Source organism: Flindersiella endophytica (genome assembly GCF_054779015.1).
This window is the reverse complement of the sequence record NZ_BAAGYY010000012.1, coordinates 46,402-131,917: the sequence shown is the minus strand read 5'-3', so window position 1 is coordinate 131,917 and position 85,516 is coordinate 46,402. Positions and strand designations below refer to the sequence as shown.

71 protein-coding genes and 1 pseudogene are annotated in these 85,516 nt (G+C 68.9%); 26 read left to right on the top strand and 46 right to left on the bottom strand.

The genetic code is table 11. The features are described 5' to 3' along the window. Positions 1-347 (top strand): hypothetical protein (locus ACYVF6_RS12220; RefSeq protein WP_460520328.1); only part of this gene is annotated, 347 nt, incomplete at its 5' end. Between the two features lie 78 nt (positions 348-425). After that, a complete protein-coding gene (locus ACYVF6_RS12215; protein ID WP_460520325.1) occupies positions 426-1,109 on the top strand; it encodes an HAD family hydrolase in 684 nt (227 codons plus the stop codon). 88 nt (positions 1,110-1,197) lie between these two features. Here ACYVF6_RS12215 and ACYVF6_RS12210 read toward each other — a convergent pair whose 3' ends face one another. The 5 genes from ACYVF6_RS12210 to ACYVF6_RS12190 form a co-directional block, all read right to left on the bottom strand. Next, the gene (locus ACYVF6_RS12210) at positions 1,198-1,863 is read right to left on the bottom strand and encodes a hypothetical protein (protein ID WP_460520337.1); all 666 of its coding nucleotides are present in this window, start codon (positions 1,861-1,863) and stop codon (positions 1,198-1,200) included. 2 nt (positions 1,864-1,865) lie between these two features. Beyond that, on the bottom strand, positions 1,866-5,657 hold the full coding sequence (locus tag ACYVF6_RS12205; protein WP_460520323.1) for a GEVED domain-containing protein: 3,792 nt from the start codon (positions 5,655-5,657) through the stop codon (positions 1,866-1,868). A gap of 119 nt (positions 5,658-5,776) precedes the next feature. Next, a complete protein-coding gene (locus ACYVF6_RS12200; RefSeq protein WP_460520334.1) occupies positions 5,777-6,613 on the bottom strand; it encodes a sugar phosphate isomerase/epimerase family protein in 837 nt (278 codons plus the stop codon). A 124-nt stretch (positions 6,614-6,737) separates the two neighbouring features. After that, the gene (locus tag ACYVF6_RS12195; RefSeq protein ID WP_460520321.1) at positions 6,738-7,706 is read right to left on the bottom strand and encodes an N-acetylglucosamine kinase; all 969 of its coding nucleotides are present in this window, start codon (positions 7,704-7,706) and stop codon (positions 6,738-6,740) included. Positions 7,707-7,764: 58 nt separating this feature from the next. Beyond that, a complete protein-coding gene (locus ACYVF6_RS12190) occupies positions 7,765-8,709 on the bottom strand; it encodes a Ppx/GppA family phosphatase (RefSeq protein ID WP_460520318.1) in 945 nt (314 codons plus the stop codon). A 152-nt stretch (positions 8,710-8,861) separates the two neighbouring features. Between ACYVF6_RS12190 and ACYVF6_RS12185 the strand changes: the two genes are divergently transcribed. After that, positions 8,862-9,662 carry a hypothetical protein gene (locus ACYVF6_RS12185; RefSeq protein ID WP_460520315.1) on the top strand — a complete coding sequence of 267 codons (801 nt, stop codon included), beginning with the start codon at positions 8,862-8,864 and terminating at the stop codon, positions 9,660-9,662. A gap of 46 nt (positions 9,663-9,708) precedes the next feature. Next, positions 9,709-10,404, top strand: coding sequence for a class I SAM-dependent methyltransferase (locus ACYVF6_RS12180; RefSeq protein ID WP_460520312.1), 696 nt, complete (start codon positions 9,709-9,711; stop codon positions 10,402-10,404). A 9-nt stretch (positions 10,405-10,413) separates the two neighbouring features. On the opposite strand, the gene ACYVF6_RS12175 is transcribed toward ACYVF6_RS12180, so the two are convergent. After that, positions 10,414-10,914 carry an SAM-dependent methyltransferase gene (locus tag ACYVF6_RS12175; protein WP_460520310.1) on the bottom strand — a complete coding sequence of 167 codons (501 nt, stop codon included), beginning with the start codon at positions 10,912-10,914 and terminating at the stop codon, positions 10,414-10,416. 187 nt (positions 10,915-11,101) lie between these two features. Between ACYVF6_RS12175 and radA the strand changes: the two genes are divergently transcribed. Continuing rightward, the gene (gene radA / locus ACYVF6_RS12170; RefSeq protein ID WP_460520308.1) at positions 11,102-12,478 is read left to right on the top strand and encodes a DNA repair protein RadA; all 1,377 of its coding nucleotides are present in this window, start codon (positions 11,102-11,104) and stop codon (positions 12,476-12,478) included. Positions 12,479-13,075: 597 nt separating this feature from the next. Here the strand turns inward: radA and ACYVF6_RS12165 are convergent. Then, entirely contained in the window at positions 13,076-15,733 is a 2,658-nt protein-coding gene (locus ACYVF6_RS12165; RefSeq protein ID WP_460520305.1) for a family 78 glycoside hydrolase catalytic domain, read from the bottom strand. Between the two features lie 161 nt (positions 15,734-15,894). Here ACYVF6_RS12165 and disA point away from each other — a divergent pair, with 161 nt between their 5' ends. The 3 genes from disA (at position 15,895) to ACYVF6_RS12150 (ending at position 20,137) form a co-directional block, all read left to right on the top strand. Next, entirely contained in the window at positions 15,895-16,980 is a 1,086-nt protein-coding gene (gene disA / locus ACYVF6_RS12160; RefSeq protein ID WP_460520302.1) for a DNA integrity scanning protein DisA, read from the top strand. A 575-nt stretch (positions 16,981-17,555) separates the two neighbouring features. Then, positions 17,556-18,194 carry an ATP-binding cassette domain-containing protein gene (locus ACYVF6_RS12155; RefSeq protein ID WP_460520299.1) on the top strand — a complete coding sequence of 213 codons (639 nt, stop codon included), beginning with the start codon at positions 17,556-17,558 and terminating at the stop codon, positions 18,192-18,194. Next, positions 18,191-20,137 carry a YhgE/Pip family protein gene (locus ACYVF6_RS12150; RefSeq protein WP_460520296.1) on the top strand — a complete coding sequence of 649 codons (1,947 nt, stop codon included), beginning with the start codon at positions 18,191-18,193 and terminating at the stop codon, positions 20,135-20,137. The genes ACYVF6_RS12155 and ACYVF6_RS12150 overlap by 4 nt, the downstream gene beginning before the upstream one ends. Positions 20,138-20,190: 53 nt before the next feature. On the opposite strand, the gene ACYVF6_RS12145 is transcribed toward ACYVF6_RS12150, so the two are convergent. The 3 genes from ACYVF6_RS12145 to ACYVF6_RS12135 all read right to left on the bottom strand — a co-directional run bounded on the left by ACYVF6_RS12145 (position 20,191) and on the right by ACYVF6_RS12135 (position 23,119). After that, positions 20,191-21,354, bottom strand: coding sequence for a Gfo/Idh/MocA family protein (locus tag ACYVF6_RS12145; RefSeq protein ID WP_460520293.1), 1,164 nt, complete (start codon positions 21,352-21,354; stop codon positions 20,191-20,193). Positions 21,355-21,378: 24 nt separating this feature from the next. After that, positions 21,379-22,230, bottom strand: coding sequence for an alkaline phosphatase family protein (locus tag ACYVF6_RS12140; RefSeq protein ID WP_460520289.1), 852 nt, complete (start codon positions 22,228-22,230; stop codon positions 21,379-21,381). Between the two features lie 193 nt (positions 22,231-22,423). After that, positions 22,424-23,119 carry a hypothetical protein gene (locus ACYVF6_RS12135; RefSeq protein ID WP_460520286.1) on the bottom strand — a complete coding sequence of 232 codons (696 nt, stop codon included), beginning with the start codon at positions 23,117-23,119 and terminating at the stop codon, positions 22,424-22,426. 117 nt (positions 23,120-23,236) lie between these two features. Between ACYVF6_RS12135 and ACYVF6_RS12130 the strand changes: the two genes are divergently transcribed. Together ACYVF6_RS12130 and ACYVF6_RS12125 are read left to right on the top strand one after the other, a co-directional pair. After that, complete coding sequence (locus ACYVF6_RS12130; protein WP_460520283.1) at positions 23,237-24,124, top strand: HhH-GPD family protein; 888 nt, start codon at positions 23,237-23,239, stop codon at positions 24,122-24,124. Between the two features lie 479 nt (positions 24,125-24,603). Further along, positions 24,604-26,832 carry a polysaccharide lyase 8 family protein gene (locus tag ACYVF6_RS12125; RefSeq protein WP_460520280.1) on the top strand — a complete coding sequence of 743 codons (2,229 nt, stop codon included), beginning with the start codon at positions 24,604-24,606 and terminating at the stop codon, positions 26,830-26,832. Between the two features lie 74 nt (positions 26,833-26,906). Here ACYVF6_RS12125 and ACYVF6_RS12120 read toward each other — a convergent pair whose 3' ends face one another. Together ACYVF6_RS12120 and ACYVF6_RS12115 are read right to left on the bottom strand one after the other, a co-directional pair. Next, a complete protein-coding gene (locus ACYVF6_RS12120) occupies positions 26,907-29,402 on the bottom strand; it encodes an ATP-dependent Clp protease ATP-binding subunit (RefSeq protein WP_460520277.1) in 2,496 nt (831 codons plus the stop codon). Positions 29,403-31,447: 2,045 nt separating this feature from the next. Continuing rightward, positions 31,448-31,801 (bottom strand): histone-like nucleoid-structuring protein Lsr2, encoded by a 354-nt coding sequence (locus tag ACYVF6_RS12115; protein WP_460520275.1) that lies wholly within the window; start codon positions 31,799-31,801, stop codon positions 31,448-31,450. 357 nt (positions 31,802-32,158) lie between these two features. Between ACYVF6_RS12115 and ACYVF6_RS12110 the strand changes: the two genes are divergently transcribed. The 4 genes from ACYVF6_RS12110 (at position 32,159) to ACYVF6_RS12095 (ending at position 34,432) form a co-directional block, all read left to right on the top strand. Next, complete coding sequence (locus tag ACYVF6_RS12110; RefSeq protein ID WP_460520272.1) at positions 32,159-32,848, top strand: glycerophosphodiester phosphodiesterase; 690 nt, start codon at positions 32,159-32,161, stop codon at positions 32,846-32,848. A 55-nt stretch (positions 32,849-32,903) separates the two neighbouring features. Beyond that, a complete protein-coding gene (locus tag ACYVF6_RS12105) occupies positions 32,904-33,227 on the top strand; it encodes a hypothetical protein (protein WP_460520269.1) in 324 nt (107 codons plus the stop codon). 94 nt (positions 33,228-33,321) lie between these two features. Then, positions 33,322-33,840, top strand: a complete 519-nt coding sequence (locus ACYVF6_RS12100; RefSeq protein WP_460520266.1) for a DUF1707 and DUF4190 domain-containing protein — start codon at positions 33,322-33,324, stop codon at positions 33,838-33,840. 109 nt (positions 33,841-33,949) lie between these two features. Beyond that, entirely contained in the window at positions 33,950-34,432 is a 483-nt protein-coding gene (locus tag ACYVF6_RS12095) for a DUF1707 and DUF4190 domain-containing protein (protein WP_460520263.1), read from the top strand. 389 nt (positions 34,433-34,821) lie between these two features. Here ACYVF6_RS12095 and ACYVF6_RS12090 read toward each other — a convergent pair whose 3' ends face one another. The 7 genes and pseudogenes from ACYVF6_RS12090 to ACYVF6_RS12060 all read right to left on the bottom strand — a co-directional run bounded on the left by ACYVF6_RS12090 (position 34,822) and on the right by ACYVF6_RS12060 (position 41,784). Then, entirely contained in the window at positions 34,822-37,326 is a 2,505-nt protein-coding gene (locus ACYVF6_RS12090) for an ABC transporter permease (RefSeq protein ID WP_460520260.1), read from the bottom strand. A 2-nt stretch (positions 37,327-37,328) separates the two neighbouring features. Continuing rightward, positions 37,329-38,075 carry an ABC transporter ATP-binding protein gene (locus ACYVF6_RS12085; RefSeq protein ID WP_460520257.1) on the bottom strand — a complete coding sequence of 249 codons (747 nt, stop codon included), beginning with the start codon at positions 38,073-38,075 and terminating at the stop codon, positions 37,329-37,331. 102 nt (positions 38,076-38,177) lie between these two features. Next, positions 38,178-38,840, bottom strand: a complete 663-nt coding sequence (locus ACYVF6_RS12080; protein ID WP_460520254.1) for a transcriptional regulator — start codon at positions 38,838-38,840, stop codon at positions 38,178-38,180. Then, positions 38,837-40,054, bottom strand: a complete 1,218-nt coding sequence (locus ACYVF6_RS12075) for a sensor histidine kinase (protein ID WP_460520251.1) — start codon at positions 40,052-40,054, stop codon at positions 38,837-38,839. The genes ACYVF6_RS12080 and ACYVF6_RS12075 overlap by 4 nt, the downstream gene beginning before the upstream one ends. Before the next feature lie 37 nt (positions 40,055-40,091). After that, the gene (locus tag ACYVF6_RS12070; protein WP_460520248.1) at positions 40,092-40,283 is read right to left on the bottom strand and encodes a hypothetical protein; all 192 of its coding nucleotides are present in this window, start codon (positions 40,281-40,283) and stop codon (positions 40,092-40,094) included. 416 nt (positions 40,284-40,699) lie between these two features. Then, a pseudogene (locus ACYVF6_RS12065) lies at positions 40,700-41,143 on the bottom strand (Clp protease N-terminal domain-containing protein); the annotation flags it as partial. 398 nt (positions 41,144-41,541) lie between these two features. Further along, positions 41,542-41,784 (bottom strand): CopG family ribbon-helix-helix protein, encoded by a 243-nt coding sequence (locus tag ACYVF6_RS12060; protein ID WP_460520245.1) that lies wholly within the window; start codon positions 41,782-41,784, stop codon positions 41,542-41,544. A gap of 24 nt (positions 41,785-41,808) precedes the next feature. Here ACYVF6_RS12060 and ACYVF6_RS12055 point away from each other — a divergent pair, with 24 nt between their 5' ends. After that, positions 41,809-42,780, top strand: coding sequence for an SAM-dependent methyltransferase (locus ACYVF6_RS12055; RefSeq protein WP_460520241.1), 972 nt, complete (start codon positions 41,809-41,811; stop codon positions 42,778-42,780). Positions 42,781-42,899: 119 nt separating this feature from the next. On the opposite strand, the gene ACYVF6_RS12050 is transcribed toward ACYVF6_RS12055, so the two are convergent. Further along, a complete protein-coding gene (locus tag ACYVF6_RS12050; protein WP_460520238.1) occupies positions 42,900-44,399 on the bottom strand; it encodes a PH domain-containing protein in 1,500 nt (499 codons plus the stop codon). After that, positions 44,396-44,884, bottom strand: coding sequence for a PH domain-containing protein (locus ACYVF6_RS12045; RefSeq protein WP_460520235.1), 489 nt, complete (start codon positions 44,882-44,884; stop codon positions 44,396-44,398). Before ACYVF6_RS12045 ends, ACYVF6_RS12050 begins: the two co-directional genes overlap by 4 nt. Before the next feature lie 83 nt (positions 44,885-44,967). Here ACYVF6_RS12045 and ACYVF6_RS12040 point away from each other — a divergent pair, with 83 nt between their 5' ends. Continuing rightward, positions 44,968-46,158 (top strand): NADH-quinone oxidoreductase subunit D, encoded by a 1,191-nt coding sequence (locus tag ACYVF6_RS12040; protein ID WP_460520233.1) that lies wholly within the window; start codon positions 44,968-44,970, stop codon positions 46,156-46,158. A 10-nt stretch (positions 46,159-46,168) separates the two neighbouring features. Here the strand turns inward: ACYVF6_RS12040 and ACYVF6_RS12035 are convergent, their stop codons facing one another. From ACYVF6_RS12035 to folP, 5 genes are all read right to left on the bottom strand, one after another. Next, positions 46,169-46,639, bottom strand: coding sequence for a hypothetical protein (locus tag ACYVF6_RS12035; protein ID WP_460520230.1), 471 nt, complete (start codon positions 46,637-46,639; stop codon positions 46,169-46,171). Between the two features lie 215 nt (positions 46,640-46,854). Continuing rightward, complete coding sequence (locus tag ACYVF6_RS12030) at positions 46,855-47,349, bottom strand: DUF3180 domain-containing protein (RefSeq protein ID WP_460520227.1); 495 nt, start codon at positions 47,347-47,349, stop codon at positions 46,855-46,857. Positions 47,350-47,354: 5 nt separating this feature from the next. Next, positions 47,355-47,924, bottom strand: coding sequence for a 2-amino-4-hydroxy-6-hydroxymethyldihydropteridine diphosphokinase (folK, locus tag ACYVF6_RS12025; protein WP_460520224.1), 570 nt, complete (start codon positions 47,922-47,924; stop codon positions 47,355-47,357). Then, positions 47,921-48,313 (bottom strand): dihydroneopterin aldolase, encoded by a 393-nt coding sequence (gene folB, locus ACYVF6_RS12020; protein WP_460520221.1) that lies wholly within the window; start codon positions 48,311-48,313, stop codon positions 47,921-47,923. Before folB ends, folK begins: the two co-directional genes overlap by 4 nt. Before the next feature lie 101 nt (positions 48,314-48,414). Further along, a complete protein-coding gene (gene folP / locus ACYVF6_RS12015; RefSeq protein WP_460520219.1) occupies positions 48,415-49,281 on the bottom strand; it encodes a dihydropteroate synthase in 867 nt (288 codons plus the stop codon). A gap of 288 nt (positions 49,282-49,569) precedes the next feature. Here folP and ACYVF6_RS12010 point away from each other — a divergent pair, with 288 nt between their 5' ends. Then, positions 49,570-49,827, top strand: coding sequence for a DUF2795 domain-containing protein (locus ACYVF6_RS12010; RefSeq protein WP_460520216.1), 258 nt, complete (start codon positions 49,570-49,572; stop codon positions 49,825-49,827). 105 nt (positions 49,828-49,932) lie between these two features. Here the strand turns inward: ACYVF6_RS12010 and folE are convergent, their stop codons facing one another. From folE to ACYVF6_RS11975, 7 genes are all read right to left on the bottom strand, one after another. Beyond that, a complete protein-coding gene (gene folE / locus ACYVF6_RS12005) occupies positions 49,933-50,532 on the bottom strand; it encodes a GTP cyclohydrolase I (RefSeq protein WP_460520213.1) in 600 nt (199 codons plus the stop codon). After that, a complete protein-coding gene (gene ftsH / locus ACYVF6_RS12000) occupies positions 50,529-52,562 on the bottom strand; it encodes an ATP-dependent metallopeptidase FtsH/Yme1/Tma family protein (protein WP_460520210.1) in 2,034 nt (677 codons plus the stop codon). The genes folE and ftsH overlap by 4 nt, the downstream gene beginning before the upstream one ends. Before the next feature lie 264 nt (positions 52,563-52,826). Continuing rightward, a complete protein-coding gene (gene hpt / locus ACYVF6_RS11995) occupies positions 52,827-53,381 on the bottom strand; it encodes a phosphoribosyltransferase (RefSeq protein WP_460520207.1) in 555 nt (184 codons plus the stop codon). A gap of 5 nt (positions 53,382-53,386) precedes the next feature. Next, positions 53,387-54,379, bottom strand: coding sequence for a tRNA lysidine(34) synthetase (gene tilS / locus ACYVF6_RS11990; RefSeq protein ID WP_460520204.1), 993 nt, complete (start codon positions 54,377-54,379; stop codon positions 53,387-53,389). Positions 54,380-54,384: 5 nt separating this feature from the next. Further along, positions 54,385-55,539 carry a zinc-dependent metalloprotease gene (locus tag ACYVF6_RS11985; protein ID WP_460520202.1) on the bottom strand — a complete coding sequence of 385 codons (1,155 nt, stop codon included), beginning with the start codon at positions 55,537-55,539 and terminating at the stop codon, positions 54,385-54,387. 94 nt (positions 55,540-55,633) lie between these two features. Further along, positions 55,634-57,082 (bottom strand): D-alanyl-D-alanine carboxypeptidase/D-alanyl-D-alanine endopeptidase, encoded by a 1,449-nt coding sequence (gene dacB, locus ACYVF6_RS11980; RefSeq protein WP_460520199.1) that lies wholly within the window; start codon positions 57,080-57,082, stop codon positions 55,634-55,636. A gap of 172 nt (positions 57,083-57,254) precedes the next feature. Then, positions 57,255-58,013 carry an alpha/beta hydrolase family protein gene (locus ACYVF6_RS11975; protein WP_460520196.1) on the bottom strand — a complete coding sequence of 253 codons (759 nt, stop codon included), beginning with the start codon at positions 58,011-58,013 and terminating at the stop codon, positions 57,255-57,257. Between the two features lie 47 nt (positions 58,014-58,060). On the opposite strand from ACYVF6_RS11975, the gene ACYVF6_RS11970 reads away from it, so the two are divergent. Beyond that, complete coding sequence (locus ACYVF6_RS11970) at positions 58,061-58,552, top strand: inorganic diphosphatase (RefSeq protein WP_460520193.1); 492 nt, start codon at positions 58,061-58,063, stop codon at positions 58,550-58,552. A 2-nt stretch (positions 58,553-58,554) separates the two neighbouring features. On the opposite strand, the gene ACYVF6_RS11965 is transcribed toward ACYVF6_RS11970, so the two are convergent. The 3 genes from ACYVF6_RS11965 to ACYVF6_RS11955 form a co-directional block, all read right to left on the bottom strand. Next, positions 58,555-59,358, bottom strand: coding sequence for an SAM hydrolase/SAM-dependent halogenase family protein (locus ACYVF6_RS11965; protein ID WP_460520190.1), 804 nt, complete (start codon positions 59,356-59,358; stop codon positions 58,555-58,557). Then, positions 59,358-60,632 (bottom strand): C40 family peptidase, encoded by a 1,275-nt coding sequence (locus ACYVF6_RS11960; protein ID WP_460520187.1) that lies wholly within the window; start codon positions 60,630-60,632, stop codon positions 59,358-59,360. Before ACYVF6_RS11960 ends, ACYVF6_RS11965 begins: the two co-directional genes overlap by 1 nt. A 125-nt stretch (positions 60,633-60,757) precedes the next feature. Continuing rightward, on the bottom strand, positions 60,758-63,826 hold the full coding sequence (locus ACYVF6_RS11955; protein ID WP_460520184.1) for a family 78 glycoside hydrolase catalytic domain: 3,069 nt from the start codon (positions 63,824-63,826) through the stop codon (positions 60,758-60,760). Positions 63,827-64,156: 330 nt separating this feature from the next. Between ACYVF6_RS11955 and ACYVF6_RS11950 the strand changes: the two genes are divergently transcribed. Then, positions 64,157-65,212, top strand: coding sequence for a LacI family DNA-binding transcriptional regulator (locus tag ACYVF6_RS11950; protein WP_460520181.1), 1,056 nt, complete (start codon positions 64,157-64,159; stop codon positions 65,210-65,212). Positions 65,213-65,310: 98 nt separating this feature from the next. Here the strand turns inward: ACYVF6_RS11950 and ACYVF6_RS11945 are convergent, their stop codons facing one another. From ACYVF6_RS11945 to ACYVF6_RS11925, 5 genes are all read right to left on the bottom strand, one after another. Next, positions 65,311-66,144, bottom strand: coding sequence for a class I SAM-dependent methyltransferase (locus tag ACYVF6_RS11945; RefSeq protein WP_460520178.1), 834 nt, complete (start codon positions 66,142-66,144; stop codon positions 65,311-65,313). A 138-nt stretch (positions 66,145-66,282) separates the two neighbouring features. Next, positions 66,283-67,530 carry a hypothetical protein gene (locus tag ACYVF6_RS11940; protein WP_460520175.1) on the bottom strand — a complete coding sequence of 416 codons (1,248 nt, stop codon included), beginning with the start codon at positions 67,528-67,530 and terminating at the stop codon, positions 66,283-66,285. A 23-nt stretch (positions 67,531-67,553) separates the two neighbouring features. Next, the gene (locus tag ACYVF6_RS11935; protein ID WP_460520172.1) at positions 67,554-68,237 is read right to left on the bottom strand and encodes a metal-dependent transcriptional regulator; all 684 of its coding nucleotides are present in this window, start codon (positions 68,235-68,237) and stop codon (positions 67,554-67,556) included. A gap of 276 nt (positions 68,238-68,513) precedes the next feature. Beyond that, a complete protein-coding gene (locus ACYVF6_RS11930; protein WP_460520169.1) occupies positions 68,514-69,500 on the bottom strand; it encodes a hydroxyacid dehydrogenase in 987 nt (328 codons plus the stop codon). Between the two features lie 144 nt (positions 69,501-69,644). Further along, positions 69,645-70,673, bottom strand: a complete 1,029-nt coding sequence (locus tag ACYVF6_RS11925) for a LacI family DNA-binding transcriptional regulator (protein WP_460520166.1) — start codon at positions 70,671-70,673, stop codon at positions 69,645-69,647. 330 nt (positions 70,674-71,003) lie between these two features. On the opposite strand from ACYVF6_RS11925, the gene ngcE reads away from it, so the two are divergent. The 5 genes from ngcE to ACYVF6_RS11900 all read left to right on the top strand — a co-directional run bounded on the left by ngcE (position 71,004) and on the right by ACYVF6_RS11900 (position 76,700). Next, positions 71,004-72,443 (top strand): type 2 periplasmic-binding domain-containing protein, encoded by a 1,440-nt coding sequence (gene ngcE / locus ACYVF6_RS11920; protein ID WP_460520162.1) that lies wholly within the window; start codon positions 71,004-71,006, stop codon positions 72,441-72,443. Between the two features lie 117 nt (positions 72,444-72,560). Then, entirely contained in the window at positions 72,561-73,481 is a 921-nt protein-coding gene (locus ACYVF6_RS11915; RefSeq protein ID WP_460520159.1) for a carbohydrate ABC transporter permease, read from the top strand. Positions 73,482-73,490: 9 nt separating this feature from the next. Beyond that, the gene (locus tag ACYVF6_RS11910; protein WP_460520156.1) at positions 73,491-74,438 is read left to right on the top strand and encodes a carbohydrate ABC transporter permease; all 948 of its coding nucleotides are present in this window, start codon (positions 73,491-73,493) and stop codon (positions 74,436-74,438) included. Between the two features lie 271 nt (positions 74,439-74,709). Next, complete coding sequence (locus tag ACYVF6_RS11905) at positions 74,710-75,867, top strand: Gfo/Idh/MocA family protein (protein ID WP_460520153.1); 1,158 nt, start codon at positions 74,710-74,712, stop codon at positions 75,865-75,867. After that, a complete protein-coding gene (locus tag ACYVF6_RS11900; protein WP_460520150.1) occupies positions 75,864-76,700 on the top strand; it encodes a sugar phosphate isomerase/epimerase family protein in 837 nt (278 codons plus the stop codon). The genes ACYVF6_RS11905 and ACYVF6_RS11900 overlap by 4 nt, the downstream gene beginning before the upstream one ends. On the opposite strand, the gene ACYVF6_RS11895 is transcribed toward ACYVF6_RS11900, so the two are convergent. Beyond that, positions 76,697-80,017: a S8 family peptidase gene (locus ACYVF6_RS11895; RefSeq protein ID WP_460520147.1), complete on the bottom strand. Its 3,321-nt coding sequence runs from the start codon at positions 80,015-80,017 to the stop codon at positions 76,697-76,699. The two genes, ACYVF6_RS11900 and ACYVF6_RS11895, sit on opposite strands and share 4 nt — an antisense overlap. Positions 80,018-80,150: 133 nt before the next feature. Here ACYVF6_RS11895 and ACYVF6_RS11890 point away from each other — a divergent pair, with 133 nt between their 5' ends. After that, positions 80,151-80,537, top strand: a complete 387-nt coding sequence (locus tag ACYVF6_RS11890; protein WP_460520144.1) for a hypothetical protein — start codon at positions 80,151-80,153, stop codon at positions 80,535-80,537. Positions 80,538-80,546: 9 nt separating this feature from the next. Here ACYVF6_RS11890 and ACYVF6_RS11885 read toward each other — a convergent pair whose 3' ends face one another. Genes ACYVF6_RS11885 through ACYVF6_RS11870 form a run of 4 tightly spaced genes read right to left on the bottom strand, consistent with a single transcriptional unit; the run spans position 80,547 to position 84,399 of the window. Next, on the bottom strand, positions 80,547-81,383 hold the full coding sequence (locus tag ACYVF6_RS11885) for a class II fructose-bisphosphate aldolase (RefSeq protein ID WP_460520141.1): 837 nt from the start codon (positions 81,381-81,383) through the stop codon (positions 80,547-80,549). Between the two features lie 4 nt (positions 81,384-81,387). Next, positions 81,388-82,539, bottom strand: a complete 1,152-nt coding sequence (gene nagA / locus ACYVF6_RS11880) for an N-acetylglucosamine-6-phosphate deacetylase (protein WP_460520139.1) — start codon at positions 82,537-82,539, stop codon at positions 81,388-81,390. Between the two features lie 7 nt (positions 82,540-82,546). After that, positions 82,547-83,494 carry an ROK family protein gene (locus ACYVF6_RS11875; RefSeq protein ID WP_460520137.1) on the bottom strand — a complete coding sequence of 316 codons (948 nt, stop codon included), beginning with the start codon at positions 83,492-83,494 and terminating at the stop codon, positions 82,547-82,549. Further along, a complete protein-coding gene (locus ACYVF6_RS11870) occupies positions 83,494-84,399 on the bottom strand; it encodes an SIS domain-containing protein (protein ID WP_460520134.1) in 906 nt (301 codons plus the stop codon). Before ACYVF6_RS11870 ends, ACYVF6_RS11875 begins: the two co-directional genes overlap by 1 nt. A gap of 316 nt (positions 84,400-84,715) precedes the next feature. Between ACYVF6_RS11870 and ACYVF6_RS11865 the strand changes: the two genes are divergently transcribed. Then, a complete protein-coding gene (locus ACYVF6_RS11865; RefSeq protein ID WP_460520131.1) occupies positions 84,716-85,504 on the top strand; it encodes a DeoR/GlpR family DNA-binding transcription regulator in 789 nt (262 codons plus the stop codon). Positions 85,505-85,516 lie beyond the last annotated feature (12 nt).

The window sequence follows — 85,516 nt, the reverse complement described above, 5'->3', positions numbered from 1 at the left end:
CCGTCGCCAAACCCAACGCCGCCAACCTCTTCGACAACCAGCGCTACACCGGCGGCGTCCTGGTGCTGTACGCCCTACGCGAGCGGATCGGACAAGAAGCCTTCACCCGCCTCGAACACTCCATGCTCGCCGAATACAAGAACAAAAGCGCCTCCACCCAGGACTACATCGACGGCGCCGTCCAAGCCACCGGCGACGACACCCTACGACCATTCCTGGAGCAATGGCTCTACGACACCACCACCCCACCCATGCCCAACCACCCCGACTGGACCACCGACCCAGTACCACCAACGATCACCAAGACCCAACGCCAGGCCCTCCAGACCGACCGCTACGGCGCCTGACCGACCGGGTTGCCGAAAAGGTAAGTGGCGAAGGCCGCAGGCGGGGTATCAGCGTCCACGACGAGCTGGGAGGCTGAGATGACGGTATCGGCGGAGCAGACCACGATCGTGGTCTTCGACGTGAACGAAACCCTGTCCGACCTGCGGCCGATCGCCGAACGTTTCACCGAAGTCGGCGCACCGGCGCAGCTGGCCCAAACCTGGTTCGCCTCCCTGCTCCGCGACGGCTTCGCCGCGACGGTAGCGGGACACTCCGAACGATTCGCCGACATCGGCCGAGAGCTGCTGCGACTCCTCCTACCCGCTACCGAACTGACCCGTGACGTGGACGAGGCCGCGGACTTCGTCATGACCGGCTTCCTGCAACTGCCCGTGCACGAGGACGTCCCCGCCGGCATCGACGCGTTGTACGCGGCCGGCCTCAGACTCGTGACGTTGACCAACGGCGGCACACAGATCGCCGAGCAACTACTGACCCGCGCCGGCCTCGACGCCCGGTTCGAACGTCTCCTGTCAGCAGAGGACGCAGGAGCATGGAAGCCCGCCCGCTCAGCCTACGAATACGCCGCGACGGCATGCGAGGCACCGCTCGACCAGATGGTCCTGGTCGCCTGCCACCCATGGGACATCGACGGCGCGTCCAGAGCAGGCATGCGCACAGCCTGGATCAACCGAGCCGGCACGACCTACCCGTCCCACTTCGCCCACCCCGACATCACCGCAACCGGCATCGCCAACCTGGCCGAACAGCTGTCGCCCTAACCAGCCTGCAAGACAGCATGCAGCCAACCAGCCAACCAACGCCACGCGAATGGCACGGGTGCAGGCGCGCAGTGCGAACGCGCGGACCTTACTGCGGCTCCTCCTGCGCCCGCTTCCGCCGGTACCACAGATACCCACCCCCACCACAACACACCGCCCCCAACAACGCGACCGGCAAGATGATCCGATCCGAATCATCCGCATCCGCAACCCCCGCGGTCACCACATCAGCCTCCGACGCACACGCCGACACCGGACTCTTCAGATCCGCCGCCACACAAGCAGTCGTCGTCAATCTAGCCTTGCCACCAGCCTTGTGTACCAGCGACAAACTCCCCACCTTCCCGGTCATCATGATCAGCACCGAGTCCCGAGCAGGCACCTTCGCCAGCCACTGCACCTGATTGGCCTCAGAGTCAGTCGGCTTCGGCTCAGCCTCCAACTGAGTCAACGCGGTGGGCAACAACTGCGACACCACCACGTTCGACAGATCCTGATCGCTCTCGTTGCGCACGTTGATCGTGTAGACAACCTCACGCCCGGCAGTCAGCAGATCGGTGCTGTTGTCGATCGACACCGCCAACTTCGGCACCTTCGCACCACCAGTGCCAGTGTCAATCCCCGTCCCAAGGCCGGCCTCCGCCGACGGCATCCCCGCCGACGCCACCGACGGCAGAACCGCCGTGAAACAAAGCCCAACCAGCGCCGCCACCCCAGCGCCCACCGCTCGCAACGACATCGTCCACTCCCTCATCGTCACCAGATCACCTTGTTGTTGCCGAGCCGTTCGTCCACGGAGTACGACCGCACGGTCGCCCACACCACCAGGTCGCTGCCATCCCCGCTGTACGCCGGCACCCGCCGCACCGAGAACCGGCGCTTCACCGACTCACCAGGCCGTAGCGACTCCACGGCCGGACAGGTGAACCGCTGCCCCACCGCCCGGCACCCGTCCGGCGACGACGCCAGCGTCAGCGCAGCCGGTAGGAAGCCGCTGATGGTCTGGTGCACCGCCTCGTTGGGCCCCTTGTTGTACGCCGTCAGCTCGTACTCGCCGCCGTCCTCGGCCGTCAGCACCAGCGCGAGATCGGCCGGCGGGTGGGCCACCACACCGCCCGGCACGCCGCTGGTCCGCAGCTCCGACTGGTTGTTGGTCGTGTCCGGGTCGCGTACGTCGGACGAGACGCTCGCCAGCTCCGCGATCGTCCGCCCGTCACCGCGGTAGCGCGGGTCCAGCTTGACCTCGACCCGGAACGTCTCGAACTCTCCCGGCGGCAGGTTCTCCACCGACGGGCAGGTCAGCTGACGGCCGCGCAGCTCGCAGCCGTCCGGCGAACGGAGATAGGTCAGCGGCTGCGGCAGCCGGTCGCGTACGACCACGTTGCCGGCGGTCGACGGCCCGCTGTTGGTCACCGACAGCTCGTACGAGAACGTGCCGCCCGGCCCGACCGGCCGGCTCGTCATCGGCCGTTTCGTCATCACCAGGTCGGCGGCGCTGCTGCCGGCCCGGATCCGGAAGCCCGCGCGATTGCCGTCCAGCTTGGGATCGGTGGGTTCGACGGCGACCACTCGCCCACCGTCGAACGCACGACCGGGCGGGCTGTCGGCCGCCACCTGCACCGGGATGCGCCAGCTGTGCGTCGTGCCCGGCACCATCCCGGCCGGCACACGGCACGTCACCGTGGTGCCGCCCTTGCCTGCCACGCATCCGCTCGGCTGCAGGTCGGAGGCGAGGACGGACGACGGCAGCGTCACGACCTCGCGGCCCTCGCGTCCGGTGTCCGACGGGCCGAGGTTGCGTACGGAGACCCGCAGCGAGTCCTCCGTGCCGGGCGTGGTCTCCTCCGGCGCCGACACCGACGTCTCCAGGTCGATCCGGGCGTGCGCCACGCCCGCCGTCGGCAGGGCGTTTCGCGTTCGGTTGTCGGAGAGCTCGGCCTCGCGCGTCGCTGTGTTGACGAACCCCGCGTCGAGCAGGTCGGAGCCGTCGCCGCTGTACGTCGACGCCAGCTTCGCGGTCAGGTGGTACGTCAGCGTCTGTCCCGACCGAACCACCGCGTGCTGGCAGGTGAGGCGGTTCCAGCTCGCCGTGCAGCCCTTGGCGTCACCCTCCTTGGGACCCGAGCTGTCGAGCGTCAGCACGGCCGGAAGCGACTGCACCAGCGTCACTTCCCTGGCGTCCGACGGCCCGCGGTTGGTCACCCGGACCGTGAGCGGGAACGTCCCGCCCGGCGGCACCCGAAGCTTGCGGTCGGATCCGGTCGTCAGCGCCAGGTCGCTGATCGGCTCCTTCGTACGCAGCGAGAACGTCGCGTCGTTGTTCGCACTCGAGGGGTCGCCGGCCAGCTTCAGCTCGACCTCGCCGCCGCCGAGCTCAAGATGCTCGGTCAGCCCGGACTTCGGCAGGATCGGGATGTCGTACGTGCGATGCCCGCCCGCGGCCAGTCCTTCCGGCACGACGCAGGTGACCTTGCCGTCGGACGCCTCACAGTCGGTCGGAAGCGAGTCGCCCGCCAGGCTGTCGTCGGGCAGCCGGAGCACGAGCTCGCCAGGGGCGGCTGTGTCGGACGGCCCGGCGTTGTCGAGCCGTAGTCCGATCGACTCCGCCTGCCCTGGAACGGCAGGCCGCGGCGCGCGCACGATGTGGGTCGAGAGGTCCGAGATCGCGGGCCGGGTCGAGATCCGTATGTTCGCGGCGTTGTTGCCGAGGCTCGGGTCACGCGGCTTGTCGACCGTCACCTCGCCGCCGCTCAGCCTGGCGTCGGACGGCGCCGAGGACTCGACGTCGAACGGCAGTTGCAGCGCGATCGGATCGCCGGAGGCCGGTAGGCGGTCGGCGGGCAGCCGGCAGCTGACCGAGCCGTCGAGGCTCGCGGCACAGCTCGACGGCGGGTCGCCGAACGTCACATGCTCGGGCGGAGTCACCGAGACCATGGCGTCCTGGTCGGAGTCCTTGGGCCCGAGGTTTCGTACGACGATCGGCAACGTGCCGGAGCGGCCCGCGTCCACCTTCACCGGCAGGGTCTCGATGCCGAGGTCGGAGATCGGCGAGCTGTGCACGCTCACGGAGTAGTCCTCGACCTCGCCGCGATCGTCGACGAAGCCGTTGGAGCTCGGGTTGTCGGGCGTTCCGGCGTACAGGCGCAGCCGGAGGTAGGCGGTTCCGCTCGGCCGGATCTCGTCGACCGGCCAGCGCAGCTTGGGTGCGGGGTCGCCCGGCTGGAGCACGACGACGCGGCGTTCGGACCGGCTGAACTTCTTGTCCAGGTCGACGTCCAGCCAGCCGGCCAGCGTCGCGGGCGCGTTGGTGAGGTTGCGGTACGGAACGGTGAGGGAGTACTGCGTGGTGTACGGCTCGATCGCCGGCACGTCGTCGAGCGCGTCGTCGCCGAGGTCGTCGCCCACGGCGTCGGGCTCGGCGGAGCTGGTCCGGCCGAGCGTCAGCAGCGAGCTGCTGCGGTGAGCCGGACCGTCGTCGGCCTCGCTGCTGGAGTAGCCGCCGGGCGCGTCGCCGAAGTCCGCCGCACGCATGCAGTCGCCGAGCACCGGCTTGCCGACCGCGCGTCCCCAGGCGACCGAGCCCAGGGCGACCGCCTGCTTCTTCGTGGAGCGGCGGAGGTCGAGTTGGTAGACCTTGCCGGTGCCGGCGTCAGTCGTGTAGAGATCGCCGGCGGAGTCGAACACGACGCGTCCGTACGCGCCCTGCGGGACCACCGCGTCGGGATAGGTGCTGTCGTGCTCGCCGGTGGCGGGGTTCCACCTGACCAGGCTGCCGAACGCCGACACGGCGTAGCGCAGCCCGTCGACGGGGTGGGTCGCGGAGTCGCTGAGATCGCCGTAGTCGTCGGGTGCGCGGCCTGCCGCGGCCTTCGTATCGTCGCCGGTCTTGGCGGGGTCGCACCCCTTGTCGGGCGCCGGCACGATCTGGACGGTGTAGGCGTTGTGCTTGTCCTGCAGGCGAAGCGACACCTTGGCCCGGCCTGGATCGAGGTCGCCGAGCTGCCGCCAGGTCAGCTCGACCTCGCGTACCGACTTGGCGGGCTTGACGCCGACCGACGCGCGTTCGGACGTGGACTGCTTGTTGTCGCGGTCGAAGTCGATCCAGCCGGTGAGCTGCACGGGGTCGTCGGACTGGTTGGTGACGCGGACCTTGACCTGGTAGGTCTTGGCGTCGTCCGGGATCGTCGGCCAGTCGGGTACGGCCTGCTTCGCGAACCGAACGTCGTCGGGCTCGTCCCGGTTACGGTCGCGCTCGTCCTGGTCGTCGCCCGAGTCGCGCGGCTCGTCCGTCGGATCATCTGTCGGCTTACCGGTTGGCTGGTCGCCGGGCTCCATGCCGACGGCTGCCGGGCGGATCCGCGACGGGGATGCGTCAGCCGCGGCCTCCCGCTCGGCCTGCGTGCGGGCCTGCGCGAACCGCGCCATCGCCTCGCTGTCGCCATGCGACGCGGCGCTGCCGGCAGCGACCGCGACGGGCGGAGTGATCAGGCCGACCGCGACGCAAGCAAGTAAAAGCCCGCGACGGCGCCAACGCTGGACGTCTCGCATCCGATGTTTCCCTTGCCCTTGAACCGGCCGCGGCCCACTCCGACGGCGAATACTACAGGTAGGCGCTACCCACCTCTATGTAGTCGTACACCGCGCGTCGCGGGCTGGTGGCGACGCGTTCAGCCGAGGGCTTCGATGGTGCCGTCGGCACCGACCGCGAACGACGGCTCGACGGGCGCGGCGAAGTGGAAACGTGCGTACGCCAGCGCCTCGGTGAGGTCGCGTTCCCGCTCCGACCGGCTGCCCGAGCGCCGGGTGTTGACCTCGAGCACGATCGAGCCGGCAAAGCCGCGCCGGGCGAGCAACTCGAGCACGTCGGCGCAGCGCTGGTTGCCTCGTCCGGGCACCAGGTGTTCGTCCTTCATCGAACCGGAGCCGTCGGCCAGGTGGATGTGGGTGAGCCGGTCACCGAGCTCGTACGCCATCTCGTACGCGTCGACCTTGGCAGTCGCGGTGTGCGACAGGTCGAGCGTCACGTCGGTGTACGGGAAGTCGCGCGGGTCCCAGCCCGGAAGGTAGGCCTGGACGTTCTGTCCGACCGGCCGCCACGGGAACATGTTCTCCACACACAGCTTGATGCCGGTCGCTTCCTGCCGCTGCGCGATGCCCTCCACGAAGTCGCGGGCGTACTCCGTCTGCCAGCGAAACGGCGGGTGGACGACGACAACGCTGGCACCGAGCTCCTGCGCGGCCTCCGCGGACTTGTCGATCTTGCCCCAGGGATCGGTGCCCCAGACCCGTTGTGTGATGAGCAGCGTGGGCGCGTGGATGGAGACGATCGGCATCTCGTGGTAGTCGCTGAGCCGCTTGAGCGCGCCGACGTCCTGGCTCAGCAGGTCGGCGCCGACCAGCACCTCGATGCCGTCGTAGCCGAGGCGGGCCGCCAGCTCGAAAGCGGTCGCGGTCGACTCCGGATAGACCGAGGACGTGGACAGGGCGATCGGCGCATTCGGGATGCGGACGACCTCGTCACCACGCTGCTGTGCCGGATACGACGCTGACTCCACGCGTCAAGGTTAGTCCGGCGAGCAACGCACGGGGGGTCGGCCGGCTTCTCCCAGGGCACATCTCAGGGACGCTTCAGGGAGCGTCGTCCCCGCTCGGATGGGCGGCCAGGCTCTGGGCGGCATACACGCCGGCCAGGTGCGGCACGTTCTCGCCCGTCGCGAGGCGGATGGCGCCCGCGAGCGCGTCGCCCATCGGGTCGTGGAGCTCGGCTTGGGGGCAGCGGGTGGCCAGCTCGGTCTTGAACGCGTCGAAGACCTGTGGATAGGACAGCAGCACTCCGCCGGACCACGACACCGCGGTTGGCTTGCTGGTGTCGAAACTGCTGCGTACGGCCGCGTCGACGGTGGTCGCCAGCTCCCGGCCGGCCCGTGCGCAGATCTCCTGCGCGACTGGGTCCGCCGCGGCCGAGGCCGCACCGACCTCCGGCGCGAACGCCGCCACGTCGGCGGTCAGCGTCGGCCGTTTGTACCAGGTACGCATCGTGAGTGGCAGTGGTGTGCCGGCCACCCGCTCCGCCCGTTCGACAAGCTCCGTCGCGGCACCCCGGCCCTCGATCGCGCTGAGAGCAGCACGGAGTCCGGCTAGTCCGATCGAGAACCCGCTTCCGGCGTCACCGAAGAGATAGCCGAGCCCGTCCAGCTTCGCCAGCCGCCCGTCCGCGGTGACCGCCAGGCACGCAACGCCCGTACCCGACGCGATCACGACGCCGGGCGCACCGCCCAGCGCACCGAGGTGGTTGGTCACGTCGTCGTTGGTGAGCAGCACCTGCGCCGCACCGAGCTCGTCGGCGATCAGCCTGGCCAGCCGCACCCGCGACTCGGGGTCGATCGCACCACCGGCCAACCCGATCCCGACCACCTCGATCGGCGCGGGTTCGCCCAGGCGCTGCCAGACCTCGCGTACCAGCCCCGCCTGCTGCTCGACCGGATCGCCACCACGCGCCCACTGAAACCCGGGGCCGTCAGCCTGCTCCACGATCTCGGATCCGTCGAGCCGCACGATCCGAAGCCCGGTCGCTCCGCCATCCACCGCCAGCCGCATGGGCCGCAGGCTACAGCCTCCGTGCGCCCGTTTGGTCTGGATGCGCGCTGCCTGGCCGCTACGTGCTTGCCTGGTCCGGCTGCATCGTGTCGAGGTGGCGCAGGATCACGCCCTCCCGCAGCGCCCACGGGCAGATCTCCAGCTCGTCGACCTCGAACACGTCCATCGCGCCGTCTGCCACGATCGCGCCCGCGAGTAGTTGCGCCGCCCGTCCCGCCGACACTCCCGGCAGCTCGGCCCGCTGCGAAGCGCTCAGCTCACCCAGCTTCGGCACCCATTCGGACAGGTCGGCGTTGGTCAGCGTGCGCTTGATGTACGGCCCCTCGCTGGACGGCGCCGCACCGCAGATCCGTGCCAGCTGCCGGAACGTCTTCGACGTACCGACGACATGATCCGGCGTGCCGTGCCGCAACAACTGCCCGGCGTGCCGCGCGATCTCCGCCCGGACGTGCCGGCGCAGCTTCCGTACCTCGTCCTTGTCCGGCGGATCGCCGGTGAACCAGCCCCTGGTCATACGCCCGGCGCCCAGCGGCAACGACACAGCGGCATCCGCGTCCTCGTCGGAACCGGTCGCGAGCTCGAGCGACCCGCCACCGATGTCGATCACCAATAGCCGCCGCGACGACCAGCCGAACCACCGCCGGACGGCCAGGAACGTCAGCCGCGCCTCCTGCTCCCCGGTCAGCACCGTGAGGTCGACACCCGTGCGATGGCTGACCCGCCGCAGCACCTCTTCACCGTTGGCGGCCTCGCGTACGGCAGACGTGGCGAACGCCAGCAGCTCCTCGCAGCCCTTGTCCTCCTGGATCTCCAGGGCCTCGGCCACCAGATCCTGCAGATGCTCCGCGCCCGCCCGCGAGATCTTGCCGTCGTCGGTCAGATGCTCGGCGAGCCGAAGCTCCGTCTTGTGCGAGAACGCAGGCAACGGACGGGCACCCTGACGTGCGTCGACGACAAGCAGATGAACGGTATTTGAGCCCACATCCAGGACACCGAGCCGCATAGCTAGCAACGTTACCCGGATTCGGCGCCCGATCTCGCGCGGCTTCCTCCCTGTCCACCGTTTTATCCACAGAACCTGTGGATATCCGGTGGAAAACTCTGTGGATCGCCCCGGACCTGGGGAGATCTCGGATCAGAGCTAGGGTCAGCGCTGTGGCAGAAGTGTCCCTGGATTTCCCGCGCGCCTGGGTTGAGTTCACCGATCCCTCCGATCCCGATCAGGTGATCCGCGCCGACCTCACCTGGCTGACGTCGCGCTGGGCATGCATTTTCGGCTCCGGCTGTGCCGGCATCTTCGAGCACCGCCCCGACGACGGCTGTTGCACGCTCGGTGCGCACTTCTCGGAGCCCAAGGACGAGCGGCGCGTACGCAAGTGGATGCGCCAGCTCAGCGACGAGGAGTGGCAGTACAAGGCCGAGGCCAAGAAGAACGGCTGGGTCGAGACCGACGAGGACGGCGACCGCAAGACCCGCGTCGTCGACGGTGCCTGCATCTTCCACAACCGGCCCGGCTTCGCCGGCGGCTCGGGCTGTGCGCTGCACAAACACGCGCTCAACGTCGGCGTCCACTTCGTCGAGACCAAGCCCGACGTGTGCTGGCAGCTGCCGATCCGCCGGCTGTTCCGTGAGGTCGAACGCACCGACGGCTCCTCCTACACCGAGGTGTCGCTGACGGAGTACGACCGGCGCGGCTGGGGCCCGGGTGGGCACGACTTCGACTGGTACTGCACCGGCAACACCGACGCCCACAAGGGCCGCGAGCCCGTCTACGTCTCCAACCGGACCGAGCTGGTCGCGCTGGTCGGCGAGAAGACGTACGACGAGCTGGCGCGGCACTGCGAGGCGCACCTGGCAGCCAAGCAGCGGATCGCGCCGCACCCCGCCGACCCGGTACGCAAGCCGCGGGCAGCGGCCGGCCCGGGCACCGGCAAGAAGCTGCCCAAGAAGAGATGACCCGAAGGGCCGTTATCAGGGTGGTGGGTGAGGACTGAGGGACGGCGTGAGCATCGCGACAGGCGCGCGGCCCAGCCCGAACATCTGGAACGCGCCCGGCGTGTACGAGAAGGAGAACCACGCCGTCGACCCCGACGGTGTGATCGAGGCCGCGATGCGCGAGCTGCGGCCGTGGTCCGGCGCCAACGTGCTCGACGTCGGCTGCGGTACGGGCTTCCACCTGCCGTGGTTCGCCGCCGAGGCCGCCCAGGTCGTCGGCGTCGAGCCGCACGGCGGGCTGATCGCGCATGCGCAGCGGCGGTGCGCCGGCCTGCGTAACGTCGCGGTCCGGCAGGGCACCGCGCAGGCGCTGCCGGTTCCGGACAGCTCGGTCGACGTCGCGCATGCGCGATGGGCGTACTTCTTCGGACCGGGTTGTGAACCAGGCTTACGCGAGCTGGATCGCGTCATGCGCAAGGGCGGAACCGCGTTCGTCATCGACAACGACGCGACGCGGAGTACGTTCGGGGGCTGGTTTCGCCGGGCGTTTCCAGAGCGGGACCCGGCGGAGATCGAGCGGTTCTGGTCGCTGCGGGGGTGGCAGAGACGACCTTTGGAGATGCGCTGGCGGTTCGAGCGTCGGGCGGATCTCGAATCCGTTGTACGGATCGAGTTCCTGCCCGAGGTCGCCGAACAGGTGATCGCCGAGCATCGAGGCCTCGAGGTCGACTACGCGGTCAACCTCTGGTTCCGGACCTACTGAAAGGCCTTCTCAGTAATACGTGCGGACCAGTTCGCGAATCCACGCGGGCTCGCGAACAGGGCCGAGGGGGCCGAACTCTTCGATGTAGGGCTTGATGTCGAGAATCGGCGTGCCGTCCACTGCGTCGAGGCCGCGAACGGTGAGTTCAAGTTGTGAAACCGCGATGAGTTCACAGCGTGAAACGCCGATGTGGTTGGGCCGGTGGGGCGTACGGTCGGCGAAGATGCCGACCCGCGGCCAGGCCGGATTGCTGCGCGGATGTGCCGCGCCGTGGCGCTCCCGGTTGGAGAGGTGAAAGTAGTAGACCACCTCTAAATGGGAGAACGCTTTCAGGCCAAGTGTCGCCTCCGGTTCGAAAAGGTTGTGGTCAAGGACGATCCGTGCGGTTTCGCTCGCCCAGTCGTCCTCCTTGATCTCATTCCGGCCGCCTGCCACGACACCTATGGGACGTACGGTGATCTCGGTCAACCCCGTGCCGGCGGCCCGCTCGTGAACATGCTGCGTGCTCATGTGACCTACGCTACGCCGATCCGCCGACACGTTCACAACACTTTGGCTCGGAGCGGACGATGGCGCGCAAGAAGCCTCCCCCGGCGACCCAGCATCCAGGCACCGGGGGCGGCGAAACTGAGCGCCGTCGTACGCGACATGGGGAAGAGCCCGGGAATGTCGGTGGCCGCGATTAGCCTTGCTGACCATGGCCAAAGCCCGTGAGAAAGTCACCACCTACCGCTGCGCCGAGTGCGGCTGGCAGACCGCCAAGTGGGTCGGCCGCTGCGGCGAGTGCCAGGCATGGGGCACGCTCGAAGAAGCCGGCGCCGCCCGGCTGCCGACGACCGTCGCCGGGCCGGTGGCCACGCCCGCGCTGCCGATCAACGACGTCGACGTCGAGGCGGCCAAGGCCGACTCCACCGGCGTGCCGGAGCTCGATCGCGTCCTCGGCGGTGGCCTCGTACGCGGTGCTGTGGTGCTGGTCGCGGGCGAGCCGGGCGTCGGCAAGTCCACGTTGTTGCTCGAAGTCGCGGCGGAGCGGGCCAAGAACGGGCGCTGTTTGTATATCTCCGGCGAGGAGTCGGCGGCACAGGTCCGGCTGCGAGCGGAGCGGGTCGGCGCGCTGCAGCCGGAGCTGTTCCTGGCCGCGGAGACCGAGCTTTCGGCCGTGCTCGGTCACGTTGATCACGTGAAGCCAGACCTCCTGGTGCTCGACTCCGTACAGACTGTCGCCTCCGCTGCGATCGACGGGTCGCCGGGCGGCGTGACGCAGGTCCGCGAGGTGGCCTCGTCGTTGATCCGGGTGTCCAAGGAACGCGGGATCGCCACGCTCATCGTCGGGCACGTCACCAAGGACGGCTCGATCGCCGGCCCGCGCGTGCTCGAGCACCTGGTCGACGTGGTGCTGAGCTTCGAGGGCGACCAGCAGTCTCGGCTACGCATGGTGCGTTCGGTGAAGAACCGCTTCGGGCCCACCGATGAGGTCGGATGTTTTGACTTCGCCGACGGCGGTCTCGTCGGTCTGCCCGACCCGAGCGGGCTGTTCCTCACTCGCCGGCCCGAGCCGGTGGCGGGCTCGTGCGTCACGGTGACCGTCGAAGGCAAGCGGCCGTTGCTCGCCGAGGTGCAGGGGCTGGTGGTGGAGTCCCACCTCGGCACCCCGCGCCGGGCCACGTCGGGCTTGGAGTCCAGCCGAGTGGCGATGGTGCTGGCAGTCCTCGAACGCCGTGGCGCCGTGTCGCTCGCCAAACAAGACGTCTACACCGCGACGGTCGGCGGCGTACGCATCAAGGAACCGGCAGCCGACCTCGCCGTGGCCCTGGCCGTCGCCAGCGCCACCGCCGACCTCCCCCTGCCCTCCCGCATGGTCGCCATCGGCGAAGTCGGCCTCGCCGGCGACCTCCGCCGAGTGACGGGCATCCGCCACCGCCTCGCCGAAGCCGTACGACTGGGCTTCACCCACGCCCTCGTCCCCCCGGACGCCGGCCCACCACCCGACGGTATCCGGGTCAAGGAAGCCGCGAACCTCTCGACGGCGCTGCGCGCTGCCTTGGAGTTGGGAGCCGCCGCACAACGACAATGAGCAGGTCCCCGGCCACCACCGGGGGAACCGGCTCGGCGAACAGCGCAGTGCGCTGCCCCATATGGCGTTCGGCCGGCAGTTCCTGGCGTCCGCCACGAGCGGTAGGGCTGTCCGGCGAGATCAGCAAAGGCGCAAGCCGCGCGGCTTCCCTGTCGCCCATTCCGAGCTCAACGTCGGCGTCGCGCACCATGCGGCGGCGGCATGGCTGGCATCCAGGACCGGATCAGCCGCAGTCGCGAGCGCACGGCCTGCACCGCCATCGCTTCCACCACGCGGAGTTTCAGCGTCACGCACGACGAGGCGGCACGGCCGACCCCGCCGCGGGCACAGACCCTCGACCGGGTTGCACAGCGCGTCCGCGCGCCAGCGGCACAGCACGCGCGGCCATCGGCTTCACCCGCGCCGCAGCCTTCGGCATCGCGCCACGAGCGGTGCCGCTGCTTGTCGAGACAAGCGGGACGTCGGCGGCACGGCTCGCGCCGCCGTCGTCACGACCGCACGCTTCCACCACACGCCCAACTCGGCCGTCACCCACCGCGAGCCGGACCAGCGCTGCCAGCCCGGCAAACACAGTCGCCAACGGCGCAGGCCTCCTGATCAGCGGAGCACGTGCGTGCCCGGCCCGTGCGTCGAGACCGCGTACTCGCCGCCCGGCTTCGGGACGTGCACCTCCGCCTCCACCCCCGTCGGCACCTCGACGCGCACCTCGTACTCCTCACCGATCCGTCGCCAGCCGGCCGCGACCTGGCCGCGCACCGTCGCCACCGTTACGTTCATCTCGCCCACCTGCGATGGCGGGTTCGGCCGCACCCGCACCCGCGCGAATCCCGGTGCCGCCGGCCGCAGGCCGGTCAGGTCCTCGATGAACCACTGGTCCACGTGCCCGAAGAAATGGTGGTTCCGCGACCGCGAGTCGGCGCCCCAATGCTCGTAGAGCGCCGTGCCGCCCTCGGCGAGCCAGAAACCGTAGCTCGGGTACGTCGGCTGCATCGCCACTTTGAACGCCAGGTCGACCAGGCCCTCGCGGGTCAGCAACGGCAGCAGGAACTTCGTGCCGAACACACCCGTGTCGAGGTGGTCGTCCCGGTCGTGAATGTCGGCGACGAGATTGTCGAACACCCGCCGCCGCTCAGACTCGGGTACGAGGCCGAACTCCAGCGCCATGACGTTGGCCGCCTGCCGATACCCCGTCTCCCGTTCGCCGTGATAGATCCCGGCGGAGGCGTCGAAGAACGCACGGTTGAAGCCGGCCCGAATCCGATCCGAAAGCTCGGCGTACGCCGCGAGATCGCCGTCCTTTCCGAGTACGCCCGCGATCTTGCTGAGCAGTTCGACGAACCGGTACGCATAGATCGTCTCGTACACTCCCGGCCCTTCCGGCGGCATTCCGCCGATGCCGGGTGGCAGCCAGTCGCCGAGTCCCACCAGCACAACGTCGTCGACCAGGAAATCGGACGTCAGATAGTCGATGTACTTCCGCGCCCCGTCATAGTGCCGCGCCAGAATTCGCTCGTCGCCGTAATGCCGGTACATCACCCACGGAATCTCGACGTACGCCGCGTCCCACGCCGGAATCGGCGCCTTGATCGCGGCTTCCGAATCCGCGAGATATCCCCAGCCGGACGTCGGAACGATCGGCGGGAACTCGCCGCTGGGCAGTTGCGAGTCGGTCCAGTCGCGCAGCCATTTGGTGTAGAAGCGCGGCATCCAGAAGTTGTACGCCGCAACATCTGCCGTCAGATGTGCGTCGCCCGTCCAGCCGTTCTTCTCGAACACCGGAGTGTCGGTCGGTACGCCGTGCAGGTTGTTGAGCACCGCGTTCCGCGTCGCGGCGTGCAGCCGCGAGACCAGTTCGTTGTCGCAGGAGAACTCGAGCGACGACTCCACCGCCGTGTGCACCTCGACGCCGACCAGATCGCCGGCTTCCGGGCGGCCGGGGTAGCCGTCGATCTGGACGTACTGGAATCCCTTGTACGAAAACCGCGGCTCGTACGTCTGCGACCCATTGCCCGTCAGGACATAGGTGTCGGTCTGGATCTCGCGATAGATCAGCCCCTGGTCGTGGTCGACCGTGCCGTCGGCGTGCAGCCGCTCGCCGTACCGGATCTGCAGCTCGGTGCCCTCCGGACCCGAAAGCGTCAACCTGGCCCAGCCGGCGATTTGCTTGCCGAGGTCGAAGACGTACACACCGGGCTTCGGCTCGGTCAGCCCGGCCGCCGGTACCTCCGCGACCGCGCGGATCTGGTCGTGCGTCTGCGAGCGCAGGACCCCCTTCGGCGGGTTGGCGGCGACCGCCGCGTCCCAGCCGGCGTCGTCGTAACCGGCGGTTGTCCAGCCCGGACGTTCGAGCCGCGCGTCATAACGTTCGCCGGCGAACAGCGAGTCGCCGCGGATCGGACCATCGGCCGTCAGCCAGCCGGCGTCGGTGGAGGTGGTGACCCGCTGGATACGACCGTCGGCGAGCTCGATGACGAGGAGCGCGATCAGCTTCGGCTCGTCCATCCAGGGCGCCTCGTGCCAGCGCCAGATGTTGGGCGTCTTCTCCTGATAGCGGCCGCGGCCGAGCTGGGCGGCGAGTACGCAGCCGTTGTCTCCGGTTTCGCCTGCCGGCAGCATTCCTGTGACGTCATAACTGCTGAACAGCACGGTCGCGTCATAATTCGTCGGCGCCGGATCGAGCACTGCCGAGCCGATTCGTTCACCGTTCAGAAAGTATTCGCCAAATCCGAGGCCGCAGGCGTACAGCCGGGCGGACTCGACCTCACCTTCGAGCTGAAATCGTTTACGCAGCAATGGCGCCGGCGCTTCGGTTTCATCATCTGAAGTCTCTGAACGGTCCGCCCGTGAGCGCCCGATCCAGATCGCTTCACCCCAGTCCGCCGGAGAAAGCGGTCCGGTCTCGAACCAAGCGGTCTCAGACCAGTCCGACGCCTGACCGTTGGTGTCCCAGACCCGAACCGCCCAGTAGTAACGCCGGAACGCCGCCAACGGCTCGCCGGCGTACTCCACCTGCCCGGATCGACCGGACTCGATCCGCCCGGAGTCCCACATGTCGGACGCCTCGGTGGCCGGGTGGGCCAGCTGATCGGCAGACGTCGCCACCCGTACCTGATACGCGGCCTGATTCACCACCGCGCGATGTCCGGTCTCGGTCGTGGCCAGATGCCAACCAAACCGAGGATTCGGCTCGTCCAATCCGAGTGGTGAACGGGCATATTCGACGCGCGGGTCGTAAGGCGTAAGTACCGAGAGCATCCGAATTCCTCCCAATGGCGCTTCAGGAATCTTTTGACGCAGGCATGACCGTATCGACACTATGATCGAGACGCACGACGCGCGAGCAGATACGCGGCGCGGAACACGGGGAAGTGACCCGTAGACTTGAGCGTGCAAAGGGTCACCGATGTGGGAGAGATGTGGCTGCCAGTGACAAGAGCCCGGACGCACGGCTCCGGGCAACGCTTGCCGCAGTAGCGCCGGGCACACCCCTGCGCGAAGGGCTTGAGCGAGTCCTGCGCGGCCGCACGGGCGCGTTGATCGTGCTCGGGTACGACAAGTCCGTCGAGGCGCTGTGCACCGGCGGCTTCGTGCTCGACGTCGAGTTCAGCGCGACCGGCTTACGCGAGTTGGCCAAGATGGACGGCGCGATCATCTGCGACCGCGAGTGCGGCAAGATCGTGCGCGCGGCCGTCCACCTGATGCCCGACCCCTCGATCCCGACCGTCGAGACCGGCACCCGCCACCGTACGGCCGAGCGGATCGCCAAGCAGACCGGCTACCCCGTGATCTCGGTGTCCCAGTCGATGCGGATCATCGGCCTCTACGTCGAAGACCTGCGCTACGTCCTGGAAGACACCGGGCAGATCCTGTCGCGCGCCAACCAGGCGCTGGCGACGCTCGAGCGCTACAAGCTGCGCCTCGACGAGGTGTCGGGCACGCTGTCGGCGCTGGAGATAGAGGATCTCGTCACCGTCCGCGACGTCGCGATGGTCGCCCAGCGGCTGGAGATGGTCCGCCGCATCTCGACCGAGATCCAGGGCTACGTCGTCGAACTCGGCGTCGACGGCCGGCTGCTGGCCCTGCAGCTCGACGAGCTGGTGGCCGGCGTCGAGCCCGACCGCGAACTGGTCGCCCGCGACTACCTCCCGACCACCGTGCACCGGCGCCCGCGTACGGTCAACGACGCCCTGGCCGAGCTCGACGCGCTGTCCCCGACCGACCTCCTCGACGTGGGCGCGGTGGCTCGAGCACTGGGCCACGGCAGCGACGCACTGGATGCGGCGGTCTCACCGCGCGGCTACCGGCTGCTGGCCAAGGTCCCGCGCCTCCCCGGCGCGGTGATCGATCGGCTGGTCGATCACTTCGGCAGCCTGCAGAAGCTCCTCGCCGCCTCGATCGACGACCTCCAAGCAGTCGACGGCGTCGGCGAAAACCGCGCCCGCACCGTCCGCGAAGGCCTCTCGCGGCTCGCGGAGTCCTCCATCCTCGAGCGCTACGTCTAGCGTCGACCAGCTTCACTTCTGCCGGAGAGCTCTGTGCCGGTCTGACGTCTGAGCGCGCCTGCGTTTCTGCCCGCCGGCACCAGCCGGCCAGCCCACCGTTCCGCCCGCCTTGACGCCTCCGACGCGCTGGGTCTGCCCGACCAGGCACGCCGAACTCACGCACGCCACACCGCACCACGCCGACGCTCGGCCCACCCTGCCCCACCGGCACCTCGCCCGGCCACGTACGCAGCTCCGCGCGCCAGCCCGCAGCTCGCTGCCCCGGCTCCCGCCCGGCCGACTCGTTCCCCGCCGCACGCCGGCGACCTCACGTCCGGCCCGGGCAGTTCGACGGCTGCCGCCTGGCCGCGCTCGCCAGCCGAAGCCCGGCTGATCCCACGCGCGCCCACACTCGTTCCGCCTCCCCCGTCGTCCACCCCTGCGGACCGCCGGCGCACCTCGTCTTGCCGTCCCGATCGAGCAGTTATTGCTCAGCCTCGGCCGCGGCGTCGCAGGCCATCGGCCGGGGGCGGCGCATCGTTCCGGCAGGTCGGGCGCCGTTTACCAACCAAGCTGGACCGGGTACAGCGCCCGGCATGACTGCGATCACTGCCGTCGGCCTGGCGGCCCGCGGCCAGCGCGGGCTGATCTTTCAGGGTGTCGACGCCGACATTCCGGCTTCGAGCCTGGCTGCCGTCGTGGGGCGCGGCGGTTCCGGGCGTACGTCCCTTCTGCTCGCCCTCTCCGGCCGCTTCCGCCTGCTGTCCGGGCGGGTAAAAGTCGGCCGCTACGAAGCACCGCAAGACCTCAAGGCGATCCGCCGCGTCGTCGCCGTCGCGAGGGCGAGGCCCGCGATCGAGTTGGACCAGCAGTTGCGTGTCGCCGAGTTGCTGGCGGAGCGGCGGGCGATCGCCGGTCCCGAGGTCGAGCGCCACTTCCGTACGACCAGCGACCTCGTCGGAATCGACGTCCGGCAGTCGACGAGGGTGGAGGAGCTCGTCCCCGCCGACCGCCTGCTGCTCGCGCTCGCCCTGGCCCTCGCCGAAGGCCCGACCGCTGTCGTCGTCGACGACGTGGACGCCGGGTCCACACCCGAGGACCTCGAACGGGTCTGGGGTTCGCTGCGTTCGGTCGCCGACGCCGGCCCGACCGTCGTCGCCAGCGCGACCGCCGTTCCCCCGGACGGCCTCGCCGACGTACTCGTCCACCTGCCAGGCGCGCCGGACGAGCGATGAAGGCATGGACGCTCGCTCTCACTGAGCTGCGTCGCTTCCGGGGAGGGCTGCTCGGCCTGCTGCCGGTCGGCCTGCTGCTGCTCCCGCTGCTGTACGGCGGCCTCTACCTCTGGGCCAACTGGAACCCGTACGGCAGGCTCGACCAGATCCCCGTCGCGGTCGTCAACTCCGACCGGCCGGTCACCGCCGAGGGCCGCAAGGTCAACGGTGGCAAGCTTCTGGTCGAACAACTCGAGCAGGGCGACCTGTTCGACTGGCACTACGTCGGCTCCGGCGAGGCCATCGACGGCCTCCGCGACGGCCGCTACTACTTCACGATCACCGTTCCGTCCGACTTCAGCGCCAAGCTGGTCAGCCCGTCCGGCCACCAGCCGCAGCGCGCACAGGTCCTGATCACGCTGAACGACGCGCACGGCTACATCGTCGGCATGATGGCGAAGACCGTCGAGTCGGAGCTGCAGCGCCAGATCAACACCGCCGCGACGACGGCGTACGCGCAGTACGCGCTCGGTGACCTCACCACGCTCGGAGACCAGGTCAAGGAGGCCGCCGACGGCGCGACCTCTCTGCACGACGGACTGGTGGACGCCAAGCAGGGTTCGGCGAGCCTCGTTTCCGGCCTGACCAAGCTCGACTCCGGCGCGGCCGAGCTGGTGAGCGCGAACCAGCAGATCGCCCGAGGCAACAAGCAGATCGCCGACGTCGTGGACTCCCTCGCCGGCACCGCGGGTGACGCGCTGCCCGCCGTCGCCGGGCAGGCGGTCGCCGCCGCGAAGACGCTCGAACGCGCGGCCGAGACCGTCGCGTCCGCCACCGGCGCGGCCAGGACCCAGACCGCATCCGTGGTCGCCGACCTGCAGGACCTGGCGGCGAAGTACCCCGACATCGCCGACGATCCCTTGTACCAAAGGGCCCTGCGGTCGGCCCAGCAAGCGGCGACAGCGGCGGACGAGATCGACTCCTCCGCCCAGACGACCGCGACCCAAGCAAAACAAGGCGTTACGGCTGTCGAGCAGCTACGCGACTCCGTGGGCTCGATGCGGGACCGGCTTGCCGACAGCACCAGCCAGGTCGATCAGCTGGCGACGGGCTCGCAGCAGGCGTACGAGGGTGCGAAGTCGCTGAAAGCCGGGCTCGACTCCGCACTGACCGGCGCGAAGCAGTTGGACACAGGCCTGGGTACCGCCGAGTCCGGCTCCGGCGAGCTCGCCGAGGGGCTCACCACCGCGTCGAAACGGATCCCGACGCTCGACGCCGGCGAACGTGAGAGGGCGGCCGACGTGATCGGATCGCCGTCCGACCTGAAGGAGTCGAACCTCAACCCTGCCAAGGTCTACGGTCGCGGGCTGGCGCCGTTCTTCTTCGCGATCGCGTTGTGGGTGTTCGCCCTGCTGGCCTATCAGTACTTCCGCGCGAGCAATCCGCGCGCGCTGGCCGGCAACGTCGGTGCGTTCAACCTGGGGCTGGCGGGCTGGCTGCCGGTGGCGGGAGCCGGCGCGGTCGGCGCGCTCGTCCTGTACCTCGTCGCCTGGCTCGGACTCGGGCTCGATCCACTGAATCCGCTTGGTACGTACGGCTTGCTGGCGCTGGCGGTCGGTGCGTTCGTTGCGATGACGCTGGTGCTGCGGCTGCTGTTCGGGCTGGCGGGTACGGCGCTGGCGCTCGTCCTGCTGATGTTGCAGCTGACCGCGTGCGGCGGGCTCTATCCGATCGAGACCAGCCCAGGGTTCTTCCAGGCGCTGCATCCGATCATGCCGATGACGTACCTGGTGAACGGCTTGCGGGTGACGATCTCGGGCGGCGAGAGCGGGCAGCTGTGGCAGTCGGTGGGCGTACTGGCGGGCGTGCTCGTGGCGTTCCTCTTACTGGGCGCTCTGATCGTCAGCCGGCACAGGGAATGGACGATGCGACGGCTCCGGCCCGACACCGCTGACGCTGCGTAGTCTGTCGGTGCTCGATGGCAGAGTCTCCGCAGTGAAGGAGGTCTGAGACTTGATCAGTCGAAGTAGCTCACGACATCGGTGTCCGCAGCGGGCACCGCCACCGGGACGCTGCCGTTCCGCAGTGACTCCGCGCCCGCACAGCCCGCCGCCACGGCATACCGTGCCGCCACCGGAGAGGTGTCCGTCGCGCCACCCTCACGTACGTACCGGAGAAACTCCCCGACGATCCGCGGGTCCGCACCACCGTGGCCGCCGGTCTCCTCGTCGACCGGCACCTCGATGTCGCCCTCCGGTTGCCAGTTGTGGCGCTTGTTCCACAGCTTGATGGTCGTGCCCGGCTCGCCGTTGCCGAAGTTCTCGATCCGGCCCTCGGTACCGATGATCGTGTAGTTCCGCCAGTAGTCAGGTGTGAAGTGACATTGCTGGTACGACGCCAGGATGCCGTTGCCCAGCCGCATGTTGATCATCGACACGTCTTCGACGTCGATCACCGGGTTGAGCCCGCCCAGCTGGCTCGGCGGCCAGGCTGACAACCGGCTCTTCTCCTCCTGCCACCACGGGACGGTGTCGTCGCGGGCTTCGGTCGGCTGCTTGTAGACCATCAGGTCACCGATTCCGCTGACGGTTTCGGCGTACGATCCGCACAGCCAGTGCAGCACGTCGATGTCGTGCGCGCCCTTCTGCAGCAGCAGGCTGGTGCCCTTGTCGCGTTCGGCATGCCAGTCGCGGAAGTAGAAGTCACCGCCGTGCCCGACGAAGTGCCGGCACCACGCGGCCTTCGGCTCGCCGATCGCACCGTCGTCGATCAGCCGCTTCATGCCGCGGACGAACGGCATGTGGCGCATGTTGTGCCCGAGGTACAGCTTGCCGCCATGGTGTTTCGCCGTTCTCAGGATGCGGTCGCAGCCTTCGGTCGTGATCGCCATCGGCTTCTCGAGGTAGACCGCCGCGCCTGCCTCCAGGACCGCGATCGCGTGCTCTTCGTGCAGCCAGTCCGGGCTGACCACGAACACCGCGTCGAGGCCGAGCTCCAGGAAGTCGGCGAGCGAGGAGACAGTCGTGACGTCGTTTCCGTACGCCTCCCGGAAGCGGGCGTGCGCGGCGGGATCGAGGTCGTACAACGCGGTCACCCGCGAGCCCTCGTCGGGCTTGTGGGCGTGCCGGGACAGGCCACCGCGCAGGCCGTAGCCAATCACGCCGATGGAGAGCTCACTCATTTCGAGTTGTTCCTTTCAGGTTCTTCAGGCTCGCAACAAGGAACGGCCGTCCAGCGCCCAGGTGGGATCGGCGGCCACGCCGACATGGGCGAGCAGGGTCGGCGCGATGTCGATCATCCGGCCGGTCTTGGCGAGCTCGTCGTCGAGCGCTTTCCCGAGGCCGATGAGGAAGGTGCTGCGCTCCGCGTCGGTCTGCCCGCCGTGTCCGCCCTCCGGCCGGTGCCCGTGGTCGGTACTGATCAGGATCAGCCAGTCTTCGTGCGCGTAGGTCTCGCGAGCGACGATCGTGTCGAGGACCGCGCCCACGTAGCCGTCGACCGCCCGGATCGCCGCGTCGTACTCCGGCGAGCGAGACCCGTGCTTGTGCGCGGTCTCGTCGAGCGAGCCGAAGTAGAGAAACCCGAGCCGGTGGTCGCCGTCGGCGAGCAGGCGTACCGCCTCCGCGCCGGCCTTACGGTCGTTGCTCGGCCAGTCGTCACCGCCGAGCGCGAGCCGGTGATCGACCTGGCTGGCATACAGATGGTCGTGCAGCGGCGGCCACGACGTGATCGCGTACGTCGTCAGGCCGGGATCGACTTGCTTGGCGCGGGCCAGCCAGTTGGGGTACTCCGCCAGCCGGTGATCGCTGAAGTCGTTGTCGAGGACGCCGTGCTTGCCCGGCCACACCCCCGTCGCGATCGTCGACCAGCCCGGCCCGGAAACGGTCATCGTCGTGCCGTCCGGATAGATCCTGGTCTCGGAACGCAGCCATTCCGCGCGAAGCCGCCGGAGATTCGTCGCCTCGGGCACCTCGTCGAGCCGGTTCAAGTTGAAGCCGTCGATGCCGATCAGCAGCGCCTTGGCGACTGGACCGGCAGTAGCGGCGCGCGTGCTCATTTGTGCTCGAAACCTCGCGTTAGCAGTAGAAAGTAAGCAGGCTCGAATCAAAAGGTAGCTCGGCGCACGCCCACCTGTCACCGGCCCGTCTCACTGGGCCCTGACCGAACCCGGCCGTCGCCCACGCATGGGGCAGCCCAGCGGCATTTCACGGCCACGCCGTCGAAGACGCGGAGACGGTTGTCCCCGACGCTCAGGTCAGCCGGAATCTCGCCTGGTTGACGGCAACGCCGCTCACCGTGAGCTTCACGGCGTAGTAGCCGGCCTTCGCGACGTCCCCGTCCGCCGGGCAGCCGCTGGTCGAGCGCCGGCCGGACCAGGTGATCGTGATCGTGCGCGGCTTGCCCTTCTGCAGCGTCAGCGGCGCCGTCGGGATCAGCTTCTTGCAGTCGTCGCTGTCCCAGATCCGGTCGACGCCGGAGATGACCGTCAACCGGAGCGACGACGGGCTGATCGCCACCTGGCACGTACCGCTCGACTCGTTGGCGTACGTCACCTTGATCGCCAGCGGCTTGCCGGCCTTCTGCACCTTCGCACCGACCGCGATCGAGACCGCCGGGGCCTGGCACGGCGGGTGCTGGCCGGGTGGCAGTGGCTTCTTCGGCTTCTTCGGCTTCACCGGCTTCACCGACGGTTTGCTGGACGCCGGCTTCGAGCTCTTCACCGGCTTGGGCTGCGCCTTGCGCGACGGCGAGGCCGAAGCCGTCGTCGTGGGCCGCGCCTCGGTGGTCGTCACGGTCACCGGCGCCCCCGCGTCCGGCTCGTCGTCGGGGAGCAACCAGGCGACAAGTGCCCACAGGACCGGCAGCACCACTACGAACACGAGGGCACGCCGCTTCCAGTAAACCGACGCCGGCAGCGGTCCGACCGGCCGCACGGAGGGGCGCATGAGGCTTACGGTAGTTGGCGAATCTCAATGCGTAGCGGAGGCACGCCGGTCAGACGACCGAACTTCCGAACAGTGACAGCACTCGAAGCCGGCCGGCTGCTCTGCCACAATCGACTCGTGACGGCACGAAACCCGGCGCGAGCCCTCCACACCAGCGTGCTCGCCTGGTACGACCGCCACGCGCGCGACCTCCCCTGGCGCCGTCCGGACGCCACGCCCTGGGCGATCCTGGTCAGCGAGATCATGCTGCAGCAAACGCCCGTCAACCGCGTCCTGCCGGCGTACGAGGCCTGGCTCAGCCGATGGCCCACTCCGGCCGCCCAGGCCGCCGACCCACCCGGCGAGGCCGTACGCCAGTGGGGACGGCTCGGCTACCCGCGCCGCGCCCTGCGACTGCACGGCGCCGCGACCGCGATCGTCGAACGACACGGCGGACAGGTCCCGAGCGACCACGCCGAACTGCTCGCGCTGCCGGGAATCGGCGAGTACACGGCCGCCGCGGTCGCGTCGTTCGCGTTCCGGCAGCGGCACACTGTGCTCGACACCAACGTCCGCCGGGTCTTCGCGCGCGCGATCGACGGCACGCAGTACCCGCCGCAGGCGACCACCGCCCCCGAACGTCGCACCGCCACCCAGCTCCTCCCCGACGAGCCCGAGACCGCCGCCCGATGGGCGGTCGCCGTGATGGAAGTCGGGGCGCTGGTCTGCACCGCCCGCCAACCCCGCTGCGACGACTGCCCGCTCGCCAACCGCTGCGCGTGGAGGTTGGCGGGCCGGCCGGAGTACGCCGGACCACCTCGCCGGCGCCAGCTGTACGACGGCACCGACCGCCAATGCCGCGGCGCCCTGCTGCGCGTCCTGCGAGAGGCCGACCGCCCGGTGCCCCGCTCGAAGCTCGAAGCCGCCTGGTCCGACGCGCTGCAACGAGAGCGCGCGCTCGACACCCTGGTCGCCGACGGATTGGTGGAGCCGCTAGCCCGCGGCCGCTTCCGGCTGCCCGTCTAGGTTCGAGTAGCACCCGCCACCGCCCGGCCGGATCCGACCAGTACAAGCCGACTGCTCGATCCTCCCGCGCCTGGAACAGCAGAGGCCCTTCCCACCGGGTAGGCGGAAAGGGCCACAGTGCCGTGCGCGGCTCAGGAGCCGGCCATGGCCGGGAGGGTTCTCCCGACCACTACGACAACACCAACCAGCAGAGCGACCCCGGTAGAACCCAGAAAAATCCGGACAGGCTGCCTTGGTCGCTCCAACCGGTGGCGTCCTGGCCGCACCTTCCCCAGTGCGTACATGGACGACTCCTTAGCCAGGGCGCTCGACAGCGCGCTACTAATCGTGTTCCCGTACGGACGGAATGCTACATACGATGATCAACTGGACAATCGCGACACGCCCAAGATCGCTCAGATGACTTGCGGATCGGACTGGACTCTCGGGCTCAGGCTCATAAAGTCGTACTTATCGATCGAATCCAGGGAGGCGTTCCGATGGCCGACGAGTTCACCCAGATGCGTACGCAGTGGCGATCCATGCAGGTCGCGGAGGGGTACGACGCTTCCGACCCCACCATCGCGGCTGTCCTCGCGCGGATCACCTCGGACGCGCAGACCTGGTGGGACAAACTCGACAAGTCAGCCGGCCGGACATTTCTCTGGGACGACGCGCGGCTCGACGTCGACCAGTCGTTCGCGATCTCCCGCTCGTTCGGCCGGCTCTACTCCATGGCGCTGGCCTGGGCGACCCCCGGCTCCGGCCTCGCCGCCGACGCCGGGTTGGTCGCCGACACCATCGCCGGGCTGGACTGGATGGTCGAGCACTACTACCGCGAAGACGGCGAGATCATCGGCAACTGGTACGAGTGGCAGATCAGCGGCCCGATGGCGTTCAACGATGCGGTCCTGTTGCTCTACGGCCGCCTGAGCGACGCGCAGATCGGCGCGTACACCCGTGCGGTCGCCAACTTCACGCCCGCCCCCAGCGGCACCGCCGCCAACCGAGCCTTGACGGCTAACGTCGTCGTCGGCCGCGGCGTGCTGGCCGGCGATCCGGACGCGGTGGCAACGGGGATCGCGGGTCTGCCGCCCGTCCTGACGTACGTGAAGAGCGGCGACGGGTTCTACATCGACGGCTCGTTCATCCAGCACGACTACTTCCCCTACCTCGGCGGCTACGGCGCACTGATCCTAGAGTCACTCGGCCCGATCATGACTACGGTCGCGGGCACCCAGTGGGCGGTCGACGGGTCGATCCTCTATCGCTGGCTGCACGAGGCGTTCGAGCCCGTGATCTGGAACGGCGCGCTGTTCGACCTGGTGAGCGGCCGCACGATCGCGCGCTGGAACGAGCACGAGCACTACCACGCGCACTACGTCCTGCAGGCCGCGATCGGGCTGATCGCCGGCGCGCCGGCCGACGAGAAGGAACGGCTGCGGGCGCTGCTCAAGGAATGGCTGCTGAGCGATACGTACGACGATCCGACGCCGACCCGGACCATCCCCGTCCTGCTGGCGGCGACACAGCTGCGCGACGACGACACGGTCAAACGGCGCGGCCGGCTGGTGGGCTCGTGGGTGTTCCACAACGAGGACCGGGTCGTGCACCGGCGGCCGGAGTGGGCGCTGGGCATCTCGATGTACTCCAGCCGGATCGCCAACTACGAGTCGATCAACGGTGAGAACCTGCGCGGCTGGCTGACCGCCGACGGCGCTACCTACCTGTACCGCCGGGTCTCCGACCAGTACCAGGAAGACTTCTGGGCAACGGTCGACCACAGCCGGATCCCCGGCACGACGGTCGACGTACGGGAGCGGGCAGCGAGCGAGGACTGGTACCACCGCAGCCCGAACTCCTGGGTCGGCGGCGCCTGCCTGGGCGGGCGCTACACCGCGGCCGGGATGGACCTGAACGCGGAGGGCTCGACGCTGACCGCGCGCAAGTCGTGGTTCTGCTTCGACAGCGAGGTCGTGGCGCTCGGCGCCGGAATCACGGCGTCGGACGGCAGGCCGGTCGAGACCGTGGTGGAGAACCGCCGGATCGCGGGGCCGGAGAAAGCGCTGGTCGACGGCTCGCCGGTCGTACCCGCACCCGGCGACGCCGCCTCCGCCGAGCGCGTGCGATGGCTCCACCTGGCGGAGACCGGCGGGTACGTCTTCGTCTCGCCGACATCGCTGGAGCTGCGGCGCGACGTACGTACCGGCGCGTGGACCGACGTGACGACGCATCCGAACTGGGCCAAGCCCGACCCGATCACGCGCACCTACCTGACGGCGACCGTGCCGCACGGTGTCGATCCCGGCGGCGAGTCGTACGCCTACATCCTGTTGCCGGCCGCGACTCCCGTGCAGACGGCCTCCTACGCGGCGAACCCGCCGGTGAAGGTGGTCGCGAACACCGATGCGGTGCAGGCCGTGCGCTGCCACCGGCCGGACCTCCTGGCCGCGAACTTCTGGCGAGCCGGTACGGCGGACATCGTGACGGCGACCGGGCCGATGTCGGTCCTGGTGAAGCGCGGCGCCGGCGAGGCGGAGATCGCGGTCAGCGACCCGAGCCGGACAACGGCGCCTGCCTCGGCGACCGTACGGATCGCGGCCGCGAAGGTCGTCGCGGCCGACGCCGGCGTGACGGTGACCAGCCTCGATCCCCTGACGTTCGCCGCCGACTTCGCCGACGATCCCGGCGCGACCAAGACGCTGAGGGTCGCCCTGCGGAAGAGCTGAACAGAAGGGCTGAACAGACGCGAGAGGGCGCCGCCCGGAGGCGACGCCCTCTTTGCGTTTGGCCGGTCTGCGACCTACGAGGTGGTCTCGATCGGAGGCAGCTCGGGGACCGTGGTCTTCGACGTACCGCGGAACACGAACTTGGCGTTCTTGCCTTCGCCTTCGATGTCGACCAGGACGATCTGGCCAGGAGACAGCTCGCCGTAGAGCAGCTTCTCCGCCAGGTTGTCCTCGACCTCGCGCTGGATCGTGCGACGCAGCGGACGAGCACCCATCACGGGGTCCCAGCCACGCTTGGCCAGCAGCTGCTTGGCAGCAGCGGTGAGCTCGATACCCATGTCCTTGTCCTTCAGCCGGTTCTCGACCTCGGCGATCTGCAGGTCGACAATCGCGAGGATCTCTTCCTCGGTGAAGGGCGGGAACACGATGATCTCATCGACACGGTTGAGGAACTCCGGCCGGAAGTGCTGCTTCAGCTCCTCCTGAACGCGGTTCTTCATCCGCTCGTACGAACCCGTGAGGTCGTTGGACTGCGCGAAGCCGAGGTTGACGCCCTTCGCGATGTCCTTGGTGCCGAGGTTCGTGGTCATGATGATCACGGTGTTCTTGAAGTCGACCACACGACCCTGGGCGTCGGTCAGGCGGCCTTCTTCGAGGATCTGCAGCAGCGAGTTGAAGATCTCCGGGTGTGCCTTCTCGATCTCGTCGAACAACACGACGGAGAACGGCTTGCGCCGCACCTTCTCGGTCAGCTGCCCACCCTCGTCGTAGCCGACGTAGCCCGGAGGCGAACCGAACAGCCGCGAGACGGTGTGCTTCTCGGAGTATTCGCTCATGTCGAGCTGGATCAGCGCGTCGGCGTCGCCGAACAGGAACTCCGCGAGGATCTTCGACAGGTGGGTCTTACCGACACCGGACGGACCCGCGAAGATGAACGAACCGCTCGGGCGCTTCGGGTCCTTCAGACCGGCACGGGTGCGGCGAATCGACTTCGCCAGCGCGTGCACCGCGTCTTCCTGACCGATGTAGTGCTTGTGCAGCTCGTCTTCCATGCGGAGCAGCCGCTGCGACTCCTCCTCGGTGAGGCGGAACACCGGAATGCCGGTGGCCGTCGACAGCACCTCGGCGATGAGCTCCTCATCGACCTCGGCCACGACGTCCATGTCGCCGGCCTTCCACTGCTTCTCACGTTCGTCCTTCTGCGCGGAGAGCTTCTTCTCCTCGTCGCGCAGCTTGGCGGCACGTTCGAAGTCCTGGCCGTCGATCGCGGCTTCCTTCTCGCGGCGGACGTTGGCGATCCGCTCGTCGAACTCGCGTAGGTCGGGCGGCGCCGTCATCCGGCGGATCCGCAGCCGCGAGCCGGCCTCGTCGATCAGGTCGATGGCCTTGTCGGGCAGGAACCGGTCGGAGATGTAGCGGTCGGCCAGCTGAGCCGCCGCGACGATCGCCTGGTCGGTGATCGTGACGCGGTGGTGCGCCTCGTAACGGTCGCGCTGACCCTTCAGCATCTCGATCGTCAGCGCGATCGAAGGCTCCTGCACGTGGATCGGCTGGAACCGGCGTTCGAGCGCGGCGTCCTTCTCGAGGTGCTTGCGGTATTCGTCGAGCGTGGTGGCGCCGATCGTCTGCAGCTCACCGCGGGCGAGCATCGGCTTCAGGATGCTCGCGGCGTCGATCGCGCCCTCGGCGGCGCCCGCACCGACCAGCGTGTGGAGCTCGTCGATGAACAGGATGATGTCGCCGCGGGTGCGGATCTCCTTCAGCACCTTCTTCAGGCGCTCTTCGAAGTCACCGCGGTAGCGCGAGCCTGCGACCAGCGCACCCAGGTCGAGGGTGTAGATCTGCTTGTCCTTCAGCGTCTCCGGCACGTCGCCACGGACGATCGCCTGGGCCAGGCCCTCGACGATGGCCGTCTTGCCGACGCCGGGCTCGCCGATCAGGACAGGGTTGTTCTTCGTACGGCGGGACAGCACCTGCATGACCCGCTCGATTTCCTTCTCCCGGCCGATGACCGGGTCGAGCTTCCCTTCGCGGGCGCCCATCGTGAGGTTGCGGCCAAACTGGTCCAAAACGAGCGAGCCCTGCGGGGACCCCTCGCCGGCGGGAGCACCAGCGGCAGCGGTTTCCTTGCCCTGGTAGCCGGACAGCAACTGGATCACCTGCTGCCGGACCCTGCCAAGGTCAGCGCCCAACTTCACCAGCACCTGGGCAGCCACGCCCTCACCCTCACGGATCAAACCGAGCAGGATGTGTTCCGTACCGATGTAGTTGTGGCCAAGCTGCAATGCCTCGCGCAATGACAACTCGAGGACCTTCTTGGCCCTCGGTGTGAACGGGATATGACCGCTCGGCGCCTGCTGGCCCTGGCCGATGATCTCTTCGACCTGGGCGCGGACAGCCTCCAACGAGATACCGAGGCTCTCCAGGGCCTTGGCGGCAACGCCCTCACCCTCGTGGATGAGGCCCAAGAGGATGTGCTCGGTACCGATGTAGTTGTGGCTGAGCATCCGGGCCTCTTCTTGGGCCAGGACGACAACCCGCCTCGCGCGGTCGGTGAACCTTTCAAACATCTTCTGCTCCCCGGGCTGGAGACGGTGGTGCGGGAACAGGGACGATCCCTGGCCCCTTGGGTAAATGCTAGCCCCGTCACGACTGCGCCCGGTGCTCACTGCCGTGTCAGCTGAGCAGTACCGGGCGCCGTTCATACACGGGTTGTAACGGTGTAACCGATTCGACGGTACCTCTGTTCCCCCTCCGTCACGAGAGTGTGGGTGTTACGCCGGAAGCGAACAGTCACGGATAGGCAAAGAACCGTGACACCGGCCACCGATCTCAGGCGTGCGGACTGGCAGAACGTGGTCGCGATCTTACGGCCTGCGCCCGCGATCAGATGGCCAGACGACGGTCGAACGGCCGGGGTAGCGGCTGAGCGCGTGCCCCGCCCAGCCAGCGGCGAGCGGTGACGGGTGGCGGTGGGCCAGCGGCACTGGCGGCGGTTGGCAGTTTGGTGTCGAGCCGCCGGATCAGCTGAAGACGGCCCCGCGCCCCCGCTGGGGCGACGTGAAGAGCGGCCCTCGGCGCGGCCAGGGGCACGGCATCGGCTGAGGCGACGGCAGTGGCCAGACGGGTCCCGGCAGGCCCGACAAGTACGAGCCCGGTCGCAGGCGCATCCAGGAGCGTCTGTGACCGCCATTGCGGACCTGCCCGGCCGCCCGCTGGCGGCGGGGGCCCACAGCGCAGCCGGCGTCACCTCATACAAAGCAGCCACGCCCGCCGCGCGGCCCGTGCCAGCGACTCGGCCCGGTGCGCCGACTACGCCATCAGCGGCAACCGCGCCGAGGGCCGGCTCAGCGCGAACATGCGGCGTGCCCCAAAGACAAGGCAGCCACCGTCCGGCCCGCGCGAGTGCGGCTCGATGGCCGGCACGCCACCGGCGACATCACACGGCGCGACGACCGAGGCCGACCGAGTGCAACCTTCCCGGGCTCCCAAAGACAAGACAGCCGCCGCCCTGCACAGCACGTGTGGGCTACGGAAGCGACCGCGGCCCGAGGCGCCGATACGCCGCCAGCGGCGATGCAACGCGGACGCTGGCACAGCGCAACACTCGGTGGGGCCCAAAGGCACGGCAGCGGAGGCAAACGCCCGAGGCTGGCCCGGGGCAGCGTCCGGTGCGGTCCGACAGACGAGGCGGTCACCACCGCCTGCTCAGCACCCGCGGGCCGCGCGAGCGACCTCGGCTCGATGCCGCGAGACGACATCAGCGGCATCAGCGGTGATCTGGCTCGGAGACCGGCTCGGCGCAGTGTCCGGTGCGGCACAAAGACTAAGCAGCCACGACCCACCCGCTGCGATGCCCAAAATGCGCGCGGCGGCGACACAAACGCTGGCCGTCGGCGGATCGCGGTGGGGGCTGCGCCGTTGGCCTTGGAGCCAACTCGGTGGAGCGGTGGCAGCCAAGTGCCAGCAAACGGCTGGTAGCGCGGCAGCAGCGGATGCTGTGCGATGTGTCGCTCGCCGGTTGTCGTCAATCGGGTCGCAGAATCCTCGCCACCTCGTCCCCATGGGCACACCGTCGACAGGTGTCGGTTGTGGCCGGGATTCGCGTTGGGATTGTCGGCGAGATCGGTGGCAATCGACGCTCTGGCCGTCGCTCGAAAATGGGAGCGCGCATATGGGCTCAAGCCATGGACCACGGGCTGCACCGGCGTCCGATCAATACGTCACCAATACTGCCAGAGATGCTCACAGTCCGCTCATCGGTCGCAGAGTGCTTGCACTTATTCACAATCCCGAAAGATCAGCGCCAAGAGCCTGGGGCACCCGGATAAGCCGGAAACGCGGGAGCTGGGTAACAACTGGGAAAACAAACCCCGCTCGGCGGGTCGCCGAGCGGGGTATTCGATGGGGTTGCGCCAACGCGCGAGAAGCGGCCGCGGAACCGATGGCGCCCCGGCTGGGCGGAGGACCAGCCGGCAGGCAACCTCGAGCGTCGGGAACTGTCACTGCGGTGGCACCGAGTTCGTGCGCGACTGCGGCTTATCCGGGGGCGACCCCAGACCCCGCAACACGCACTTGCTCAGGCCGCGAAACGGCTCTTTTGACTCGTTACGCTTCAGCGCTTCTTGTGGAACGCGTCGATGATGTCGGCGGGAATCCGGCCACGGTCGCTGACGTCGTAGCCCTGAGCCTTCGCCCAAGCCCGAATTTCAGCGGTTTCCGCCTTGCGACCGCCCGACGAACCACCAGCGGCAGCGGAACGAGCCGGGCGTCCGCGTCCACGGGATGCGCGTCCACCAGTCCGTCGAGCAACCTCAACGTAGGGCTCGAGCACGCCACGCAGCTTCTGCGCGTTCTTGGAGGACAGGTCGATTTCATAGGCGACGCCATCCAAGGCGAACTTAACGCTCTCGTCAGCCTCCGAACCGTCGACGTCATCAACGAGGGCGACTAACACCTTCTGTGCCACTGCAGTTCCCTTCTCGAATTACGTGGGGGGCCGTACATACGATAGGACCAGCGCACGATCTTCGCAAATTTTGGCAATATTTGGTTGCCGGTTGGGATGTACCCGTGAAGACTCGGCAGCAATCCCGGCGCACATCTTCCGGTGCGCAGCCTCTCAAAGCCGGTCATCGCATTCCCGGGCCGGAGTATGGGCCGTGACCTGTACGCCGTCCGCAGGACGAAAAGCCGCCGTCCGCATCGTCGGTCGTGGCATCTAAGGTTACGGGTTTGTAAGGCTCAGGCGCGCGCAGGGCAGGCCATATCCGTACCTGCCTCAACACGCCGGACAAATAGACCTCGAACCAGACAGGAAGACACCGTGACGTTCACCGTCGTTGGGCACCGCGGAGCTATGGGACTTGAGCCCGAGAACACCCTTCGCTCCTTTCTCCGGGCCGAGCGGGAAGGAGTGGATGAAATCGAGCTGGATCTTTGGCTCAGCAAGGATGGACAGCTGGTGATCCTCCATGACGGAAACGTGGAGAGAACCACCAATGGCACGGGTGACGTCGCGGGTATGACACTGGCCGAGATCAAGCAGTTGGACGCCGGATTGGGTGAATCAGTACCCACGTTTGACGAGGTGCTCGACGTCGTGACCGTGCCAATCCAGGCCGAAATCAAGACGATGGATGCGGCGCGCGCGGCGATCGACACGATTCGCGACCGTGGGCTGCTGGACCGGATCACTGTCACGTCTTTCCACGCTGACGTCTTGTCCGTCGCGAAGGAATACCTACCGGAGGTACGCACGGGCTTGATCTATTCCGGTGCCCCCGCCGAGTCGGTGGAGACCGCCATGTCGCTCGGTGCCTCGATTGTGTGCCCCGGAATCGGCAAGCTCGGCCCGGAACTGGTCGAACGGGCGCATGAGGCGGGTCTTGGCGTGTTCACCTGGCCGGTCAACGACGTCGACGTGCTGGCCAAGGCCCGCGAGCTGGGCGTCGACGGGATCACCACGGACTACCCGGATGCCATTCGTGAGGCGTTGGGCTCTGGCGTTTCGTAGCCAAACCGCTCACACTGGTGACAGATGTGCCCTCAGCATTGCGGAGGTGAGCGCAATGGGCCAAGTCCGAGTGGTCGACCGCGCGAGCAAAGAGATCGTCGTTTTTCTCGCGGGCGACATCGACGGTGGCATGCAGGAGCAGCTCGACTGGGCGCTGTCGGAAGTGACCCTGCTCGAGCGGCTCGACGACCTGCATCGAGTGGTGGTCGATGCGAGGGAAGTCACGTCACTCGGACCGGCCGGCATCCGGTTCCTGCGCAACCTCGAACGTACGGGCGCCGAGCAGGGCTTCGAGCTGGCGTTCTCCATGCTGAACGCGGCGGCACTCCAGGCACTGACCAGGGAACACTGGCCGTATGCCGCAGGTCTCTCGACGTGATCCCGTAAGGGACATCTAAGGGTCACATGAGTGAGCGAATTCCCAGGCTCAGCGTGCAAAATGGGAGAGTACCGCTGAACGGGAGGGCCTTGGGATGAGCTTGCCGGCCAACTGGGATCCGATGCGTGGAAACCAGAACTGGGACCCGATGCGTGCGGCTGATGCTGACCGTGAACGAGTCGCCGACGTACTCAAGTCCGCTGTGGCCGAAGGCCGGCTGAGCTGGGACGAGCATCATCAGCGGCTGGACCGCGTGATGAAGGCTCAGACCTACGGCGAGCTGCGGCGGCTGATCGAAGACCTGCCGCAGGGTGCGTTACCGGTCGCACCGGCGGATCGGTACCCCGCCGTACGCAACTGGGGCCCGCCGTCGCCTCGGCCCACAGAAGGCACGGCGACCGCGTCGCTCGTTCTCGGTATTCTCGCGCCGCTGACCTGCGGTGCGACCACGATTCCGGCGATCATCACGGGGCACATCGCGCTGAGCAAGATCAAACGGGAGGGAACCGAGGGCCACGGGTTCGCGGTGGCGGGCCTGTCGATCGGCTACGTCACGGCGGCACTGGGTTTCATACCGTTCCTGCTCTATGTGATCATCGGCATCGGTAGCTGAGAGCAGGTTGGGCCGGCCCGTTGCCGTTGGGGCGGTCGAGCGCGTGGCTGGCGAGTCCTCCAGCTGACGGCGCAGAATAGGACGCACCGTCGATCAGGAGGACCAAGGGATGAGCTTGCCGGCCAACTGGGATCCGACGCGTGGCAACTGGGATCCCATGCGCGCTGCGGACGCCGATCGCGACCGGGCGGCTGACGTCCTCAAGTCCGCACACGCCGACGGACGACTGGACTGGAACGAGTACGAAGAGCGACTCGACCAGGTGATGAGGGCCCAGACGCACGGCGAGCTGAGCCGCCTCGTGCGCGACCTGCCCGAGGGCGCACCGCGCAAGTGGACGGGTGTCTCCCCCAAACCGACCGAGCCGATGGCGACGGCGTCGCTCGCGCTCGGCATCCTGGTGCCGTTCACGGGCATCACCATCGTCCCGTCGATCATTCTCGGGCACCTCGCGCTGGGCAAGATCAAGCGGGACGGCACCGAGGGCCGCGCGCTGGCGATAGCGGGGCTCGCGATCAGTTACAGCTTTCTCGGCCTGGCGCTGCTCGGCATCCTCGTGGTTCTGGGCCTCATCTGGGGACTCAACGCCTAGGGGGTGTCCTGTAAGTGTCGGTGGCTAGCGAGGACGGTCCTGGCGCCGGGCTGGCAAGGCGGGCGGAGTCGTTCGTATCGGTCATACGGGCGATCTTCGTCCAACGCAGCCAGCGTGGGGCCAGGGCCGCCGCAGCCCGGCGACACTTACAGGACACCCCCTAGAGCGGCGTCGCCAGCGATCGCCCCACGTAGCCCGGCCGGCGGAAAGCCGCTCCAACGGTTTCTCGCGGCGGATCAGGCGGGCGGAGCCGGCGCGGCCTGCACTGGACACGCTGGTGCTGGCCAGCGCCAAACGGCGCTGGCCAGCGGTTGAAGACGAGTGCGGCCGGCTGAGGCGTCCCTGGTGGATCCCGCCGTGGTGAGGGACGGCTCAACTGGGCGCAGCCCCTACTCGTCTCCCAGCGCGGCGGCCGGCGGTACTTTTGCCGCCCGCCTGGCCGGCAGCACCGAGGCGAGCAGCCCAGCCCCCAGTGCCACCAGCACGATCAACGCCATTCGCGGCCAGGGGATCGACAGTTGGATCGAGCCCACTTCCTGCGCCGCTCCCAGCAGGGCTGCCGTTCCGGCGTAGCCGTACAGGGATCCGAGCAGCAGGCCGATGAGGACGGCGCTGCCCGAGATCAGCAGTGCCTCGATCGCCAGCGTTCCCCGCAGCTGGCCGCGGGTCAGGCCGAGCGCCCGCAGCAAGGCGTTCTCCCGGGTCCGCTCGAGCACCGACAGGCTCAGCGTGTTGCCGACGCCGACCAGGGCGATCGCGACGGCCATGGCGAGCATGCCGGTGGCCACGATGAGCAGGACGTCGAGGATCCGGGCGTACAGCGCGCGTTCGGCGAACGAGCCGCCCACCATCGCGTCGGGGACGGTGGTCAGCGATTCCTTCACGCCCTTGACCAGCTTCTGCGCGTCGACACCCGTGTCGGTCTTGGCCCAGACCTCGGTGAGCACCGGCGAGCTGCTCAGCTTCGACAGGTCGCTGGTGGTGACCATGACCTCCGGTGTGACCATCTCGTTGATCACGCGGACCTTCAGGTCGAGCGACCGCGAGCCCACGGACACGCGGAGCGTCGAGCCGTTGGAGGCGGACACCGCGCCGGCCATCGACGGCGACAGTACGACGACGCCCGGCTGCAGGCCGTCGAGCGGCCGCGGGTTGCGGACCACCGAGGCTGCCTGCTTCATGTCGATCCCGCTCACCACGACCGGGGACTCCATGCCCTTCAGCTGTCCGGTCACGCTGGGCACCGTGAGCACCGTGTCGATCCCGTCGACGTCGGCCAGGGCCTTGGCCGTGCTCGCCGGCAGGGCATCGGGCGGATCAGACGCCTTCTCCGGCAGGCCGCCGCCCTCCAGCGACACCACGACGTCGAACGGGAACTGGTCGTCGAGCGTCTTGTTGACCGTTGCCTGGGACGAGGCCGCACCGACGACGAGCATGCAGATCAGCGTGACGCCGACCAGCAGAGCCGAGGCCGTCGCCGCGGTACGCCGGGGGTTGCGCACCGCGTTGCCGATCGCGACCTTGCCGGGTACGCCACCGGTACGCGCGACCAGCCCGAGCAACCGCACCGCCGCCGGAGCCAGGATCGGCGCGAACAGCAGCACGCCGAGGAACGACACGACGCCGCCCGCGATCCCCACCAGCATGCCGGCCGCCGAGGTCGTGCCCTGCATGCCGACCGCGAGCAGGGCGCCACCGCCGAGCAGCAGGAGCGCGCCGAGCACCAGCCGCACCGCACCGGCCTTGGAACGGACGCGTACGGCCGCCTCCGGGTGCAGAGCCGCGAGCGGAGGCACGCGGGTCGCCCGTCGAGCCGGCGCGAGTACCGCCGCCACCGTGGTCAGCACCCCGATCACGAACGGAATCAGCAGGGCGAACGGCCGCAGCGCGAGGTCGAGCGGCACGTTGAGCTCGGCGAACCGCCCGACCACCTGCAGGCCGATCTGCGCCACACCGATCCCGGCGATCGCGCCCACCAGTGCGAAGCCGGTGCCCAGCAGCAACGACTCGGCGAGCACCGCCCGGAACACCTGTCCCTTGCCGGCACCGACGCATCGGAACAGCGCCAGCTCCCGCGCCCGCTGCGCGATCATGATCGTGAACGTGTTGGCCACGACGAGCAGCGAGACGAACATCGCGATCGCGGCGAAGCCCAGGAGCATCCCGCCGATCATGTTGATCCCGCCGGTGAACGCCGCGACCATCTCGTCGACCTTCTGCTGCCCGGTCATCGCGGTCGCGCCCGGGCCGGCGGCAGCCTTGATCGCCGCGGCGGAGGCGTCGCCGCTCGTGCGGACCAGGAGGTCACCCGACGGCGGGCCGCCCTGGTTGAACGAAGCGATCGAGGACTCGGGCATGAAGAAGTCGCCGGCGTTGGCCACCCACGCCGCGTCGATCAGGCCGACGACCTTGAACGTACGCCCGGACTTGCCATAGGCGTGGAGCTCGACCGTCGAGCCCAGCTTGATCCCCTTGCTCTTGACCAGGCGGGCCGAAGCCGCGACCTCGCCGTCGCGTTCGGGCAGTCGTCCGGACGAGGCTTCCTGCCAGCGCAGCTCCTTGTCCTGCGGCACCGAAGCGACCTGGGCGAAGGCCTTGGAGCCGTTGGGATAACGCGTCTCGAGGTAGGCCGAGGAGTCGACCGCGACGGCCTCGACGCCGGGGGCGTTCCTGACCTTGTCGACGACCTCAGGCGCCAGCTGCCCTTCCTTGGGTGTGATGACGAGATCGGCAGCGGCGTAGTGCAGGCCGAAGGCGTTCTGCAGCGTCTGTTTGGCCGAGTCGATCGCGATCAGCACGGCCGCGACGTAGGCGACGCTCAGCACGATCGCGATCCCGCCCGCGACGAACCGGCGGGCGTGCCCCTTCAACGAGGCGGTGAGAATCCGGCGCACGGTCAGGCCCCCAGCTGCCGGATCGCGCTGAGTACGGTGTCGGCGGTCGGCTCCAGGATCTCGCCCACCATCCGGCCGTCGGCAAGCAGCAGCACGCGGTCGGAGTAGGAAGCCGCCGTCGGGTCGTGCGTCACCATCACCACGGTCTGGCCGAGCTCGCGCACGGAGTTGCGTAGGAACGACAGCACCTCCGCTCCGGAACGGGAGTCGAGGTTGCCGGTGGGCTCGTCGGCGAAGACGACCTCGGGCCGCGTGATCAGCGCCCGCGCCACCGCGACCCGCTGCTGCTGGCCGCCGGAAAGCTCGGAAGGCCGGTGCGACAGGCGATCCCCGATGCCCAGCACCTCACACAGCTGCTCGAACCACTGCTTGTCGGGCTTGCGGCCGGCGAGCTCGAGCGGCAGCAGGATGTTTTGCTGGGCGGTGAGCGTCGGCAGCAGGTTGAACGCCTGGAACACGAAGCCGACGCGTTCCCTGCGCAGGATTGTGAGCTGTTTGTCGGAAAGCCCGGTGAGCTCGGTGTCGCCGAGGAACGCCTGCCCGCCGCTGGCGGCGTCGAGCCCGGCCAGGCAGTGCATCAACGTGGACTTCCCGGAACCCGAAGGCCCCATGATCGCGGTGAACCGGCCGGCGTGCAGGTCGACGGTCACCCCGTCGAGCGCTCGGACCGCTGCGGCACCGGAGCCATAGACCTTCACCAGTTCGCGGGCGCCGGTCGCCGCGCGGAGGTTCGTCATCGCACTTTGCATGGTGGCGAAGCTATTGGAAACGGGGGTGCCGGCACATCAGCCTTGAGGTGGTCATTCGAACGTACAACCAAGGGTTGAGGGGTCGGCCTTGAGTCGTAGGGGTCAGCCTCCGGGACGAACCAGGGCGTTCTCGTAGGCGAACACCACCAGCTGCACGCGGTCGCGCAGCCCGAGCTTTCCGAGGATGCGCCCGATGTGGGTCTTCACCGTCGCTTCGGAGAGGAACATCCGCGCGGCGATCTCGGCGTTGGACAGGCCGCGCGCGACTTCCAGCAGGACTTCGCGTTCGCGGTCGGTCAGCGTGTCGACCCTGGTGTCGGCGGGTGCGGAGTCGTCGGGCAGGTGGGGCGCGAAGCGTTCGAGCAGACGTCTGGTGGCGCTCGGCGCGACTACGGCGTCGCCGGAGTGGACGGCGCGGATGCCGGCCAGCAGGTCGCCTGGCGGCGCGTCCTTCAGCAGGAAACCGGACGCTCCGGCCTTGACCGCGGAGAAGACGTACTCGTCGAGGTCGAACGTCGTCAGCACCAGCACCTGCGGCGCTCCGGCCTTGGCACGAAGGGCTTTGGTGGCCTGTACGCCGTCCATGCCAGGCATGCGTACGTCCATCAGCACGACGTCGGCCGCGGTGGCGGCGAGCTTGGCCAGCGCGTCGCCGCCGTTGCCTGCCTCGCCGACGACCTCCATGTCTGGTTGGGAGTCGACGACCATCCGGAAGCCGGCGCGCACCAACTCCTGGTCGTCGACGAGGAACACGCGGATACTCAACCGTTCTCCTTGTGCTCGTAGGCGTAGGGCTTCTCCATCGCCTCTTGGGGGTAGGGCAGGTCGGCGAACAGCTCGAAGCCGCCGCCGGCTCGTGGGGCGGCCCGCAGCTCGCCGCCGTGCAGTGCCACGCGTTCGCGCATGCCATGCAGCCCTTGCCCGCGGCCGTCGCTGTGGGCGGCCGCTCCCCGGCCATCGTCCACGACCCGAACCTGCAAGCGGCGCTCGGCATAGGTGATCGTCACCTTCGCGGTGGCGGCCGGCCCGCCGTGCTTGAGCGTGTTGGTCAGCGCCTCCTGGACGATGCGGTAGGCGGCGAGCTCCAGCCCGGGCGGAAGCTTGCGCGGCTCACCCTGGACGTCGAGCTCGACGCGCAGGCCGCCGGAACGGATCCGCGCGATCAGCTCGCCGATCCGCGAGAGGTCGGGCTGCGGTGCGAACTGGCCGTTGTCGTCGCTTTCGGTACGGAGGACGCCGAGCAGCCGGCGCATCTCGCTCAACGCCTGCCGGCCGGTGACGCCGATCGTCTCGAGCGCGCGCATCGCGGCCTGGGGACTCTCCTTGCCGGCGTACGATCCGCCGTCGGCCTGCGCGATCACGACCGCCAGCGAGTGGGCCACGACGTCGTGGAACTCACGCGCGATCCTCGCCCGCTCGGCGTTCCGCGCGATCTGGGTCTCCTGCTCACGTTCGACTTCGAGGCGGATCGCACGCTGCTCCAGCTCGCCGATGTAGGCCCGGCGGGTGCGCATCAGGTCGCCGAGCGTCCAGACGAACGCGACACTGGCCGCGATGAGCGCGAACGCCATCATGAACGGCCGCAGGCCGTCGCCGCTGTTCACAGGTGTGCTGAACGTGCTCACCACGGCCAGGAACGCGCCGAGAACCCCGACCGCCAGTGCACCGAACCGGGCCCAGCGCCGCAGGGAGTAGGCGCTGACGGCGTAGAGCGCGACCAGGAACGTCACGTTGACCGGGATCGCCGTGTGGACGAGGAACAGCTGGACGAAGCAGGTGAGCGCGATGATCGCGAAGACCGTCGCGGGATAGTGCCGGCGCCAGATCAGTGGGGCCAGCAGGAACAGCGAGATGACCGGGTGGCCGCTTGCGCCGTTGCCGTACATCACGTAGAAGACGAATGCGAGCAGGCCCGTGATGGCCGCGTCGACGACATAGGGATGCCGGCGCAGCCATTCGTAGACCCGGTGCTGTCGCACAACCTCGAAGCGTACGTTGCCGCCATGGCGGCAGGCGTCAGCCCGCGGGTTGAGGCGCGTCATCCTCCGGGTTGACGAAGCCGGCGACGAACAACTCCTGCGCCGGGGTTTCGGTGTGCCCGTGACCGCCAACGCAGTCGACGTCCACCCGCCGACCGGCACGCACCCGGTCGAGCACCTCGCCCAGCGCTGCGGTCAACGCGCTCGCGGCGGCTTCGGCCGGCAGCATCGGGTGGTCCTGCCACGCTCTGAGGCGGGTGAGGATCAGCAGGATCGAGCAGCCGCCGCGAGCTCGTCAATCGCAGGGCAGGGCGGCGCGGTATCCGCTGTGTAGCAGAGCGCGTCGCCGATGCTGCGGTCGCCGGCCTGCGCGACAGTGGTCTCGAGGCAGTCGGGGTTCGACCGCACCACCGCCGGCAGGTCGGACGGACATTCGCGCGCCCGCGATCAGTCGTTCACGATGTCGCCGAACGGGAGGTCGGGCTCGTCCGGGTCGATGCCGTGGCGGCGCAGCAGCTCCCGGGCTCGGGCCAGCTCCGCGTGCAGGCGTTCGTTCTCGTCGAGTACGGCGGTGAGCTCCTTCATCAGCAGCCCGCGCCGGCCCGAGAAACCGCCCACCCGCGGCGGCATATCCTCCGGCGCCGGGTCGCCCTCACCGGCGGAGATCAGCTCGATCACCTGCTGCCGGGCGCGGCCCAGGTCGGCGCCGACCTTGATCAGCGCCTGGGCGGCCACACCCTCGCCCTCCCGGATCAGGCCGAGGAGGATGTGCTCGGTGCCGATGTAGTCATGACCGAGCTGCATCGCCTCGCGCAACGACAGCTCCAGCACCTTCTTGGCCCTCGGTGTGAACGGGATATGACCGCTCGGCGCCTGCTGACCCTGGCCGATGATCTCCTCGACCTGGGCGCGGACAGCCTCCAACGAGATACCGAGACTCTCCAGGGCCTTGGCGGCAACGCCCTCACCCTCTCGGATCAGGCCGAGCAGGATGTGCTCCGTGCCGATGTAGTTGTGGCTGAGCATCCGGGCCTCTTCCTGGGCCAGGACGACAACCCGCCTCGCGCGGTCGGTGAAGCGTTCGAACATGTTCCCCTCCACGGTGGTGAGTTCGTTGCGCAGCGGGCGCACCATGCCCCGCAGCTGATGGGTCAGGTACGACACAGACGTCGCCCCGGACGCCAGGTCGTCGAGCAGCTTGTTGAGCTCGAGGGGATCCAGCTCCAGGTCGAGCCCGTTCAGCTCCAGGAGATGCAGCGTCGCCAGCACCGCGATCCGCCGGTTGGGGCCGCGGAACGGCTTCTCACGCACGAGTCCGTGCAGCAAGGTGGCCGCCGCCGTAACGACATCGCCCGAGCCGGCTGACGTATGCATGGCACGCAGCACCGGTGCGAGCTTGTCGAGATTCGTGCGGTCGACGACCGTACGGCTGTCGCAGCTCATCGTGCGGCCGGCGATTGCAAGCACGTCGGGGTAGTCGGGAAGTTTCACTCGTCGTCGCCGTCCTCACGCAGCAGATCGAGCGTGCGGCGGTGGCGTTCGAGGCTCGCCTCGAGCAGGGCGACGAACTGCTGGTCGCCGCGACGCTGGTCGACGAGGGCGGCGATCGCCTCGCGCGCCACGTCGGAGACCGAGCGGCCCTCGACGTCGGCGACCGCCTGCAGCCGCTCGGCCAGCTCCGGGTCGAGCCGCAGCAGCATGTTCTTCGTTCCACTGGATCCCTTGACCATGGATATCAAGATATCACGATATCTATGGGAGACTGGCGCGCGATGGCGATCTGGCGGACCTGGCGCGAGGCGATGAGCGCGGCGCTCTACGGGCCGGACGGCTTCTTCCGTACGCAAGCTCCGGCCGACCATTTCCGTACCTCCGTACACGTGTCGCCGGTCTACGCTGAGGCACTGCTCTCGCTGGCGCGGCAGTACGAGCTGGACACCGTTGTCGACGTCGGGGCCGGGCGGGGCGAGCTGCTGGCGGCGCTCCACCAGCTCGATCCGGAGCTCGGCCTGTGTGGCGTCGAGGTCGCCGAGCGGCCGCCCGAGCTGCCGGCGGCGGTGACCTGGGTCGGGCGGCTGCCGGAGGTGTCGGGCGCGCTGGTGGTCGCGAACGAGTGGCTCGACAACGTGCCGCTGGACGTGGCGGAGGTCGACTCGCACGGTGTCGCGCGGATGGTGCTCGTCGACGTGGCATCCGAGGGCGGCGAGGAGCGGCTCGGCGATCCCGTGTCGGGTGCGGACGAGGCCTGGCTGCGGCAGTGGTGGCCGCTCGACTCTGCGTCGCCGGGCAGCCGAGCGGAGATCGGACGCCCACGGGACGACGCCTGGGCGTTCGCCGTACGGCAGGTACGACGGGGCGTCCTGGTCGCGGTCGACTACGGGCACCTGGCGGACTCGCGGCCGTACGACGGCACGCTGACCGGCTACCGCGGCGGGCAGATGGTGCACCCGGTGCCGGACGGATCGTGCGACGTCACCGCCCACGTCGCGATCGACGCGGTGGCCGCGGCCGGCGAGGCGGCGGGCGCGACCGGCACGACCTTGAGCCGGCAGGGCGACGCGCTCCGGTCGCTCGGGCTCGATCCGCGGCGGCCGCCGCTCGCGATGGCGCGTACCGATCCGGCCGGCTACCTCGCCGCGCTGGCGCGGGCCAGCGAGCAGTCGGAGCTGGTCGCACCCGGCGGACTCGGCGACTTCCAGTGGCTGCGGCAGCTCCGCGGGCTATGAGGCTTCGGCGGCAGCACGACAGCCGCCGTTCGAGGATTCGCTCCGCTCGATCGACCTGGAGAAGCGCACCGCAGGAAGTAGCAGCGCACCACGGTCTCCGGACCGGCCGGTACGGGGTGCTACCTGCTCATCCAGCGTTCCGGTACGGCGATCCGGCGCGCCTCGCGGGACAGCTCGGCCTCGTGTTCGGCGACTTCGCGGGCGATGCCCGAGCTGCGGTGGAGGGCGACTGCGTTGACCGGGCCGTCCGGGGTGTCGACGTGGACGGTGGCCAGCCCGAGGCGGCGCTGGATCGGTCCCTGCTCGATCCGTACGCTCTGCATTTTCGCGTGCGGCACCACCGCGATCCGCTTGGTCAGCCAGCCGCGGTCGGTGACGAACACACGCTCGTCGACGCCGTGGCGGAGGTATTTCCAGCCGATCGGCCGCAGCCAGCGCGCGGCCCGAGGCGCCATCACCCGCGGCACGCTGTCGACGTCGACGCCCGGCAGGACCCGCTGCAGCAGGCCGAGAGCCACCGGCCACGGCGCCACCGGCAGCAGCGTGGACGACTTCTGGCCGTCGCCGTCGCCCCGGCCATAACCCGCGACGTCGACCGACAACCGCACCCAGCCCTTCGGCCGCCACAGGAACTGCTGCTCGATCTCGACGCCCTGGACCCGCCCCGGCGGCACCGTCTGGGCGACCGTGTCGAGCAGGCCCTTGCGGATCCGCAGGCCGTCGGGCGACTCGCTGACGGTGAAGCCGTACTCCGCGATGAACTGCTGCCACAGCACACCGACGCCGCCCAGCGCCCAGGGCACCAGGAACGCCAGCCCGACGACCTCGCGGAGGTAGACCGTCGTGATCGCGACCACCACGAAGCCGAGCAGCGAGACCAGGAACGGCGCCGACACGATCGTCGAGGCGAACAGGACACCCGCAGGCACCGCCACCAGCTGCGACTCGGGCGCTTCCGGGGTGTCGGCGTCGAGGCCGGCGGCACGCGCCAGCAGTTCGGCGCGCAGCTGGTGCGCACCCGCCTCGGAGAGGTAGGCCAGCGGAGCTTCCGTACGCCCGCCGCCGGCGACCTCGAGCCGGAGTTCGGCGACGCCGAGCAGGCGGGCCAGCACCGGGCGCACGATGTCGACGGCTTGCAGGCGGTCGAGCCGGATCCGGCGCGAGCGGCGGAACAGGAAGCCGCTGTCGACGCGGAGGACGTCGCCTTCGATGCGGTACTTGGTGAACCACCACGACAGCAGGCCGAGCACGAGGCCGATGATGATCGCGCCGGCGAGCTGCAGGCCGAACAGCTTGAGGTTGAGGTCGCGGATCGCGTCCTGGCCGAGGGCGGCGACCGCGATCGCGAAGAACTTCCAGCCGCGTAACAAGGGGGTGAACGGGTGCAGCCGGCGCAGCTCGGTGCCCGGCAGCCCAGACGGGGGTTCACCGGAGCCGGGTTGCTCGGGGCTGGGTTCCTCAGGACTGGGTTGCTCGGAGCCGTTCAGGTCGGCCGGGCTGTCCACGGCCTCGCCGTTCGGCGTCGCACGAGCCGGCTCAACACCAGCCGGCTCAGCGCCGTTCGGCTCGGATCGATCCGATGCCGCTGACCTGCCGACGACGGGCTCCGGGTCGCTCACAGTCCGGCTGCCCTTGCCTCGCCGAGCGCGGCCAGCCGGTCGCGCAGGCGCTCGGCCTCTTCCGGCGTCAGCCCCGGGATCACGGCATCGGTCGCGGTGGACGCGGTGTGCAGCTCGACCTTCGCGATGCCGAACCGGCGGTCCATCGGCCCGGCGGTGACGTCGACGAACTGCATCCGGCCGTACGGCACAACGACCAGCTCCTTGAACAGCACACCGTGCGTGACCAGCAGATCGTCGGCTCGCTCGGCGTACCCCCAGGACGCCCAGTTGCGCCCCGCCAGCACCCAGCCCCACGCGAACCCCACGGCGGCCACGGCCAGCACCGGGATCACCAGCAGCCAGCTGAGGAAGATCCCGAGCAGCATGATCGCGGCGACCGTGCCGATGCCGAGCCAGATGAGCAGCAGCGTCCGGCGCAGCGAACGCAGCTGCGGCGAGACGCGCTGCCAGTTTTCGCCCGGTGGCGCAAACAAGGTGTCCACAACCAGTGAGGTTATCCCTAGGGCATGGGAACCCAGGCCCTAGACGCTGCGGGTTTATGCCAGACAACCGCTACGGTGGCGATGTGACGTCAGAGCGGACAGTCAGTCTCGGCGCGGGCGCGGCGGGCTTGTACGAGCGCGGCGGCGGCGCCGACCTGGCCACCCAGGACATGGTGCTCAACATCGGGCCGCAGCATCCGGCGACCCACGGCGTGCTGCGCCTCCGCCTCACGCTCGACGGTGAGCGCATCATCGCCTGCGAGCCGATCGTCGGCTACATGCACCGCGGCGCCGAGAAGCTGTTCGAGGTGCGCGACTACCGCCAGATCATCATGCTCGCCAACCGGCACGACTGGTTGTCGGCGTTCTCCAGCGAGCTCGGCGTCGTGCTCGCTGTCGAGCGGATGCTCGGCATGGAGGTGCCGGTACGCGCGGTCTGGGCGCGCACGCTGCTCGCCGAGCTCAACCGCATCCTCAACCATCTGATGTTCCTGGGCAGCTACCCGCTCGAGATCGGCGCGATCACGCCGATGTTCTACGCCTTCCGCGAGCGGGAGACGCTCCAGCACGTGATGGAGGAAATCTCCGGCGGGCGCATGCACTACATGTTCAACCGGGTCGGCGGCCTGAAGGAGGAGCTGCCGGCCGGCTGGCTCGCCCGCGTCGCGCAAGCGCTGGCGGCGATCCGCGGGCGCCTGCCACAGCTGGAGAACATGATCTTCGACAACGAGATCTTCGGCGCCCGTACGAAAGGTGTCGGCGTGCTCACGCCGGAGCTCGTGGAGTCGTACGGCGTCTCCGGCCCGATCGCCCGAGCGACTGGCGTCAACTTCGACTTGCGGCGGGACGAGCCCTACCTCGCATACTCCGAACTGTTCGGCCCCGACGGCCCCGGCCGCGTGGTCACACAAGAGGACGGCGACTGCTTCGCACGGTTCAGCGTGCTGCGCGGCCAGGTGCACGTCTCGCTCGACCTGGCCGACGCCTGCCTGGACAAGCTGCGCACGCTGCCGCCGGGTCCGATCAACCAGCGGCTGCCGAAGATCCTGAAGGCACCGGAAGGCCAGACGTACTGCTGGACGGAGAACCCACTCGGTCTGAACGGCTACTACCTCGTGTCGCGCGGCGAGAAGACGCCGTGGCGGTTGAAACTCCGGTCGGCGTCGTTCAACAACATCGCCGTGCTGCCCGAGCTCGTTCAGGACTGTGTGGTCGCCGACCTGATCGCGATCCTCGGCTCGATGTTCTTCGTGGTCGGAGACATCGACAAGTAACCAGGCGAGCTCAGCTGCCGGTCGCGGCCTTCGGCTCGTCGGCGGCCGCGGCCGCTTCCCGTTCCTTGCGTTCGTCCTCGGCCAGCCGTGCCCGCACTTCGTAGGCGATCAGGTCGACAACAGTCGGCGCGTCCTGGTCGTCCCAGAGGTCTTCCTCGGCACGCGGGGTCGCCGGCTTCGGCACTGGTGCCGTCGCCGGGTCGAAGACCTTCGGCTGCTCCGCGCCCTCGGGCTCGACGGTGGTGTCGCCGATCGCCCGCGCGGCCATCGCCTCTTCTTCCGGCAGCCGGGGAACGGGAACGGCGGTGGCGTGAATGTGCTCGCGCAGCCGTTGGGCGTAGAGCTCGATGTAGGCCTTCGCCTGAGCCGCTCGCTCGGCACCGTGGTCGCGACGGTTGCGGACCAGCTCGAAATCGAACAGTGCGACAACTGTCACAGCCACCACGAACGCGGATACGGCGGCGATGCGCAAAACGGACACCTCGCCACTCCACACCGCATAGCCGATCAACACCGCGTCCAGCAACAAAAGTGGCGTTGCCAGCCAACGGGCAAGACTGCGGATACGGTGATCACCGGAGCGGGGCATGGCCCCGAGACTACGGTCGGCCGATCATGGTGTCCAAGCAAACCCGCCGATTAGCTCAGAGAATCACTGAAGGTACGAGCTTCGTTACAGAGCTTGGATACGAGGCGCTACGGACTCGTTTCAGGGTGTTGCTCCCGGCTTCCGCCGTTCGAAGCCTCGCCGTCCTCGTCCTTCGGCACCTTGCAGGCCCGTTCCAGGATCAGCGCGGCCACCACGACGAGCACACCCGTCGCCGCGGTGACGAAGCCCCGGACCACCCGGTCGCGCCCGTCCGGTGAGTCGAAGCTCGCGACGAACCGCAGGGCGAAACCGGTGTAGCCGCCACCGACCAGCGCGCCGACGATCGCGCTCGCCTTCGCCAGCACCAGCAGGCGTACGGCCACCATCGCGTCGACGCCACGGCGCTTGCGGTGGACGCGGTCGTACATGTACCACGCGCCCACGCCGAGCAGCGCGGCGAAGAACAGCAGCGCACCCGGCGTGGACCACGGCACACCCGGCATCGCCTGAGCGCCGGTACGGAAGAACGCGACGGCCGTCCAGCCGAGCGCCGCACCGAGCGCGAACAGCCCGATGACGAGACGGAACTGGGTGGTACGCACGATCTCTACTCGTCCAGCCTCAACTCGAACCCGTCGACCCTGGTCACGCCGGTGCGGTCGACCTGGCCGACCAGCTCGCCCACACTGCCGTGCCCGGGCAGGACGTCGTCGGAGCCGACCTCCGCCCACGGGATCAGGATGAACGCGCGCTCGTGGGCCTTCGGGTGCGGGAGCACGAAGTCGGGCTCGTCGATCACGCGGTCGCCCACGATCACGAGGTCGACGTCGAGCGTGCGAGGCGCGCCCCGAGAAGTCCGCACCCGGCCGAACGCGTCCTCGATCGCCAGCGCCCGCTCCAGCAGACTCCTTGCCTGCAAGGTGGAATCGGCGACCACGATCGCGTTCAGGAACGCCGGCGAGCCTTCCGGACCGTAGACGTCGACGGTCTCGTAGACCGGCGACACCGCCACGACCTCGAGGTCGGGTGTGTCGGCCAGGGCGTTCAACGCGCCTTGCAGGTTGGCGTTCCGGTCTCCGACGTTGCTGCCAAGAGCGAGGACGACGCGCCGGATCGGGCGGAGTCCTCCGGTGAGGGTGTCGGCATCGATGATGTGAGGGTTCGGCGTCTCGGTCACGTACGGCTCCGGTGGATGGTCACGGCGATGTCGTCAAGCTGCACCCCGACAGGCGCCTGCGGTTTGTGCACGGTCACCTCGACGTCCGCGACCCGCGGGCTTTCGAGGCACACGTCGGCGACACGGCGTGCCACCGTCTCGATGAGATCAACCGGGTCACTACCGACCGCCTTGGCAACCTTTCCGGCCAGTTCGGCGTAATCAACCGTGTTGGCGAGGTCGTCGGTCGCAGCGGCCACCGACGTGTCGACGCCCAGAACGACGTCGATCACGAACGGCTGGCCCTGGGCACGCTCCGAGGGAAAGACGCCGTGATGGGCGTGCACCCGAATCCCTCGCAACGTGATCCGATCTAGAACCACGTTCTCCGCCACCTTGTCTGCATCCATTCCCCAATGCCTGTCGGCTCGACCCTGCGCATGACAGTACCGAGGTTTGCGCCCGGAGGGAAAACCGCTCTCCCATCCGGCGCCCGCGGTTCATCAGTGATTCACTGACCGGAGCTCTCGGCCCAGCGCGCCGCTACCAGTACCGCGTCGACCACCGGTCGTACGACATGTGAACGGATGCACCAGGCCCCCGAGTGCGCGGCCAGCGCGGCAACCGCCACACCTGCATCATCTCGCTCACCCGGTGGCCGGAACTCACCGGTCTCGGCGTCGGCGAGCAGTTCACCGAGCAGCCGCTTCCTGGACGCCCCGACCAGCACCGGCAGGCCGAGAGCGGCCACCTGGTCGAGGTGGGCGAGCAGCTGCCAGTCCTGCTGCCGGGTCTTGGCGAACCCGAGTCCGGGATCGATGACGAGCCGCTCGGGCGCGATGCCGGCCCGGACCGCCTGGTCGACGCGCTCCCGCAGCTCGTCGACGACCTCGGTCACGACGTCGGCGTAGTCGGCGTGCTGGTCCATGGTCTTGGAGTGGCCACGCCAGTGCATACAGATGTACGCGACGCCCGCGCCGGCCGCCTCGGCCACGGTGGGCAGCATCGCCGGGTCGGCCAGCCCACCAGACACGTCGTTGATCAGCTTTGCCCCCACCTCGATCGACGCCCGGGCCACGCTGGCCCGCATCGTGTCGACCGAGACGACCGCCCCGCCCGTGACCAGCTCCTCGACCACCGGAATTACTCTGCGTAACTCCTCGTTCTCGCTGGTGCGCGCGATGCCCGGCCGGGTCGACTCACCGCCGACATCGATGATGTCGGCACCCTCCTTGAGCATCTCGAACCCGTGCGTGATCGCACGATCGGGCTCGAACCAGCGCCCGCCGTCGGAGAAGGAATCGGGCGTCACGTTGAGTACACCCATCACCTGAGCTCGCGGGGGCTGCGGAAACCCTGGCAGGTAAGCCGTTGGCATGCCCATCTCCCCAGTCTGCCGGAGTTCGGACCAGTCCACTCTGCGGAAGGCAGAAAAGCTTAGGTCGCAAGGCGATAACGCCCGCAACCGGTGTGAGCCGCCCAACATCTAAGTCTGCAGAGGCCCAACCACGCACAGAGCGGCGAGACGATCATGTTCAAGCAGGCAGACCAGATCGCTACGGGGAATCCTCGCCAGGCCGTAGCCTCTGGGCAGGGTCAAGCGTTGTCATTAAGTGAGGGAAGGGGCACAGAGCCCGAAGGCCGATCGGCCACCGAAAGGAGTGTCATGAGCACCGCCCCCGCTGACATCGCCGTTTCCCACATCGGTGATGTAGCGAACCCCGTTACCCGGGTCGAGATCCTCGACGTACTCGACGGAGCGTTTGCCGTCGGACCGGCGTCACGCGGGGAGCTGGTAGAAGTAGCCCGCGTTCACTCTGCGCGGCCAGAGCTCGTCGCTCTGCTGGAGCGACTTCCGGACAGGCATTACGGCCACCAGCGTCAGCTGTGGGTCGATCTGCCGCACGTTCCGGTCGGCCTTTAAGACCTCAAAGCCTTTAGTTAGGCCTTTAAAGCCGTCAGGCCCCTGCTTCCCCATCGCTGGGAAGGCAGGGGCCTCGGCGTTTCAAGATCTTCTTCTGCGAGCCCGTCAGCCGTGCTTGAGCAGCGCCATGGCCTCGGCGCGCGTCTCGGCCCGGCGGAGCATCCCGCGTACAGCCGAGGTGAACGTCTTGGCGCCAGGCTTACGGACACCACGCATAGTCATGCAGAGGTGCTCGCACTCCATGACCACGATCACACCGCGCGGCTCCAGGATCCGTACCAGAGAGTCCGCGATCTGCGTCGTCATCCGCTCCTGCACCTGCGGCCGCCGCGCGAAGACATCGACCAGCCGGCCGAGCTTCGACAACCCGGTGATCTGCCCGTGCACGTTCGGGATGTACCCGATGTGCGCGACACCGACGAACGGCAGCAGGTGGTGCTCACAGAACGAGGCCACCTCGATGTCCTTGACGATCACCAGTTCGTCGTGACCGAGGTCGAACGTGGTGGTGAGAACGTCTTCGGCCCGCTGCCGCAACCCGGCGAACAGCTCGGCGTACGCCCGCGCCACCCGCGCCGGCGTGTCCTTCAGGCCTTCGCGGTCGGCGTCCTCCCCGACCGCGAGCAACAACTCACGAACCGCCCGCTCCGCCCGTTCCTGATCGAACGGCGGGACGGGCGGTTCGTCGACCGCTCCGGGGCTCAAGACTGTGGCCAACCCCGGTTGGAGTCGTCGCCACGCTCGGGCTGGACGTCGGGCTCGCCGGACGGTGCCGGGCCGACCACCAGGCCACCGCCGCTCTGGTCGGCAGCGTGCCCGTTCTGCGACAGCGCCTTCGGCACCTCGACCGGCGGGATGTCGGACGGCCGCCGCGTGGGCGAGCCGGTCCAGGCCGGCCGGACCGGGCGCTTGCGGATCGCCGAGAACACCGTCGCCAGCTGCTCGCGGTCGAGCGTTTCCTTCTCCAGCAGCTCACTCACGAGGGTGTCGAGAACGTCGCGGTTCTCGACCAGGATGTCGAACGCCTCCTGGTGCGCGGTGTCGATCAGCCGGCGGACTTCCTCGTCGACCAGCGCCGCGACCTCTTCGGAGTAGTTGCGCTGGTGACCGAGCTCGCGACCGAGGAACGGCTCGGAGTTGCTCTCGCCGAACTTGATCGCGCCAAGCCGCTCGGTCATGCCGTACTGCGTGACCATCGCGCGGGCAAGCGTCGTCGCCTTCTCGATGTCGTTGCCGGCGCCGGTGGTCGGGTCGTGGAAGACCAGCTCCTCGGCAGCGCGGCCGCCCATCATGTAGGCGAGCTTGTCGAGCATCTCCGACCGCGTGGTGGAGTATTTGTCCTCGTCGGGCAGCACCATGGTGTAGCCGAGCGCGTGACCGCGGGACAGGATCGTCACCTTGTGCACGGGGTCGGTGCCCGGCAGGGCCGCCGCCACCAGTGCGTGCCCACCTTCGTGGTAGGCGGTGATCGTCTTTTCCTTGTCGCTCATCACGCGGGTGCGCTTCTGCGGGCCGGCGATCACGCGGTCGATCGCTTCGTCGAGCGCGTGGTCGTCGATCAGCTTCTTGTTCTCACGCGCGGTGAGCAGTGCGGCCTCGTTGAGGACGTTGGCCAGGTCGGCGCCGCTGAAGCCGGGCGTGCGCCGGGCGACGGCCATCAGGTCGACGTCGGTCTCGACCGGCTTGCCGCGGCCGTGGACCTGCAGGATCTTGTGGCGGCCGATCAGGTCGGGCGCCTCCACACCGATCTGCCGGTCGAACCGGCCGGGACGCAGCAGTGCGGGGTCGAGGATGTCGGGCCGGTTGGTCGCGGCGATCAGAATCACACCACCGCGTACGTCGAAGCCGTCCATCTCGACCAGCAGCTGGTTCAGCGTCTGCTCGCGCTCGTCGTGACCACCACCGAGACCGGCGCCACGGTGGCGGCCCACCGCGTCGATCTCGTCGACGAACACGATCGCGGGCGCGTTGGCCTTGGCCTGCTCGAACAGGTCGCGCACCCGGGAGGCACCGACACCGACGAACATCTCGACGAAGTCGGAGCCGGAGATGGAGTAGAACGGCACGCCGGCCTCACCCGCGACCGCTCGTGCGAGCAGGGTCTTACCGGTGCCAGGCGGGCCGTAGAGCAGCACACCCTTGGGGATCTTGGCGCCGACGGCCTGGAACTTGGCGGGTTCCTGCAGGAACTCCTTGATCTCGCTGAGCTCCTCGACCGCCTCGTCAGCACCTGCGACGTCGGCGAACGTCGACTTGGGAGTGTCCTTGCTGATGAGTTTCGCCTTGGACTTGCCGAAGTTCATCACCCGGCTGCCGCCACCCTGGACCTGGTTCATGAGGAACAGGAACAGCAGCGCGATCAGCACGAACGGCAAGAGCGTCGACAGCAACGAGCCGATCAGGCTTGGCGTCGCGATGTTGACGTTGTAGCCGTCTGGCAGTTTCTTGGCGTCGGCCTTGTCCTGGAGCAGGTCGACGAGGTCCTTGCCCTGGCCCTCGACGTACTCGGCACGTAGTTTCTGGTCGTCCTTGGTGGTGACCCGGATCTCCTGCTCGGTCCCACCTATCACGACAGCTGACTTGACCTCATCCTGCTGGATGAGCTGGACGACCTTGTAGGTGTCCTCTTCCTTGAAACCGCCGGACCTGGTCGCGAAGTCGCCAACGAGCAGGACAACGAGGATGAGGACCACGATCCAGAAGATCGGCCCGCGAAAGAAGCGCTTGAAGTCCATACTCCGGGGCTTCCGGCCCCGTCCCTCCTGCTCACTCGATCCGCCGATTCCCACCGGGCTGTCCGGCGGGACGGAACCTTGGGTAGACCGTAGAAGGTACACTGCGTCGCCCAAAGGCACGTACGCGGCGTACGCTCCGTACACCCCCGAAGACACTCCCGGGTACAACACCGGATCCGGTGAGTGCTGGTTTTTGCCAACCGTTTAGCCCAACGGTACGGGTTACCGCCTGTGTTCCCGGGATCATCGGAAACTACGCGTCAGCTACGCCTCATAAACAGCCGGAGACAGCTTCGCTACACAGCGCAGGTTCCGGTACTTCTCGGCGTAATCCAGGCCATAACCGACCACGAACTCGTTCGGGATGTCGAATCCAACGTAGCTCACCGGCACGGTCATCTTGGCCGCTCCCGGTTTGCGCAGCAATGTGCAGATTTCGACCGAGGCCGGACCACGCGACTTCAGGTTCGTCGTCAGCCACGACAGCGTGAGGCCGGTGTCGATGATGTCCTCGACGATCAGCACGTGCCGGTCGGTGATGTCGGTGTCGAGGTCCTTGAGGATCCGGACCACGCCCGACGACTGCGTGCCCGAGCCGTAGGAGGAGTAGGCCACCCAGTCCATCTCGACGTGCCTGGTCAGCGCCCGGGCGAAGTCGGCCATCACCATGACCGCGCCCTTGAGCACACCGACCAGCAGCAGGTCCTTGCCCTCGTAGTCCCGTTCGACGGCTTCGGCGAGCTCCTTGATCTTTGCCTGGATCTCCGCCTCGGAGACCAGAACGCCCACCAGGTCCTTTTCGATGTGATCGGGGTCCACGCGGCTCAGGGTCCCACAGTTACTGGACGGAACCAGATGCAGCCCTCACGTCGAAACGCCCGGATACCGCCCGGAAGATCCACTCCGGCCTGACCGTGCCAGTTGACCACCAGCGCGTCGATCCCGGCGATGTGGACGGCGAACAGGTCGGTGCCCGGGCAGCCGGCTTCCAGCGCCGCGCGGCGCAACACCCGGCGGCGGATCGCCTCCGGCAGCTCCACCAGGTCCCTGGCCCGCAGGCCCTGCTCGGTCAGCGCCCTGGAGTAGCCCTCGTCGGCCCAGGCATCGAGAGCGACGGCGTCGGAGCGCAGCTGGTCGGCAGTCCTCGCCAGCGCGGCGGCCACGCCCGGGCCGAGCTCGCGCTCGAGGACGGGCAGCACCTGGTGCCGGACGCGTACGCGGGTGTAGGCCGGGTCGAGGTTGTGCGGGTCGTCCCAGGGCTGCTCGCCGAGCATCTCGCAGGCCAGCCGGCAGGTCTCGCGGTCGAGCTGGAGAAAGGGACGGCGGTAGAGGCCGCTGACCGGCGCCATGCCGGCCAGGCTGCGGGCGCCCGAGCCGCGGGCGAGCCCGAGCAGAACGGTCTCGGCCTGGTCGTCGCGGGTGTGGCCCAGCAGGACGGCCTGGGCACCCGCACGTCCCGCGGCCGAGGCCAGCGCGGCGTAGCGCGCTCTCCGGGCGGCGGCTTCCGGGCCGACCCCGCCTGGTTCGGAGTCGGTGACGGTGACCGTCGCGATCTCCACCGGGTCGAGGCCGAGCGTGCGCAGTCGTTCGGCGAGCTTCTTCGCGTGCTGGTCGGAGCCCGCTTGCAGGCCGTGGTCGACGGTCACCGCGCCCGCGAACACCCCGGCGCCGGGCGCCTCGAATGCAGTCGCGGTGGCAAGGGCCAGCGAGTCGGCGCCTCCGGAGCAGGCGACCAGCACCACAGCGCCCGGCTCGAGATCGGCGAGCTGCTCGCGTACCGCCCTCCGGCAGGCGGCGACGGCCGGGTGCGGGCCCATCTCTCTTACGGGTTGACCCGCTGCACCCACAGGTGCGGCTGAGCGATTTCGTCCCGCAGCGGGAGGTTTTCGGGCGACTCCCAGACCTTGTTGAAGCTCTCCTGGCCGACGGCGTCGACGACGTAACGCACGAACGCGGCGCCGTCGCGGTACTGCCGTAGTTTGGCGTCCAGCCCGAGCAGGCGTTTGATCACCTGATCGAACCAGCCGCCGCCGGAGCGCCTGCGCTGGAACTTCTCCCTGATCTGCGCCACGCTCGGCACGACCTCCGGCCCCACACCGTCCATCACGACGTCGGCGTGTCCTTCGAGCAGCGACATCACGGCGGTCAGCCGGTCGAGGATCTTCTTCTGCTCGGGGGTCTGCACCAGGTCGATCAGCGAGACCTCCTGCTCACCACGGGCGGCGCGGACCACCTGGTCGAGGCTCGAACGCAGCTGCGCGGCCATCGCGCTCGGGTCGAGGTCGGCCTGCTCCAGGAAGGTACGGATCTCGCCGCGCATGTAGTCGCGGAGCCACGGCACCGCGGTGAACTGCACGCGGTGGGTCTCTTCGTGCAGGCACACCCACAGCCGGAAGTCACGGGCGTCGACGCCGAGCTCGCGCTCGACCTGGACGATGTTGGGGGCGACCAGCAGCAGGCGGCCGGCGGGTGGGTCGGTCTGCACGAGCTCCTGCGAGGTGGACTCGGTGCCCGGCACCACGGCGGAGCCGTTGACCTTCGATGCCGGCCCGTCCCAGAACGGGTCGAACTGGCCGAGGACCTTGCCGGACAGGAACGCCAGCAGCGCCCCTGCCTCCAGCCCGGTCATCCGCGACCCGACGGCGGTCATGAACGCGGGTGAGTCGGCGCGCTTGCTTTGGTACTTGTCGCCGAGCGGCTGCAGGAGCAGCTTGAACGCGTCGGCGTTGGCCTGCACCCAGCCGTTGCGGTCGACGACATAGACGGGCGCGGGCAGGCCTTCGGCGTGCAGCCCGGTGTATTGGCGAACGTGACCCTCGGCAACCTTGGCCAGCTCGCGCAGCTCGGCGACCGCGTGCTGTGCCTGCCCGACGCTGACCTCGGGGCCTGGCCGCACCAGGCGACGTGCGGTCGCGATCGCAAGGCCCCAGTCGACCATCTGCGGGGTGGTGTGCTCGGTGGTGTCCGTCGCGCTCATGCCACCACCGTACGTGGGGTAGCTGCGGATACGGAACCAAGCAACCCGGGTTTGTCCCTGAGGTGGCGCGGCCCCAGGCCGGCTCGCAGCAGCACTACCCGCTGCATCCACACGTCGCCAGTTTGGCCGCGACTCGGTCCAGGGCGGGCTCGGCGAAGCCGTCCCGCTGGTCGGCCATCACCGCGAACGCCAGCAGGTCGCCGTCCCTGGTGGTGACGACGCCGGCGAGGGTGGAGATTCCGCTGAGCGTCCCCGTCTTGGCCCGGACGACGCCCGCACCTGAGGACGCCGAGTCCGAGTCGAAGCGGTCGTCGAGGGTTCCGTTGAAGGCCGCCACCGGCAGGCCGGTCAGCAGGGGCCGGAGCTTCGGGTGGTCGTCCGATGCGGAGAGCGCCAGGACCTGGGTCAGGACCTCCGGTGTCATGCGGTTGCTCCGGGCCAGGCCGCTGCCGTCGTTCAGCTTCAGCTGGTCGACGTCGACGCCGAGCGGCTGCAGTACCTCCGACACCGCGGCCGCCGCGCCGGCGAAGGTCGCCGGCTGCTTCTTCGCCACGGCGACCTGGTGGGCCAGCACCTCGGCGCCGTCGTTGTCGCTGCTCATCAGCACGTGCTCGGCGATGTCGGCCAGGGTGGGCGACGAGACCGCGGCGATCGACTTGGCGTTCGCCGGAGCCGGGCCACGAGTGGGGTCCCCGCCGACCTGGATGCCGTTGGCTTCCAGGGCCGTGACGAACGCCTTCGCCGCGTTGAGCGCCGGATCGGTGGCTCGCGGGCTGTTCGCCGGCCAGTCGAGCTGGCCCTCGTTCACCCACAGCGCCATCACGCGCGCGGCCACCCCCGAGGTGACGTAGGTCGGCTCCCATTCCGGGCTGACTGCTTCCTCGAACAGCGTGTCGTCGATCGTCACCGAGACCTCGGTCAGCCCGCCCGACTTCAGCTGTTCGGCGGCCGCGGCCGCGAGGTCGTCGATCGTGGCGGGAACGGGGAAGCGGCGATCCGCCGAAGCCTCTCCCCGCCGGGCCCACGCGGCCTTGGTCGCGAGCAGCGGGTCACCGCCGCCGACGAGGACGATCGAACCGGGCTGGGCACCCTGGACGACCGACGTGGAGAAGCGGTGTTGCGGACCGTACGCCTGCAGCGCCGCCGCGACCGTCACGATCTTCGTGGTCGACGCCGGAGCGTACGAAGTCTCCGCGCTCTTGCCGTACAGCAGCTTGCCGGTGGCGACGTCGCGTACGGCCAGTCCGACGTGCGAGCCGAGCGAGGAAGCCGACAGCGGTCCGGAGAGCGCTTGCGCGAGCCCGGCCCGCGTGGGAGTGGTCGGAGCGGACGCCTGCGCGCCGAGCACGGGCGACGCGGGAGTACGAGAAGGCGTGGGGGTCGGAGTCGGTGTGGGCGTCGGAGTCGCGGACGGCTGCGAGCCGCCCAGCCCGAGGATCCGCGGAGACAGCTTGGTGAAGACGGCATAGCCTCCGACACCGAGCGCGGTCACCCACAGCACGGCACACAGTCCGATCAGGACCGCTCTCGGTTTCCCTCGCACCGGCGGAAGTCTAGACGATCTATTCCAGGGGGTCGCCGGTCAAGCGCGCGGCGCATGGCGCCGCGCTGACAAGGCGGAGGAGGAGCCAGGAGGGGCCTCCGGCGATCGACGACAACGCAGCCAGCGTGGATGCCAGGCGTCGCGCGTCAGGCGACCCCTTGGAATAGATCGTCTAGAGGCCCAACCTGTCAGCGAGGTACGCAAGCCGATCCGCGCGGGCCGGCGCGTGGTCGACCAGGTTGTGGTCGCAGTCGTACTCGCGGCGTTCCTTGTCGCCGGCGATCGCGGCCCAGAAGTACTGCGTGTCCTCCAGCGGGATGCTGTCGCGGGTGCCCAGCTGGTACAGCACACCGCGATCTGCCACCGTGCTGACGTGCGCGACCGGATCGACGGCCGACACCGTGGCAACGTAGTCGTCCTCGTCGGCGTTGCCCGGGCCCCAGCGCCAGAAGAAGCCGGCCAGCCGGGCACCGGTGGCGGCCAGGATCACGACCTTCAGCCTGGTCTCGATGCCCGACAGCATCGCGCCCATCGACGCGCCCCAGCTGTGCCCCACGTAACCGAGGCGGTTCGGGTCGACGCGCGGGTCGGCGGCCAGCACGTCCAGCGCGCGACGTTCGACGACGACGCCGGCATGGACGAGCTCCACGTCTACTTCGGGATCGCCGTCGAGCAGGATGTCGTTCTGCGGCAGCACGGCGACGCCGCCCACCCCGGCGAGCTCGATCGCCTCGCCGAGAAACCGCACGTTGGTGGTGCCACCGCCGTGTGCGTAGACAACCCCTGGCAGAGGATGGTCCGGCCGCTTGGCGGGACCGACGAGGTAGGCGCTTGCCCGGCCGCCGCTGCCATCGTCGAACTCGATCGTCTCGACGAGCGCGCCGCCGAGCACCTTCGCGTCGATGTCAGTAGTCGCATAGTCGAACGGCATGTACGGAAGACTACGTATCCGATGGTGCACGAGAAAGGTGATTCGTCGTGGAAGTCGACGTAACGATCGAGATTCCCAAGGGCCAGCGCAACAAGTACGAGATGGACCACGTGACGGGAAGGATCCGTCTCGACCGGACGCTGTTCACCGCGACGCAGTACCCCGCGGACTACGGCTTCGTCGAGCAGACGCTCGGCCAGGACGGCGACCCGCTGGATGCACTGGTGTTGCTGCAGGAGCCGACGTTCCCGGGCTGCCTGATCCTGGCGCGTCCGATCGGGATGTTCCGGATGCGCGACGAGAAGGGCATCGACGACAAGGTGCTGTTCGTACCCGCTCGTGACCAGCGGCAGGACCACATGCACGACCTCAGTGACGTGCCGGAGTTCTACCGGCTGGAGATCGAGCACTTCTTCACCGTCTACAAGGACCTCGAGCCCGGCAAGTCGGTCGAGGGCGCGACCTGGGTCAGCCGCGAGGAGGCCGAAGCGGAGATCGTGGCGTCCCAGAAGCGCCTGCAGGAGAGCGAGCACTCCTGAGCTCAGCCCGAAACGGGGACCAGCTCGAGCATGGTCCCCGTCGTGACGCCGCCGAGCGTCCGCGCCGCATTCCCGCTGTTGACGGCGATCGCCACCCGGCCGTCGGCGTCGACGTAGAGCACGAGCTCGCCACGTTCGACGTCACCGAACGCGGCGCCGACCCTCGCCCGGCCCAGCACCGTCACACCATGACGGATCTCGACGGCGTCCGTACGCTCGGCGATCCGCGGCAACTGCTCCCCGCCGGGCGCCAGCTGTACGTTGCCGAACCCGTCGACGTAGGTCACCTCGGCAGTCAACCCGCCCTCGTCGAACGACCACCTCGGCTCGGGCAGCCGCACCAGGCTGCCGGCGTAGACGACCGGGCCGGCCTCGGCGAAGTCCACACCCGTTGACAGGTGCGCCGCGACCGGCGCGAAGATGTCGCGGCCGTGGAACGTCCGGTCGACCTTCTCCAGCCACAGCCGTTGGTTGGTGAGCTGCCGGGCCTCGCGGACACCACCGAGCTCGTGCGCCGCCGGGAGCAGCAGTCCGTTGTCGGGCCCGACCAGCACGCTTTCACCGGCCAGCAAGGCGATTCCGCGCCGGCTGGTGCCGACGCCCGGGTCGACGACCGCGACGTAGGTGCACGGTGGGAGGTATTCGGCCGCCCGCGCCAGCACCCGCGCGCCGTGCCGGATGTCGTGCGCAGGCACGTCGTGGGTGAGGTCGAGGACGCGCTCCTCCGGCGCGATCCGCGCGATCACGCCATGGCAGACCGCCGCGAACGCATCCCTGGTGCCGTAGTCGGTGAGGAAAGCGATCATCAAGGGCGAGCGTAATGAGTGGGCGTGCCCATGTACCACATTGATTGGATCTCGACGCTACGTCCGGGTCGCGGCGCGTGCACCATCCGGCCGTTGCCGAGATACATCGCGACGTGGTGGATGGTGTTGGAGTCGCCCGGGTCGTTCGCCCAGAAGATGAGGTCGCCGGGCCGCAGGTCACCAAGGCCGATGTGCTTCGACTGCCAGTACTGCCCGCGCGCGAAGTGCGGCATCGAAACACCGGCCTGCGCCCAGGCCCGCATCGTCAGGCCCGAGCAGTCCCAGGTGCCCGGCCCGGCCGCGCCGAAGACGTATGGCTCACCGACCTGCGCCAGCGCGTACCGAACCGCCTCGGACGCCGTCCCGCGGGCCGGCACGTCCGAACCGTCGGAGCCGGAGTCACCTGAGCCGGAACGACGGTCGCGTTCGGCGGCTTCCCTGGCCCGGCGCGCCGCCTCGGCCGCGGCCTTGCGCCGCTGTTCTTCCGCCCGCTTGCGTGCGAGCTCCTCCAGGCCGGCCTGGCGCTGCTTGGCCAGCTGCACCGAGGTGTGCCGGAGCTCGGCCAGCCGAGCGAGCTGCGCTTCCTTCTGCCGTTCGACCGCTTCGACCGCGCGGTCCTGCTCGGCCAGCGCCTGCTCCGCCTTGGTCTTAGCCTGGTCGGCCGCGGCAGCCGCGGCCTGGCGCTGCTCCCGAGCCGCGGCGGCCTGCCGGTCGAGTACGGCGGAGACCGCGCGGGCGGCCTGCAGCTTCTGGAGGTTGGCGGCCGCGGCGTCGGACACGTGCCTGACCTGCGCCACCCGGTCGATCAGCTGCTGCGGATCGGACGTGGACAGCAGGCCGGACAGCCGGGCCTGCTCGCCGCCCTGCTGGTAGGTCCGTGCGGCAAAGGCTCCGACCGCCCGGCGCTTGTCCTCCGCTGCCCGGCGGGCCGAGGCCGCCCGGGACTTAGCCGCCTTGGCCGCGTGGTCGGCCTGCTGGAGTTCGTAACGTGCCTGGTTGTAGGCCTCGGCGGCCATCTCGAACTGCCCGTCGAGCCGGCGCAGCTCGGAGTTTGCCGCCGCGAGCTGTGCCTCGATCCGGCCGGCCTCGTCGGCAGCGGTCGCGGCCTTCTGCTTGGCCTGGTCTACGTCGTCCTTGCTGGGGAAGCCGTCCGGATCGGGAGCGGCGTAGGCGGTCGTGCCGCCCGGACCCGGTGAACCACCAGGTCCGGCCGGCACGACAGTGCTCAATCCGATGCCGAGCACGAGCGCGAACACCACGAAGATGCGGGCCACCCCTGCACCTCCTCGCACGTCGTGGCAGGAAACAACAGCATCCCTCGGGCAGGTTTACTGCCCACTCCACACCGGAAACCCTCAAACGACAACCGTGTAATTCCAACCGGTTGCGGACATCAGATCTACGCCTGGAACGAGTGCGTTCCGGCGCCGACTTCCTCGGCCTTGGCCGCACCCGGCAGCCAGACCTCGGCCGTCGTGTTCGGCGGCACCGTGACGTCGAGCTCGAATCCGCCGCCGTCCGGCGTCCGCCAGTCGACGGCCGCCCGGCCGTACGGCGTCTCCAGCGCGGTCTTCGCCCAGGTCACACCGCCACCCGGCCGCGGCCGGACCAGCAGCTTCTTGTACCCGGGCTCCGCCGCCGACAGCCCGCCGAGGTTGGCGTAGATCCAGGCGCCCACCGCGCCGTAGGCGTAGTGGTTGAACGACGTCATGCCCGGATCCTGGAAGCCGCGGGAGTGGCTCCAGGAGTCCCAGCGCTCCCAGATCGTCGTCGCCTCGCCGTAGACCACGGGGTACAGCCAGGACGGGAACGTGTCCTGCATCAGCAGCTTGAACGCCGCCTCCTCGTGGCCGTGGGTGGAGAGCACGCTCAGCAGGTACGGCGTGCCGAGGAAGCCGGTCGACAGGTGCCAGTTGCGCGCGGCCAGCTCCTCCACCAGGTGCGCGGCCGCTAGCGGCTCCTCTTCCTTGGTGAGCAGTCCGAAGTGCAGCGCGAGTACGTAAGACGTCTGCGTGCCGGACACCATCCGGCCGCCGCCGCGTACGAACGCCGACCGGAACGCCGACCGGACCGCGGCATAGAGCTCCGACCACTTGCGCTGGTCGTCGGCGTTGCCGAGGATTTCCGCGGCCTCGGCGGCGAGCTTCGCGGCGAACGCGTAGAACGCCGTCGAAACCAGCGGCTTCGGCGTGGGCGTAATCGCGAGCCAGTCGACGAATCCGTCATTCGGCCGGATGTATTCGGTGCTGTTGGCGTCGAGGTATTCCAGCCATTTCACCATGGCCGGATATGTTTCGGAAACCGAACGCAGGTCGCCGTAAGCCTGGAACAGCTCGATCGGAACGACGGCGATCGCGTCACCCCAGCCGGCCGCGCCACCGGCGTTCTGCCGCTGGCCCGACATCACGTCAGGCGCGACGTGCGGAACACCACCGTCGTCGAACTGGCCGTCGCGCAGGTCCTGCATCCACTTGTCGAAGAACGTCCGTACGTCGTAGTTGAACGCGGCCGTCGAGGCGAACACCTGCGCGTCGCCCGTCCAGCCGAGCCGCTCGTCGCGCTGCGGGCAGTCGGTCGGCACCGACAGGAAGTTGCCGCGCTGGCCCCAGACGATGTTCTCCTGCAGCTTGGTGAGGTTGGGGTCGGAGCAGCTGAACTCGCCGATCTGCTCCATGTCGGCGTAGACGACCTTCGCCGTGATGTCGCCGGCCGACAGCTCACCCGGATAGCCGGCGATCTCGGCGAACCTGAAGCCGTGCACGGTGAACGCCGGCTCGAACACCTCGCCGTCAGGCGCACCCGACAGGATGTACTCGTCGCACGCCCGCGCACCACGCAGCGCCTCGAGGTACAACTCGCCTTTGTGGTCGAGGATTTCGGCGTGTTTGACGAACAGCCGGGTTCCGGCTCTGCCCGCACCACCGCGTACGTCGAGCCGCACCCAGCCGACGAGGTTCTGGCCGAAGTCGACCAGGTAGTTGCCCTCGCCGCGCTTCTCGACGTTGACCGCCGGGAGTTCGTGCAGGACACGGATCGACGGCGCCCGCTGGGCCTGCGGTTCCCCGACGCCCTGCGGCATGTCAACGACAGCTTGCGCCCAGCCGGAGTCGTCGAACTCCGCCAGGTCCCAGCCGTCGACAGCGGCTCGCGCGTCGACGACCACGCCGTTCTGCAGGTCGGCGTAGCGGATGTCGCCGGTGCCGGACTTCCAGCCGCCGCCGCTCGCGACGACCGTCCGCGAGCCGTCGGTGTGCTCGATCTCCAGCCGCGCCTTGAACGCACGCGTGTCGCCGTAGAAGAACGCGCCCCACCAGCACAGGCTCCCGGCGTACCAGCCGTCGGCGAGCACGGCACCGATCGCGTTGCTGCCTTCGACGATCAGGTCCGTCACGTCGTAGGTTTGGTACGGCACGCGCGTGTGGTAGTCGGTCCAGCCGGGCGCGAGCTTGTCGTCACTCACCAGCTGTCCATTGATGCGCGCTTCGTACAGTCCAAGAGCAGTCGCGTACAAACGTGCCCGCTTGACGGGACTGCCGACCTCGAAGCCGGTACGCAGCAGCGGGCTCGGGCGGTAGGACGCGGGTGCGCGGCCGTGGCCGGTTCGGCCTTGCAGGCCTAGAGATTCGGCGAGCGTCTCGCCGGTCGTACCGTCGGCGCCCACGACCTGCCAGCTGCCGTCGCTGACCACGACCACGGGCTCGTCGTCGCCGAAGCCGACCTCGAGGCGGGCCGCGAGCGCGACGTCCTCACCGGCACCCACCTCGACGTCGAGGACGTTCTCGCCGGACCGCAGCACGTGCCCGACCGACCCACCGGTCAGTCCGGCATCGGACACCTCCGTACCGTTTACCGACGCCCGAACGTCAACGCCACAAGCGTCTGCGGCCAGCTTGACCGAGACTGGCGTCCGATCATCGGGTAGGTCGAACGTCAAACGAAACCGCTGGCCGCCCGCCGGCGAGCCCGTTCGCGGCACCCGGATCCGCTCGACGTGCTTGTGCGGTCCCGCCATGTCGAGATTGACGGCGGCCTCCCGGCCAGGCTCGTCGTGCCCGCCGATCCACGCGGCCGCGATGCTGTCGTTCCAGTCGGAGCTGTCGAGAAACGCGGTCTCGAAAACGGCAGGCTCGCTCCAGGCGCTCTGCCCGCCTTCGGTGTCGGTCACACGGACGGCCCAGGCGTATCGCGTGCGCGACCGCAACTCCTGTCCGGCGTAGGGCACGTCAACGCTGTCAGCGGACTCGACAACGCCGGAATCCCATACCGCGGGCACCTCCGGGTCGGTCGGGTCGGCGTCGACCACGACTCTGACGTGGTAGCTCGCCTGTGCCGAGGAGTCAGCACCGTCGCGACCGGTAGCGGCCAATTTCCAGGCCAGTAACGGCAGACGTTTATCCAAGCCCAGCGGGGAATGCCGGCGTTCAGTACGGAGATCAACGGGAGCTGGAAGTTCCGAGTTTGCGTCCATGTCGCGACCATTCGTCGTGGATCCGGCCGATTTTGTCTACGTTCACCTGCACGACACCCACTGGGCGCCGAGGAATAGGCTGCGGTGCCGACCCGGCCTCTGGGGTACGGAGGTCGTCCCCTAGGCAAATGGAGTGATCTGAAACCTTTCAACCGGGCCAATCCGAGACGCTATGGTGGAGGCCCCACGCTGTCAAGAGGCCTATCCTGACGGCGAATCCATGAGTGACGGCGGCGGAGGAGGAGCGATGGGGTTATCTCCGATCGAAGCTGCTCATCCGTGGTCCTTGGCAGCGGTTGGCGTGCCACGAACACGGGGAGGTGCTCGCCCATGACGACGACCATCGACAAGTCTGGTGGCGAGTCGGCTCCCCTGCCCCGGCGACGACAGAGCATTCGCGACGTCGCCCAGCTCGCCGGTGTGTCGGTCGGCACGGTGTCGAACGTCCTCAACCGGCCAACGGTCGTGGCCGAGGAGACGCGCGCCAAGGTCGAGGAGGCGATTCGCCAGCTCGGGTTCGTCCGCCACGGCCCGGCCCGGCAACTACGCGCCGGCACCAGCCGTGCGATCGGCGCGATCGTGCTCGACATCTCCAACCCCTTCTTCACCGACGTCGCGCGCGGCGTCGAGGACCGCCTCGCCGAAGACGACTACATCCTGATCCTGGCCAGCTCCGACGAGCGCCCGGAGAAGGAACAGCGCTACCTCCGCCTGCTCGAGGAACAAGGCGTGCAAGGCGTTCTGGTCAGCCCCACGGAGAACGACATCGCCTGGCTCGACGCCACCCGCGAGCGCGGCACCGCGGTGGTGTTGCTCGACCGCACCAGCCCCTCGCCGGGCCTGTGCTCGGTCGCCGTCGACGACGTACGCGGTGGTGAGCTCGCTGCCACCCACCTGGTCGAGAAGGGGCACCGCCGGATCGGGCTGGTCAACGGCTCGTCCAAGATCAGCCAGTGCGCCGACCGGCGCCGAGGAGTCCGCAAAGCGTTACGAGCCGCGGGTTTGACGATAAACGAATCGCTGGTCGAGACCAACGTAGGACTGTCGCTCAACGCCAGCGGCGGTGAGCGGGCACTCGAAAGCCTGCTGGGCTTGGACGAACCCGTCACCGCGATCGCGTGCGTCAACGACCTGACAGCGCTCGGCGTGATGCGCGGGTTGCGCAGGCACGGGTTGAGGGTGCCCGAGGACGTGGCCGTGGTCGGCTACGACGACGTTGAGTTCGCCGCGGTGCTGTCGACTCCGCTCACGTCGGTGCGCCAGCCGCGCTACCAACTCGGACGCACGGCGGCCGACCTCCTGCTGTCGGAGGCCTCGCCCGACAACCACCAGCACCAGCAGATCCTCTTCCAGCCCGAGCTGATCGTCCGCGAATCCAGCGGCTGAGCTCACTGCTCCGAACGACCACGTTGACCACGTAATCCGTGGTTAACGTGGTCATTTGCGGGAGAGAGGCGGGGTGGGGGTTTCGCGTCTGTGCGCGGTCAATGGCGCATAGCGAGGATGCGCCGGATCGGCGTCGCGACCACGATACCGTCGCGGCCGGCCTGCGCTCGTTCGGTGAGCCAGGCGATCGCCTGCTCGAGCCTGCTCGCCGGAACGTCTGGCAGGTAGAGCGATTCGAGCAGCAGCCGGGCGTCGGCGGTGCCGCGCACGCGGAACTCGAAGCGCTCGCGGGCATCTTCCAGCACCAGGAATCCCGAGCTCTCCAACGCCTGCTGGACGCCGCCGAGCTCGCCACCGCTCGGGAAGCGCGGAGTCGAGCGCAGTTTGGCGGTGAGTGGTCCGAGCGTCAGCAGATCGGAGGGGCGTAACGGCCTGGACGAGGCGACTGTTGCCGAGAGCACGCCGCCGGAACGCAGCACGCGCGCGGACTCGGCGAGTACGTCCGTGAGCGGCTGGGCGACCATCAGGCCCATCGAGCACACGACGGCGTCGAAGCAGCCGTCGCGGAACGGCAGGCCCACGGCGTCGGCGTGCACCACCGGAAGCTCGTGCTCGTCGCGGGCCAGCTCCAGCTCGGCGGCCGAGCGATCCAGGCCGATCACGATCGAACGCTCCTGCCCGGCCCGGGTCTCGTCGGCCAGCAACCGGGCGGCCGCGCCGCCGCTACCGCAGCCCAGGTCGAGCACCCGGCGGGCCCGGCCGGCGACCGGACGGTTCACCCAGGCGTACGGCGTGAGGCCGTCGGCGACCAGGCGCTCCATCGCCTGCTCGACCCGGCCGGGCCGGCCGGCGTGGAAGCGCTCGAGGTAGTCGGGCCAACTGGTGGCCGGCTGGCTGGGCACGAGCACCTGATCGTCGTCGTCACCTGACATCGGACCATCCAGTGTCCTGGCCAATCCGATCATCGGCAGGTACCGGTACGCCCGGGTCGCCAGGCGCCGGCCGGCGCGGGAGGAGCTCGAGGTCAATGCGGTCCTTCCAGGTCGATGGGCGGGCCGGCGAGCGAGCGATCAGTCGCCGAGCAGCTGGCCTGCGATGCTGTCGCGGATCGTCCTCAGCACGCCGCCGGCGTGCACGGGCCGACCTGCCACCGCGGACAGTACCCGCCCGATCCCAGGCAACGCCTCAGCGAGGTCGTTCACCGCCTGTTGACCGGAGATGGCCGGATTCGCACCGGAAGTGCTGTGCGCGGAGCGGCCGCGCCGGTGCTCGTCGACGTGACCGTTTCCCTGGCCGGCCGAGCGAGCCGACTGGTGCAGCGGGTTGTCGCCGGAGTCCCACGGGCGGTCGAGCCGCTGCCAGCTGCGCTCCCAGGCCTGCGCGATCTCCGACGGAGCCGGCACACCGAAGAAGTGACCGACCGGCGCGTGATGGCGCAACGCGACGACCGGGCTCTCGGCGTACATCCGGGCCAGGTGCATGCGAGCGCCGAGGTCTTCGCGGACGGGCTCGGAGAGCTGGAGCCAGAGCCCGCACGGCCGCCGGCAGACACCGTCGATCATCGGACGACCGGAGACCGGGTGGGACGCACAGCGGCCGAGTGCGTCGGCGACCCGGGAGTGGAAGCGGTCGAGGTAGACCGTCCAGCCTTCCTCGTCGCCGCGCATCGCCTGGCCCATCCGGTGAGCGGCGGCGCGTTGCGCGGCGGTGTGGTCGCAGGCGCGTTCCTTGTGACCCCACAGGCTGCCTTGGACGCTGGTGAACCGGATCAGCTCACGCGGGTCGCCGGAGTTGCCGAGCACGCTCTCCCACGCGAGCATCGGGAGGTATTCGGCGAACAGGTGCAGCAGCACGACGACGTGGACCGGCTCGCGGCGCAGCCAGCGGATGTCGAGTGCCTCGAGCATCAGTGCGTACAACGGATGCAGCGACCGCAGCGACCCGCGGGTCTGGCCGCCCGGGCGGCGCGGGAACTGCGCCGCGCGTACGGGCTCGACGACCTCCGGCGGCAGGTCTTCGCGAGCGGCGAGCTCGTCGAAGTCTTCGGCATCCAGGTCGAGCAGGCGCTCACCGGTCTTGGCGAGCGCCTCGATGCGATGCACGGTCGACGCGGGCAGGTCGAGTAACCGGACGACGGCGGCGACTCCGGCGAAGCGGTAGTCGGCCAGCAGCGCCTGGACAACATCGCGGGGGGTGTGGGGAGTCGTCCTCCCCCTGTCACCGGGAAGGTCACCGGGACTGTCACCGGGACTGTCACCGGGACGGCGAAGTGGCTCGCGCTCTCCGCGAGCAGACCCCTCCCGTTCGCCGGCTGTCATGCCTGTTGCCTGGTCAGCCCGCGCTAAAGGCGTCTGACGAAGATGTGCACCGCGTCGGCCTCGGCGAGCTCGGCGGCAGGTCCGGGCTGGCCGGACTCGTCGAGCGGGGCGAAACGTACGCGGTCGCCGACCTGCGAGAGCTGGACCTCGCGGCCGGGGAACACCCCTGCCTGTTCCAGCACCTCGAGCTGGTCGGGTGCGGTCTGCAACGGCTCGGCGATGCGATGCAGGGTCACCTTGACGTGGTCGCCCCCGGCGTCGGCGAGGACCTTGTCGATCGGCTCGGCCTCGTCCAGCTGCGCCGGCTTGAGGTGCTCACCGAGCTCGTCGAGACCGGGGATCGGGTTGCCGTAGGGATCCTTGACCGGGTGGTCGAGCACCTGCACCAGCCGTCGCTCGACGTCTTCGGAGATCACGTGCTCCCAGCGGCAGGCCTCGACGTGGACCAGCGCCCAGTCGAGCCCGACAACGTCGGTCAGCAGGCGTTCGGCGAGCCGGTGCTTGCGCATCACGCGGATGGCGTAGGAACGGCCCATCGCCGACAGCTCCAGATGCCGGTCACCCTCGACAGCCAGCAGCCCGTCACGTTCCATCCGCGCGACGGTCTGACTCACGGTCGGACCGGACTGGTGCAACCGCTCGGCGATCCGGGCGCGCAGCGGGACGATGCCCTCTTCTTCCAGTTCGTAGACTGTTTTGAGGTACATCTCGGTTGTGTCGATGAGATCGCTGTGATGGCTCACGCCGCTGCCGTCCTCTTCTTCGGGGATGCCTGCTCAACCCCCGTCCAGGATACCTGTGACCTGGCGGGGGCGTAACGGGCAGATGCCGAGTTTACCCCTTGCGGGCGGCACCCTTTTCGGTTGCTTTGCGGCGGTCACGGCGGCGCTTGGCGCGTGCGCGCTCCTTGGCCCAGCGAACTTTCGGTCGGTCTCCTCTTCCCATGGTCGGTAAGAGTACCGGTCACCGCCCGCAGCGTGGGCTCAGGCGAGGATCGCGAGCTGTTCCGGGCGTACCGGGTAGGCGAACGGGAGGCCCTGCGCATAGCGCTCGACCTCCGAAACGGCCAGCGCACCCATCCGCAGCACCTCGTTGCCGAGCGACCCGGCGATGTGCGGCGTGAGCACGACATTCGGCATCGCGAACAACGGCGAGTCCACCGGCAGCGGCTCAGGATGCGTGACGTCGAGGACGGCGGAGATCCGGCCGGTGGCGAGCTCGGCAGTCAGCGCCTCGGTGTCGACGAGCCGCCCGCGAGCGGTGTTGATCAGCGTGGCGCCGTCCTTCATCAGTCCCAGCCGCCGGGCGTCGAACATGTCATGCGTGGCCGGGATGTCGGGCGCGTGAATGCTCACCACATCACTACGCCGGACCAGCTCGTCCAGCTCGACCGCTTCGACGCCGAGCGCGGCGGCCTCGGCCGCACTGATCGTCGGATCATGGAGCACCACCTCCATGTCGTACGACGCCAGCAACTCGATCACTCGCCTGCCGACGCGAGAGGCGCCGACCAGCCCGACCGTCGTGCCGTAGTTACCGAGCGTCGAGAAGCCCGCACCCCACCCACGCCGATCCGCACTGTTCTTATAGGCAGCCTGTGCGGCATAGGCGTGCTTGCCGGCCAGCACGACCATCGCGACGGTGTACTCCGCGACCGGAACGGCATTGGCCGCCACCGCCGAGGAGACCTGGAGGCCACGCTCCCAGCACGCGTCAGTGACGATGCCCTTCACCGTGCCCGCACCATGCACGAGCGCCCGAAGCTCCGGCGCCTTGGCGAGCGCCTCCGCATCGAGCCGGGGGCACCCCCAGCACGTGAACAACACCTCGGCATCGGCCAGCGCGGCGGCGGCCTCGGGCGACCGGAAGTCGGTGAGGATCCTGCTCTCGTCGAAGTCGACGTCGGCCGTCTCGCCCAGGCGAGCGCGGAGGTCGGAGTCGAGCAGCCGCCCAAGGTTTCCGGGACCCATGGCCAGAACGGTTTTCGGGCGGCTTGGAGCGGCAGCAGACATAATGTGCAGGCTAGCAGGGCGGATAGCGGTTTCCGATGTCCGAGAACGGCGCTCGGCAGCCGCGCGCTCGCCGTTTCGGAGCCCGCCGCGGCAGGCGGAAAGCTAGAGCTGCCGGGTCGACTCCCGGATGACGACCTCGCCACGGATCTTCTCGATCCGGTCCTTCTCAGGCGGGTCGATGTCGAGCGCCAACTCGGCCGCGCGTACGCCCATCTCCTCCAGCGGCAGCCTCACCGTCGTGAGCGAAGGCGTCAGATCCCGCAACGTCTCGATGTCGTCGAAGCCCGCGATCGACATCTCACCCGGCACCGAGATGCCGAGCTCCCGGCAGGCCGCCATCGCGCCGACCGCCATCACGTCGTTGACCGCGAACACGCACGTGACTCCCGGGGCGCGCGACAGCAGCTGCTTGGCCGCTTCGTATCCTCCGTCACGCGTGAACGTTCCGTCGATCACGGCCTGCGGGTCGAGCTCGATGCCGGCCTTCGTTAGTCCGTCCTTGAAGCCCTTGAACCGATCGGACGCCGTGAGCAACGCCCGCGGCCCGGCCAGCACCCCGAACTTGCGGTGCCCGAGATCTGCCAACCGCACAGCCAGCTCCCGCGCTCCGGCCCGGTTCTCCGGCTGCACGGTGTCGGTCGGCAGCTTGTGCTGACTGACGCACGCGATCCGCCCGCCCGACCGCCGGAACGCGTCGACTTCCTTGGCCAGCCGCTCGGTCTGCGCCTTGTCGGCCACCCGCGACCCGGCCAGGATGACGGCCCGCGCCCGCTGCGCCCGCAGCATCGCGACGTACTGCAGCTCGCGATTGGGATTACGCGACGTCGTCCCCAGGGTCACGATCAGCCCACGGTCGTCGGCGACGCCCATGACGCCGGATGCGATGGCGGAGAAGTAGGGGTCGGCGATGTCGTGGACGATCAGACCGACCGTCGAACTGGTGCCTCGAGCAACGGCCTGCGCGTGGACGTTCGGCGTGTAGCCGAGCTCCTCGGCCGCCTGCAAGACGACAACGCGAAGATCTTCGTTGACCCGGCGCGTACTCCCGTTGAGCACACGCGACGCGGTGGCGAGCGAAACGCCGGCCCTGCGCGCAACGTCGCCCAAGGTGACAACCGTGGAATTGCTCATCTTCGCGATTCTCCGCCTGGTCTGCCCATGGTGTCCGTACTTCTGTGCTCCTACGGTGTCAAGCATGCCGGAAACACAGCCCCATTCCGGCCAACTCGCCACGGTTTCTTTGCCGCGGTCAACGGCCCTGACCAGGTTTTAGCGTTTCAACGTCGACATTCTCGAGGTACAGCTGCACAAAAGTGTCCACTCAGGCCTTGTTCTGGCCAAGAAGTCACACTACGCTGCTCGCACTCGGGTTGATACGTAGGAGCGGGTGGCCCGTGCGGCCGAAGGCCGCGGGGCCGGATGAGCACTGTGGGTTCACCGAATCGCGCCGGGGAGGGCACGATGACCGACGATCGCAAACGCACCGGTCTAGACCGCCGAGCATTTCTCCGTCGCGCCGCATACCTCAGCGCAGCCGTCAGCAGTCCTGGGCTGCTCGCTGCTTGCGCGACCGGTGGCGGCGGCGACACGACCAACGACAAGCCCAAGTCCTCCGGCAAGAAGACCGCGCAGAATCCCCTCGGCGTCGACGCCAGCGCGCCTCTGGACGTCGTCATCTTCAAGGGTGGCTGGAGCGACGAGTACGCCAAGTACCACGAAGGCATGTACAAGAAGCGCTATCCCAGCTCGAAGGTCAGCCACCTCGGCACCCGCGAGATCGCCGGGCAGCTGCAGACGCGCTTCGCCAACGGAACGCCGCCGGACTTCATCGACAACTCCGGTGCGCAGATGATGGACCTCGCGACCCTTGTGACCCAGGGCCAGGTCCAGGACATCTCCGAGGTGCTCAAGGCCGCGTCGTGGGACGACCCGAAGAAGACGGTCGAGCAGACGCTGATCGAGGGCGCGCTCGATCCGCTCAAGTTCGAGGGCAAGCCCTACGGTCTGCCGTATGTCCTGAACATCAGCGGACTCTGGCACAACAAGAAGACGTTCGAGGCCAACGGTTGGGAGACGCCGAAGACCTGGGACGACCTGATGGCGCTCGGCGAGAAGACGAAGGCCAAGGGCCTGCCGCTGCTGACGTACCAGGGGCAGTACCCCGGCTACATGATGACCGTCTTCCACTCGCTGGTGAACAAGCGCGACGGCAACGTGGCGATGAAGGCCATCGACAACCTCGAGGACGGCGCCTGGTCGCAGGACGCCGTACGCGAGGTCGCCGAGGCGTTCGAGGAGCTGAAGGCGAAGAAGTACATCATGCCGGGCACGGCCGCGCTGGATCACACGCAGGCGCAGGCGGCCTGGCTGCAGGGCAAGGCGGCGCTGATCCCGTGCGGCTCGTGGCTGAAGAAGGAGATGGAGTCGCAGGTTCCGTCCGACTTCGAGTTCGTCATCCACCCGACGCCCTCGATGGACGCGAGCGACAAGATTCCGTACGAAGCGACGCCGTACGGTCCGGGCGAGAACTACATCGTTCCGTCGAAGGCGAAGAACGTGCCCGGCGGCCTCGAGATGATCCGGATCATGTGCTCGAAGGAAGGCGCGCAGAAGTTCGCCGAGCTCTGCTTCGCGCTGACCGTCGTCGAGGGCGCGCACGACGACCAGACGTTCGACCCGGTGCTCACCTCGTCGCTCGAAACGCTGAAGGCGGCGCAGAAGGTGCAGATTCTCGACTCGGTGAAGTACTCCCAGTGGTACGTCGAGATGAAGGACGAGGTCAACAACGCGTGCGGCCAGCTGCTCACCGGCAAGCTCGACGCGAAGGGCTTCCTGGCCCGCTGCCAGAAGAAGGCGGACGAGATCAAGAAGAACCCGAGCATCAAGAAGTTCACCCGGTGACGATGGCGGTGACCGGCCGGGACCGCGCCTCGCGTAGCCGGCCGCTGAATGTGCGGCCGGCTACGCGTGCCGGCGTGGCCGGCCGCCTTCCCGCACGCTAGAAGCAGGAGATTCGCCATGCGCAAGGGTCGTATTCCGTTCATCATCACGTTCCTGGCCCCCGCTCTCCTGCTCTACCTCGTCTTCGTGCTCTCCCCGTTCGCTCAGGGCATCCAGGTCTCGTTCACCAACTGGACCGGCTTCACGCCGGACTTCGACTACGTGGGCCTGGCCAACTACGAGTTCCTGATGCAGAGCGGGCCGTGGTGGCACGCGGTCGTCAACAACCTCAAGTTCCTGCTCGTCCTGCCGCTCGGCACGCTCGCGGTCTCGCTCGTGTTCGCCGCCCTGCTGACCCGCGGCGGCACCGGCGGCTCGAGCGCCAACCTGCGCGGCTCCGGCTTCTACCGCATCGTCTATTTCTTCCCGCAGGTGCTTCCGGTCGTGCTGATCGGCATCCTTTTCCAGTTCGTCTACAGCACCGACGGCGGGCTGCTGCAGCAAACGCTGAAGCTGGTCGGAATCGACATGCTGCGAATCATTCCGAACGGACTGCTGGGAACGCCGGACGCGATTTTGTGGGCGATCGCGTTCGTGGCGATCTGGGCCGGCGTCGGTTTCTACATGGTGCTGTTCATCGCCGGAATGCAGCAGATCCCCCGCGAGCTGTTCGAGGCCGCGGCGATCGACGGCGCCAGCCGGACCCGGATGTTCTTCAGCGTCACGCTTCCACTGTTGTGGGGCCATCTGCAGGTCGCGGTTGTCTTCATCGCCACCAACACACTCGACATGTTCGCGCTGCTGTCGGTCATGGCGCAGAACGGCAACGGCGCCGACCGTGGCGCCGACGTGATGGCGACCCAGCTGTACCGCACGGCGTTCGCCGGCAACTCACAGTTCGGGCTGGCTTCGGCGATGGCGACGTTCTTGCTGGTCTTCTCGCTGCTCCTCGCGGCAGTGACGTTCCGTCTCACCCGCCGCGAACGGCTGGAGTACTAGGAGAGATCCATGGCGACGACACCGACGACACCAACACCTTCGGCCGCCACCGGAACGGCACCGAAGTCCCCGCAGCAGAAGGCCGGCCTGCCACCGAACCGCTTCTCCGGTGCGCGGGTGCTGAGCGACGGCGTGCCGCAGGTCTTCCTGGTCGCGTGGGCGTTGCTGGTGATCCTGCCGATGCTGTGGGTTTTCCTGTCGTCGTTCAAGGACAACCGCGAGCTCTACAACAACCCGTTCGGGCTGCCTCAGGTCTGGCACTTCGACACCTACGTCGACGCGTGGCAGAAAGCGCACATCGGGCAGTTCTTCGTCAACACGCTGATCGTCGTGCTGTGCGGCGTGTTCTTCACATTGTTGTTCTCCGCGATGGCGGCGTACGTGCTCGCGCGTTACACGTTCCCCGGCAGCCGGATCATCTATTACCTGTTTCTCGCCGGCATGATGTTCCCGCTGTTTCTCGCGATCGTTCCGTTGTTCAGAATCGCGCAGAACATGGGGCTTTACCAGAACCTGCTGGGCCTGATCGTCATCTATGTCGCGTTCTCGCTGCCGTTCTCCATCTTCTTCCTGACGGCGTTCTTCCAGACGCTGCCGATGGATCTCGCGGAGGCGGCGTTCATCGACGGCGCCGGGCACTTCCGTACGTTCTTCCAGATCATGCTGCCGCTGGCGAAGCCGGGCCTGCTGAGCATCGGCGTGTTCAACTTCCTCGGCCAGTGGAACCAGTACCTCATCCCGCTCGTGCTGAACCCCCAGAAGGGCGACCCGCCCACGAACTTCGTCCTCACCCAAGGCCTCGCCGACCTCGCGCTCGGTGAGCGGTACGAGTCGGGTGCGACGTCGACCGGGCAGCTGTTCGCCGGCCTGATCATCATGATGATTCCGGTACTCGCCGTGTACATCGTGTTCCAGCGCCGGGTCGAGGAAGGCCTTACGGCAGGGGCCCTGAAGTAACAGGTGTAACGGCTGCCGAGGCCGTCCGTCTGGGATTACTAGGGGTGAACCCTCCTCTGCGTCGAACCAGTCGAATGACGGTGTCCGGTTTCCGCCGGACCTGATCAGCGGACTTGCTTCCGGTGCTGGTCTTCGGTTACGGTGGAAAACGCTTTCCTCGCTACGTCGATGGCGTGGAGGGGGAACACACCTAGTTACGGGCTGCAGGGAGCGCGCAAAAGGGGGCGACCGGGATGGCCCAGACAGGCGTACTGAGAGACGGAGGGACCGCATGAGCGTGCGCGAGCTCGGCGTCGTGATGAACGGCGTGACTGGGCGAATGGGCTACAACCAGCATCTGGTGCGCTCGATCCTTGCCATCCGCGGTCAAGGGGGCATCGAACTGGCCGACGGCACGCGCGTGGTGCCGGAGCCGCTGCTCGTAGGACGTTCGGAAGCCAAGCTCCGCGACATCGCCGAGCGGCACGGTCTGACCCGTTGGACGACAGACCTCGACTCCGCACTGAGCGACCCGAGCATGTCGATCTACTTCGACGCGCAGGCCACCCAGGCCCGAGAGAAGGCCGTCCTGAAGGCGATCTCGGCCGGCAAGCACATCTACTGCGAGAAGCCCACGGCCGACAGCCTGACTTCCGCCGTCGAGCTGGCTCGGACGGCTGCCGACGCCGGCGTGAAGGTCGGCGTCGTGATGGACAAGGTCTACCTGCCCGGGCTGCGCAAGCTGAGCCGGCTCGTCGAGAGCGGGTTCTTCGGGCGGATCCTGTCGATCCGCGGCGAGTTCGGCTACTGGGTCTTCGAAGGCGACTGGCAGGCCGCGCAGCGGCCGAGCTGGAACTACCGCGCCGAGGACGGCGGCGGCATCACGCTCGACATGTTCTGCCACTGGAACTACGTCCTGGAGTCGATCGCCGGCCGGGTCGGCGCGGTGACGGCACGCGCTGTCACCCACATCCCGAAGCGGTACGACGAGCAGGGCGACGCCTATGACGCCACGGCCGACGACGCGGCGTACGCGATCTTCGAGCTCGACAGCGGCGTGATCGCCCAGCTCAACTCCTCCTGGTGTGTCCGGGTGTTCCGCGACGAGCTGGTGGAGTTCCAGGTCGACGGCACGCACGGCAGCGCGGTCGCCGGGCTGCGCCGGTGCCGGATCCAGCACCGCGCGAGCACGCCGATGCCGGTGTGGAACCCCGACCTGCCCGCCACGGAGACGTTCCGTGAGCAGTGGCAGGAGGTCCCCGACAACACGAACTTCGACAACGGCTTCAAGGTCGAGTGGGAGCAGTTCATCCGCTACGTCATGGCCGAGGAGCCTCAGCCGTTCGCGTACGACTTCCTGGCCGCCGCGCGCGGTGTCCAGCTGGCCGAGCTGGGCCTGCGTTCGTCCGCCGAGGGCAGGCGGATCGAGGTGCCCGAGGTCACGCTGTGACGACGGGATCACTGGCGCGGCTCTCGCTCAACCAGAAGACGACCAACCGGTGGACGGTCGCCGAGGCCGTCTCCGGGTGTGTTCGGGCCGGCATCCCGGCGATCGGGTTGTGGCGGGAGCACGTTGCGCAGGCCGGGCTGGCTGCCTCCGCCCGGCTGGTCCGGGACGCGGGGCTGCGCGTTTCGTCGCTGTGTCGCGGCGGGTTCCTGACCGCCGCCGAACCCGTCGCGCGGAAGGCCGCACTCGACGACAACCGGCGTGCGATCGACGAGGCGGCCGAGCTGGGTGCACCGTGCGTGGTGCTGGTGGTCGGCGGCCTGCCGGACGGCTCGAAGGACCTCGCCGGCGCCCGCGACCGGGTGGGGTCGGCGATCGCGGAGCTGGCACCGGTGGCGGGCGCGGCCGGCGTACGGCTGGCCCTGGAGCCGCTGCACCCGATGTACTGCGCGGACCGGGCGGTGCTGTCCACGCTGGGCCAGGCGCTGGACATGGCGGAGAACTTCCCGTCGGCCCAGGTCGGCGTCGTGGTCGACACGTTCCACATCTGGTGGGACCCCGACGTGTGGCGGCAGATCGGCCGCGCGGGCGCGGGCGACCGGATCGCGTCGTTCCAGGTCTGCGACTTCAACCTGCCGATCCCCGAGGACAACCTGCTCGCGCGGGGCATGATGGGCGACGGCTTCATCGAGTTCCGCCCGTTTCGGGAGGCCGTCGAGGCCGCCGGCTACGACGGCGACATCGAAGTGGAGATCTTCAACGCCGACATCTGGGCCGCCGACCCCGACACCGTCCTCACCACGATGGTCGAGCGCTACCGGGAGCTCGTTGTCTAGGGTGTGCCGACCTGGAACGCGCGGTGTGTCGTGACGTCCGTGCTGCTCCCCGCGCCGTCAGCGACTCGGATCCGGAGGCTGGCGAACGCCTGCTCCACGTTCGGCGTGGTCTCGTCGGCCACCCAGTGACCGTCGACCTGACGCACCTCGAGATCGCGCCAGGTCGCGCCGTCGTCGTACGAGATCGCCAGTTCCGGCGTGCTCATCGTCGCCCGGTCGCCGCCCACGACGTCGATCGTGAGCGGGAGCGTGGTGCCTGGCGCCGCCCGGCCACGCAGGTCGAACGGACCGGTGACCCGCGCGTCGATGACCGTGCCAACCGGGCTGTCGTCGCCCGCCGGCGCGGGTGAGGACCGGAACGTCCAGCTCCCGCTGACCTTCCGGGCATAGGCCAGATAGCTGAGCGTGTGTTCGGCCGTCAGCTCCACGGTGTAGGTGCCTGTGCCGGTCTGGTTCTCGACGTAGACGCCCGTGGTCGTGTCCTCCTCGGCGATCGTCTCGCCGTCGCGTTTCAGCACGGTGTGGCCCACCGGCGGCTCCGCGAGCACGTAGGTCAGGTAGTCGCTGCCGGCCGGGCAGACCGGACACAGCCGGACGCCGAGGCTTCCGTCGCTTCCGTGGTAGGCCTGCGCACTCGCACCCCAGGCGGCCGCACCGAACCGGTACGTACGGCGCTCACCGGGCACGTACGTCGACGGCGGCAGATCGTCGGCGTAGGCGAGAAAGTCCGGCGGCACGGTCAGCTCCAGCCCTCCGCTCCAGAGCGGCTTGGTCCCGAAGGCGTCGGCGGTCACCAGGATCCGCTGCCGGCCGGGCGGCCGGACTCTGGGGCCGGCGTTGAGAAGCTGTAGCGGCAGCCCGTCGACCTCCAGGTCACCGTGCAGAGCCACCAGCCCGTCCAACGGCTCGTCGCCCGGTGTGGCGAACTCCAGCGTGAGGTCGGCCAACTGGCCGGCATCGACCGGATACGTCGGATCGTCTGGCAGCCGGCCGCGCTCACCGTCGACCAGGCTGTACCTCGTGCCGTCCGCTCCGACGAGGTGCATGTACAGCGAGAACCAGTACGGCCGGTCCTCGACCGGCTCCGTCGCAAGGACGTAGAGCTCGCTCTGCCCGCCGCGGTCGCGGAACTGCGCGTAGAAGGGCAGGTCACCTACCCTCTGCACCAGACTCGACAGCAGCAGCTCGTGGTTGGTGGTCGTCACGTCTCCGCTGAACCTGGCCGGCCTGGCCTCCCGCGCGTCCAGCCGGACCGTGGTGCCGGCGTGGCCGACCACGATCTCCGGCGCGGCCACCAGGGTCGAGCTGACCAGTTCCTCGCCGTCCCAGCCGAGGATGTGCTCGGCGGAGGTGTAGCGACCTGGAGCGACCCGGGCGACGAGCTTGCCGCCGGTCATCCGAAGTGGCTCGGCCTCGCCAGTCTCGACGTTCACGATGATCGGCACCTCGGCGAAATTCCCCTGGCCGGTCGCCGTGATCGGCTCACCGTCCCGGGTGACGTACTCGAACGTGACGTCGTGCTTCTCGCCCTCGACGAACACAGCCACCGGCGTACGGATCGCGGTGCCGCGGCCCTTGGCGAGGATCGTGCCTTGGTACTGCGTCCCCAGCGCGGCGCGGGCCGGGTCGACCACGAGCCGGACCGTCCGGCTGCCGCCGGCCGGAACCGTGACCTCGTCCGGCATCCGGAACAGTCCCTTCGGCGCCGGGTGCCCGGCCGAGTCGGCCGGCGAGAACGCGAGCCGCAACGCCAGCGGTTGGTCGCCGTCGTTCCGGTACGTCACGTTCTCGACCGCCGGCCCCTCGTGCGGCCAGTCGAGGAACGCCGAGACGCTCCCGCCCGCGGCCCAGACCGGTTGCTCGATCGCCTTCGCGACGTCTAGGAACCCCGCGCCCTGCTCGAACACCGAACTCGCGCCCAGCGGTGCGGTGGCGCTGCCCATCAGCAGCGCCTTCAGCCGGTCCGCGCCGGCCTTCGGATAGCGCTGCGCGAGGATCGCCGCCGCACCAGCGACATGCGGCGTGGCCATCGACGTACCGGACAACCTGCTGTAGTGCTCGTCGACCGGGTCGCCGACCACGGCGCCGGCTGCCCTCGCGGCGGCGATGTCGACGCCGGGCGCCGCGAGATCAGGCTTCATCGCCCGGTCGTAGTACCGCGGCCCACGGCTGGAGAAGTCCGCCGTCGTACGGTCCCGGTTGGCCGCCGCGACCGTGAGCGCTCGGTCGGCGTCACCGGGGGCGCCGATCGTCCGCTCGCCGTCACCGGAGTTGCCGGCCGCGACCACGAACAGCGTTCCCGTGCTCTCCGTGAGCCGGTTCACCGCCTGGGACATCGGGTCGGTCCCGTATCCGTCGCCGTTCCCGCCGAGGCTGAGGTTGACCACGTCCGCGCCCTGGCCGACGGCCCACTCCATGCCCGCGATGATGTCGGAGGTCGATCCGAACCCGGAGTCGTCGAGCACCTTGCCGTTGATCAGCTGCGCGCCGGGAGCCACGCCCTTGAAACGCCCTCCGGACGCGGCTCCCGTGCCGGCGATGGTCGAAGCCACATGTGTGCCGTGGCCGAACCGGTCGTCCGGTGTCCCGGAGTCGGTGAAGTCATGCTCGGCGACGACCTTGGATCCGGTCAGGTCGGGATGGTCGGTGTCGATGCCGGTGTCCAGGACCGCGACCCGGATGCCCTTGCCGGTGAAGCCTTTCTCCCACGCGGCCGGAGCGCCGACCTGCGGGACGCTCTGATCCAGGCTCGCCCGCACCTTCGCGTCCAGCCAGATCTTCGCCCGGCCGGTCCGGGCGGTGCGCAGTTTCGTCCACAGCGCGGTCGCCTTGGCCTTCGGCGTTCGTACGGCCCGCAGCTCGAGGCTTTCGTAGGTGCGTACAGCCTTGGCCGAAGCCGGCAGCTCGGCGCCGGCGACGAGCACCCGCAGGTCCTTGGTCGCCGCGTCGTCCAGGCCGTCCTCGACGAGGCTGGTGACCTCGAACAGCCGCTCGTCGACCGAGCCGTTCATGACGAGCGGGACGGCATCCGACGGGTAGACCGAGATCTCTCCGCCGAGCTGCCGGATCCCGAACGTGATGTTCTCCCGTCCGGCACCGGGAGTCGGTTCCGCCCGGTAGCCCCGCGCGGTCCTGTCCACCCGTACGACGTCTCCGGTGACGAGCGTGACCCGCCACGACCGCTGGACGTCGCTCGTACCGACGGCTGGCCTGCCGTCCTCTCCGGGTGGGCCTGCGGCGGTCAGCAGACCGACCGCGAGCGCTCCTCCCGCGATCCAACCCAAGGCCCTTCGCAACGGGCCGCCCGTTCTGGGCATCGGCTCCCCTTCGACGCGACAGGCGGGCGGGTCGGCCCCCGCTCCGCTCTACCGCACGAACGCCGTGGACAGCCGACCGCGTTGACGACTCGGGTAAGTTCGGCTCCTCGGCAAGCGCGAGCGGGAGGACATCATGAACACCGGAATGCCACAGGCACCGACCCAGTGGCCCAAGCCGGGCAGTCTGGTGCTGCCCTACCTCTGGTCGCTCGCGCTGCCGATCGCCTGGGCCCTGGGCATTCTGGGCGTGACGATCCTGGCCTTCGCGGTGCGCCTGAGCACCGCCGGCGACTACGACTCCGACCAGGACGCCGGGCTGGCGATCGCCCTGCTCGTGCAGTCGATCGGTGGCCTCGCCGCGTGGGTGACGTTCGTCATCCTGGCGTGGGTGAAGGGGCAGCAGGACGCCACTGCCCGGCCACGATTCCTGGGCTACGGCACGATCGCGCTCGCGGCCGTCACCATCGTGGCGGTGATCCTGCTCTTCCTCCTGCCCGACGGCAGCTCAGCGGCTGCCTAGCTCGACGAGCTAGGCAGCCTTCAGGATCCCCAGCAGGCGGGTGACCTCACGGGTCACCGCATCGCGCGCGGGCGTGAGGTATTTGCGGGTGTCGACCACGGTCGGGTTGGCCGTGAGGTAATCACGCACAGCGTTGGTGAACGCCTGGTTCAGCGCCGTCGCGATGTTGACCTTCGTGATGCCGGCTTCCACCGCGCGGGTCAGGTCGCTGTCGGGCACGCCGGACGAGCCGTGCAGCACCAGCGGCACGTCGACCGCGTCACGGTTGGCCGCGATCAGGTCGAAGTCGAGCGAGGCCGTCTTCTCGAGCATCGCGTGGGAGGTGCCGACGGCGATCGCCAGCGCGTCGACGCCGGTCGCGTCGACGAACGCGCGGGCCTCCTCCGGCCGCGTGCGAGCACCCGGCGCGTGCACGCCGTCCTTGCCGCCCACCTCGCCGAGTTCTGCCTCGACGTAGACGCCGCGGTCGTGGCAGCGCTTCACCACTTCGGCGGTCGCCAGCAGGTTCTCTTCGTACGGCAACGTCGAAGCATCGAACATCACCGATCCGACGCCGAGCTCCAGCGCCGCGTAGATCAGCTCCGGCTTGGTCACATGGTCGACGTGCAGCGCGACCGGTACGGACGCGGCGCGTGCCACGGCCAGCGTCCCGACGGTGATCGGCTCCAGCGCGCCGTGGTATTTCACGGCGTTCTCGCTGATCTGCAGGATCACGGGAGCGCCGACGGCCTCGGCGCCGGCGACCAGCGCCTCTGCGTGCTCCAGCTGGATGACGTTGAACGCGCCAACACCGCGCCCGGCCTCCTGGGCCTGGCGCATGATGTCACCGGTCGGCGTGAACGGCATTGACCTAGTTCTCCCTGTGCTCGTCGGGCACCCAGGCGCCGGCCCGCATGACAGCCGACACGTCGAGTGCGCTGTCGAGCAGGACAAGATCAGCCTGGAGGCCCGTTCGGAGCGCACCGACATCGACCAACCCGAGCGCCCCTGCCGGGTTGGTCGCCGCCATCCGTGCCGCCTCGATCATCGAGACGCCGATCTCACGAACGACGAACCGGAACGCCGCATCCATCGTAAGCGTGCTTCCGGCGATCGAGTCGCCGTCGCGTAACCGGACCAGGCCGTTTCGGACCTTGACAGCCCGGCCGCCGAGCTCGTATTCACCGTCGCCGAGCCCGGCCGCCTGCATCGCGTCCGTGACCAATGACACACGGTCAACGCCGGCGGCGCGGACCGCGAGGTCGAGCATCGCAGGGTGTACATGGTGACCGTCGGCGATCAGCTCGACGGTGCAGCGCGGGTCCTCCAGCAACGCCGCGACAGCGCCCGGCTCGCGGTGGTGCAGGCTCGGCATCGCGTTGTAGAGGTGGGTCGCGACCGTGGCGCCCGCGTCCATGGCGCGCTTGGCCTGGTCGTAGGTCGCCATGGTGTGCCCGACCGCGACCACCGCGCCGGCCGCGACGACCTGCTCGACCGCCGCCGGCCCGCCGTCGAGCTCGGGCGCGATCGTCACCATCCGGATCGTTCCGCCGGCCAGCTCGAGCAGGCGGCCGACTTCGGTCGCTGTCGGTGGCCGGAGCACCTCCGGGTCGTGGGCGCCCTTCTTGCCCGGCGACAGCCACGGCCCTTCGAGGTGGATACCGGCTACGGTGTCGGCCCGGCCGGACCGCATCGCCTCCACGAGCGCGGTGACCTGCCGTTCCAGGTCTTCCGCCGGTGCCGACACGAGGCTCGCGATCGTGCTCGTCGTGCCATGCGAGAGGTGGAACGCGGCCACCTTCGCGATCGAGCCGGGGTCGGCGGAGGTGTACGCACCGCCGCCACCGCCGTGCACGTGCGTGTCGACGAACCCCGGCACGACGTACCGGTTGGCGAGGTCGAAGTCGATCCGGGCCGGCGCGCCGCCGCCGACGGCCACGATCCGTGAGCCGTCGACCTCTATCCAGCCGGGGTCGAGGATCGCGTCGTGCGTCACCACCCGGCCGTTGCCCAGAACGGTCACAGTACGGTCACCTGGAAGCTCCATCACCTGAGTCACTGAGGGTCCGCCACGCCAGCAGGCCCGCGCCGAGGCAACCGGCCTGGTCGCCGAGCGCGGCCCGGACCAGCCGGGGCCGGCGCTGGAACGTCAGCGCCTGGTCAAGTCTTTCCGCCAGCGGAGCGAGCAGCAAGTCGCCGGCTTCGGCCAGCCCACCGCCGACCACGACCACCTCGGAGCCGAGCAGCGTGAGCGCGGTGTGAAGCGCGTGGACGAGCGCGCCGATCGCCTCGTCCCAGACCTTCGCCGCGATCGGGTCGCCGTCGCGGACGAGCGCGGCCACGGCTGCCGAACCGTCGACCTCCTGGCCGCCGGCCTCGGTGTAGCGGCGGCCGATCGCGGCGGCTGAGGCGTACCGCTCCAGGCAGCCGCGCTGGCCGCACGGGCACTGCTCGCCGTCCGGGTGGACGACGACGTGGCCGAGCTCGCCGGCGTACCCGCCCGCGACCAGCGGCGAGCCGTCGACCACGCAGCACGCGGCGATGCCGGTGCCGAGCGGGAGGAACAGCGCGTTCGTGGCGCCCGCGGCCGCGCCGACCACCGACTCGGCCAGCCCGCCCGTACGAACGTCGTGGCCGAGCGCGACCGGGATGCCGAGCCGTTCGCGCAGCTGCGGGCCGAGCGGCGCGTTCCGCCACGGCAGGTTGGCCGCCGTCACGGCCACGCCGCGTACGTCGTCGACGATGCCGGGTACGCAGAGTCCGGCCGCCTGGGGCGCGGTCAGGCCGAGCCCGGGCGCCTGTGCGGCCAGTTCGGTGAACGCGGCCGCGATCCGGTCGAGCACCTGCTCGGGCGCTTCGTCGGCGCCGGTGGCGAACGACTTGCGGAAACGCACCTGGTTGGCCGCGTCGATCAGGGCGCCCTTCATGTACGTACCGCCTACGTCGAGGCCGAGTACGCAGCTGTCGTCGGACGCCATCAGTGCGCGGGGAGGACCACGGAGCGGGTCAGGTTGCGCGGGTTGTCGGGGTCGAGGCCCTTGGCGGCACCGATGCCGACCGCGAGGCGCTGCACGCGGATCAGCTCGGCCAGCGGGTCGCGGTCGGGCTCGGCGACGACGATCGCGCCGAGCGCCGAGGTCTGGTCGTACAGGTTGGCCGGCGGCGGGCCGAGGAACCACACGACCGAGGAGTCGTCGGTGATGCTCATAGGTCCGTGACGGTACTCCATCGCGGGGTACGCCTCGGTCCACGAGATCGACGCCTCGCGCATCTTGAGCGCGGCCTCGTTGGCGAGGCCGACCGTCCAGCCGCTGCCGAGGAACGTGAACTGGCCGCGGTCGAGCGCGCCGTCCGGCAGGTCCTGCGCGAGCGCCTGCTCGGCGTCGGCGATCGACTGCTCGACGGGAAGGCCGACGTGCGCGCGCAGCAGGGTGAGCGCGGAGGTCGCGAAGCGGGTCTGCACGACCGAAACCTCGTCGGCGAAGTCCAGCACGACCGTGCGGTCGGCGAGCTCCATCACCGGGGTGGTGGGGTCGGCGGTGATCACCGTGGTCTGGATCCGGCCGCGCAGCTCGGTGAGCGCCGCGATCACCTCGGTCGTCGTGCCGGAACGAGTGAGCGCGACGATCCGGTCGTAACCGCGTGTGCTCAGGAGGGTGTCGGTGAACTCCGAGGCGGCGTACGCATCGGTCACGCCATGGCCGGCCTGCTCACGCAGCGCGGCGTAGGACTGCGCCATGAACCAGGACGTGCCGCAGCCGAGCACCGCGATCCGCTCGCCGTCGGTGGGCAGGGCCGATGCCGTCTCGCCCGCTCCCGCGAGTCGTGCGGCGCGCCGCCAGCTGTCCGGCTGGCTGGCGATCTCCTCCGTTACGTACTTCATGAACCTTCTTCTCTCCCGGATCCCCGCGTAGGCTCACCACCCGGTCAGCGATGCCTCTGCAGCGTAATCCACGAACGCTCGTTAGTGCACAGTATTCCGCAAGAACAAGCAGAGATGAGCAAGTTGGCCAGAACGGGTCACAGTCTTCACTGCAACTTTGCTCAAATCACTTGCGCACTACCCCCGGTTTGTGATCAGTTTCTTTGCTAACGCGTGCAGGAAACCGCGCACGCGCGACGTTGGACATGGGGTGGATGGACATGAACGAGCGCGGCGGCACTTCGCAGGGGGACTGCACGAATGCTGGGCGGTGCACGTGAACCGTTACGAGCGCCTCAACGCCATCCTCGAGCTCGTCGCCGAGCGGGGACGGATCGACGTCGAGACCCTGGCAACCGAGCTCGACGTCTCCACCGCCACCATCCGCCGCGACCTCGACCATCTCGCGCAGCAGCAGTTCCTCACCCGCACCCGCGGTGGTGCGGTCGCGCACTCGGTCGCCTATGACCTGCCGTTGCGCTACAAGTCCGCTCGCCAGGCCACCGAGAAGCAGCGGATCGGCAAGGCCGCAGCCGACATGGTCGAGGCCGGCATGGTGATCGGCCTCAACGGCGGCACCACTGCCACCGAGGTGGCGCGCGCGATCGCCACGCGTACCGACCTGCAGTCCCCCGCGGCCGGACGGCGCGCGGTCACGATCGTCACCAACGCGGTCAACATCGCCAACGAGCTGACCGTCCGGCCACACGTCAAGATCGTCGTGACCGGCGGCGTGGCGCGCCCGCAGTCGTACGAGCTGGCCGGGCCGTTGGCCACGCACATCCTCGAGGGCGTGAGCCTCGACGTGGCGTTCCTCGGCGTGGACGCGATCGACCCGGTCTCCGGCGCTTCGGCGCACCACGAGGGCGAGGCCAACATCAACCAGCTGATGGCGTCCCGCGCCCGGCAGGTCGTCGTGGTGGCCGACAGCTCGAAGGTCGGCACGCAGGCGTTCGCACGGATCCGGGCGACCGACGAGATCGACGTCCTGATCACCGACACCGCGATCCCCGACGACTCCCGGCAGCGTTTCGAGGATCTCGGCGTCAAGGTGATGCTGGTCTAGACGATCTATTCC

Bases quoted from the DNA above. Each gene is read 5' to 3' on its own strand.
- ACYVF6_RS12155 (WP_460520299.1), top strand. From the start codon at position 17,556: ATGACTGCGATCACTGCCGTCGGCCTGGCGGCCCGCGGCCAGCGCGGG.
- ACYVF6_RS12165 (WP_460520305.1), bottom strand. From the start codon at position 15,733: ATGCTCTCGGTACTTACGCCTTACGACCCGCGCGTCGAATATGCCCGT.
- ACYVF6_RS11895 (WP_460520147.1), bottom strand. From the start codon at position 80,017: ATGCCCAGAACGGGCGGCCCGTTGCGAAGGGCCTTGGGTTGGATCGCG.
- ACYVF6_RS11910 (WP_460520156.1), top strand. From the start codon at position 73,491: ATGGCGACGACACCGACGACACCAACACCTTCGGCCGCCACCGGAACG.
- ACYVF6_RS12195 (WP_460520321.1), bottom strand. From the start codon at position 7,706: ATGCGGCTGGCGGTGGATGGCGGAGCGACCGGGCTTCGGATCGTGCGG.
- ACYVF6_RS11925 (WP_460520166.1), bottom strand. From the start codon at position 70,673: ATGAGCAATTCCACGGTTGTCACCTTGGGCGACGTTGCGCGCAGGGCC.
- ACYVF6_RS11945 (WP_460520178.1), bottom strand. From the start codon at position 66,144: ATGTCAGGTGACGACGACGATCAGGTGCTCGTGCCCAGCCAGCCGGCC.
- folP (WP_460520219.1), bottom strand. From the start codon at position 49,281: ATGCCAACGGCTTACCTGCCAGGGTTTCCGCAGCCCCCGCGAGCTCAG.
- ACYVF6_RS12100 (WP_460520266.1), top strand. From the start codon at position 33,322: ATGAGCTTGCCGGCCAACTGGGATCCGATGCGTGGAAACCAGAACTGG.
- ACYVF6_RS11905 (WP_460520153.1), top strand. From the start codon at position 74,710: ATGAGCGTGCGCGAGCTCGGCGTCGTGATGAACGGCGTGACTGGGCGA.
- ACYVF6_RS11965 (WP_460520190.1), bottom strand. From the start codon at position 59,358: ATGATCGCTTTCCTCACCGACTACGGCACCAGGGATGCGTTCGCGGCG.
- ACYVF6_RS11935 (WP_460520172.1), bottom strand. From the start codon at position 68,237: ATGTACCTCAAAACAGTCTACGAACTGGAAGAAGAGGGCATCGTCCCG.
- ACYVF6_RS12145 (WP_460520293.1), bottom strand. From the start codon at position 21,354: ATGAGTGAGCTCTCCATCGGCGTGATTGGCTACGGCCTGCGCGGTGGC.
- ACYVF6_RS12190 (WP_460520318.1), bottom strand. From the start codon at position 8,709: ATGCGGCTCGGTGTCCTGGATGTGGGCTCAAATACCGTTCATCTGCTT.
- ACYVF6_RS11985 (WP_460520202.1), bottom strand. From the start codon at position 55,539: ATGAGCGCGACGGACACCACCGAGCACACCACCCCGCAGATGGTCGAC.
- ACYVF6_RS11875 (WP_460520137.1), bottom strand. From the start codon at position 83,494: ATGGCGTCCGACGACAGCTGCGTACTCGGCCTCGACGTAGGCGGTACG.
- folB (WP_460520221.1), bottom strand. From the start codon at position 48,313: ATGGATGCAGACAAGGTGGCGGAGAACGTGGTTCTAGATCGGATCACG.
- ACYVF6_RS12215 (WP_460520325.1), top strand. From the start codon at position 426: ATGACGGTATCGGCGGAGCAGACCACGATCGTGGTCTTCGACGTGAAC.
- ACYVF6_RS12055 (WP_460520241.1), top strand. From the start codon at position 41,809: ATGGGAGACTGGCGCGCGATGGCGATCTGGCGGACCTGGCGCGAGGCG.
- ACYVF6_RS11890 (WP_460520144.1), top strand. From the start codon at position 80,151: ATGAACACCGGAATGCCACAGGCACCGACCCAGTGGCCCAAGCCGGGC.
- ACYVF6_RS12125 (WP_460520280.1), top strand. From the start codon at position 24,604: ATGGCCGACGAGTTCACCCAGATGCGTACGCAGTGGCGATCCATGCAG.
- ACYVF6_RS11950 (WP_460520181.1), top strand. From the start codon at position 64,157: ATGACGACGACCATCGACAAGTCTGGTGGCGAGTCGGCTCCCCTGCCC.
- ACYVF6_RS11955 (WP_460520184.1), bottom strand. From the start codon at position 63,826: ATGGACGCAAACTCGGAACTTCCAGCTCCCGTTGATCTCCGTACTGAA.
- ACYVF6_RS12060 (WP_460520245.1), bottom strand. From the start codon at position 41,784: ATGGTCAAGGGATCCAGTGGAACGAAGAACATGCTGCTGCGGCTCGAC.
- ACYVF6_RS11930 (WP_460520169.1), bottom strand. From the start codon at position 69,500: ATGGGTCCCGGAAACCTTGGGCGGCTGCTCGACTCCGACCTCCGCGCT.
- ACYVF6_RS11915 (WP_460520159.1), top strand. From the start codon at position 72,561: ATGCGCAAGGGTCGTATTCCGTTCATCATCACGTTCCTGGCCCCCGCT.
- ftsH (WP_460520210.1), bottom strand. From the start codon at position 52,562: ATGGACTTCAAGCGCTTCTTTCGCGGGCCGATCTTCTGGATCGTGGTC.
- ACYVF6_RS11975 (WP_460520196.1), bottom strand. From the start codon at position 58,013: ATGCCGTTCGACTATGCGACTACTGACATCGACGCGAAGGTGCTCGGC.
- ACYVF6_RS12210 (WP_460520337.1), bottom strand. From the start codon at position 1,863: ATGAGGGAGTGGACGATGTCGTTGCGAGCGGTGGGCGCTGGGGTGGCG.
- tilS (WP_460520204.1), bottom strand. From the start codon at position 54,379: ATGGGCCCGCACCCGGCCGTCGCCGCCTGCCGGAGGGCGGTACGCGAG.
- ACYVF6_RS12175 (WP_460520310.1), bottom strand. From the start codon at position 10,914: ATGAGCACGCAGCATGTTCACGAGCGGGCCGCCGGCACGGGGTTGACC.
- radA (WP_460520308.1), top strand. From the start codon at position 11,102: ATGGCCAAAGCCCGTGAGAAAGTCACCACCTACCGCTGCGCCGAGTGC.
- ACYVF6_RS12085 (WP_460520257.1), bottom strand. From the start codon at position 38,075: ATGCAAAGTGCGATGACGAACCTCCGCGCGGCGACCGGCGCCCGCGAA.
- ACYVF6_RS12120 (WP_460520277.1), bottom strand. From the start codon at position 29,402: ATGTTTGAAAGGTTCACCGACCGCGCGAGGCGGGTTGTCGTCCTGGCC.
- ACYVF6_RS12010 (WP_460520216.1), top strand. From the start codon at position 49,570: ATGAGCACCGCCCCCGCTGACATCGCCGTTTCCCACATCGGTGATGTA.
- ACYVF6_RS11885 (WP_460520141.1), bottom strand. From the start codon at position 81,383: ATGCCGTTCACGCCGACCGGTGACATCATGCGCCAGGCCCAGGAGGCC.
- ACYVF6_RS12205 (WP_460520323.1), bottom strand. From the start codon at position 5,657: ATGCGAGACGTCCAGCGTTGGCGCCGTCGCGGGCTTTTACTTGCTTGC.
- ACYVF6_RS12135 (WP_460520286.1), bottom strand. From the start codon at position 23,119: ATGCGCCCCTCCGTGCGGCCGGTCGGACCGCTGCCGGCGTCGGTTTAC.
- ngcE (WP_460520162.1), top strand. From the start codon at position 71,004: ATGACCGACGATCGCAAACGCACCGGTCTAGACCGCCGAGCATTTCTC.
- ACYVF6_RS11940 (WP_460520175.1), bottom strand. From the start codon at position 67,530: ATGACAGCCGGCGAACGGGAGGGGTCTGCTCGCGGAGAGCGCGAGCCA.
- ACYVF6_RS12095 (WP_460520263.1), top strand. From the start codon at position 33,950: ATGAGCTTGCCGGCCAACTGGGATCCGACGCGTGGCAACTGGGATCCC.
- ACYVF6_RS12070 (WP_460520248.1), bottom strand. From the start codon at position 40,283: ATGCTGCCGGCCGAAGCCGCCGCGAGCGCGTTGACCGCAGCGCTGGGC.
- ACYVF6_RS11870 (WP_460520134.1), bottom strand. From the start codon at position 84,399: ATGAAGTACGTAACGGAGGAGATCGCCAGCCAGCCGGACAGCTGGCGG.
- ACYVF6_RS12105 (WP_460520269.1), top strand. From the start codon at position 32,904: ATGGGCCAAGTCCGAGTGGTCGACCGCGCGAGCAAAGAGATCGTCGTT.
- ACYVF6_RS12150 (WP_460520296.1), top strand. From the start codon at position 18,191: ATGAAGGCATGGACGCTCGCTCTCACTGAGCTGCGTCGCTTCCGGGGA.
- ACYVF6_RS12140 (WP_460520289.1), bottom strand. From the start codon at position 22,230: ATGAGCACGCGCGCCGCTACTGCCGGTCCAGTCGCCAAGGCGCTGCTG.